Annotated in this window: 105 protein-coding genes, 2 pseudogenes and 2 CRISPR repeat arrays (1 of these 109 cut by a window edge); of the genes and pseudogenes, 65 read left to right on the top strand and 42 right to left on the bottom strand. The window is 42.6% G+C overall.

The annotated features are described in order from the left end of the window. Positions 1-451: 451 nt before the first annotated feature. The 3 genes from RUMAL_RS05620 (at position 452) to RUMAL_RS05630 (ending at position 3,614) form a co-directional block, all read left to right on the top strand. The gene (locus RUMAL_RS05620) at positions 452-1,687 is read left to right on the top strand and encodes a hypothetical protein (RefSeq protein WP_013497809.1); all 1,236 of its coding nucleotides are present in this window, start codon (positions 452-454) and stop codon (positions 1,685-1,687) included. A 612-nt stretch (positions 1,688-2,299) separates the two neighbouring features. Then, on the top strand, positions 2,300-3,448 hold the full coding sequence (locus RUMAL_RS05625) for a phage/plasmid replication domain-containing protein (protein WP_013497810.1): 1,149 nt from the start codon (positions 2,300-2,302) through the stop codon (positions 3,446-3,448). Next, positions 3,432-3,614 (top strand): helix-turn-helix transcriptional regulator, encoded by a 183-nt coding sequence (locus RUMAL_RS05630; RefSeq protein ID WP_013497811.1) that lies wholly within the window; start codon positions 3,432-3,434, stop codon positions 3,612-3,614. The genes RUMAL_RS05625 and RUMAL_RS05630 overlap by 17 nt, the downstream gene beginning before the upstream one ends. 253 nt (positions 3,615-3,867) lie before the next feature. Here the strand turns inward: RUMAL_RS05630 and RUMAL_RS05635 are convergent, their stop codons facing one another. From RUMAL_RS05635 to RUMAL_RS05645, 3 genes are all read right to left on the bottom strand, one after another. Beyond that, positions 3,868-4,284, bottom strand: coding sequence for a hypothetical protein (locus RUMAL_RS05635; protein WP_013497812.1), 417 nt, complete (start codon positions 4,282-4,284; stop codon positions 3,868-3,870). Between the two features lie 340 nt (positions 4,285-4,624). After that, positions 4,625-4,888 carry a hypothetical protein gene (locus RUMAL_RS21700; RefSeq protein ID WP_013497813.1) on the bottom strand — a complete coding sequence of 88 codons (264 nt, stop codon included), beginning with the start codon at positions 4,886-4,888 and terminating at the stop codon, positions 4,625-4,627. A 39-nt stretch (positions 4,889-4,927) separates the two neighbouring features. After that, the gene (locus tag RUMAL_RS05645) at positions 4,928-5,434 is read right to left on the bottom strand and encodes a hypothetical protein (RefSeq protein ID WP_013497814.1); all 507 of its coding nucleotides are present in this window, start codon (positions 5,432-5,434) and stop codon (positions 4,928-4,930) included. 355 nt (positions 5,435-5,789) lie between these two features. On the opposite strand from RUMAL_RS05645, the gene RUMAL_RS05650 reads away from it, so the two are divergent. The 3 genes from RUMAL_RS05650 (at position 5,790) to RUMAL_RS05660 (ending at position 8,838) form a co-directional block, all read left to right on the top strand. Then, the gene (locus tag RUMAL_RS05650) at positions 5,790-6,833 is read left to right on the top strand and encodes a helix-turn-helix transcriptional regulator (protein WP_013497815.1); all 1,044 of its coding nucleotides are present in this window, start codon (positions 5,790-5,792) and stop codon (positions 6,831-6,833) included. Between the two features lie 110 nt (positions 6,834-6,943). Next, the gene (locus RUMAL_RS05655) at positions 6,944-7,912 is read left to right on the top strand and encodes a leucine-rich repeat domain-containing protein (protein WP_013497816.1); all 969 of its coding nucleotides are present in this window, start codon (positions 6,944-6,946) and stop codon (positions 7,910-7,912) included. Positions 7,913-8,037: 125 nt separating this feature from the next. Then, positions 8,038-8,838, top strand: coding sequence for a hypothetical protein (locus RUMAL_RS05660; RefSeq protein ID WP_013497817.1), 801 nt, complete (start codon positions 8,038-8,040; stop codon positions 8,836-8,838). 34 nt (positions 8,839-8,872) lie between these two features. Here RUMAL_RS05660 and RUMAL_RS05665 read toward each other — a convergent pair whose 3' ends face one another. Continuing rightward, positions 8,873-9,748, bottom strand: a complete 876-nt coding sequence (locus RUMAL_RS05665; protein WP_013483548.1) for an IS1595 family transposase — start codon at positions 9,746-9,748, stop codon at positions 8,873-8,875. Positions 9,749-10,035: 287 nt separating this feature from the next. On the opposite strand from RUMAL_RS05665, the gene RUMAL_RS05670 reads away from it, so the two are divergent. Genes RUMAL_RS05670 through RUMAL_RS20610 form a run of 3 tightly spaced genes read left to right on the top strand, consistent with a single transcriptional unit; the run spans position 10,036 to position 11,819 of the window. After that, positions 10,036-10,533 (top strand): YqiA/YcfP family alpha/beta fold hydrolase, encoded by a 498-nt coding sequence (locus RUMAL_RS05670; protein ID WP_050793265.1) that lies wholly within the window; start codon positions 10,036-10,038, stop codon positions 10,531-10,533. A gap of 2 nt (positions 10,534-10,535) precedes the next feature. Further along, a complete protein-coding gene (locus RUMAL_RS05675; RefSeq protein ID WP_013497818.1) occupies positions 10,536-10,865 on the top strand; it encodes a hypothetical protein in 330 nt (109 codons plus the stop codon). A gap of 15 nt (positions 10,866-10,880) precedes the next feature. Further along, the gene (locus RUMAL_RS20610; protein ID WP_013497819.1) at positions 10,881-11,819 is read left to right on the top strand and encodes a protein-tyrosine phosphatase family protein; all 939 of its coding nucleotides are present in this window, start codon (positions 10,881-10,883) and stop codon (positions 11,817-11,819) included. A 126-nt stretch (positions 11,820-11,945) separates the two neighbouring features. Here RUMAL_RS20610 and RUMAL_RS05690 read toward each other — a convergent pair whose 3' ends face one another. Continuing rightward, entirely contained in the window at positions 11,946-12,119 is a 174-nt protein-coding gene (locus RUMAL_RS05690) for a helix-turn-helix domain-containing protein (RefSeq protein WP_013497820.1), read from the bottom strand. Between the two features lie 261 nt (positions 12,120-12,380). On the opposite strand from RUMAL_RS05690, the gene RUMAL_RS05695 reads away from it, so the two are divergent. The 6 genes from RUMAL_RS05695 to RUMAL_RS05720 are packed head-to-tail and all read left to right on the top strand — an operon-like array spanning position 12,381 to position 16,773. Then, positions 12,381-13,328 carry a YqaJ viral recombinase family nuclease gene (locus RUMAL_RS05695; protein ID WP_013497822.1) on the top strand — a complete coding sequence of 316 codons (948 nt, stop codon included), beginning with the start codon at positions 12,381-12,383 and terminating at the stop codon, positions 13,326-13,328. After that, the gene (locus tag RUMAL_RS05700; protein WP_013497823.1) at positions 13,325-13,861 is read left to right on the top strand and encodes a Rad52/Rad22 family DNA repair protein; all 537 of its coding nucleotides are present in this window, start codon (positions 13,325-13,327) and stop codon (positions 13,859-13,861) included. The genes RUMAL_RS05695 and RUMAL_RS05700 overlap by 4 nt, the downstream gene beginning before the upstream one ends. A 55-nt stretch (positions 13,862-13,916) precedes the next feature. Then, entirely contained in the window at positions 13,917-15,035 is a 1,119-nt protein-coding gene (locus RUMAL_RS05705) for an amidoligase family protein (RefSeq protein WP_013497824.1), read from the top strand. 1 nt (position 15,036) lies between these two features. Beyond that, entirely contained in the window at positions 15,037-16,005 is a 969-nt protein-coding gene (locus RUMAL_RS05710) for a glucosamine--fructose-6-phosphate aminotransferase (protein WP_013497825.1), read from the top strand. A 19-nt stretch (positions 16,006-16,024) separates the two neighbouring features. Next, positions 16,025-16,339, top strand: a complete 315-nt coding sequence (locus tag RUMAL_RS05715) for a DUF960 family protein (protein ID WP_013497826.1) — start codon at positions 16,025-16,027, stop codon at positions 16,337-16,339. 38 nt (positions 16,340-16,377) lie between these two features. Next, on the top strand, positions 16,378-16,773 hold the full coding sequence (locus RUMAL_RS05720; RefSeq protein ID WP_013497827.1) for a hypothetical protein: 396 nt from the start codon (positions 16,378-16,380) through the stop codon (positions 16,771-16,773). Positions 16,774-16,882: 109 nt separating this feature from the next. On the opposite strand, the gene RUMAL_RS05725 is transcribed toward RUMAL_RS05720, so the two are convergent. After that, positions 16,883-17,824 (bottom strand): hypothetical protein, encoded by a 942-nt coding sequence (locus RUMAL_RS05725; protein ID WP_013497828.1) that lies wholly within the window; start codon positions 17,822-17,824, stop codon positions 16,883-16,885. A gap of 103 nt (positions 17,825-17,927) precedes the next feature. On the opposite strand from RUMAL_RS05725, the pseudogene RUMAL_RS05730 reads away from it, so the two are divergent. Next, positions 17,928-18,349 (top strand): annotated as a pseudogene (locus RUMAL_RS05730) (transposase); the annotation flags it as partial. A gap of 199 nt (positions 18,350-18,548) precedes the next feature. Here the strand turns inward: RUMAL_RS05730 and RUMAL_RS21705 are convergent. Further along, entirely contained in the window at positions 18,549-19,268 is a 720-nt protein-coding gene (locus RUMAL_RS21705; RefSeq protein WP_013497830.1) for a hypothetical protein, read from the bottom strand. Between the two features lie 681 nt (positions 19,269-19,949). Here RUMAL_RS21705 and RUMAL_RS05745 point away from each other — a divergent pair. From RUMAL_RS05745 to cas2, 7 genes are all read left to right on the top strand, one after another. Next, entirely contained in the window at positions 19,950-22,298 is a 2,349-nt protein-coding gene (locus RUMAL_RS05745; RefSeq protein ID WP_013497831.1) for a CRISPR-associated helicase/endonuclease Cas3, read from the top strand. Positions 22,299-22,551: 253 nt separating this feature from the next. Further along, entirely contained in the window at positions 22,552-23,301 is a 750-nt protein-coding gene (cas5c, locus tag RUMAL_RS05750) for a type I-C CRISPR-associated protein Cas5c (RefSeq protein ID WP_013497832.1), read from the top strand. Then, positions 23,285-25,126: a type I-C CRISPR-associated protein Cas8c/Csd1 gene (gene cas8c / locus RUMAL_RS05755; RefSeq protein WP_013497833.1), complete on the top strand. Its 1,842-nt coding sequence runs from the start codon at positions 23,285-23,287 to the stop codon at positions 25,124-25,126. The genes cas5c and cas8c overlap by 17 nt, the downstream gene beginning before the upstream one ends. Before the next feature lie 3 nt (positions 25,127-25,129). Beyond that, positions 25,130-25,987, top strand: coding sequence for a type I-C CRISPR-associated protein Cas7/Csd2 (gene cas7c, locus RUMAL_RS05760; RefSeq protein WP_013497834.1), 858 nt, complete (start codon positions 25,130-25,132; stop codon positions 25,985-25,987). A gap of 1 nt (position 25,988) precedes the next feature. Next, a complete protein-coding gene (gene cas4 / locus RUMAL_RS05765; protein ID WP_013497835.1) occupies positions 25,989-26,648 on the top strand; it encodes a CRISPR-associated protein Cas4 in 660 nt (219 codons plus the stop codon). A 1-nt stretch (position 26,649) separates the two neighbouring features. Further along, positions 26,650-27,681, top strand: a complete 1,032-nt coding sequence (gene cas1c / locus RUMAL_RS05770) for a type I-C CRISPR-associated endonuclease Cas1c (protein WP_013497836.1) — start codon at positions 26,650-26,652, stop codon at positions 27,679-27,681. A gap of 4 nt (positions 27,682-27,685) precedes the next feature. Then, positions 27,686-27,976: a CRISPR-associated endonuclease Cas2 gene (cas2, locus tag RUMAL_RS05775; protein ID WP_013497837.1), complete on the top strand. Its 291-nt coding sequence runs from the start codon at positions 27,686-27,688 to the stop codon at positions 27,974-27,976. Positions 27,977-28,136: 160 nt separating this feature from the next. Continuing rightward, positions 28,137-32,405: a CRISPR direct-repeat array (repeat unit 33 nt; unit sequence GTCTCTCCCCACACGGGGAGAGTGGATTGAAAT). Between the two features lie 63 nt (positions 32,406-32,468). Here cas2 and RUMAL_RS05780 read toward each other — a convergent pair. The 10 genes and pseudogenes from RUMAL_RS05780 to RUMAL_RS05820 form a co-directional block, all read right to left on the bottom strand. Then, positions 32,469-32,945, bottom strand: a complete 477-nt coding sequence (locus RUMAL_RS05780) for a hypothetical protein (RefSeq protein ID WP_157865473.1) — start codon at positions 32,943-32,945, stop codon at positions 32,469-32,471. Positions 32,946-32,996: 51 nt separating this feature from the next. Beyond that, the gene (tnpC, locus tag RUMAL_RS05785; protein ID WP_013483805.1) at positions 32,997-34,508 is read right to left on the bottom strand and encodes an IS66 family transposase; all 1,512 of its coding nucleotides are present in this window, start codon (positions 34,506-34,508) and stop codon (positions 32,997-32,999) included. A 92-nt stretch (positions 34,509-34,600) separates the two neighbouring features. Then, complete coding sequence (tnpB, locus tag RUMAL_RS05790) at positions 34,601-34,957, bottom strand: IS66 family insertion sequence element accessory protein TnpB (RefSeq protein ID WP_013483393.1); 357 nt, start codon at positions 34,955-34,957, stop codon at positions 34,601-34,603. Further along, complete coding sequence (tnpA, locus tag RUMAL_RS05795) at positions 34,951-35,268, bottom strand: IS66 family insertion sequence element accessory protein TnpA (RefSeq protein ID WP_013483496.1); 318 nt, start codon at positions 35,266-35,268, stop codon at positions 34,951-34,953. Before tnpA (RUMAL_RS05795) ends, tnpB (RUMAL_RS05790) begins: the two co-directional genes overlap by 7 nt. A 252-nt stretch (positions 35,269-35,520) precedes the next feature. Further along, positions 35,521-36,384, bottom strand: a complete 864-nt coding sequence (locus RUMAL_RS05800) for an SUKH-3 domain-containing protein (protein ID WP_028504470.1) — start codon at positions 36,382-36,384, stop codon at positions 35,521-35,523. Positions 36,385-36,435: 51 nt separating this feature from the next. Further along, positions 36,436-36,720, bottom strand: a complete 285-nt coding sequence (locus tag RUMAL_RS05805) for an SOS response-associated peptidase family protein (RefSeq protein ID WP_272868102.1) — start codon at positions 36,718-36,720, stop codon at positions 36,436-36,438. A gap of 18 nt (positions 36,721-36,738) precedes the next feature. Then, a pseudogene (locus RUMAL_RS22920) lies at positions 36,739-36,882 on the bottom strand (BspA family leucine-rich repeat surface protein); the annotation flags it as partial. 138 nt (positions 36,883-37,020) lie between these two features. After that, positions 37,021-37,965: a hypothetical protein gene (locus RUMAL_RS20615; RefSeq protein WP_013497839.1), complete on the bottom strand. Its 945-nt coding sequence runs from the start codon at positions 37,963-37,965 to the stop codon at positions 37,021-37,023. A gap of 91 nt (positions 37,966-38,056) precedes the next feature. Further along, a complete protein-coding gene (locus RUMAL_RS05815) occupies positions 38,057-38,398 on the bottom strand; it encodes a hypothetical protein (RefSeq protein ID WP_013497840.1) in 342 nt (113 codons plus the stop codon). 113 nt (positions 38,399-38,511) lie between these two features. Beyond that, positions 38,512-40,074, bottom strand: a complete 1,563-nt coding sequence (locus RUMAL_RS05820) for a hypothetical protein (RefSeq protein WP_013497841.1) — start codon at positions 40,072-40,074, stop codon at positions 38,512-38,514. Positions 40,075-40,299: 225 nt separating this feature from the next. Then, a CRISPR array of direct repeats spans positions 40,300-40,868; the repeat unit is 33 nt; unit sequence ATTTCAATCCACTCTCCCCGTGTGGGGAGAGAC. A 184-nt stretch (positions 40,869-41,052) separates the two neighbouring features. On the opposite strand from RUMAL_RS05820, the gene tnpA (RUMAL_RS05825) reads away from it, so the two are divergent. The 5 genes from tnpA (RUMAL_RS05825) to RUMAL_RS05845 all read left to right on the top strand — a co-directional run bounded on the left by tnpA (RUMAL_RS05825) (position 41,053) and on the right by RUMAL_RS05845 (position 45,633). Beyond that, positions 41,053-41,361, top strand: a complete 309-nt coding sequence (gene tnpA / locus RUMAL_RS05825; RefSeq protein WP_013497842.1) for an IS66 family insertion sequence element accessory protein TnpA — start codon at positions 41,053-41,055, stop codon at positions 41,359-41,361. Between the two features lie 3 nt (positions 41,362-41,364). After that, on the top strand, positions 41,365-41,721 hold the full coding sequence (gene tnpB, locus RUMAL_RS05830) for an IS66 family insertion sequence element accessory protein TnpB (protein ID WP_013483393.1): 357 nt from the start codon (positions 41,365-41,367) through the stop codon (positions 41,719-41,721). A gap of 92 nt (positions 41,722-41,813) precedes the next feature. Beyond that, a complete protein-coding gene (tnpC, locus tag RUMAL_RS05835; RefSeq protein WP_050793267.1) occupies positions 41,814-43,643 on the top strand; it encodes an IS66 family transposase in 1,830 nt (609 codons plus the stop codon). 26 nt (positions 43,644-43,669) lie between these two features. Further along, complete coding sequence (locus RUMAL_RS05840) at positions 43,670-43,852, top strand: hypothetical protein (RefSeq protein ID WP_043550584.1); 183 nt, start codon at positions 43,670-43,672, stop codon at positions 43,850-43,852. Between the two features lie 209 nt (positions 43,853-44,061). Beyond that, positions 44,062-45,633 (top strand): AAA family ATPase, encoded by a 1,572-nt coding sequence (locus tag RUMAL_RS05845; protein WP_013497843.1) that lies wholly within the window; start codon positions 44,062-44,064, stop codon positions 45,631-45,633. Between the two features lie 761 nt (positions 45,634-46,394). Here RUMAL_RS05845 and RUMAL_RS05850 read toward each other — a convergent pair. Beyond that, the gene (locus tag RUMAL_RS05850) at positions 46,395-47,972 is read right to left on the bottom strand and encodes an RICIN domain-containing protein (protein WP_013497844.1); all 1,578 of its coding nucleotides are present in this window, start codon (positions 47,970-47,972) and stop codon (positions 46,395-46,397) included. A 652-nt stretch (positions 47,973-48,624) separates the two neighbouring features. On the opposite strand from RUMAL_RS05850, the gene RUMAL_RS21710 reads away from it, so the two are divergent. From RUMAL_RS21710 to RUMAL_RS05860, 3 genes are read left to right on the top strand one after another with little or no spacing between them, the layout of a single operon-like run. Next, complete coding sequence (locus RUMAL_RS21710; protein WP_013497845.1) at positions 48,625-48,783, top strand: hypothetical protein; 159 nt, start codon at positions 48,625-48,627, stop codon at positions 48,781-48,783. 9 nt (positions 48,784-48,792) lie between these two features. After that, positions 48,793-49,512: an ATP-binding cassette domain-containing protein gene (locus tag RUMAL_RS05855; RefSeq protein ID WP_013497846.1), complete on the top strand. Its 720-nt coding sequence runs from the start codon at positions 48,793-48,795 to the stop codon at positions 49,510-49,512. 1 nt (position 49,513) lies between these two features. Continuing rightward, the gene (locus RUMAL_RS05860) at positions 49,514-50,644 is read left to right on the top strand and encodes a hypothetical protein (RefSeq protein ID WP_037304971.1); all 1,131 of its coding nucleotides are present in this window, start codon (positions 49,514-49,516) and stop codon (positions 50,642-50,644) included. Between the two features lie 687 nt (positions 50,645-51,331). On the opposite strand, the gene RUMAL_RS05865 is transcribed toward RUMAL_RS05860, so the two are convergent. Continuing rightward, positions 51,332-55,258 (bottom strand): fibronectin type III domain-containing protein, encoded by a 3,927-nt coding sequence (locus RUMAL_RS05865; protein WP_013497848.1) that lies wholly within the window; start codon positions 55,256-55,258, stop codon positions 51,332-51,334. 374 nt (positions 55,259-55,632) lie between these two features. Here RUMAL_RS05865 and RUMAL_RS05870 point away from each other — a divergent pair, with 374 nt between their 5' ends. The 14 genes from RUMAL_RS05870 (at position 55,633) to RUMAL_RS05935 (ending at position 70,146) form a co-directional block, all read left to right on the top strand. Next, positions 55,633-57,414 carry a DUF4832 domain-containing protein gene (locus tag RUMAL_RS05870; protein WP_013497849.1) on the top strand — a complete coding sequence of 594 codons (1,782 nt, stop codon included), beginning with the start codon at positions 55,633-55,635 and terminating at the stop codon, positions 57,412-57,414. A 260-nt stretch (positions 57,415-57,674) separates the two neighbouring features. Further along, positions 57,675-58,769 (top strand): leucine-rich repeat domain-containing protein, encoded by a 1,095-nt coding sequence (locus RUMAL_RS05875; RefSeq protein WP_013497850.1) that lies wholly within the window; start codon positions 57,675-57,677, stop codon positions 58,767-58,769. 172 nt (positions 58,770-58,941) lie between these two features. Beyond that, positions 58,942-59,592: a lysophospholipid acyltransferase family protein gene (locus RUMAL_RS05880; protein ID WP_013497851.1), complete on the top strand. Its 651-nt coding sequence runs from the start codon at positions 58,942-58,944 to the stop codon at positions 59,590-59,592. Continuing rightward, positions 59,576-61,210 carry a class I adenylate-forming enzyme family protein gene (locus RUMAL_RS05885; RefSeq protein WP_013497852.1) on the top strand — a complete coding sequence of 545 codons (1,635 nt, stop codon included), beginning with the start codon at positions 59,576-59,578 and terminating at the stop codon, positions 61,208-61,210. The genes RUMAL_RS05880 and RUMAL_RS05885 overlap by 17 nt, the downstream gene beginning before the upstream one ends. A 5-nt stretch (positions 61,211-61,215) precedes the next feature. Next, positions 61,216-62,547, top strand: a complete 1,332-nt coding sequence (locus RUMAL_RS05890; RefSeq protein ID WP_013497853.1) for a B12-binding domain-containing radical SAM protein — start codon at positions 61,216-61,218, stop codon at positions 62,545-62,547. 1 nt (position 62,548) lies between these two features. After that, the gene (locus tag RUMAL_RS05895; protein WP_013497854.1) at positions 62,549-63,220 is read left to right on the top strand and encodes a CDP-alcohol phosphatidyltransferase family protein; all 672 of its coding nucleotides are present in this window, start codon (positions 62,549-62,551) and stop codon (positions 63,218-63,220) included. After that, the gene (locus RUMAL_RS05900) at positions 63,217-63,843 is read left to right on the top strand and encodes a hypothetical protein (protein WP_013497855.1); all 627 of its coding nucleotides are present in this window, start codon (positions 63,217-63,219) and stop codon (positions 63,841-63,843) included. The genes RUMAL_RS05895 and RUMAL_RS05900 overlap by 4 nt, the downstream gene beginning before the upstream one ends. Before the next feature lie 211 nt (positions 63,844-64,054). Further along, positions 64,055-65,422 carry a uracil-xanthine permease family protein gene (locus RUMAL_RS05905; protein ID WP_013497856.1) on the top strand — a complete coding sequence of 456 codons (1,368 nt, stop codon included), beginning with the start codon at positions 64,055-64,057 and terminating at the stop codon, positions 65,420-65,422. Positions 65,423-65,479: 57 nt separating this feature from the next. Then, positions 65,480-66,109, top strand: coding sequence for a uracil phosphoribosyltransferase (upp, locus tag RUMAL_RS05910; protein WP_013497857.1), 630 nt, complete (start codon positions 65,480-65,482; stop codon positions 66,107-66,109). A gap of 22 nt (positions 66,110-66,131) precedes the next feature. Continuing rightward, a complete protein-coding gene (gene hpt, locus RUMAL_RS05915) occupies positions 66,132-66,686 on the top strand; it encodes a hypoxanthine phosphoribosyltransferase (protein ID WP_013497858.1) in 555 nt (184 codons plus the stop codon). 55 nt (positions 66,687-66,741) lie between these two features. Then, a complete protein-coding gene (locus tag RUMAL_RS05920) occupies positions 66,742-68,139 on the top strand; it encodes an NCS2 family permease (protein ID WP_050793309.1) in 1,398 nt (465 codons plus the stop codon). Positions 68,140-68,174: 35 nt separating this feature from the next. After that, positions 68,175-68,564, top strand: a complete 390-nt coding sequence (locus RUMAL_RS20620; RefSeq protein ID WP_013497860.1) for a hypothetical protein — start codon at positions 68,175-68,177, stop codon at positions 68,562-68,564. 48 nt (positions 68,565-68,612) lie between these two features. After that, positions 68,613-69,149: a phosphoribosyltransferase family protein gene (locus RUMAL_RS05930; RefSeq protein WP_013497861.1), complete on the top strand. Its 537-nt coding sequence runs from the start codon at positions 68,613-68,615 to the stop codon at positions 69,147-69,149. A gap of 127 nt (positions 69,150-69,276) precedes the next feature. Continuing rightward, positions 69,277-70,146: a restriction endonuclease gene (locus tag RUMAL_RS05935; RefSeq protein WP_013497862.1), complete on the top strand. Its 870-nt coding sequence runs from the start codon at positions 69,277-69,279 to the stop codon at positions 70,144-70,146. A gap of 64 nt (positions 70,147-70,210) precedes the next feature. On the opposite strand, the gene RUMAL_RS05940 is transcribed toward RUMAL_RS05935, so the two are convergent. Beyond that, entirely contained in the window at positions 70,211-71,080 is an 870-nt protein-coding gene (locus RUMAL_RS05940) for a transglutaminase-like domain-containing protein (RefSeq protein WP_013497863.1), read from the bottom strand. A gap of 43 nt (positions 71,081-71,123) precedes the next feature. Beyond that, positions 71,124-71,636, bottom strand: coding sequence for a YqiA/YcfP family alpha/beta fold hydrolase (locus RUMAL_RS05945; protein ID WP_013497864.1), 513 nt, complete (start codon positions 71,634-71,636; stop codon positions 71,124-71,126). Positions 71,637-71,945: 309 nt separating this feature from the next. Between RUMAL_RS05945 and RUMAL_RS05950 the strand changes: the two genes are divergently transcribed. The 8 genes from RUMAL_RS05950 to yicI all read left to right on the top strand — a co-directional run bounded on the left by RUMAL_RS05950 (position 71,946) and on the right by yicI (position 81,774). Continuing rightward, on the top strand, positions 71,946-72,785 hold the full coding sequence (locus tag RUMAL_RS05950) for a prephenate dehydrogenase (RefSeq protein WP_013497865.1): 840 nt from the start codon (positions 71,946-71,948) through the stop codon (positions 72,783-72,785). Positions 72,786-73,429: 644 nt separating this feature from the next. Then, positions 73,430-75,550 (top strand): formate C-acetyltransferase, encoded by a 2,121-nt coding sequence (gene pflB, locus RUMAL_RS05955; RefSeq protein ID WP_013497866.1) that lies wholly within the window; start codon positions 73,430-73,432, stop codon positions 75,548-75,550. Beyond that, positions 75,540-75,785 carry a hypothetical protein gene (locus tag RUMAL_RS05960; RefSeq protein WP_013497867.1) on the top strand — a complete coding sequence of 82 codons (246 nt, stop codon included), beginning with the start codon at positions 75,540-75,542 and terminating at the stop codon, positions 75,783-75,785. The genes pflB and RUMAL_RS05960 overlap by 11 nt, the downstream gene beginning before the upstream one ends. An 18-nt stretch (positions 75,786-75,803) precedes the next feature. After that, positions 75,804-76,055, top strand: a complete 252-nt coding sequence (gene grcA3 / locus RUMAL_RS05965) for an autonomous glycyl radical cofactor GrcA3 (RefSeq protein WP_013497868.1) — start codon at positions 75,804-75,806, stop codon at positions 76,053-76,055. A 125-nt stretch (positions 76,056-76,180) separates the two neighbouring features. Further along, the gene (locus RUMAL_RS05970; RefSeq protein ID WP_157865474.1) at positions 76,181-77,002 is read left to right on the top strand and encodes a DUF3592 domain-containing protein; all 822 of its coding nucleotides are present in this window, start codon (positions 76,181-76,183) and stop codon (positions 77,000-77,002) included. 12 nt (positions 77,003-77,014) lie between these two features. Continuing rightward, complete coding sequence (pflA, locus tag RUMAL_RS05975; RefSeq protein ID WP_013497870.1) at positions 77,015-77,761, top strand: pyruvate formate-lyase-activating protein; 747 nt, start codon at positions 77,015-77,017, stop codon at positions 77,759-77,761. A gap of 101 nt (positions 77,762-77,862) precedes the next feature. Continuing rightward, the gene (locus tag RUMAL_RS05980) at positions 77,863-79,125 is read left to right on the top strand and encodes a CapA family protein (protein WP_013497871.1); all 1,263 of its coding nucleotides are present in this window, start codon (positions 77,863-77,865) and stop codon (positions 79,123-79,125) included. A 303-nt stretch (positions 79,126-79,428) separates the two neighbouring features. Further along, positions 79,429-81,774: an alpha-xylosidase gene (gene yicI / locus RUMAL_RS05985; protein ID WP_013497872.1), complete on the top strand. Its 2,346-nt coding sequence runs from the start codon at positions 79,429-79,431 to the stop codon at positions 81,772-81,774. Between the two features lie 44 nt (positions 81,775-81,818). Here yicI and RUMAL_RS05990 read toward each other — a convergent pair whose 3' ends face one another. Beyond that, on the bottom strand, positions 81,819-82,619 hold the full coding sequence (locus RUMAL_RS05990; protein ID WP_013497873.1) for a mechanosensitive ion channel family protein: 801 nt from the start codon (positions 82,617-82,619) through the stop codon (positions 81,819-81,821). A 437-nt stretch (positions 82,620-83,056) separates the two neighbouring features. Here RUMAL_RS05990 and RUMAL_RS05995 point away from each other — a divergent pair, with 437 nt between their 5' ends. The 10 genes from RUMAL_RS05995 (at position 83,057) to RUMAL_RS06040 (ending at position 89,847) form a co-directional block, all read left to right on the top strand. Next, on the top strand, positions 83,057-83,476 hold the full coding sequence (locus RUMAL_RS05995) for a hypothetical protein (RefSeq protein ID WP_013497874.1): 420 nt from the start codon (positions 83,057-83,059) through the stop codon (positions 83,474-83,476). Between the two features lie 4 nt (positions 83,477-83,480). Further along, positions 83,481-83,855, top strand: coding sequence for a hypothetical protein (locus RUMAL_RS06000; RefSeq protein WP_013497875.1), 375 nt, complete (start codon positions 83,481-83,483; stop codon positions 83,853-83,855). Positions 83,856-83,865: 10 nt separating this feature from the next. Continuing rightward, complete coding sequence (locus RUMAL_RS21715) at positions 83,866-84,024, top strand: hypothetical protein (RefSeq protein ID WP_013497876.1); 159 nt, start codon at positions 83,866-83,868, stop codon at positions 84,022-84,024. A gap of 76 nt (positions 84,025-84,100) precedes the next feature. After that, positions 84,101-84,634 carry a hypothetical protein gene (locus tag RUMAL_RS06005; protein WP_013497877.1) on the top strand — a complete coding sequence of 178 codons (534 nt, stop codon included), beginning with the start codon at positions 84,101-84,103 and terminating at the stop codon, positions 84,632-84,634. Positions 84,635-84,720: 86 nt separating this feature from the next. After that, on the top strand, positions 84,721-85,197 hold the full coding sequence (locus tag RUMAL_RS06010) for a hypothetical protein (RefSeq protein WP_013497878.1): 477 nt from the start codon (positions 84,721-84,723) through the stop codon (positions 85,195-85,197). Positions 85,198-85,769: 572 nt separating this feature from the next. Then, the gene (locus tag RUMAL_RS21720; RefSeq protein ID WP_154662852.1) at positions 85,770-85,937 is read left to right on the top strand and encodes a hypothetical protein; all 168 of its coding nucleotides are present in this window, start codon (positions 85,770-85,772) and stop codon (positions 85,935-85,937) included. After that, complete coding sequence (locus RUMAL_RS06020) at positions 85,903-86,217, top strand: hypothetical protein (protein ID WP_028504360.1); 315 nt, start codon at positions 85,903-85,905, stop codon at positions 86,215-86,217. Before RUMAL_RS21720 ends, RUMAL_RS06020 begins: the two co-directional genes overlap by 35 nt. Before the next feature lie 160 nt (positions 86,218-86,377). Then, positions 86,378-87,688 (top strand): class I SAM-dependent methyltransferase, encoded by a 1,311-nt coding sequence (locus tag RUMAL_RS22830; RefSeq protein WP_013497881.1) that lies wholly within the window; start codon positions 86,378-86,380, stop codon positions 87,686-87,688. 422 nt (positions 87,689-88,110) lie between these two features. Then, positions 88,111-88,578, top strand: a complete 468-nt coding sequence (locus tag RUMAL_RS06035; protein WP_013497882.1) for an OadG family transporter subunit — start codon at positions 88,111-88,113, stop codon at positions 88,576-88,578. Positions 88,579-88,605: 27 nt separating this feature from the next. After that, positions 88,606-89,847 (top strand): sodium ion-translocating decarboxylase subunit beta, encoded by a 1,242-nt coding sequence (locus tag RUMAL_RS06040; protein ID WP_013497883.1) that lies wholly within the window; start codon positions 88,606-88,608, stop codon positions 89,845-89,847. A gap of 217 nt (positions 89,848-90,064) precedes the next feature. Here the strand turns inward: RUMAL_RS06040 and RUMAL_RS06045 are convergent, their stop codons facing one another. The 13 genes from RUMAL_RS06045 to RUMAL_RS22840 all read right to left on the bottom strand — a co-directional run bounded on the left by RUMAL_RS06045 (position 90,065) and on the right by RUMAL_RS22840 (position 101,859). Continuing rightward, positions 90,065-90,400 carry a GNAT family N-acetyltransferase gene (locus RUMAL_RS06045; protein ID WP_080557266.1) on the bottom strand — a complete coding sequence of 112 codons (336 nt, stop codon included), beginning with the start codon at positions 90,398-90,400 and terminating at the stop codon, positions 90,065-90,067. A 6-nt stretch (positions 90,401-90,406) separates the two neighbouring features. Then, a complete protein-coding gene (locus tag RUMAL_RS06050) occupies positions 90,407-91,282 on the bottom strand; it encodes an IS1595 family transposase (protein ID WP_013497884.1) in 876 nt (291 codons plus the stop codon). Positions 91,283-91,365: 83 nt separating this feature from the next. Next, entirely contained in the window at positions 91,366-91,614 is a 249-nt protein-coding gene (locus tag RUMAL_RS06055; protein ID WP_193384653.1) for a hypothetical protein, read from the bottom strand. A 226-nt stretch (positions 91,615-91,840) separates the two neighbouring features. Continuing rightward, positions 91,841-92,236: an HAD family hydrolase gene (locus tag RUMAL_RS06060; RefSeq protein WP_242837758.1), complete on the bottom strand. Its 396-nt coding sequence runs from the start codon at positions 92,234-92,236 to the stop codon at positions 91,841-91,843. 90 nt (positions 92,237-92,326) lie between these two features. Further along, entirely contained in the window at positions 92,327-93,145 is an 819-nt protein-coding gene (locus tag RUMAL_RS06065) for an AraC family transcriptional regulator (RefSeq protein WP_013497886.1), read from the bottom strand. A gap of 244 nt (positions 93,146-93,389) precedes the next feature. Continuing rightward, positions 93,390-94,232: a TPM domain-containing protein gene (locus RUMAL_RS06070; RefSeq protein ID WP_013497887.1), complete on the bottom strand. Its 843-nt coding sequence runs from the start codon at positions 94,230-94,232 to the stop codon at positions 93,390-93,392. Positions 94,233-94,244: 12 nt separating this feature from the next. Further along, positions 94,245-95,321 carry a TFIIB-type zinc ribbon-containing protein gene (locus tag RUMAL_RS06075; RefSeq protein ID WP_013497888.1) on the bottom strand — a complete coding sequence of 359 codons (1,077 nt, stop codon included), beginning with the start codon at positions 95,319-95,321 and terminating at the stop codon, positions 94,245-94,247. 124 nt (positions 95,322-95,445) lie between these two features. After that, positions 95,446-96,783 (bottom strand): SPFH domain-containing protein, encoded by a 1,338-nt coding sequence (locus RUMAL_RS06080; protein WP_013497889.1) that lies wholly within the window; start codon positions 96,781-96,783, stop codon positions 95,446-95,448. 63 nt (positions 96,784-96,846) lie between these two features. Next, positions 96,847-97,125 carry a hypothetical protein gene (locus tag RUMAL_RS06085; RefSeq protein ID WP_013497890.1) on the bottom strand — a complete coding sequence of 93 codons (279 nt, stop codon included), beginning with the start codon at positions 97,123-97,125 and terminating at the stop codon, positions 96,847-96,849. Between the two features lie 151 nt (positions 97,126-97,276). After that, positions 97,277-99,622 carry a serine/threonine protein kinase gene (locus RUMAL_RS06090; RefSeq protein WP_013497891.1) on the bottom strand — a complete coding sequence of 782 codons (2,346 nt, stop codon included), beginning with the start codon at positions 99,620-99,622 and terminating at the stop codon, positions 97,277-97,279. A gap of 319 nt (positions 99,623-99,941) precedes the next feature. After that, on the bottom strand, positions 99,942-100,409 hold the full coding sequence (locus RUMAL_RS06095; RefSeq protein WP_013497892.1) for a GGDEF domain-containing protein: 468 nt from the start codon (positions 100,407-100,409) through the stop codon (positions 99,942-99,944). A gap of 35 nt (positions 100,410-100,444) precedes the next feature. Then, positions 100,445-101,137, bottom strand: coding sequence for a sodium-dependent transporter (locus RUMAL_RS22835; RefSeq protein WP_336470104.1), 693 nt, complete (start codon positions 101,135-101,137; stop codon positions 100,445-100,447). Positions 101,138-101,145: 8 nt separating this feature from the next. After that, positions 101,146-101,859, bottom strand: coding sequence for a sodium-dependent transporter (locus RUMAL_RS22840; RefSeq protein ID WP_336470105.1), 714 nt, complete (start codon positions 101,857-101,859; stop codon positions 101,146-101,148). Between the two features lie 329 nt (positions 101,860-102,188). Here RUMAL_RS22840 and RUMAL_RS06105 point away from each other — a divergent pair, with 329 nt between their 5' ends. After that, positions 102,189-102,575 (top strand): hypothetical protein, encoded by a 387-nt coding sequence (locus tag RUMAL_RS06105; RefSeq protein ID WP_013497893.1) that lies wholly within the window; start codon positions 102,189-102,191, stop codon positions 102,573-102,575. 42 nt (positions 102,576-102,617) lie between these two features. On the opposite strand, the gene abc-f is transcribed toward RUMAL_RS06105, so the two are convergent. From abc-f to RUMAL_RS06125, 4 genes are all read right to left on the bottom strand, one after another. Next, a complete protein-coding gene (gene abc-f, locus RUMAL_RS06110; RefSeq protein WP_013497894.1) occupies positions 102,618-104,555 on the bottom strand; it encodes a ribosomal protection-like ABC-F family protein in 1,938 nt (645 codons plus the stop codon). Positions 104,556-104,688: 133 nt separating this feature from the next. After that, the gene (locus RUMAL_RS06115; RefSeq protein ID WP_013497895.1) at positions 104,689-105,027 is read right to left on the bottom strand and encodes a hypothetical protein; all 339 of its coding nucleotides are present in this window, start codon (positions 105,025-105,027) and stop codon (positions 104,689-104,691) included. Between the two features lie 941 nt (positions 105,028-105,968). Beyond that, on the bottom strand, positions 105,969-107,876 hold the full coding sequence (locus tag RUMAL_RS06120) for a UvrD-helicase domain-containing protein (RefSeq protein ID WP_013497896.1): 1,908 nt from the start codon (positions 107,874-107,876) through the stop codon (positions 105,969-105,971). A gap of 15 nt (positions 107,877-107,891) precedes the next feature. Next, positions 107,892-108,674 carry a TOPRIM nucleotidyl transferase/hydrolase domain-containing protein gene (locus RUMAL_RS06125; protein WP_043550672.1) on the bottom strand — a complete coding sequence of 261 codons (783 nt, stop codon included), beginning with the start codon at positions 108,672-108,674 and terminating at the stop codon, positions 107,892-107,894. Here RUMAL_RS06125 and RUMAL_RS06130 point away from each other — a divergent pair. Continuing rightward, a complete protein-coding gene (locus tag RUMAL_RS06130) occupies positions 108,657-109,625 on the top strand; it encodes an IS5 family transposase (RefSeq protein WP_013497417.1) in 969 nt (322 codons plus the stop codon). The two genes, RUMAL_RS06125 and RUMAL_RS06130, sit on opposite strands and share 18 nt — an antisense overlap. A 60-nt stretch (positions 109,626-109,685) precedes the next feature. Here the strand turns inward: RUMAL_RS06130 and RUMAL_RS06135 are convergent, their stop codons facing one another. The 3 genes from RUMAL_RS06135 to RUMAL_RS06145 form a co-directional block, all read right to left on the bottom strand. After that, positions 109,686-110,924 carry an ATP-dependent nuclease gene (locus RUMAL_RS06135; RefSeq protein ID WP_037304413.1) on the bottom strand — a complete coding sequence of 413 codons (1,239 nt, stop codon included), beginning with the start codon at positions 110,922-110,924 and terminating at the stop codon, positions 109,686-109,688. A gap of 172 nt (positions 110,925-111,096) precedes the next feature. Continuing rightward, a complete protein-coding gene (locus tag RUMAL_RS06140) occupies positions 111,097-114,378 on the bottom strand; it encodes a type ISP restriction/modification enzyme (RefSeq protein ID WP_013497897.1) in 3,282 nt (1,093 codons plus the stop codon). 10 nt (positions 114,379-114,388) lie between these two features. Next, positions 114,389-115,343, bottom strand: partial view of a helicase-related protein gene (locus tag RUMAL_RS06145; RefSeq protein ID WP_013497898.1) — the 3' end only. The gene runs 2,141 nt beyond the window's last position; the window shows 955 of its 3,096 coding nt (coding positions 2,142-3,096); its start codon lies beyond the right edge, outside the window; the stop codon is at positions 114,389-114,391.

Raw genomic sequence — 115,343 nt, forward strand, 5'->3', positions numbered from 1 at the left:
TTTGTAAAAGTCAACGGCACTTACCAAATTGGTAAGAGTAACTTGTGTTAGCGTAATTATACCATAAATATTATTACTTGAAAAGACAGGGATTTTGCTGTATATCATGACTAATATATCATTCTAGTATTTTACCAGTAATATAGTATAGAAAAATACTGATATATACACTGAAAGTAATTAAAAATCATGAATATATTAAAAATCAGGCAACTTTCTAATGCTTGATTATTAGGCGAAAACTGATAATTTTTAGTAAGGTAAACATTTTTTAAATCTTATTTATTCTGGCTACCAGACACTTGTTAACCATATGTCAGAAACTTTTTTTCATGATGCTGGGAGGAAGACTATGAAGTATGGTAAAGGGTTTTGGCACGGCGAGTGAGAATAGTCGGTGAAAAAACAAGACATAGTATGCAACCGAATAAAATGCTTGGGAGGTTTTATAATGTATTATTTTAATTATTCTGATAATTCGTGCACATTTAAGAATGACACTTGTGAAGTTGATGTAGTAAAAGAATCTTGGGGTAAAAACGACTATGCGTTTCGAGTGAAATGTAAAAAGCGATTTGCTGAGTTTGGATTCTATAATCATTCTTTAGGATTAGTAAAGCTTTCGACTAATAATCCTAAAATGACGGACAATATTTTACTTAAGTTTATATCGATAGATACAGAAAATGAGAAAAAAGGTATCAAGCAACTTTATGATTTTTTTTCCAATTATGGTTTCCTCTTCAAGATACCCGATGACGATTATGAAAAGATAAAATTTAATGACGTTAAGAATCTGGTAAACAGGCTCACGGCAATCGTAAAGTTATTTAACGAATTACAAACAACTAACACTAATTACGAAATGATAATAGTATACATGATGAAACTGATATTATCAGAACCATTTACGATAAATACCAGGTATTCAAAATACAGATCATATACTCATGAAATCAGATTGGTGCTTGATAACAATAGAGGCAGTAAGTCATATGGTAGTTGGGGATCGGAAGAAAATAGCGAACCTGATAGGGTCGGTTCAGATCCATATGCCCCCATTCAGTATGACGACCAAGAGGAAGATGATTTGACTCCTAGTATTTGTGAACAGCTTGGTGTTTTGGATAAAAGACATAAGGATTTCAACGATCCTTTTTTTGACGAAATCAATGGTGAAACGGATTCTAAGAGAAGTGGAGTTGATGATGACATACTTAAACGAATTTCAGACGCATATCATAAAGTAAATGGATATAGTTATCACACTAATGTGTTGCTCGATTTTTTGTATTATTACTACGAAAATGTTGGAATAATAAAAGAATTTTCTGATAATGGATTAATATTTTACGACGATGATCAAGTCCATAGGGAAAATTTTAATGATGATGATAAAAACACACTTGTTCTTTGTGCCCGGGAAATACTGACAAACGAGATAAACTATAATTTGAGGGGTGTTAAGGTGGTATATAATCCTTATTTGAGAGTAAATGAAATTCACATGGAAACTCTTCTTGAGGGACTCTATTATTCGTTGTCATTTTCAAATCCTGACTTGGTCATATACAAACGATGCCCTACTTGTTTGAATTATTTTGAGGTCAGCAGTACCAATTCAAGAAAAAAATTTTGTAGTCCTGAATGTCAGAATAACAGAAAAGATAAACGTAAAATAAAATAAAAAAATTAACATATCAGAATTATCTGTTACAATTCACAACTTAATTTGTTGTCGGTTTTCTCGTTAAATTAATAATATATAGATTTCTGTTCTGACGATAGGAACGCAGCAAAAAATACCACAGAAATCGTTGAAAAGCGAACTGCTCTTTATTCCCGAGGAATAGTGATTTGACTTAAATTAATCGTATCATTATCTCACTGAAAATCAAATAATAATTTTTTACCGCAAAATAATTATGCTTAGGATACTAAACCGTAATGATTTTGCGGTTTTTATATTTTTTTCAAAAAACCGTATTGGATAATAATCCAATATTGCTGCTAGTCAGATTAATCCTACGCTTAAAATTAATGTAAAATAATCAGGTAAAAATCATTTCAGATAGTATATATATAAATAATGTAATATAAGTAATTAATCCATACCCTATTTTCATATTTAGGGTATATATTGATTATACTATACTAACTAATCTTGTATCATATAGTTATTTTCTTCTTGTATATCAAGCTGTATGATTTATACCTATTATCTCTATTAAACCACTGTTGCAATTATTTTTAATTATTTTACAACAATAAACTAAAAATATGAAAGGCAGTGATTTTTTTGAAAAACTACTTTATACACACTATTGAATTTTTTAAGCCTATAGAAACAGAAATATATAAGGCTTTCAAGAACAATACGGATTATTCTGTTATACTAAATGATAATATATTTATAGACGAATATCTGGTAAACAATACCTATTCTCCAAAAGGACTGATTATCGAACTTCATAAATGCACTCCGAATGAAATAATGACCTACAGGAAACCATGTAAGCTGGTTCTAAAAGTTAATCCCAGTAAGCTGATATATGAAGGTGAAGCGATAAATCACATAACTGATAAAGATACCTTTAAGATGGCGTTTGACGAACTGGCTGAACTCATTGACTCTGTATTTACTGAGTCTGATCTGAATGATATTGACGAATATACCATTGACCGTATAGACATCACTCGTGATGTACATGGTATCCCCGAGGATGTTATCAAGGAAGTGAACACAATGCTGTATCGTATGCCTATGTACGATGGATATGCACATAATACCCAGCTTGAAAAATACTGTAAGACCTTTCGCCGTGAGGATTCATTCAATGCTGTTAATTACTCGCGTGGTATAGAGTTTGTTATATACAACAAGCATCAGGCAGCTATTGATAACCATTACGATTTGGCTGCGGTGGATCATTATAAGGACACACTAAGGATCGAACTCAGGTGTAACAAGAAGTACATAAACAAGCATTTTATAGGAAAGAATATCAGGAAAACTCTCCTTAACGCTTATGATAATATGAAGGAGTCTGTTGAGGAAATATATTTCAGACTATTTAAGTTTCCGACCAGTCTATGTCATCTGCCGAGTAAACTTCTGATAAAATATATATTTGACCGTTGTGACAACAAGAAAGCAAAATGCAGAAGAATGGTGACTCTACTCGATGAGCTTGATAAATACAAGCAAGATGATCTTCAAACGGCATTGAACAATGTATATCTCAGTGAAAAACGTCAGCGTAAGATCAAGGAGCATTATGAAGAATATGGTGTTTCTCCTCTGACAACGAGGGTTAGGAACATACCTTTTATCCAATCACTGGATTCTCTTCTGGAATTTGAAAAGCCGACAGGATTGGAATATGATCTTTTCAGGACTGTCAAAGAACAGTATAGTGAGGTGTTTTTTCATGAACCTATCAGATGAATTACTTACAGTAAAAGAGACCTGCAAGCTGTTGAAAATAAGCAGACCGACTCTTTTAAGACTGATAAAAAGCGGTGAGATAAAGGGATTCAAAATAGGTAAAAGAGTATGGAAAATACAGCGCAGTGAGGTATATAATTATATAAACCAAAAGGTATTGACATAATGATAAAATTATAATGGAGGGGCTGATATTATGATTGATATAAGACCAGTGACCGACCGGATAAATCATGAAATATTATAGCGCGAAACGCAGTTCAGTGTCTATTGATATTGCGCTCAAACTTTCTGTTTCACTTGCATTATCCAGTTCGACACATTGTTACGGGGAAAAGAAAAAGCTGCGGAGCGGAAACGCTCACACAGCTTTGAAAAGTATACTCATATTTTGATGTATCGTAAATCGTTGTAAAGCACTATGCTTCACCTACAACTCGATACTTCAACAGGTATCCGCCGAGATAGAATAATCGTCCCTCTATAATCGCATGAAATCCATATTCTGATTCACAATACTCTGGTTGTCTATCCTTGCCATTGTAATAAGTATGCCCAAGGTCATGAAAACCTATCTTATCCATAGCTTCAACAGCCGAATACTGATAGCTTACAAATACATATCCCTCAGTTGGAATGTCAGGATCTCCACCTGCATAAGTACCCTCTTGTATTTCGTAAAAATCATTTCCGTCCACAGCCACAGATTTCCATATCGTGAATGAACTTATAGGATTAATTGTTTTAAATACAATTGCAGAGTAGCTGATAAACAGAATGATAAATATTGCAAGTGCAGAAACTATAACTTTTTTCTTTGACTTTTTAATACTCAAACAATTCACTCTCCTTTAAATAACCAATATTCTCCGTATAACAAGACACATTCACATTTCCAATTATATCACACCCTCCCCGAAAAAGCAACCAACACTTTCATCAAACTGCCACCCAGACTGCGCAATAACTGCGCCGTACCAGTTTACAATTTTGGAGATGATGATATTGAGGGCATCACGCAGGAGCGTGAGCGAGTATGACCGCCGACCAAAGCAGCGGAGAGATTAAGTCGCACAGCTCCAAATTCGCTGACGGAGCATCGAAAGCCTGTGAGATACAGAGATACAGCAGGCAGAAAACTGTGCGACAGCGCATCAAAAATAGCAAGCATTGTATTTAGCGCCGCACACGGACGAAAATACATCTGCTTGTTGGAGACACCCCAAGCCCCGAAATGACCGCTGTGCGGTCATAATAAAATCGGCTTACGCCGAAATAGAAATAAAGGAGACATTCCTCACCAAGCTTGAAACGGCGAAAAAGTATGTCCGACAGGTCAGAAACTATATCAACGAAGAACATAACAGGCGTGAGCATGAGAAGTACAGACAGAAGAAGCTCACACAGCAGAGAAAGATACTTTGGAATAAAAAACAGCAAGGAGAGCAATTCTCCTTGCCATCCATACAGTTTATAAATCTAACCCGAATATGTATCTGACGACCAAGTTCGCCAGTTATCATAAAATGGAGCTTTATCTTTTGCGTGAATACTTCCAACGTAATTTGGTTCAACATACACAAGGTAATAACATCTTACATCAGGAGTTTCTATTCCATTACCGCCTTTTATTATTTCTTTCTTTGCTTGAATCGAAATAGCTAAGTTACCATTATTGTCACTGTAAACCTCGATTGCAGTGAATACGGGATAGTCACTATCTTTTTGATATTGCTTGTTAAGACTATCAAGTATTTCGTTTATTTCATTGGGAGTGTTCTCGTCACTAATTATAACTGTACCACTGAGGTTGTAATTTCTGATATATGTTGGGAGTGCATCAAAGTATTCTATGTTTGATTGCAAGCAATTCTCACAATAGCGATATGGAGCGCGATAAATAAATTGAATAATTATAGGTATGGATATTATCGCAATCATCAGTATTATTCCAATAACAAATCGCTGCTTTCGCTTGATTATCATTTCATTAACCTCCATAAACAGTAAAACAGCTATGTTTAGTCCGTATTGAAAGATTACACCTTATGTATAATTATATATCGTCCCCCCGAAAAAGTCAACCATAGTAACGACAGTTGCAATCGATTTTATAAGCGGGTCAGAGAAAGTTGTAATAATTATCTGCGTATTAAACAAACAGACCTTGATAATTATGTGTATTATTCACATAGAATATCGGTCATGGGGTATCTTCCCGCTTGTTTTTATTCGAGTAAGATCATTCAACTAACATGAGTAAAATTCTCCCTATGTTCCTATTGATTAAGATATTGAGATGTGCTATAATATACCCATAAATTCGGGAGGAGGAATAACGATGGCAGTTAATGAGCCCAAGAAACTTGCGATAATATACATACTGAAAGCCCTTGAAAGCCACAGCAGTCCTGAAAAAAGGTATTCACAGCAGCAGATAATTGATCTGGTGTACGATGAATACGGTATGAAGCTTGACCGCAAGACCATACGACATAATCTATCCATGCTTATCGAAGCAGGTTTTCCGCTGAAATATGAGGAATATCACCGCACAAATAAGGACGGCCAGCAAGAAAATATACTGACCAACTGGTACTACGATCATGAACGTAAGTGGGACGAAAGTGAGCTGAAGGTCATGATCGACAGTCTGCTTTTTTCAAACTATCTTCCTCCGAAACAGTGTCATGAGCTGGTGAAAAAGATTGCTGAGCTTGGAGATGAGGGATCTCAAAAACATCTGGCTAATTCTTTTGGTACTGTGCAGCAGCGTCCTGTGAATAAGTCACTGTTCTACAATATCTCCGTTCTCAGTGAAGCGATAGCTGCCAGGAAAAAGGTGACATTCCACTACTGCGACTACGACACAGATCTGAAGCTGCATCCCCGTGCTGACAGTGAAGGCAGTACTAAGCTTTACACCATAAGCCCGTACAAGCTGCTTTCAATGAATGGGAGATACTATATGCTTGGTAAGAACGATACCCATGATGACATCAGTACATTCCGTATCGACAGGATAAAAGATATAGAGATGACCAGGATAAATGCTGTATCTGTGCGTGTGATCAAGGGGCTTGAAAACGGTATCGACCTCGCAGAGTTCACCGCCGAACACCCGAATATGTGGGGCGGTGATGTATGCACCTGTACGTTCATCTGCCCGAGATATATTATGGATGATATAGTTGACTGGTTCGGCAGCAGGGCAAATATCCGTCAGCTCGAAAATGATATGCTGGAGATACGTGTGCGTATCAGCGAGAGTGCTATGAAGCACTGGGCGATACAGTATGCTGACTGTGTCGAGGTGATATCTCCGAAGCGCGTGAGGGAAGATATTGCCGTAACTCTGAGAGAAGCGGCAGAGAGATATAAGTGAGAAATTGATATCAACTACACCGCCGCTTTTTTACCCATCTTATATGTTATACTATATACCGAAGATGAAAAAGCTTCGGTATATTTTTTATCATTGAAAGGAGCGCACATATGGGATTTATTATCAACGGAGATTTCCTCGAAAAGTACACCAAAGAAGAGGGCGTGACAAGGGCGGTCATTCCCGAGGGCGTTAAGGACATCAGGTATCATGCTTTCGATGATCGTGACGAACTTACTTCCATTCATATCCCCAACAGCCTCTACCCCTGGGAAGAAGGCGAAATTAATTTTGGTCTGTGGAACTGCGACGAGCTTGTTGAGATAACTGCAAACGAAGATAATCCCAACTATGTAAGCGTGAACGGCGTTCTGTACAGCAGGGACATGACCGCGCTGATACGCTGTCCGAACGCTATCGATACGAAACGATTCGTGATACCAGATACGGTGATCGATATACTTGATGACGCTCTCGCAGGGTGCTATAACATCGAGGAGATCGTCATTCCGTCTTCGGTAAAGCTGATCTGTCCCGGTGCCTTTACTGATTGTTCTTCATTAAAAAAGGTAGTGTTCCCGAAATATATGCCCTTTTCTATCAACGACGATATGTTCATGTTTTGTACTGCTCTGGAAGAGATAACCATTCCCGCAGGAGTTACTTCATTATATACGCAGGTCTTTAACGGCTGTACATCGCTGAAAAAGATCACCATTGGAAAAGATGTGGAAGATTTCGACGATCTTTCATTAAGTGCGCCTGCTCTTGAAGAGTTTGAAGTTGACCTGTTCAACCAGCACTACACCAGCAGTGACGGCCTTCTTTACAATAATGAAAAGACTATCCTGCTGAGATGCCCCGTGGAAAAAAGCGGTGATATCATCATTCCCGAAAGCGTCACGCAGATAGGTGATGAGCATTCATTCGGTGGATTTGTTGGCTGCCGCAAGGTGAAGACTATCTACGTGCCCGCAAGTGTGAAGCGTATCCTAAATGATGCTTTCAGAGACTGCTCTGCAAAAGTGACCTACGAAGACAAGGATTCCATTGAGTTTTTTAAGGCGGAGAGGTTTTGATATTTAAAATTTGTTATATATTTGAATTTGTTTATTTACGTTGACTTTTGTTTGCGGGTATGGTATAATAGGGTTATAGCTTAGGCCTTGGACGTAGAGTTTGAAATATGAATGGAGGGATTATAATGGATACCCATGAGAAAAATCGTATTATCTTTAATGAAGCAAAAAAATACTTGGAGCAAAATGCAAATTCGTTGAAATATCAGCAATACTTTATTATGCCTAAAACTGATACATTAGAAGAAGCATTCGAAGTAGCTGTTAGTTCCGTCAGAGATATTACCGTTATTAGTGGTGTTATACATTATAACGAAAACTATTCAATAATCAAGGAATGCCTATTTGATTTTGATTATAAGAAAGTTCTTAATCAATACGGCTCTGGAAAAGACGAACGCTATCAAAAGCTTTATAGACTTTTTCGTGACAAAATAATTTCAGACGGAGAAGATACCCCAAATAATTCTTGGTGTAAATTTGCAAGAAACATATGTGGAGTAGCAGACTATCTTTCTAACTTTAATTCCATTGAAGAATTGCTTTGCTATTTAAATCAACCCAATAATACTGATGAAAGAATACAGCTTGCGAAAGAAATCGTTTCTCGAAATATTTTTCTTTGGAAATTTAAAATGGTATGTAATTGGTTAAAAGACATTGGAGCAAATGGTTTTGCAAAACCTGATAATGTTTTAACTTATATTATGACAGGACTTAAATTAGCAGATGATAATGACGAATCTGTATTTAAGGCAGTGAATTTAATGGCTGAAGATACAAATACATCTGTTTTTATTATAGATAGAGTTCTTTGGCTTATAGGAACAAGTGATGCATCTGTAATAAAGGAGATTGAAAGAAAAAGAGGAAGTAATAAAGAAGATTTTGTTAAAATTGTGTTGAGCAAGATAAACGATAATTAATTATGGTTATCCCTTTAACACACCACAAGTAAGATCACTGCACCAAAGCAGCCAAAAGCCTTAAATACGCACTGTTTCCCAGCTTACGACGGTTGAATTTGTAGCAGTATTCGGCAGCATATAACGCTGTGTGGATCTTTTCGTTTCCGTGGTAAGTTCCCATGATCATTGCTTTGAAGTTTGATATAACTTTATGCATCCAGTTCAGCTGACCGCTTGTCGGATCATATGTTTCAAAAACATGGAAGTATTTCTGTGCCAACGGTTTCTTGTAACTTCGAGCATTATCACTCTCGATCTTCGAGCCTGCGCGGATATTATCCCTGGCAAATCTACCAACAGTTATACCCTTTAAATTCGGCACATCGCTCATTTTAACGTACTCGGGATTTCCTGCTGCGTTCTTTGACAAAGCTACTATCATCTTGACTTTTTCAGTTCCTCTGCCACGCTTTTTACCGTGAGTCGGAGCACCGAGATACGTGTCATCAAGTTCAACGATCCCGTCAAGCAAATAGCGTTCTTCACGGCATTTCATAGCTTTTCTGATGCGATGAAGGATGTACCATGCAGTCTTGTAGGTCACCCCCAAAGACCTCATCAGCGTAACAGCAGAAACGCTGCATTTGTTGCTCATAATGAGGAATGCGGTGACTATCCACAGTCTGAGCGGAATATGTGTTCTGTGCATAAAAGTTCCGTTTGTGGCGGATATATCTGCTTTACAGAACTTGCATCGCAGCAGATGGCGTGACCTTATCCTGCGGTACTCAGAGCCACCGCAAAACGGGCAGGCAAAACCCTTTTCAAAGCGGATATCAAGCAGAAAATCCTTGCAAAAGCTTTCATCTGCGAACTTTGAGTATATCCCATCAAGTGTGATCTCAGGTTTCGGAAATCTTTTTGACATAGCGACAGCTCCCTTCGGTTTCTGTCACTATTATACTATATTTTCTGAGTTTTGAGGTCTGTTTATTTGGACAGCATTGTAAATTATCTGTGGTGTGTTAAAGGGATAACCATGTAATTAATTATAAGGTATAAAGAATTTATAAGTTAAAGGGAACAGACAATTTGCTGTTCCCTGATTTTTTTAGAGCAAACACACCGCCGCTTTTCTCCCCATCCCATATGATATACTATATACCGAAGCCGAAAATGCTTCGGTATATTTTTCACCCGAAAGGAGCAAAAATCATGCGTATACTTAATATCCACGGCTACAACGGAAGCCCCGAGAACAGCGCTTATAAGGCGCTTGCAAAACTTGGTCACGAGATCATTTCACCCGCTTTTGACTATGAAAACGAGTCGCCCGACGATATCATGGGCAGGCTTAGCAGGTTCGCCGATGACGAGCAGCCAGATATCATTGTCGGCACAAGTCTGGGAGGTTTTTATGCGGCGGCGCTGTCCGTGAAAAGTGATCTCCCCGTGATACTGGTGAATCCGTTCCTCATGGCTTTTCTGGCTTTTCCCGAGTATACAAAATACATGATAGGACTGTTCGGTGAGTTTTCAAAGCTCAAAAGCGAAAAAGTCAGCTGTATCGTAGGTTCGCAGGATGAAGTGCTGGGAGATCACACGTTCACCAAAGATCTTCTGAATTATCAACGTTTTCGCATCATCGAGGGCGGCGGACATTCGGGTGCTACGCTTCCTCTGGATGAATATTTCAGTGAGGTGATCAAATAACCTTGAAAAAAGGAGTGTTCTGGCTGATAAACGGCGAACTGCTGACTTTCCCTTTTGACGGAAAATACCCCGAGGGCACAGCAAAGTCGGGGGACACTTACAATCATCAAAAACTGTGGGAAATAATCCGACCCAAGGACTGTAAAAAGCTTTTTGACTATTACCCGCGGGGCAGAGTTGACATTTCAAACAAAGGCAAAGCTGTGATCTATATGAGCGTGCATATCGGCGAAGAGTTTGTTCCGAAGATAAAGTCAGCCTTTGAGATTTCGGGCGATGCCGTTATCAGATATGACCACTGCAGACATTATATGTGCTATCTCGACAGGTGAATTGAGGAGGATAATATGAACGTGACCATACTTTCCCGCAAGCAGGCAGAAGAACTTATCGCCGATGGCAGATTTCCCGAAAACAGCGCTGTTATTAGCTTTTACGATCCTCAGGAATATGCAACCGATGGTTACAGCCGTGTAGATTTCAGCCGCATAAATACAGAAGTTTTCTATGTTGAAGCCCCCGATATCGACTGGGATAGTTTTGAAAATATATCACCCGCTGAAGTCAGACTGATAAAAGATATTTCCGAACTTGCAGACTTTATCTATGCTGCATTTGATCAAGATAAAAATATTATCTGCCAATGCGATTTCGGTCAAAGCCGAAGCGCAGGCTGTGCTGCCGCGATAATGGAACATTTTAATTCGTCAGGCAAAACCATATTTGAGGATAGAAAATATTTTCCGAACCAGATGATATTCGCCGAAGTTTTACATGCGCTGATACGAAAGAAACGAGAAATGAAAGGAAATAAAGCTCAGATGAAAGTATATATCTATTCCCGTGAACAAGCCGAGAAAATGATAGCAGAAAATCGGTTCCCGACAAATACCGCTGTTATCAGTTTTTACGATCCTGCCATTAAGCACATCAACAAGAATTACACCCATATCGATTACAGCGGAGTCTGCGATATGGTATTTTACAGCGAACTTGATGACCTGGATATCGATGTGCTTGGCAACAAGGGTTATACTTTTGAGAGCTATTTTTCCGAAGCCGATGACATGGCTGCGTTTGTTAAAAAAGCTTTCGAGTGCGGGCGGGATATCGTCTGCCAGTGCGAATATGGTCAAAGCCGAAGCGCAGGCTGTGCTGCGGCTATTCTGGAACATTTCTATCATACTGGCATAACAGTGTTTGCGGATTATGCGCGGTTCCCTAATCAGCTGGTGTTCAATAAGCTGTTTGAGGCGTTGGAAAAGACAGAAAAGGGAGTTATATAACAAAAGAATTCCTTGATCAGACAGAATACTATCTCACTGCGAATATAGATTTCAGTTCATATATGGAATAATTGGCCGGCTTAACAGCAATACGATCAAAAGTGACCGTATTGCTGTTTTTTTTGCCTATCTTCTCATAATAAAATCAATAACACTATACTTATATATCCTCCACCTGTTGCCGATCTTGAATCCCTCCAGCTCACCTGAATGAAGATATTTCAGCATAGAATTTTTCCCAATTTTAAGAAGCTGCATACACTCCTTGGGGGTAAGGATATCAGGTACTTTTTCAAACATGATAAAACTCCTTTCGCATGAAAAATGTTGGTTTAAAACGGTTTGTTATGTGTTATTTAAGTGTTCAATAAACTGTACACTATTAAAATCGCATAACGAGTTTTTACAGCTATACATTATCCTTTTGTAAACCATTGGTTTAACTGAAAAGGAGGTTTTAATAATGAAAACAAAAGGTATCATGATGCTGATCGGTTCGGTGCTGATGAATATAACAGGCAGACTGATCATCAACGCAGTAAAGAAGAAGGTGAGATGAACATGAATGCAAAAGTATTTGCAGACACATCTTCAATGAGCCGTGAGGAGTGGCTGAAATACCGTACAATGGGTATAGGCGGCTCGGACGTTTCTGTTATCGCAGGGATAAATCCCTATCGTTCGGTTTTCCAGCTGTGGCTGGAAAAGACAGGTCAGACCGAGCCATGCGAAAGCGGCAACGAGTGTACACATTTTGGTACAGTTCTTGAACCCATAGTAAAGCAGGAATTTACCGAAAGAACAGGTATAGCAGTAGCTGAGCCTAAGTACATCTTTCAGCACCCCGACTATCCCTTCATGTTCGCAAACCTTGACGGTGTAGTCAACGTTGACGGAGAAGACTGTATCTTTGAAGCAAAGACAGCATCAGCCTACAAACAGAACGAGTGGAACACAGGCGTACCGCCCGAGTATATGCTGCAGATACAGCACTATATGGCGGTGACAGGACTGAAGAAGACCTACATAGCCGCTCTTATCGGCGGTAATCATTTCGTGTATAAGACAGTTGAGCGTGACGATGAGATGATCGCTGAGATCATCGAAATGGAACGCAGATTCTGGGAAGAAAATGTCCTTGGCGGTGAAGAGCCTTTACCCGACGGCTCCGAGGGTACAACATCATGGCTGAGCGAACACTATTCCGAAAGCAACGGTGAGAGCATCGAACTCCCAGAAGAAACTGTTTTTATTTGTGATGAGTATGAGGATATATCCGAACAGATAGAAGCACTGTCAGCCGAAAAGGATGCTCTCGGCAACCGCCTGAAAGCTATGCTCAAAAACAATGAGACAGGTCTGGCAGGGAAGTACAGGGTCAGCTGGAAAACAGTAAACTCCTCCCGCTTTGACAGCATAAGGTTCAAGGCAGAAAATCCCGAGCTGTACGGTAAATATGTAAAACATTCAAGCTCCCGCAGGTTCGGTATATCCGGAGGTGCTACATGAATAAACTGAGCATAAGACTTCTTCGTGCCGATGAGATCGAATGCCGTATAGGTACTATAAGCGATAAAGGACTGTCCCTGCTGCTTTACAAAGACGCTCGTGCAGATATGAAGATACTGGACGAGACCTTCGGTGTGCTGGGCTGGAAAAGATCTCACCAGAGTATAAACGGAAATCTCTACTGTACCATAGAACTATGGGACGAGGACAAAAAGCAGTGGATATCCAAACAGGACGTTGGTACAGAAAGCTATACCGAAAAGGAAAAAGGTCAGGCATCGGATAGCTTCAAAAGAGCCTGCTTTACTCTAGGCATAGGACGAGAATTGTATTCTGCACCTCATGTATGGGTGTCAGCGCAGAAATGCCGAATCCAGAGGCGCGGAGATAAGTTCGTCTGCTTTGATAAATTCTCTGTCGGACATATCGTGTACAACGATGACCGCGAGATAATCGGGCTCACGATAATCAATTCCGATACAGGTGAAGTGGTCTATAACGGCTACAAGAGATCACAGAAGAAAACAGCGTGAGTTATGCCCCTTGGCGATGATCGTCAAGGGGCTTTTTGTATTTGGAGGAACTTTTATGAATGAGATCTATGAGTGTGCAAACTGCGGATGCACCATTGAAAATGAGGAAGAACTTTATGAAGTTGAAGATGAGATAATATGTGAGGACTGCTTCAACGATGAAACATTTACCTGCAGTCACTGCGGAGAAAGATATTTCTACCGGAATTCTGTATCCGATGAAAATACAGCGATCTGCCAGAACTGCTATGATAACTACTACCGCCGCTGTGAACGCTGCGGGTGTATCATCCACGATGATAATGTGTACTGGGACGGTGATTATCCTTATTGCAGTGACTGCTACGATGAAGAAGAACAGTGCAGGCATATACATGATTACGGATACAAGCCTGTGCCTATATTCTACAGATGCAGTGACGAAGATGAAAATGTCCGCTGTTACGGCGTTGAACTTGAAATTGACAGGGGAGGGAAGGACGATGACAACGCAGATACCCTTGAAAGCATAGCAAACAGGGAAGAAGAGATCCTGTACATAAAATCGGACGGTTCTCTTGACGAGGGTATGGAGCTTGTAAGTCATCCCTGTTCTCTTTACTACCATAAATATGACTTCCCCTGGGCTGAGATAATGAAAAGAGCAGTGCGTCTTGGTTACAGGTCACATAACACAAGCACCTGCGGACTTCATGTACATATAGGCAGGTCAGCCCTTGGAAACACATACGAACGTCAGGAAGATGTCATAAGCAGGATATTGTTCTTCTTTGAAAGTCACTGGAACGAGCTGTTCAGATTCAGCAGACGTTCCGAAGAATCAGCCGAACACTGGGCGGCAAGACACGGATATGAAGACCACCCGAAGGAGATACTTGAAAAAGCCAAGAAGAGCAGCAAGGGCAGATATGCCTGCGTGAACATAACCAACATCAGCACAGTGGAGATAAGGCTGTTCAGAGGTACGCTGAAGTGGAATACCTTTATGGCATCTCTTGAACTTGTGGACGCTATATGCGAGAATGCGATACGCCATAGTGATGAAGAACTGCATAAGCAGTCATGGGCGGATTTTGTGATGAATATAAACAATGAAAATACTGAACTGATAAAGTACCTGAAAGAGAAAAGGCTCTATGTGAACGAGCCTGTTGAAACAGAGGAGGATAATTGATATGTGCGCTATATTTGGATTTGTGAACTACCGTCATGCAGTAAGCGGAAGGCATCTGAAAGAGTTGGTGAACAGGCTGGCAGTTGAATCGGAAGTAAGGGGAACGGATGCAACGGGAATAGCTTACATCAAAGAAAATGAGCTGAAAGTATACAAGAGACCGAAGCCTGCCCACAAGATGAGGTTCTATTTCCCCGAAGATACTACCATACTCACAGGTCACACCAGAATGACCACACAGGGCAATGCGAAATACAATTACAACAATCACCCCTTCACAGGACACACTGCGGAGGGTGATTTTGCGCTCTGTCACAATGGAGTTTTATTCAATGACGATATTCTTCAGAAGGATGAAGATCTGCCGAAGACACAGATAAAGACAGACACCTATGCGGCTGTACAGCTGATCGAAAAATACGGCAGTTTAAGCTTTGAGACTATTGCTAAGATGTGCGAGACAGTTAAAGGTAATTTCGTGTTCACCATTCTTAATGAGGACAATACGCTATATCTGGCAAAGGGAGATAATCCTCTTTGCATTGTACATTTCAAGCAGCTGGGGCTGTATGTGTATACCTCTACCAGAAAGATAATGGAGGAAGTGATAATGAACACATTCCTGAAAATATACAAGTTCGATTTTGTAACGTCAGAGGAAGGAGATATTATCCGCATAGACAAGAACGGCGTACTGACAAGGAGCAAATTTGAATTTGAGGACTATTTTGCACTTGAACGTCATTGGAATCATGCATCATACGGTCATCACTCTGATTATCTTTACGAGCTTTGCAATCTGTTCGGGCTGACGGTGGATGATATATCTCTGCTGTATGAAATGGGTTACTGCGATGAGGATATAGAGATGATGCTTGATGACAGGGAATATCTCAATATGTGTCTAGAAGAGGCTAAGGAATACTACGGAGACTGGCTTATGGAAGAAAGCTATGGTGTTAAGGTTTAGGGAAAGGAAGCAGATATTTATGGGTTACAGATTTGACGGAAACAAGTATATTACAAGCGGTATTGAAGCGGAGATACCGCTTGCCATACAGATAATGATGTTTGAAAGCCTTGCGTTAATGGAGCGCAAGGCTGGAGAACTGGACAGGTTACAGGTGTTCAGGCTGACTACAACAGAAAAAGACGGTACCTTCCTGCTTAACATAAGGCATGAACAGGAGATACCGGAAGCTTCGATGGATTTCTTTATGCCGGTGGATGCGGCGATCAATACTAAGGTCTATATTATTGATGATGTAGATCATGTTACTATGCTGCTGGCGGAGGAGTATTAGTTTCTATGTATTTTTATTTATGAAAGGCGTGATAAAAAATGGTAGTAATGAACCCAAAAGGTGAGGTAGTGATCGCTCACCATGGAAAAAAGGAACTCCGTGTAAAGTTTTGCAAAGACGGGATCAGAGCACGTTCAGAACTTGGTTACAAGTCCTTTTATCTGTACAATAAAGATATGTATATAAGATCGACAGATAAAGGATATGTCACTGAAAATATGCAGTTCGCACTTATAAGGATCGAGAGATTCCTGATAAATGCTATTAACGTGATCGGTGCCGGGTTTGAAGAAAATGCTATACCATCCGAATCTCATAAAGCAGCGGTTTTGCTTATGCAAAATGTAAGCGATACTAAAATGACTTCGATCGAAAGATGGGCTGACTTTGACAAAAAGGTTGAACGATTGGGCGGATGGTTTGGAAACTGGTAGAAAAAATACAGTGGCTGTTGTGGAAACAGCCACTGTAAAATACTAAAGTCTCGTACTATGAATCTGTAAAATGAGTAAGTTAAATTGTATACTCTTGAAAGAATGATTTTTACTGTTGAATCAGCTGATTCAGTAGTTCTTTGAATAAAATTCTCTTTTCTTCATTTTTTAAGACATTGTGTTCAATTTCTGAGCAAAACTTTTTATATGCTTCTGTATAATTCGAAAAGGGTTGAATGTTGTATTTATTGAAAAAAATTGAATAATCAGGATGTTCCTCTAATACATATGCCGCAATAAGGTTCAATTGAGGCATTCCGGACTCAAGAAGATTAAAAATATGCTTGATTTTTTCTTTTCCTATTATTTTCAAAAGTTTATATATAAGGTTACTCTGGAAGGTAGTATCACACATTGAGATTTCTTCTGAAAATGCATCATATATAGGGTTCATATTCAATTCTTGATTAAAGCTATGCTGTATGTTTTTTTTGAAAATTGATTCTATATCAGCTATAGAATTGATTTTGGAAAGATTAAAGCCTCGTTGCTTATATCTTGAATCTTCATGTGTGATCTTGGATTTAATGTAGTTCTTAACAGCCTGGAATGCATAATTATCTGATTTTTTTAGAAGATAACGATATGCATCCATAACACCAATCATTTCGGCCTCTATTTCATATGGTAAATATTTATAATTATTATCATAAAACTTTTTATTATTTTGAGAAGCTAAAAGACTAATTGCTATTTGGGGTTTTGCTGTACCTTCTTTTATATCGTAAAACTGTTTAACATGATGAAATTCATGAAAAATAGCAATGAGCGCAGCCACATAAACAGATTTATCATTTTCAAATTCAAGTTCAAGCGGATGTAAATAGATATCGACGTAGCGTTTTATTTTTTTGTTTTTATCTGGAATTTGAGTGGTAGTTTTACCTGGGATAAAAAATTTTTTGAATATGTGCATTCTGAATTTGAATTCTGTATTCTTAGATAGTTTTCTGCCTAATATCAAAAGTTCTATATATTGCAGACAATTCATTATGATCCCCTTTTCGTTTTTGTTGTATATATTATAGCTTTCTTTATGATTAATGTCAATGATTATAGAACATAAAAATCTATCTCTCAGGAATTCTAGTGAAAAAAAGCGTGGCAGAGGAACTAAAAAGTTAAGATAATCGTAGCTTTATCAAAGAATGCAGCAGAAATTCCAAAGAACATGAAAATGAACGATGTGCCGAATTTAAACGGTATTACGGTGGGAAGATTTGCCTGGGATAATATCTGCGCTGGTACTATGATTGAGAGCGATAATGCTCGAAGCTACAAGAAGCCGCTGGCACAGAAATACTTCCATGTTTTTGAAACATATGATCCGACAAGCGGTCAGCTGAACTGGATGCATAAAGTTATATCAAACTTCAAAGCAATGATTGTGGGGACTTACCACGGAAGCGAAAAGTTCCACACAGCGTTGTATTTTGCCGAATACTGCTATAAATTCAACCGCCGTAAGCTTGGAAACAGTGCGTATTTAAGGCTTTTGGCTGCTTTGGTTCAGTGATCTTACTTGTGGTGTGTTAAGGGGATAGCCATAATTTTTTATTATGGACAAATTATTATTAGACCATCAGAAGATAGATCTTTTTTCTGACATATAGAGCTATCTGTCAGACTGTCAGTATCCGGATCATGCATAAAAAATGCAGAGCCTAAGTTGCTCTGCATTGGGATGATATATTCAGTTTATAGTTGCTAAAAAATCAGATCTTATCTATTTTATTCAATGCTTTAATTACTATTTCAGGTATCTCGGCAGGTGGCTCAAATCTTTTATAAACATAGGCTATGTCAGACAACGCGCCTTCAAGATCATGCAGTTTTGCTTTCAGAAAACCTCTCACCCAGTAGTAAGAATACGGAAAGCAATGTTCATTTTCATCTTCAGCGATTATCCTTGTACATTCTCCGATTATATTCTCCGGTGTTTTTACCCTTTCAAACCAATCAAGCATAAAAGGAATATTTCTTCTGACAACCGCTTTGATCTTCTCAATATTTTCAGGCGTATCGTTGCCATATGCCTGAATGAAATACTTCTCTCTGAAAGCATGATGTTCTTCAATACTGTATGCGTCGGGGTTGCCGAAGTTATATCCGATATATGGCAAAGGAGAACCTCTATGATCTATTTTTACCGCCTTTTCAGTGCGGTGGTATACAAGTTTACCTGTTGTGTTCCAAGGCTTATAGTTGACCCCCAAAAAGCAGCTTTCCCAAGGAATAAAATCAAAATTGTATCCCCAATACAATGGACCACGAGGGCCTTTCAAGGGATAAAACATGACCACTTTACGGCAATGATCCTCCCATGGAGTGAACCAGAAATGTCCTTTTTCGCAGACTTTCACATCAAATTCTTCTTTAAGAACCTCACAAATAATATTATCCAGATTTGGTATCAGATTTAAATAGGTTTCCATAATTTCCCTCCTATAATCACTGATTCTAATGAGACCCAGACCGCTAGCTATTACACCTAAATTATATCACACCGCCCCCGAAAAAGCAATCTTTTTTCTGAGAGAGACAACCGCTGAAGCCAATGATATTATTAGATTTTTTACGGATAACCGCGGTTTAATCTAGTGTGATAATGCGGTTTGTATTCTGAGGAGTTTTAATTGTCACTTGCCGCTGCATTAACCACACTTTCTTATCTACAAAATGCACATCTATTTTAGATCACATTCATTGGTCCGATAGATCATGATATCGCCCTGTGGGTTTTCGGGAATTGGAATACCTCCCAATGAAATTCTGCACTATCGAAATTTGTTAGATTTATGAATTACAGCCATATGAATCGTATCAGCGATTTTTTCATAAAGCGCAGCATGGAACTTTTGGCAGTTATGGTTATCAATAAGGCTAATGTCAGGAAAAATATATTGACTTTGCACAATTTGCGTGATATAATATGCTTAACAATTATATTCTTGTCTAAACAAAGTTTAAATATATTTACACGAACCGGTTACTGTACAAATTTATTCCCCACAAATCCGATAACATATGATATAATAATATAGAAACACATAACACTTCAAGACGTCAGCTAGATAAGAAAACAAATATCAATAACTATTATTTGGAGGGAAGTCATGTATACTGCACATATCAGAGAAAATGACAAAGTGATACAAACTGTATCGGAGCACAGCCAAAATACTGCTTTACTAGCAGAACGATTTTTGACATCTTCAAATATAGGATCAGTTGGTTATCTTTGCGGGCTTCTTCATGATGCCGGAAAACTCTTAAAAGATTTCGACGACTACATAAATAAAAGAAACAAAATGACACGCGGCAGTATTGACCATGCTTATGCCGGTGCGAAGTATCTTATATCAATTGCAAGCAAAGATAAAGCAAATATTGCAGCTATAAGCATGGCACATACCATTGTTTCTCACCACGGTATACATGACTGGATAGACAATGACAACTACGATTATTTCAGCAAACGTATCTCATATGATAAAGGATATGATGAGATACTCAATAATCTGAATGAAATCATAGGCGATATAAATATAAATGACCTGTTTGAAAAAGCGACAAAAGAATGGTTTGATGTTGCAAAAATGATTCGTGGTTTTTCTAAAACAAAAGAAGAAAAAGAAGAAAAAATAGATAATACCAAGTTTTACTTCTATCTTGGAATGCTGGAACGTCTCATACAATCAGCACTGATCGACGCAGACAGAACAGATACCGCTGATTTTATGTCCGGTGTGGAAAGTGCGGAAGAAACCGACACTTCTCTTTTATGGGAACAAATGGATAGTCGTATGAACGAAAAGCTGAAAAGTTTTGAGAATAAAACCGATGCTATTTCATTGCAGCGAAGAAGTATATCCGACAGATGTGCTGCATTTGCTGACCATAAAGTTGGTGTCTGTCGACTTATCGTTCCTACAGGCGGCGGAAAAACACTTTCATCATTAAGATTTGCAATAAAGCAATGTAAAAACTACGGAATGAAAAAGATCTTCTATATTGCCCCGTTCATGTCGATACTTGAACAGAACAGTGATATCATAGGTGAACTTTCAGGAGAAGAAGATTTTCTGGAACATCATTCAAACATCATATCGGATATAGATAATGAAAATGAGCTGGAAAAATATCTGCTATATTCGGAACGCTGGACAAAGCCAGTTATTGCAACAACTATGGTACAGTTTCTGAACACGTTATTTTCAGCAAAAACTTCATCCGTCAGAAGAATGCACTGTCTTTGCAATTCGGTAATAATCATCGATGAAGTACAGTCTGTGCCGCTGAAATGTACTCACCTTTTCAGTCTAGCTGTAAATTTTCTGACAAAGATATGCGGTTGTTCCGTTGTACTTTGTTCGGCAACTCAGCCGACATTTGAGAGAAACGAACACAGTCTGATGCGTGATGAACGTGCAGATATGATAGAAAATTATGCAGAGGATTTTGAAGTATTTAAGAGAACCGAAATGATACCCGCCATGCAAAAATACGGCTACGACATAGAAGAAGCGACGCTTTTATGCGAGCAAAAGTTTGAAGAAAACGGCAATCTTCTGCTTATAGTTAACACAAAAAAACAGGCACGGGAAATGTACACGCGCTTAAAGGACAAGCTGGGAGAAAAAGCACATATCATACACCTCAGCACTAATATGTGCCCTGCCCACCGAAAAGAAAGTATAGATGATCTGAAAGAAAAGCTTGAACATGGAGTTCCTGTTGTATGTGTTACCACTCAGCTTATCGAGGCGGGTGTTGATATTTCTTTCAGCTGTGTTGTAAGGGCTTTGGCAGGACTCGATAATGCCGCACAGGCAGCAGGACGATGCAACAGAAATGGTGAGAAAGGAAGGATATGTCCTGTATATCTGATAAACTTCAAGAACGAACCTCTTGGAAATCTCACAGAGATCAAAACAGCGCAGGACATTTCACAACACGTTATCCGAAACAATGAGAATGCCGATCTGCTTTCGGTAGATATTCAAAGCAGTTATTTTGAACAACTGTTTTCACAAAATAAAGAAAAGCTGGACTATCCTGCTAATGGCACAACACTCCTTGAACTTCTGTCAACAAACAAGGGTAAAGCCGAAGCACATGACCTTAAACCTGATATGCTTTTGCAGGCATTCAAAACAGCAGGTAATATATTTGAAGTGATAGACAGTCACACCGAGAACGTGATAGTGCCTTATAATGATGAAGCAGAGTCGTTTATCAGCAGACTGAATGATGACCTTACCCCGCAAGAAGCAGCTGAGATACTTCGCAAAGCACAGAAATACACTGTCAGCGTTTATATGGGAACAAAAAAGGCGTTGGAAGAAAAAGGTGCGATACACATAACCAAGAATAATAATATTATCGTACTTGATAAGAGATTTTATAACAGCGAATTCGGAATTACTACCGAGGGCGCTGAACGGGAAACATTGATGTATTGATAAAAAACAATGCACCGCATAGGAAGAGACCCTATGCGGTGCGTTGAGACAATTAATGTAATTGATCTAATTTCAATCCACGCTAGTTTGTTTACTAACGACTTGATTATTATATCACATCAATAACACCAAATGTGTAAATAAAATATTAATTTCACAATACGCTCTTGACAAATCGAATATCATCGTTTATAATTTATCTAGAATGAATTTTTAATATAATTTATCTAGAAATAAAAAAGGAGGTCGAGTGATGAAAAAACACCGCAACACAGTAGAATTTTATGTTCATGGGAAATATGCACTTTTTTCCGATGTGCTGACCAGAGTAGGAGGCGAGAAATGCTCCTATACGATTCCCACCTATGAAGCCCTGAAAGGCATCCTGCAAAGTGTATATTTCAAGCCGACGATAACATGGTTCATTGACGAGGTGCGTATAATGAATCCCATCAAAACAGTGCGCAAGGGCATTCGTCCGATAAAGTATGACGGCGGAAACGATCTTGCATATTATACTTATCTAGAAGATGTCTGCTATCAGGTCAGAGCACACTTTGAGTGGAACATGAATCGTCCCGAACTTGAACAGGACAGGAACGAACACAAACACCACAACATTGCCAAACGAATGATAGAACGCGGCGGTAGACGCGACATTTTTTTAGGGACCAGAGAGTGTCAAGCCTACGTTGAACCCTGCGTTTTCGGCGAAGGTGAGGGCGCTTATGATAATGTCAGCATGGACATGGCATTCATGTACTACGGCATAATATATCCCGATGAAGCCGAAAAGGAAGAGGACAAGGGCTATATGACAGTATGTCTGTGGCAGCCGAAAATGAAAGACGGTATCATAGAATTTGTCCGCCCTTCCGAAATAGCCCCCGAACACAAACGGCATATCAAGAAGATGGAAATGAAGAAGTTTGGCAAAGAGCTGGATAATTTCACCGGACTTGAAGAATTTGAGGGAGGTGAGTTCGATGAGCTGGACGAATGAGTTGCTAGAAGTCTATAATAATGCAGTGAAGATAAAAGCTGAACCCAACAAACCAAAACTATTGCCAATTTCTCACACAATGGTCAAGGCTAATATCCATATTACGCTCACCGAGGACGGAGAATTGGATAATACAGGAATTAAAGAGATTACTTCAGAAGATGATGAAAATACTATAATTCCTGATACAGGAAAAGCCAAGACCGGTATATATCCACCGCCTTATCCGCTAAATGAATCCTTGCGTTATCTGGCAGGAGATTTCAATGAATATATTTCAGATAATATTAAAAGTAATGAGCGAAATCATCAAGATTACATTGAACAGCTGAAGGATTGGAAGGATTCGGAATATTCACACCCTGCGCTAAATGCGATATACACCTATATTACAAAGAACACTTTGATATATGATTGTATTTGCAACAATGTTTTGCTGCTCGATGATAAAACAGGAAAGCTGAAAGAAAAACAACTTGGCGTTAGCGTGGATAAATGCTTTGTCAGATTTTCTGTTCAATATGCAGATATGCAGCATGAACCGAGAACATGGAAAGATGAAACATTATATAATTCTTTTATTGATTACCTCAATAGCAATGCCGTTGAAAAACGTCTTTGTTATGCGACAGGTGATTATTTGCCAATAACATACACACACCCTTATGGTATCGTTAAGAGCAACGCTCGTGCAAAGCTGATATCCTCAAATGACGACAAAAACTATACTTATCGTGGGCGTTTTTCTACTAAAGAAGAAGCTTTCGCTGTAAGCTATGACTATTCTCAGAAAGTACACAACGCACTCAAATGGCTTATCGGAAGACAAAGTTTTTCTTTTGATTCACTTACGCTCGTTGTCTGGAACAGCGCCCTTGACTTTGTGCCAAACATCACGGAAAATGTCTGGGGTGATGTTGAAATTGAAGAATACAGCTCAAAACCTATATTTTCAGAAATGCTGCGCAAAAACATCTTGGGCGGCAAGGCGGAATTTGACCCCAATAGCAAGGTCATGGTAATGGGACTTGACGCGGCAACTACAGGCAGACTTTCGATATCAATGTATACCGAACTGGCAGAATCTGAATTTGCTAAATATTTAGAATTTTGGCACACCTCAACAGCATGGAAAAGAAAGAAATATATCAAAGATAAATATGAGTATATTTTGGATTCCTGCAGCTTACCGCAGATCGCAAACTGCCTTTACGGAACCGAACAGAACGGACGCCTGGAATGTGACAAGAAAGTATTGGGCGACACCATACTTCGACTGCTGCCCTGTGTTACTGAACGCCGAAAGCTGCCGCGGGATATAGTTCAAACCATATGCAATAAAGCATCGAACCCGCTTGCATTTGATAAAGAATACAACCACATGATGATCGTTGAAAATGCCTGTGCGCTGATACGCAAGGAATATTCAGACTATAATAAAGGAGAGATAAAAATGGCATACGACCCCACTTGTACCGACAGAAGCTATCTTTTCGGATGCCTGCTGGCTATTGCAGATAAGGCTGAAAGAGACACCTATGAAAAAGACGAGAAACGCATCACCAATGCCAGAAGATACTGGAACGCATTTTCATCAAGACCGTATCAGACATGGCAGATAATAGAAGAAAAAATCGAACCGTATCTTGAGAAAGATCCCCGGCTGATGACGAAATACACCAAACACATCAATGATATAATGGCGAAAATGTCTCCCGACACCTTTAAGGATAACAGCAAACTCTCGCCTTTGTATCTCATAGGCTTTCATCACTATAACACACTGCTTTGGAAAGGCAGCGAAGATAATAACAAGGAGGAATAAAAAATGGCTGTACTTCAGAACAAGATAGATTTTTCGGTAATACTGACTGCTAAGAATGCAAATCCCAACGGTGACCCTCTCAATGGCAACCGCCCCAGAGAAAACTATGACGGTTTCGGCGAGATAAGCGATGTATGCATAAAGAGAAAGATACGCAACCGTTTGCAGGATATGGGCGAAAAGATATTCGTGCAGTCGGATGACAGGTGCGGAGATGGATTCAAGAGCCTGCATGACAGAGCTAAGGGATGCGAAACTCTTGCTGCACTGAGCAAGGCAAAGAATACTGACCGCGATGAATACGCAAAGGCAGCCTGTGCTGAATGGATAGATGTCCGCAGTTTCGGGCAGGTGTTCGCATTCAAGGGCGACTCTGTTTCTGTCGGAGTTCGCGGTCCTGTATCCATTCAGATGGCTGAAAGCATCTCGCCTGTGGATATAGTAAGTATGCAGATAACCAAAAGTGTCAACGGCGAAAGCGGAAAAGAAAGCAAAGCATCAGACACAATGGGCTCAAAGCACCGAGTTGACTTCGGTCTGTACGTTTTCCACGGCAGCATAAATGTTCAGCTTGCCGAAAAGACAGGCTTTACCGAAGAAGATGCCGAAAAAATACATGAAGCACTTGAAACACTGTTTGAAAACGACTGTTCCTCTGCAAGACCCGAGGGAAGTATGGAAGTTAGACGAGTTTACTGGTACAAACATGAATGCAAGACCCCTACGAACTCCTCAGCAAAAGTACATCGTCTGCTGAAAGTGACACTTAGGGACGGCATTGACAGACCAAAATGTTTTGAAGATTATGATATAACTCTTGATAAGCTGGAGGGACTTGACCCTGAGATATTCGAGGGCTGATATGTATAGCGAAGACGAATACCTGATGCTCTCGGGGATACAGCATTTCGTGTTTTGCAGAAGACAGTGGGCACTGATACATATCGAGCAGCAGTGGGAAGAAAACTACCGCACAGCTGACGGTCAGGTCATGCACAGAAATGTGCATGATGCTGATTTCCATGAAAAACGCGGCAATACGATCATCACAAGAGCTATGGCGGTGTCATCATCAAAACTTGGTATAAGCGGTGAATGTGATGTTGTAGAATTTCATGGCTGCAAAAACGGTATAGGGCTTTTCGGCGTAGAAGGCAGATATGAAGTCATACCAATTGAATACAAAAGAGGTTCTCCTAAAGAGAACGACAGTGATATTATGCAGCTGGCAGCACAGGCTATGTGTCTTGAAGAGATGCTTTGCTGTACTATAGATACAGGCTATCTCTATTATGGTGAAACACACAGACGTACAAAGGTAATTATAGATGCTGAACTTCGTGAACGTACTGAAAAAGCCATCGAAGAGATGCATGAACTATACCGAAAAAAGTATACTCCAAAAGTCAAACGTACAAAAGCCTGCAATGCCTGTTCGCTTAAAAATATCTGTCTGCCTGTGCTATGCTCTAAGAAAAGCGCAGCAGACTATATAAAAGATATGCTGGGAAAGGAGGAATGAAATGAGAAAACTGCTTAATACACTTTACATAACTTCTCCTGACAGATATCTTTCTCTTGATGGAGAAAATGTCGTGGTACAAGCTGATGGCAAGGAGATAGGAAGAGTACCGCTCCATAATCTTGAACGGATAATGACATTCGGATATACCGGCGCAAGCCCTGCGCTCATGGGTAAATGTGCTGCTAATGGAATCGAACTGATCTTTATGAGCGGGAGCGGAAAATTTCTTGCGAGGGTCGAGGGCGAGGTAAATGGAAACGTGCTGTTAAGGAGACAGCAGTACAGGTACGCTGATGAATCAAAAGTAAGTCTCGATATATCCAAAAACATAATTTGCGCCAAACTTTTCAACAGCCGATGGACTATCGAGCGCACGCTCAGAGATCACCCGATGCGTATAGATGCCGATAAATTCGATAACTGCTCACAGCAACTGAAAAAGTCGATAGATAATGCACGAAAAGCAGACGATATCGACACCCTTAGAGGTATCGAAGGTGAAGCAGCACAGATATATTTTTCAGTATTTGATGATATGATATTGCAGCAAAAGGACGACTTTTCATTTAAGACCAGAAATAAACGTCCGCCAAAAGATACTGTGAATGCTCTTCTTTCATTTGCATACTCGCTTGCTACAAGTATGTGTACATCTGCATTGGAAGCAGTTGGACTTGACCCTTACGTGGGTTTTATGCACACTGACCGTCCCGGAAGAAGATCGTTGGCTCTCGACTTAGTGGAGGAGATGCGATCGCCGCTGTGCGACAGATTTGTTCTGACTGTTATAAACAAAAAGATCATATCTGCTCACGATCTTGAAAAGCGTGAAGATGGCGCCGTGATCCTTACAGATAACGGAAGACGTGCGTTTATCACAGCCTGGCAGAAACGAAAAGACGATGAGCTGAAACACCCTTTTCTTGATGAAAAGATAGAATGGGGAACGGTTCCATACGCCCAGGCGCTTCTGCTGGCAAGATATATAAGAGGCGATCTCGACGCTTATCCTCCTTTTATGTGGAAGTGATATTATGCTGGTATTGATAACTTATGATGTCAGCACGGCAGACAATGCAGGAAAAAAACGCCTGCGTCGTGTTGCAAAACAATGTGTAAACTACGGAGTGCGAGTTCAGAATTCGGTTTTTGAATGTGAACTTGACCCTGCACAATGCAGACTTCTGAAACAAAAGCTAACTGAAGAAATAGATGAAACAAAAGATAGTTTGCGCTTCTACTATCTTGGCAATATCAAAAAAGCCAAGGTGGAACACGTCGGTTCAAAACAGACACTCAAAGTCGATGAGCCGCTAATTTTCTGATGCGAATCACAAGTTTCCATAAAACTTCAGGTGTATTCGCACCGAAATAATGTTCGTTTTTTCGTTATATTCAACTCTGCTGAATAAATGATGAAACGATTATTGTCAAAAATGTTCGATTCCGTAGCTGCTGATTTTTACGGAAATGTTCATTTTTGCTGTCTCTCCCCACACGGGGAGAGTGGATTGAAATTCGTCACAAGGTAGCAAGACTGCGTGTTGAGAAGTCTCTCCCCACACGGGGAGAGTGGATTGAAATTAGCATAGCCTTATCATTACAATTAAGTTTGCTAGTCTCTCCCCACACGGGGAGAGTGGATTGAAATTGTCCTGCAAGTATCTGTGCGGTCTGTGCTGTCTGGTCTCTCCCCACACGGGGAGAGTGGATTGAAATTGTGAGTTGTTGAGCCAAGGGTAGAGGTAATCCAGTCTCTCCCCACACGGGGAGAGTGGATTGAAATTGCAGACCAACGTTCTCGCGCTGTGCCTGTGCCAGTCTCTCCCCACACGGGGAGAGTGGATTGAAATCGACCTCTCACATAGCTATCTATGGTATCGCATAGTCTCTCCCCACACGGGGAGAGTGGATTGAAATTCGATACACTGCTTGATAATCTTACCGTGTTATGGTCTCTCCCCACACGGGGAGAGTGGATTGAAATTGCAGACCAACGTTCTCGCGCTGTGCCTGTGCCAGTCTCTCCCCACACGGGGAGAGTGGATTGAAATTGCCATTCAAGGTCAAAGTATATCGGATATTCAGTCTCTCCCCACACGGGGAGAGTGGATTGAAATATAGCGTGTGCCGTTCTGCTTTACCTTATCAACGGGTCTCTCCCCACACGGGGAGAGTGGATTGAAATGCAAGGGTGCGGATGATCTTCGTGGGTATCTGATGTCTCTCCCCACACGGGGAGAGTGGATTGAAATGACTGCACAGCCCATAAGTATCTCGGGGCAGTGAACGTCTCTCCCCACACGGGGAGAGTGGATTGAAATTGCGGCTTTGGTGCGCACCTAGAAAAAGGTGAAGGGTCTCTCCCCACACGGGGAGAGTGGATTGAAATAACGCTGTGATGATCTGCAGGATAACGCGGAAGTCGTCTCTCCCCACACGGGGAGAGTGGATTGAAATAGCGGTAGAATATCGCGGTTGATAGCCTCGATCGTCTCTCCCCACACGGGGAGAGTGGATTGAAATTATCGTCCAGAAAAACATAGCATAAGCCTGTGGCAGTCTCTCCCCACACGGGGAGAGTGGATTGAAATTCTCTGCCCTTAGGTTTGCAATAAACGTTTCCCGTCTCTCCCCACACGGGGAGAGTGGATTGAAATAAGATATCCCTGTATCTGATTTCCAAAGCTTACAGTCTCTCCCCACACGGGGAGAGTGGATTGAAATTATGCCCTCCCGCTTGGTGTGCTCTATCTTCCGCTTCGTCTCTCCCCACACGGGGAGAGTGGATTGAAATAGTTATATAATGCTTTGTGCCGTTCTTATCTTCGTCTCTCCCCACACGGGGAGAGTGGATTGAAATCATAGCGTAACAATTGCCGCTATCAAGCCCGCTATGTCTCTCCCCACACGGGGAGAGTGGATTGAAATAACCTTAGAGAACACGCCACCTTCGCCGAGGATGAGTCTCTCCCCACACGGGGAGAGTGGATTGAAATGTTAACAACAAGCACCGTTTTATCGTACTCAGGGTCTCTCCCCACACGGGGAGAGTGGATTGAAATGTGATACAAATCAACCACTTCGGAGGCGGTTATCGGTCTCTCCCCACACGGGGAGAGTGGATTGAAATTGTGTCTGACAGGTTGCGAGCCTGTTGTCACAGCAGGTCTCTCCCCACACGGGGAGAGTGGATTGAAATTTGTACGGTACCACATACGCGAAACCAAGTGTCTGTCTCTCCCCACACGGGGAGAGTGGATTGAAATTTGAAGTGAACATTTTTGAATAAATCGCGTTTGTAGTCTCTCCCCACACGGGGAGAGTGGATTGAAATAATTTCGTAGTGCTATCAGCGCAATAACTGTAACGTCTCTCCCCACACGGGGAGAGTGGATTGAAATTTGCATGAGTTTAAGAGGGAGCAAAAATAAATGACAGTCTCTCCCCACACGGGGAGAGTGGATTGAAATTCCGTAGAAAACATTGTAAAAATTTCGGGCGTGGCGTCTCTCCCCACACGGGGAGAGTGGATTGAAATCGCTTGCGCCTGTGCAAGTGCGTTTTGTGCCTTTTGTCTCTCCCCACACGGGGAGAGTGGATTGAAATAGCTAATGCTATATCGTAAGTTTGAGCCAACACTGTCTCTCCCCACACGGGGAGAGTGGATTGAAATACAACGGTGTGTTTGTTTTTCCCCCGAATTTGATAGTCTCTCCCCACACGGGGAGAGTGGATTGAAATACTAGCAATATGACAACGGAAGAAACCGTAAACCGTCTCTCCCCACACGGGGAGAGTGGATTGAAATTGTTTACATACGCATTATATCACATATTTGCCCGGTCTCTCCCCACACGGGGAGAGTGGATTGAAATTCTTAACGCGTCCATTTCTTCCGCTGTCGCGCCCGTCTCTCCCCACACGGGGAGAGTGGATTGAAATTATCGTGTACGATATTTTCCGTATCGGAAATCTTGTCTCTCTCCACACGGGGAGAGTGGATTGAAATACTTAACGCGGCTTGATACTGTTCGGGTGTCAAGTCTCTCCCCACACGGGGAGAGTGGATTGAAATGACCGTCCAATTATTTTCTTTCATAGCCTTTTCGTCTCTCCCCACACGGGGAGAGTGGATTGAAATGATAACCCACAAACTTTTAATATATCTATAATTTGTCTCTCCCCACACGGGGAGAGTGGATTGAAATACGTTCACACCCCCACAAATGAATTTTTGTAGTGTCTCTCCCCACACGGGGAGAGTGGATTGAAATTGTGTTCACGCCCGCTTTTTCCATTTGTGCAATTAGTCTCTCCCCACACGGGGAGAGTGGATTGAAATGTATGATTGCACATAAAACGTGTGGAAAAATTGTTGTCTCTCCCCACACGGGGAGAGTGGATTGAAATGTCCACGCGGTTGTGAATGTGGTTTTAAACCACGTGTCTCTCCCCACACGGGGAGAGTGGATTGAAATTCCGCCAACACTGCATAATGTTCTGGCGAAAGAAGTCTCTCCCCACACGGGGAGAGTGGATTGAAATTTTGCTTCTGCGCTGTTTTCGCCGTACTGTTCAGGTCTCTCCCCACACGGGGAGAGTGGATTGAAATATAAACGGTCCAGACGTATCCTTAAAATGGCAGAGTCTCTCCCCACACGGGGAGAGTGGATTGAAATCATTGGGAATCATCTCCTTTGCAAAAATGGGTTAGTCTCTCCCCACACGGGGAGAGTGGATTGAAATTCTTCTGTTTTCATGCCATGTTTGTTGGATATTGTCTCTCCCCACACGGGGAGAGTGGATTGAAATTTTGCAGTTGAGTTCCAGTGCCTTGCGTACCCGGGTCTCTCCCCACACGGGGAGAGTGGATTGAAATTTAAAACATTTCGGGCAGAAAAAACTTAGAGTTGTGTCTCTCCCCACACGGGGGGAGTGGATTGAAATTGCTATGCCCTCAAATGTTTTCGCACGATTTCTAGTCTCTCCCCACACGGGGAGAGTGGATTGAAATATTGGATTTACCGTCAAGCATATCTGCTTTCGGGTCTCTCCCCACACGGGGAGAGTGGATTGAAATTCTGAACCGCCTCCGCCTGTGCCATCGCCATAAGGTCTCTCCCCACACGGGGAGAGTGGATTGAAATTTTATGAACTTAAACAATCCCCAAAAGTTGTCCGCAGTCTCTCCCCACACGGGGAGAGTGGATTGAAATGACCAGTCTGTACCGTTTGAACACAGGTCTATCGTCTCTCCCCACACGGGGAGAGTGGATTGAAATAATATGTATATTGCTCGCGCTTGATGAATCTACGCCGTCTCTCCCCACACGGGGAGAGTGGATTGAAATAGCAGTTACTACGCCGCCCGAAGTTACGGTTGCGTCTCTCCCCACACGGGGAGAGTGGATTGAAATATCAACGGTTAGTGTCATAGTGCTGTTACCGTTGTCTCTCCCCACACGGGGAGAGTGGATTGAAATAATAATATATATCCTGGACTAACTGAGGTTCAGGGTCTCTCCCCACACGGGGAGAGTGGATTGAAATTCTCTAACCCAGCTCAGAAGTTCAAAAAGACAAAGGTCTCTCCCCACACGGGGAGAGTGGATTGAAATAAATCAGCTATGCCCGATGTGGTATTGTAGCCTGGTCTCTCCCCACACGGGGAGAGTGGATTGAAATATTCGTCCGCCCCCTCGATGATTAGTGTGCAACGTCTCTCCCCACACGGGGAGAGTGGATTGAAAGTAAGCGTATAACCCCCCGCATCATAAAAGCAAACAGCCGGGCAGATAACACCCGGCCGTAACATCATATTCTGGCTTTGATTTCTCCATTTCTCTTTGCGTCCATGTATATTTCTTTGAAATCAGCTTTGCTGTTCGGACCGAATATGATCGGCATAACAGATACCAGGCCATCGGAAATGATCGCATTTTTAAATGGCAGAAGCGCTGCATCAAGCAAAGTTGGCATCGGTGCATTTCTCAGCATTTCCTCCCAACTGCTGACAATGCCGTTTACAAGAAAAACAGAATTGTCATCGATCGATATAAATACCGATCCCTTTTTCCAATGTCGCTCAATGATAAATCTGCCGGTGATGCACCCTTTCCAGCTTTTAAGTATCTCCATGTGTTCTTCGGGCAGATCCGATCGCTCAAGATAATCATCAATGATCCATGTCCGTTCCCATAAAAAGTGGGCAACCTCCGCAGCGTCCTGTGGGTCGATCATTCCTTGCCCGAAATAATCTTCCTCAGGAAGTATATGATATTCTCTGTTCACATAGTCAAGCAGTGGAAAAACAGTTCATAAAACAGCTTTGCATCTTCATTACTAAGTTTCATTTTCTTCCCTCCATGGTAATAATATCGTCCCCGCAGGCTGTGAAAACAGCTCGGTCAGGTATTTCTCAGCATCAACACCGTTCGCCTGTGCAGTTGAAATGATCGAATACAGCGTTGCACTTGATCTGGCTCCGTTTGCTGTATTTGAAAACAGCCAATTTTTTCGGCCTAACGCAAACGGTCTTATTGCGTTTTCGGCTCTGTTGTTGTCGATAGGCACGTCTCCGTTTTCAAGAAACGTGTAAAGATATTTCCGTTCATTCAACGCATATCTTACTGCATCTGTCAGCTTGCCCTTACCACTGACCTGAACATTTTCAAGCCACGCAAAAAACTCGTCAAGCAAAGGCTTTACCTTCACAAGGCGCTGTTTATATCTGTATTCTGTGGAGCTGTCGGCAAGCAGATTTTCTTCGTGATATATCTTGTTGAAATATTCTACTGCCTTTGCCGCAACAGAAGTGCTGTGCAGCTTTTGGTCGTTCGGAAGAGCCTGAATAAAACCACGCCTTGCATGAGTCATACAGCCGCATCGCTTAGCACCCTCGACTGCATTGTAGGCATCGTATCCGTCACAGATAAGATAGCCGATAAATCCTTTCAGGAAATTCGAGGCGTGCTCACCCTTTCGTGTCGGCTGATAATCGAAAATGATGATGCTCCTGTCATTCATTTTGCCGTTGCAGTAGACCCACATTCTTGATGTCGTGGTAGGCTTTCGGCCTTCCTCGTGAAGCACCTGAACGGTCGTTTCATCGGCATGGATCATCTGCCCTGCGATAAGCATCTCATGCATTTTCTCCACAATCGGCAAACACCATTTTTCGGCAGCAGTGCCTACCCAATTAGACATAGTCGCTTTGAGCAGAGGTATGTTTTTGGAATTAAAGTCCTTTTCCTGACGGTGCAGAGGTACTGACTTTGCATATTTTTCGTAGATGATATGAGCCAGAAGTTCGGGAGAGCAATAGCTTCCCGGGATCATAGCGTGAGGATATGGCGCACGGATGATATGACAAGGTTCGTCCCTTTCTTCGGGCTTTTCTCCGCACTCGGGACACTTGTACTTATGTACTATATGCCTGCGGATATGATATTTTGGCGGCGTAAATATAAGTTCATCGTAAGCCTTTTCGGGAGTCAGTTCTTCCATTTCGGCGCCGCATATTTCGCATACCGGGTTGTCAATTTTGTGATGTTCTTCTTTTACAGGCAGATTGTTCATCCATTCATCGTGAGTGCGTTTTTTCTTGCGCTTGTGTTCGGGAACAGTAATTGTTTCGGCAGATTTAGCTGCGGATTTTTCTTCATTGTTTCCGAACATGGAAAGCTGAACACCGAACTCCTTTTCCATAACAACAGATGTCTGCTCTGTTTTTCTTCCGAATATCTGCTTTCTGAACCACGCTAACTGCTGATTGGCAAGTGCTAGTTCTTCCTTGAGAACAGCGTTTTCATTACGGAGCGATACAATTTCCGATGTCATATTTGGTTCGGACATAAAGCACCCCTCCGTTCGTGATGATACTTTAATGATACCACGAAAAGAGGGGCTTTTCAAGCACATATTCTGAATATTCGGTAAGTATTGCCTTAATACAGCGCCCCCGGCTTTCCCTCACGGATAGCCTTCGGCTGCTCTATTTTCAAGCCTTCCAGAAGCCAGCGAATTTGCTGAGATGTGAGCATTACTGCTTCGGTCTCACTGCGCGGCCACTGGAATCTTCCGTTGTCAAGGCGCTTGTACAACAGCAGAAAACCATCGCCCTCCCACAGCAGACCTTTGATGCGGTCACAACGTCTGCCGCAGAACAAAAACAATGCTTTCGAGAACGGGTCAAGTCGAAGCTGAGCCTGAACGATAGTCGCAAGTCCGTCTATCCCGCGTCGAAGGTCGGTGTATCCCGTAACAAGATAGACCTGTGCGTCCGCTGCCAGATCATTCAGCATAGCTCATGCACCAAAGCGGTCAGAGTGTCCGCAGATATATCTGCCGGAAGAGATATTTGAAGTCCGTTTTTCTCAATGCGGATATTTTCGTTTGAGCAAGGAACTGATACAGGAACGATGGTCGGAGAATTTTCGATATACTTTTCACGAACTTTTCTTAGGCGGTTGTAATACGTGTTTGGCTTGATCCCTTTTTCTTTGCACCATTCCCGGATCGTCAGACCGCTTGCCTGCTGTGCTTTGATCTGCGCAGACCATTCCTGAAGCTGCATTTCTTTTTTGATTGTTGTGATGGATGTTGTTTTGTCCATACCTGTTACCTCCTTGTCTAATCGTCTCCAATGAACTCCATGGATCAATTTGGATTATTCAATTTACTTCATGGTGTTCCTTGGAGTTTATTATACTTTATTAGACTTCGGTGGGGTAGGTGCTGGGGGTTATACGCTTACACACTAACAATCCAAAAGCACCGATGTCGTGAAGATATCGGTGCTTTTACTATAATTATTTCTATTTCACTGTCGTTCACTTAACTCTAAACCTTTTGAAATTGTCCTGCATCAAAAACCGTTTCGATTTATCAGCAGGTAGTATATAAATAAATACAGATCATCCGTCACATAGAACATTTCTCTGGTGAACTCATACTGTGCGTAAAATTTACCGCTCTCGCTTATGAAGAAGTTTGCCTCTCTTTTTGCAGCAATAGTCAGCAGATCCTCGCCTATTTCATTTTGGAATTCTTTCGGATCTTTCATTCTTTTATTAGGGTAAAATCCTACATAGCAATCATCATCTGATTTAGGGATCCAGATCCTATATTTACCGATAGGGATCACCTCAAAGAATTTATTTGCTGCAGGGAAAAATGAAAATCCAAGCTCCCTGTATTTTTCTTCAATAGGCGCAGTATCAATGATCTTATCAGGATCCCAACCGTGTCTTTCAAGACTGGTATATATCCTGTCGTTCAGTATCGGAACGATCTCTTTTTCACCATTAAGAATACTCTCAACTATCTTTTCATAGTCTGTACCGAGGTATGTTCCGTCATCAAGATAAAACTCACCGTTCTCATTGATGAGTATGAATCTAAAAAAAGCTTTCTTTAGGTAAACTACAGCAGCAGGCAAATATTTTATACCGTTGTCTTTTACAAGTTTACGAACTGCTTCTTCAAGACGAATTCCGTTAAGATGAAGATTTGTATCATCATACTCAAAAGAACCACATGTTACGCCATTGTGATCGCTTAAATACCTTATAAAATGATACTCCTTATAAAACTGCATTGCCGCATCAAAAACAGGGATATCATTAAAATGCTTCTCTAATCCTTCACAAAAAACATTGAAATGTTTTTCATAACGTGGACTGTGTCTATACTGATCATCTATTATAATACTCATTTCTGAACCTTTCATATTATGTTTGTGCTCTGCGAATGTACGTGTCTCTTTAGATCCAGCGTATTGTTATATTTGCATAAACGAAGGAAGTGGTTCAGGATAGTCCTTTGCCTTTTCCATAATCATCTTTGTCAAAGCCTTTTTCATAATACTATTCGGATCACCGTTTGGACGAATCCAGTCTCTCAAACTATCTTTACCAAGTATCAAAGGCATCCGATCATGAATACTGCTTACAGGATCGACTGCTTCTCTTGTAAGCACAGTGAACATCGGTATCTGAATACCTCTATGCTCTTCAAAGCGGTACAATCCTGCCAGGTATGTTATTTCCGTTCCTTCTGGTTGTATCGCATACTTTGAAGCCTATCACTTTATAGTAACAATCCCGGCATGTTTGATAGCATTTTCAGTATCCCATACGCCACCGACCCTTGCAGCGATAGCTACCTTGTAAGTCTTGCCGGGGGTGAGATTTTTGGGAGATGTGTAAACTGTATCTGTGATATTCCTAGCTGTATTCGACTTTTATGTTTGTTGGGATGTAAGTGCATCATCTTCTTTATCAACGTTATGGTGATTGTAGATGTTTTAGCCACTGTTTTCGATAACTGCAAATACACCGTTTCAGCTGAAAAACTATATGTATTTCTATTCTTTAATTTCAGTCAGAGAATTAATAATATCATCTGTAAGCTGTATCTGTTCTTCGTTTGATAATTTATAAGATGTACGAATGACCATCGTTCCAACTATCGTATATGACCCGGAATACAAAAGAGTTCCATCAAATTGAGATAGATAATCACATCTCTTTAAAGCATCATCAAGTGTTGCATATACTTCGACCGAGCCTCCTCCGTCAACACCTTTGTGTGCAGCATCTATTCCATTGACATCAGATACGGCAATATTATCAACGGTAAAATATACACAGCTTGTATATCCTCCTTCTTCTCCCAGTAGCTTATTGGGATCATAATATGTTGTTACAGCCTTTGTCGAAGTGATTGATTCTACATCTTTCAATCTTTCATAAATAAAATCTTTTGAAGGGGCTGTTATTTGTTCCGAGACTATATAAAGCTGTGAAATGTCATTTATATTATCAGAGATCTTTGATATTTCATCTATCAGCTTTTCTTCCGTGAACGATGTTTCATCAAGTACATATAATTCACTATCGTTTATAGTTTTATATTCAGGTATATCTTTAATAAAATCAAGAGAAGTCTTTTCTTTCAAGGAATTATAATCATTAACAAGGTCGTTATAATTGTTTACTATCGTGTCATAAGCTGTTTCACATATCGGTAAATAGCTTTCTTCCAATTTTTTAGTCTCAGTATTGATTTTTTTCACATCATTGGATATTACAGAAATATCATCATTTGATTTTCTGTACTCATCAAAATTTCTGTTGATTTCGGATCTGTGTTCAATATTATGCACTTCGCTAAACACATTAAATCTATCTACATCAGCAATAAAATTATTGATCTTATCTGCATTTGTATTATACTTTTTTACTGCATTATCATATATATCACAATAAGACAAATAGTCTTTTTCAAAAGTAGCAAGTTCTTTATTCAAAGCGTCATTTTTCCTTTTTGATGATAATAGTATGACTATTAAAGTAATGATAATAAACACACAAATGATGACAAAAAATAATGTACGTTTGTTATCCAATATAATCTTTAAGCGATTTTTCAAGTTCATTGATAGCACCTTCACAAATTCTCTGATTTACAATACCTTCTTTGGCATAAATTGATATCAATAGTTGTTCGTTGTATAAATGGATCGCAGCTTTTGCATCGCTTTTTTTCATAAAACCGGATCTTATAAAAGCAACATATACTTTGTTCTCCAAATCCTCAAATATAATGTTACCTTTTACTATAAGGATATCTCTGATTTTTAGAAAAGAAAGACCTGTTACTGCAAAGGTATAATTCATGATTTTATCTTTTTCAACGAGAGTATGTGCCGACAAAATATCATCAAGATCTTGAAGATTCATAGTGTTTCTCCTTTGGTTTAACATAGCAGTCACATAATCAATTATGCTGTGATACAAGTAGGGTTATGGACATATGGTAAATAACCAACATATGAAGATGTAAATGAATACGACTAATGGAGAAAGACAACACCATTTAATTCTTCTAAAAGAGATGCTCTCATTTCGTCCTCTGTTGGTACCTTAACTTTAGGTCTTTTCTTTACTTCTTTTTCAAATAATGGCTCAAGTAAATCATCTGCAAATTTAGAACGATCATTGCTTTGATACATTTTTTCAAAAACGTCTTCATCAAGTTTATTGCTTAATTCTTTGGCTATATTGGTAGCTTCGGATTCAGTAACAATATATTCTTCACATTTATCTGCAAATTTATTTTGAATGATTTCATACATTTCGTCGGCATCGTCATCGGTAATATAATCCGCAATTGCATCGGCAGCTATAGATGCTCCACCGCCTATAAGAACAGATCCGATAATAGCACCTGGTAGCGTTCCGACGCCGGGAACGACTAAACTCCCTATAATACCACCAGCATAACCACCGGCTGCTCCAGCTACGGTGGAAACACCTGCAACAGCAAAGTTCTTGATAAATTGTTTTTTAGAAATCTTACCATTGAATAGTTTCACTCCATCAGGCACAGTAAAAACGATTAGAGAAACTGTATCAACAAGTGCATTAGAACTGATGAGTTCGACAGCAGCCTTTTTAGCGGCTGTTTTGCCAAGACTTTCCGCGCCTTCTTCGATTAATTCCTTCTCCATGGTTTTTGTTAAAGTCTTTGCGAAATCATCACCTAAAGCATCAACCAGAGCCGTTGCAGAGGGTCTAAAAACATTTTTGACATTTGTTTTCGCTAATTGTCCTGCAATAACAGCCGTAGCAAATTGCATTCCGCCTGCTTTAAGACCGTCAATTGCAGAATCCTTTATTGCATCACTATATTCTTCTCCGCTATTTACCCTTACAGCAAAATTAAGGAGTGTATCAATACCAAATGCAGCAGAAGAAGATACAATGCCATTAGTAGCATCGTATTTAAGCGAATCTATATTTCCTGCTTTTGCAATATTTACTGCCTGTTTATAAGTCAGATTACCTTTTCTGACGATACGTTCAGCTTCCTCTGGATCGGTAATACCCGGGACAGAACCATTCTTGATTTTTTCTTTCATGAGATCAACAGCATTGTCATATTGATCTTTAGGAACCTCGATTTGCATAGGTTTTCCATCAGAATCAAAATATCTAAATATCTCTTCCTCATCAAAACATGCATTGATACTGGCGGGAGCAGATTGATAATACTTATCCTGAATAAAAATATTCTCACCTGTTTTTTGTATTATTATACGATCAGCACCATTTTTAACATTATTATCACCAATTACAATAGCATTGGATCCTTTAATTTTATCAATAAGGTTATTGCCTCTTTCAGCAGCAAAACCATGACCTTGAGCAGCCGTAAATTTTCTTTGAGCTCTTACATCTGCTCCTGTCATACGGTTAGCTATTACAATGCTCGTTATATCAACATTGTCGCTAATATCAACCGTATAATTATCGTTAGGAAGTGAAGATGATTCTTCTTGAGCAAAAACTGCTAACTGTGAATTTTGTAAAAGAATAGAACAAGAGAGAATAATACTAATTATACGTTTATTCATAGGTTTATCCTCCTCCCATATGTTTTTAATTACAATTCACCGTCACAATCATCAATATCCTTGTTTATGATTATAGCACAATTTGTGCAATATGTCAAGTGAGGCTATACAAAATTGAGCAATCCATATTATATTTAAAGAATGATCAATGAACGAAGATCAAGCCATGAATACCGTATCCTCAACGTATTTGACGATGTTGTCATTACGATTAGACATTCAGATATTTCAATCCACTCTCCCCGTGTGGGGAGAGACATTTTGGCGAAAGTCAGACAACAAGGCGAGTAAAATTTCAATCCACTCTCCCCGTGTGGGGAGAGACCCTTGACAGATATCAACTCACGTTCGGTCTTGTTGCATTTCAATCCACTCTCCCCGTGTGGGGAGAGACTTGTATACCCTCGCAACGTGCGAGGGATACGGCATTTCAATCCACTCTCCCCGTGTGGGGAGAGACAGCATGGGGTTACGATATGTTAATTGCATTACTGATTTCAATCCACTCTCCCCGTGTGGGGAGAGACAAAAGGTTATAGCCCACAAAGATGAGATAATCGAATTTCAATCCACTCTCCCCGTGTGGGGAGAGACGAAGGATGATCCCGATTGCAAGTACTGCATTTGGATTTCAATCCACTCTCCCCGTGTGGGGAGAGACCAATGGGACTGAACAAATGTATTTTTCTTGGGAATTTCAATCCACTCTCCCCGTGTGGGGAGAGACAGAGTCGCAGTTTGGCAACAAAGACCATAGTGGCATTTCAATCCACTCTCCCCGTGTGGGGAGAGACAAGAGATCGGCGGCAATTCGGAAACTGTATGCGTATTTCAATCGTAAGCGTATAACCCCCAGCACCTACCCCACCGAAGTCTAATAAAGTATAATAAACTCCAAGGAACACCATGAAGTAAATTGAATAATCCAAATTGATCCATGGAGTTCATTGGAGACGATTAGACAAGGAGGTAACAGGTATGGACAAAACAACATCCATCACAACAATCAAAAAAGAAATGCAGCTTCAGGAATGGTCTGCGCAGATCAAAGCACAGCAGGCAAGCGGTCTGACGATCCGGGAATGGTGCAAAGAAAAAGGGATCAAGCCAAACACGTATTACAACCGCCTAAGAAAAGTTCGTGAAAAGTATATCGAAAATTCTCCGACCATCGTTCCTGTATCAGTTCCTTGCTCAAACGAAAATATCCGCATTGAGAAAAAACGGACTTCAAATATCTCTTCCGGCAGATATATCTGCGGACACTCTGACCGCTTTGGTGCATGAGCTATGCTGAATGATCTGGCAGCGGACGCACAGGTCTATCTTGTTACGGGATACACCGACCTTCGACGCGGGATAGACGGACTTGCGACTATCGTTCAGGCTCAGCTTCGACTTGACCCGTTCTCGAAAGCATTGTTTTTGTTCTGCGGCAGACGTTGTGACCGCATCAAAGGTCTGCTGTGGGAGGGCGATGGTTTTCTGCTGTTGTACAAGCGCCTTGACAACGGAAGATTCCAGTGGCCGCGCAGTGAGACCGAAGCAGTAATGCTCACATCTCAGCAAATTCGCTGGCTTCTGGAAGGCTTGAAAATAGAGCAGCCGAAGGCTATCCGTGAGGGAAAGCCGGGGGCGCTGTATTAAGGCAATACTTACCGAATATTCAGAATATGTGCTTGAAAAGCCCCTCTTTTCGTGGTATCATTAAAGTATCATCACGAACGGAGGGGTGCTTTATGTCCGAACCAAATATGACATCGGAAATTGTATCGCTCCGTAATGAAAACGCTGTTCTCAAGGAAGAACTAGCACTTGCCAATCAGCAGTTAGCGTGGTTCAGAAAGCAGATATTCGGAAGAAAAACAGAGCAGACATCTGTTGTTATGGAAAAGGAGTTCGGTGTTCAGCTTTCCATGTTCGGAAACAATGAAGAAAAATCCGCAGCTAAATCTGCCGAAACAATTACTGTTCCCGAACACAAGCGCAAGAAAAAACGCACTCACGATGAATGGATGAACAATCTGCCTGTAAAAGAAGAACATCACAAAATTGACAACCCGGTATGCGAAATATGCGGCGCCGAAATGGAAGAACTGACTCCCGAAAAGGCTTACGATGAACTTATATTTACGCCGCCAAAATATCATATCCGCAGGCATATAGTACATAAGTACAAGTGTCCCGAGTGCGGAGAAAAGCCCGAAGAAAGGGACGAACCTTGTCATATCATCCGTGCGCCATATCCTCACGCTATGATCCCGGGAAGCTATTGCTCTCCCGAACTTCTGGCTCATATCATCTACGAAAAATATGCAAAGTCAGTACCTCTGCACCGTCAGGAAAAGGACTTTAATTCCAAAAACATACCTCTGCTCAAAGCGACTATGTCTAATTGGGTAGGCACTGCTGCCGAAAAATGGTGTTTGCCGATTGTGGAGAAAATGCATGAGATGCTTATCGCAGGGCAGATGATCCATGCCGATGAAACGACCGTTCAGGTGCTTCACGAGGAAGGCCGAAAGCCTACCACGACATCAAGAATGTGGGTCTACTGCAACGGCAAAATGAATGACAGGAGCATCATCATTTTCGATTATCAGCCGACACGAAAGGGTGAGCACGCCTCGAATTTCCTGAAAGGATTTATCGGCTATCTTATCTGTGACGGATACGATGCCTACAATGCAGTCGAGGGTGCTAAGCGATGCGGCTGTATGACTCATGCAAGGCGTGGTTTTATTCAGGCTCTTCCGAACGACCAAAAGCTGCACAGCACTTCTGTTGCGGCAAAGGCAGTAGAATATTTCAACAAGATATATCACGAAGAAAATCTGCTTGCCGACAGCTCCACAGAATACAGATATAAACAGCGCCTTGTGAAGGTAAAGCCTTTGCTTGACGAGTTTTTTGCGTGGCTTGAAAATGTTCAGGTCAGTGGTAAGGGCAAGCTGACAGATGCAGTAAGATATGCGTTGAATGAACGGAAATATCTTTACACGTTTCTTGAAAACGGAGACGTGCCTATCGACAACAACAGAGCCGAAAACGCAATAAGACCGTTTGCGTTAGGCCGAAAAAATTGGCTGTTTTCAAATACAGCAAACGGAGCCAGATCAAGTGCAACGCTGTATTCGATCATTTCAACTGCACAGGCGAACGGTGTTGATGCTGAGAAATACCTGACCGAGCTGTTTTCACAGCCTGCGGGGACGATATTATTACCATGGAGGAAGAAAATGAAACTTAGTAATGAAGATGCAAAGCTGTTTTATGAACTGTTTTTTCCACTGCTTGACTATGTGAACAGAGAATATCATATACTTCCTGAGGAAGATTATTTCGGGCAAGGAATGATCGACCCACAGGACGCTGCGGAGGTTGCCCACTTTTATGGGAACGGACATGGATCATTGATGATTATCTTGAGCGATCGGATCTGCCCGAAGAACACATGGAGATACTTAAAAGCTGGAAAGGGTGCATCACCGGCAGATTTATCATTGAGCGACATTGGAAAAAGGGATCGGTATTTATATCGATCGATGACAATTCTGTTTTTCTTGTAAACGGCATTGTCAGCAGTTGGGAGGAAATGCTGAGAAATGCACCGATGCCAACTTTGCTTGATGCAGCGCTTCTGCCATTTAAAAATGCGATCATTTCCGATGGCCTGGTATCTGTTATGCCGATCATATTCGGTCCGAACAGCAAAGCTGATTTCAAAGAAATATACATGGACGCAAAGAGAAATGGAGAAATCAAAGCCAGAATATGATGTTACGGCCGGGTGTTATCTGCCCGGCTGTTTGCTTTTATGATGCGGGGGGTTATACGCTTACGTTAGTGTTTTGATCCTTCTATGGCAATAACCATACAATTCGGGTGGGCGGTATTTTCTTGCGGAAAAATGAAGTACATACCTATTGATTTTCACACTCGACTGTGCTATAATAAATCAAAGACCGATGAAAGGAGCCTTGACGAATGGGTATGCTGCTGAATCCGAGTGCGGAAAGTTACCGAATGGCGGTTAATTCAAAGATATACATTGATAAATCAATGCTGATCTCTGTAATGAATGAGTGCATAAATACATCTCAGCGGTTTGTATGTGTGAGCCGTCCCCGCAGGTTCGGAAAATCTATCACTGCTGATATGCTTTGTGCGTATTACGGTCAGGAGGATACCGACAGTCTGTTCAGGACTCTGAAGATATCGGGTTCTCCCGACTACAAAAAATATCTCAATAAGTTTCAGGTCATACATCTGAATATGATCAATTTTATGGATAAACATGACTCTCTTGAAGGCTCACTGGATTATCTTCAGAAGAGACTTCTCCATGAATTGAAGTCACAGTTCAGCGGCGTTGACTGCTTTGACTGGAACGACTTACCCTCTGTTCTGGAGGATATCTACAATGCTGTTCATGTGAAGTTTGTATTTGTTATCGATGAGTGGGACTGTATTTTCCGCAGGAACAAGAATGATACCGAAAATCAGACTCTTTATCTTGATTTTTTGCGCAGTCTTCTGAAAGACAAGGTGTATGTTGCACTTGCATATATGACAGGTATCCTGCCAATAAAGAAGTATGGCGAGCATTCAGCACTCAATATGTTCAAGGAGATATCTGTAGCCGATGCAGGTGTTTATGCCGAATATACAGGCTTTACCGAAGAGGAAGTCAGGGAGCTTTGCGGCAAGTATGAAATGGACTTCGATGAGGTCAAGCGCTGGTATGATGGATACAATGTCAATGATGTATCGATATACAATCCGAAGTCCGTTGTCGAGGCAATGCTGAGCAAGGAGTTAGGCAACTATTGGACGCAGACAGAGACTTACGAGGCGTTGAAAGAATATATCCAAGCGAATTTTGACGGTTTGCGTGACAAGGTGGTACAGCTTATTGCAGATGAGCCAGTGAAGGTAAATATTCTTAAATTCCAGAACGATATGACAAATTTCAGTTCTGCTGATGATGTGCTGACACTTTTGATACATCTGGGATATCTGACCTACAATAAGGCAGACAGAAGTTGCTATATCCCAAATGAGGAAGTACGGCAGGAATTCATCAACTGCATTGAGGATGGCGGTTGGGAGAATGTCATGTCAGCAATTAGAAGTTCGGAAAGACTGTTGGAAGATACGCTGAAAGGCAATGAAAAGGCAGTCAGTGATGCACTTCGTGAGCTGCATTATCAGAACACTTCGCTGCTGACATACAACAATGAAAATTCTCTGAGCTGTCTTCTGAGCCTTGCATTTTATTCTGCTAAGAAGTATTATACTATTTTCAGAGAGCTGGAAACAGGCGAGGGTTTTGCAGATCTGGTGTTTATCCCATTGAAGCATTCTGACAAACCTGCGATGCTGGTTGAGTTGAAATATGATAGATCCGCCGACACAGCGATCCGTCAGATAAAAGAAAAACGCTACCATGGCGCGTTGACAGAATATCTTGATAAGCTGATCATCGTGGGCATAAACTATGATAAAAATACCAAGGAGCATACTTGCAGGATAGAACGCTTTAATGCCGAAAAATAGGGATTATAAGCCTATAACATCTCGCATCAAACGCACATCAAATTCGCATCAAATGGTTTCATCCTATGTGAAATAATAAAAGCCTATGATTATGTTCGATATCACTTATTTTCCCGAAAAACAGGGACATAGAAAAAAATAAAGAGACATGGAAATCGGGCGGATTATTCCCGACGATGAAGTCCATCGACTGAAAAACGTTGTAATAGCGTAAGGCTTGAGGTCGCTGAGGCGGTTTTTACGACCATCTTACGACCGGTTTAAAGAGAACGCATTTGATATTGTAAATAAAGATACCGAAGCTGACTGTAATAGTTGGCTTCGGTTTTTGCTTTAGTATCAGATCGTAAGCACAAATAGCTGAGATTTTTGAAGAATCATAATTATTTCTTCGGCAATAATATAATTTGACCGTTTTAGGCTAGTGGCTTGATAATAACATAATACCGTACTGCTGACGTTTCTCCATATAGAGAATCTCGAAGGCAAAATAACGCTCATATAGCTGACCCCAAAATTTGCCCCGATCTGGCCCCAAATTTTATTTTTTATAACGAGTTATGTAGAAATTGCGTGAAAAAGGCAGGTGCCGAAAACGCTGTAATACAGAGGCTTTGAAGGGTTATGGAGATTTGCGTTTATTTGCCCGGAGATTTCCCGACAAAGAAGAGCCCGGCACTACCTTTTCAGGTCTGTGCCAGGCTCGTTTTCTTGTTGGGGCTTGCAACAGCCCCGATGTCATTTGGTGTAGTTATAATAACTTAAAAACCAGAGCAATTGCCGGACAGCTTAGCGCCGCCGATGTTGTTCTTGCCGTTCTTGGAAGTGCAGCTGATTATCTTAGCCACACCGAAAGTTACCTTGTAACCCAGTGCGGAAGGAGTGCCGCTTGCAGGCCAGTTGAAGTTGTACTTCTTGTTGCTGTCGCCTGTGCAGTTCTCCATAGTTACAACACCGTTCTGGTTGTTTCTGTCAAAGCCCGAAGCGTAGTTGCCCTTAGCAGTGCAGCCTTTGAGAACGTGGTTGAGGGGATCGAGGTGAGCCTTTTCACCGCTGGTCTTGTTGTCAACGCCGCCCATCTTGAAGCCGTTGCCGTCACCGTAGATGCCGTCGCAGTAGCCGTTGTAGTTAGCCTGGCAGTTAACGAGGGTAACTGCGCCGTGAGCAGCATAGCAGTCCCAGCCGTCGTCGCTGTTGTAGTCAGCGATGCAGTTCTCGTAATAGTTGCCTGTGCCCGAATGCAGCTTGTTTGCGAATCCGTCAGCATTCTCGCCCTTAGCATCTGCATTGTGGTGAGAATGGCAGCTGTAGAACTTGTTGTTTGAACCGCCGTTGCATACCTGGAAGCCTGCATCCTTGTTATAGCAAGCCTCAACGTTCTTGAAGGTGTTGTTGGAGCCTGTGATGTACAGACCGTTATCGGAAGCGTTCTTTATGCAAACGTTCTGTACGGTACTGCCGTTGCCCTCGAAAGTAAGACCTCTGCCGTTGCCGCCCGAAGTAGACGAGAAGTCGATGACAGCGGAGTTCTTGCCTGAGATGTTAACGCCTGCGGGTACCTTTACAGCGCCCGACTTTACTGTGCCGTTGATGACAACGGTATCGCCCTTTTTAGCCTTGCTGAGTGCAGACGAAAGGGAGGTGCCGCCGTTCTTTACTTCAAGGGAAGAACCCGAAGAAGATGAACTGCCTGAAGATGAAGAACTGCTGCCTGAAGATGATGAGCTGCTGCTTGAAGAAGATGAACTGCTCGACGAAGAGCTGCCCGAAGATTTGCTTGCACCTGCAGAAGTAGACTCAAACTTGAACTGCTGGCAGGCGAGTCCGTTATAAGTCCACTGATTGATGTTGCCGTTATCGGAGGTTGACCAGCCGTAAACATCTACCGCTTTGGATTCGCCGCTGTTTTCGGTCTTAAGGCAGTAAACGCCGGAAGAACTCTTGACTACCTTGAATTTCTGAGCGTTAGCGCCGTTGGCAGACCACAGGCGGATATTGGCTCCATCGGTGTTAGCGCCATTCTCAACATCGAGCATACGTCCGCCTTTCAGACCGCTTCTGATAGTGATAACGTTATTGCCGAGATTGGTGACATACCACTTCTGGTTATTGCCGCCGTTGCCCTTATACTGGATAACGTTGGAACCATCGGCATCTTTTTTGCCCGATACATCGAGGTATTTCTGGCTGTTGACGTTTTTGATATAATACCAGCCATCGGAGATGTAATTGGATGCTGCGAACGCATTCAGCGGTACAGCGGTGGTCAGTGCGGATACAGCAATACCAACAGCTGCAACCGCAGAAGTTAATTTTTTTGCAATACTAAATCTTGACATTTTAAATTCTCCTATAAAGTCTTGGGGACATTTCATTTCGCGAAAAGAAACTTTCATGTTGCGCAGATTTGTAATTACAAGAAAAATTATATATCTTAACCAATTATTTTTCAATGGACAAAACGTGAATGAATATTTCAAAATCGGATAAATACTCGTTATTGTGTTATATTCTGTTCAAATTTGATTGAAAGATTTTATAAGTTAAGAATAATTTAAAATGAGTTTATATTATATGTTCAATTAATGATAACGAAAGTATCAGAAAATTTGCGTACAAATGCAGCGGCTGTTACACCTTTTTTTGAAAGAATATTTGATAACCGCTTGACGGCGGGTAGTAATTTGTATTATATTATCCATAGCGGATCACATGACCTTCTGTTGCCTTTTGTGTAGCAACTTAACTGTAACACAGGTTCATGCTGGTTCGCTATCTTTTTTCTTAATTTGTCTCACATCTATTGTGATCCTACAATTCTTGTCGTGCTTATTCTTGAATTACATATTGACAAGAAGCGTTTAATATGTTAAAATTAATTTTGCATTTATATAATAATGATTGAAAAAAACTTTAGGCTGACTGCTGTTGTTACTACAAGTGTATGTAAAAAGGCTGATCATAAAAGATTCAAAAAAAGGAGATATTATCATGAACAGACATATCATTATCAGGGCTGTATTAGCGGCAATATGGGTTATAGTGGGTATTGTTGTACTTATAAAAGGACAGATGACATCAGGACTGATATCATTGGCGATGGGTGCTGCTTTCGGATTCAGTGCTTTCTCTATGTCAAGAAAAAAGTAAGGAGATACCATGGCTGATCTTCTTCAACTGGCTGAACTTAAAGCCTGGTATGACCCTGAAAAACAAGTCCTTAAAGGACTTGATCTTATCCTGGAAGAACACAGTGTCATCGGACTTATAGGTCTTAATGGTGCAGGAAAAACTACCCTTATGAACGTTCTATGCGGACTTCACACGGGTTTTTCAAGTAATGAGCTAAAATTTTCAGGTAAAAATTTCAGTTTCAAGGACAAGGAATTCAAAGAGCAGAGATATATAGTATTCTCGGAAGACGAGTCCTTTGGATATTTCTCATTTGATGAGTATATCGCTTATGTATTCGGCTGTTATAACAAAAAGCCCGATAAAACATATATTGATGAACTGGTGGAAAAGTTCGGTTTTGGTGATTACCGAAGTACTTTTATAAAAGACCTCTCCCTAGGCAACCGCAGAAAGGTGTATCTCATCACGGGTTTTGCCCTGAAGCTGCCATTGCTGCTGCTTGATGAACCTGTCAATGGTCTGGATTTCAACAGTACTGAAGCCCTTTATGATCTTATTGCAGGGTACAAGAAGTTCGGTACAGTGCTGTTTTCTTCCCACATACTGGAAAGTGTTACCCTGACCTCAGATAAGGTATTGGTGCTGGAAAACGGAATAATTGCCAGAACTTACTCAGGCAGTGATATTACTACTGAAAATATCAGGGATTCGCTGGAGAAAGCGAGCGTGGTGAAAGATGTTTAAAATGTTGTCACGCAAGTTGCTGGGTGAAAAATACCGCAGTTCACTGCAAAATGTTCTTATCTCAGTTTTTGTCGCGTACGGGCTTTATTCGCTGGACAAACAGATACCGCTTTCAAAAAAAGTACTTGTGCTGACAATAATTGTTTATTCAGGGACACTGATAATTCAGGCACTTGGTTCAGCTGACAATGCAAAAGTACTGCATGGGCTTTTTGCCATGCCCTGTAATGAACGACGGACCCTCGGAGAATACACTTTGGTGATAGGTCTTTATGTCCTAACCTCAAAGGTATCACTGCTGGCGGCACTTTTATTCGCATTCACAAAAATGACGGTTTACAGCTGTGCACTTTTACTGCTTGCTTTTCTGCTTGCACTTTTCGGAGGAATGGCTACGTTCGGACACTTTAAGAAAAGACCGTATATCTCGGTATTGTACGTAGCTGCAGGTATAGCTATGGCTTTTTTTCTGCCTGACGGGAAAGCTGCGGTCATAGCTTTGACGGCTGCAGATGTTATCTTTGGAGGGACACTGTTTTTCCTCAGAATGGAAGACTTTCGCGTTTGTCCAACGGCAGGCAGGAGAAGGAAAACGGTTGCCGCAAAAAAGCCGACATTTCTTATATTGCGCTATCTGTGGAGATATATGCTTGAGAAAAAGGCCTATATTTTCTCGACCTTGTTCATTATTGGATTTGCGGTGTTTTTCTCACGGAATGCAGAAAATATGGGATTAAAGATCGCCTGTGGCATGGGTATGGCAGCTATCTCAATAAACTCACCTGTTTCCACTATGGTAAGTGCGAACAGAGGTCTTGACCGTAAGCTGGATGCTCTTCCGTCCAAGACTGAAAGATTTTTTATTCCTTTCGGCGGAGTGCTGTTCTGTTTTTATCTGCTGTGCTTCGGGCTGTTTCTGACAGCTTTCCACGTTGCAGGAGGCAACGTTGGAATAAGGTATCTTGTACTTGCACCGGTATTTGCAGCTGAGGGTGCTTTATTTACATCATTTCTTGAAAACAGATACCCGATAAAAAACTGGAAGACTGAAGCAGACCTGACACATAATCCCAGAAAATATATATTGCCTATAGCACTGATGGCAGAGGCGGCTATAGTTGGGTTTATCTGAATAATGACCGAACGGTATTATTAATACAACATATACATTTAGGGGCTGTTGCAACAGCCCCATTTTTTCTTTTATCACTGCCACCGTTAAGATAGCGATAAAATTCTTTGTATTACCTCTTCTTCAAATTCTTGGTGGATTCAGTGCAGTTAAAAAAATATCCTGTTTCTCACGGATCAGAACACGTTTCTTTTCATTATCTGAGTTTCTCGCCTGCTTTAAATGTTTTCGGGTAAGCATAGTTTTCTTGACTGAGATTTGATCTCATGATATACTTTATTTCGGAAAATTTCTATTCTATTGTGACCGATCCGTTCTGTTTACTGTCTATATAAGGGTTGAAGAAGGCGGATCTTTCGAGTTCGACAATATCGAAAGCGTCACTATAGACAGCGTTGAATACAGATATGCAGGATGATCTTATCGGCGTACCTTCGGGTGCGCCGAATTTATGTATATATCGATTTTTACGTCTGTGCGTCTTTGGCGTTTATTTACAAAGCTTGCTTTCTTGTTATTTGCAGACTGGCTGTCATCATTATCATGTGTTTTAGAAAAAAACACCCCATTACCATTCAAATGATGATGAGGATATTGTTAAGAAGATTAGTAAATAAACAAGACCGACAGCTTTCAAAGGCTGTCGGTCTTGTTTATTTTAACTTTATTCGGACGAGCAATGTATCGTTATTTTATGGTAACGGTAACTGCTCTGCTGTTGAGGTCGCTCTTATCCCACTTGCCATTTACCTTTGCGCAAACGGCGAGCGTATATGTACCACTTTTGATTTTTGGGGAAGTATAAGTTGTTGTATTACTGTCAAGCTTAGCCTTTACTACCCATTTTCCGGACTGGAAAACAGCGATAGCATATTCTTCTGCGGCATCGACAGGTGTCCAGTTCAGACGGAACTGCTTGCCGGATACCTCGGCAGTTACAACAGGATACTTGTTAACATTCTTTGGTGTTACTACAATTGCCTTTGAAACATCACGACTCCATTTGCCGCCGATCTTAGCAACTACTGCTACCTTGTAGTTTTCGCCGGGTTTAAGTTTACTAAGCACATAAGTAGTATTGTAGCCATAATCGAGAACTGTCCATTTTTTGTTTACATATCCAACTACGGCATACTTTTCAGCACCGGGAACAGCATCCCATTTAAGTCGTACAGCTCTGTCGCCCTTTTCCCATTTCTTGATTACAACAGCGGGATAATAAGCAGGATAATCAGTAACAAGTTTATTCCAGCATTCCTTCTGGTTGAACTCATAGCAAGACAAAAGCTTGTTGATGACCAGAATGTTGATCTTTGTTCCTGTAGGAAGATTGATATTCTGCTTGGACATTCCGTTGAGATTTAATACTGTGTTGTTGTCGGTGTTAACTATGAAACCGCTGTCAGCACTGATGTTGCCGCTTACGGTAACAATGCCTGCATCCTGCAGAATTCCGTGGCTTTCTTTGATAAGGTAAGTCACAAGATCACCATTGATGTTAACCTCGTCGCTATCATATGAAAGGATCAGGTCAGGAGAAGTATAGTTCATAGTATTTCCGATGGAATAGGTGCCATTAACATTCAGTGAGCCACTATTACAGATGATCGCACCTTCGGAATGATCAAGATTACCATAGATAGTGAGGGACCCGCCATTAATGTCAACAAAATTAGACTTGGCAATGCTGCAGTCACCGTTAACGACCATGCTATAGTTTGCAAGATTAATGTCTCCAAGGTTCAGATCATTACTTTGAACGTGAATGTCACTATCGAGATTTCTGACATTCATATCACCATGCCATATGATCTCACGCATTTCGGGATCAATAACTTTAAGAACATTCAGAGTGGGGCAGTTTCCGAAATATACATTCTGGTCAGATGTTCCGTTGAGCACCAAAGTAGTGTAAGTGTCTGTGTTCATTATGAAACCGCTGTCAGCACTGATGTTGCCGCTTACGGTAACAATGCCTGCATCCTGCAGAATTCCGTGGTTTTCTTTAATAAGGTAAGTCACAAGATCGCCATTGATGTTAACCTCGTCGCAATCATTTGAAAGGATCAGGTCAGGAGAAGTATAGTTCATAATATTTCCGATGGAATAGGTGCCATTAACATTCAGTGAGCCACTATTACAGATGATCGCACCTTCGGAATGATCAAGATTACCATAGATAGTGAGGGAACCGCCATTAATGTCAACAAAATTAGACTTGGCAATGCTGCAGTCACCGTTAACGACCATGCTATAGTATGCAAGATTAATGTCTCCAAGGTTCAGACCATTACTTTGAACGTGAATGTCACTATCGAGATTTCTGACATTCATATCACCATGCCATATGATCTCACGCATTTCGGGATCAATAACTTTAAGAACATTCAGAGTGGGGCAGTTTCCGAAATATACATTCTGGTCAGATGTTCCGTTGAGCACCAAAGTAGTGTAAGTGTCTGTGTTCATTATGAAACCGCTGTCAGCACTGATGTTGCCGCTTACGGTAACAATACCTGCATCCTGCAGAATTCCGTGGTTTTCATTGATAAGGTAAGTCACAAGATCACCATTGATGTTAACCTCGTCGCAATCATATGAAAGGATCAGGTCAGGAGAAGTATAGTTCATAGTATTTCCGATGGAATAGGTGCCATTAACATTCAGTGAGCCACTATTACAGATGATCGCACCTTCGGAATGATCAAGATTACCATAGATAGTGAGGGACCCGCCATTAATGTCAACAAAATTAGACTTGGCAATGCTGCAGTCACCGTTAACGACCATGCTATAGTTTGCAAGATTAATGTCTCCAAGGTTCAGATCATTACTTTGAACGTGAATGTCACTATCGAGATTTCTGACATTCATATCACCATGCCATATGATCTCACGCATTTCGGGATCAATAACTTTAAGAACATTCAGAGTGGGGCAGTTTCCGAAATATACATTCTGGTCAGATGTTCCGTTGAGCACCAAAGTAGTGTAAGTGTCTGTGTTCATTATGAAACCGCTGTCAGCACTGATGTTGCCGCTTACGGTAACAATGCCTGCATCCTGCAGAATTCCGTGGTTTTCTTTAATAAGGTAAGTCACAAGATCGCCATTGATGTTAACCTCGTCGCGATCATTTGAAAGGATCAGGTCAGGAGAAGTATAGTTCATAATATTACCGATGGAATAGGTGCCATTAACATTCAGTGAGCCACTATTACAGATGATCGCACCTTCGGAATGATCAAGATTACCATAGATAGTGAGGGAACCGCCATTAATGTCAACAAAATTAGACTTGGCAATGCTGCAGTCACCATTAACGACCATGCTATAGTATGCAAGATTAATGTCTCCAAGGTTCAGACTATTACTTTGAACGTGAATGTCACTATCGAGATTTCTGACATTCATATCACCATGCCATATGATCTCACGCATTTCGGGATCAATAACTTTAAGAACATTCAGAGTGGGGCAGTTTCCGAAATATACATTCTGGTCAGATGTTCCGTTGAGCACCAAAGTAGTGTAAGTGTCTGTGTTCATTATGAAACCGCTGTCAGCACTGATGTTGCCGCTTACGGTAACAATGCCTGCATCCTGCAGAATTCCGTGGTTTTCATTGATAAGGTAAGTCACAAGATCACCATTGATGTTAACCTCGTCGCAATCATATGAAAGGATCAGGTCAGGAGAAGTATAGTTCATAGTATTTCCGATGGAATAGGTGCCATTAACATTCAGTGAGCCACTATTACAGATGATCGCACCTTCGGAATGATCAAGATTACCATAGATAGTGAGGGACCCGCCATTAATGTCAACAAAATTAGACTTGGCAATGCTGCAGTCACCGTTAACGACCATGCTATAGTTTGCAAGATTAATGTCTCCAAGGTTCAGATCATTACTTTGAACGTGAATGTCACTATCGAGATTTCTGACATTCATATCACCATGCCATATGATCTCACGCATTTCGGGATCAATAACTTTAAGAACATTCAGAGTGGGGCAGTTTCCGAAATATACATTCTGGTCAGATGTTCCGTTGAGCACCAAAGTAGTGTAAGTGTCTGTGTTCATTATGAAACCGCTGTCAGCACTGATGTTGCCGCTTACGGTAACAATGCCTGCATCCTGCAGAATTCCGTGGTTTTCTTTAATAAGGTAAGTCACAAGATCGCCATTGATGTTAACCTCGTCGCGATCATTTGAAAGGATCAGGTCAGGAGAAGTATAGTTCATAATATTACCGATGGAATAGGTGCCATTAACATTCAGTGAGCCACTATTACAGATGATCGCACCTTCGGAATGATCAAGATTACCATTAACGGTCAGACTAAATCCATTCAGGTCTACATCTGCTGAAACAATAAGATTTCCGTCAACTACGGTATCTTCGGTAAGTGATACAGGCTTATTCCATGTCGTGGTCTCGCTTGCGACCGCCAGACGGGTTACGGCAGCTGCTTCACCGACGTTCTCAGAGATCGCTGCCTGAGCATCATCAACTGAAGCCGCATAGGTCGTTGCTGCAGGTACTGCTGCAACTGTCAACGCCACAGCACTTGCTGTAGTGATTATGTTTCTAATTCTGCATTTCATTGTATTTCCTCCTTATGCATATCACATAGATCGAATTACGTCCTTTCTACAAAAAGACGTGAAATATTAAAAAATATTACAAATACATTATAGCATAGCAGTTACTGCAAGTCAATCGTTAAAGAATCACATTTAGAGTGTTGACAGAAAACTAACGAAAATCATCTATGTCAATTGTATATACTGCATTTATTGTCTTAAAAAATGTGGCGCTGCAAAAAAACGCACTGCACACCGTTTTTTTGTTCAAAAGACATTGTTATTTTAAACTATAGTAACAAATTATTATGCCGTGTATGCTATAATCATGATGACTAATTGTCGAACAGATGTTAAGTCTGTTCAATGTGTATAGATATGAAAGGGATAATTTTATGAAAAACACAAACATCAGGAGCAGTCTTATAAAAAGACTTGCTGCAAGCGGCATTTCGCTTTGTCTGGCAGTTTCGGTACTTCAGACAGAAGCAGATGCGGCGGGTATGAAAACGGTAGATGAGATAAGCTACAAGGAGACCCTTGAAGATACTCATAATCCTTACAGAGGGTTTTATCAGGCTTTTGTTGTAAGTTACAAACGCAATAAGTCCAATTGTAAAGCGCAGGCTTCGACACTTGAGGAACTTGATGAACTTGCGTCAGAATATCATCTTATCCATTTACTGATAGATCTTTCTGATTTTTCAGCACAGAACAGAAAGGGGCAGAATGCTGTAAAACATTCTGCCGACGCAAATATCGATCCTTCAAATGACGATGTTGAAGAAGCGCTGGGGCAGCTTCTGGAAAGGCTGAGAAATAACGGTCAGAGCGCTGTTATACGCTTTGCTTATGACTACAAATACAGCGGGATCACATCTGACGGCACAGATGAAAATGGTGACCCCTCTTACAGAACTGTATGGGAACCCACTGATGACAGCATCATAGAACAGCATCAGGAAAAAGTAGGTGCGGTGATCAGTAAGTATACCGATGTGATAGCTTCCGTTGAATGCGGTATCATAGGACCATGGGGAGAGATGCATACTTCTGAACGAACAGATTCAGAAAGCGAGAAAAAGATAATCGGCAAATGGCTTGAGGTATTGCCGGATGATATGACAGTAAATGTTCGCAAGCCATCCGATTTCTGTGCATGGAGCGGAATTGAACTTGAAAATATTGATAAGTATACTGCCGGGAAAGGTACAGATGCTTACAGGATAGGTATGTACAATGACGGTTATCTCGGTTCGGTCAGCGATCTTGGCACTTATGACGACAGAAAAAAAGAGATAGCATGGCTAAAGACACAGACCGACCACACGCTTTTTGGCGGTGAACTCGTCCAATGGGACAATGAGGAGGGTGGTACTCCGCTGAATAATATCGCCTTTTTTGAGAAAGAAGGTTTCAAGACTCACACATCATATCTTAATAAGGACTGGCACGATGATGTCATGGACGGTTTCAGAAGTACTACATATAACGGCGGCGATCCATTCTATAAGGGCAAGACCACAGAGTTTGAATATCTCCGCAACCGTATGGGATATAGGTTCGTGGTACGTAATGTACGCATGACCACCGGGATTTCTCCCTATGAGAATTTTGAACTTGAAACTGCAATCGAGAATGTAGGTTTCGGCAATCTCATCAAAAACGAACAGACCTCCGTCATCATCAAGGGTAATGGTCTTGAAAAAGAGTTCAAGCTGTGGGAACTTGATGAAGGTAAGGGTGAGAAAGCTTCAAATTACGCACCGCAGAAGTGGCTGAGCGGTTCTTCGCTTACTGAAAGAAAAACCAACATCATGTCAGCCGAACTTGATTTGCCGAATGATATGCCTGTCGGAAATTATAAAGTGTATATCAAGATAGCCAACAGAAAAAACGGCGAGGGCGAATACCCCATACGTTTTTCAAATGCGGGCAGCAACGTATATGACAGCAAGCTTAAAGCAAACTTTGTAGGAAGTTTAAAGATAAGTAAACCATATAAAGGTGATGTTAACAATGACGGCAAGTTAAACGGTTATGACTTGCTCCTTCTGAAACAGCGTATCCTAAATTTAGTCAGTGATAAAGAACTGGATATGAAAAACGCAGATGTCAACCGTGACGGCAGAGTTAACATCATGGATTATGTTGAATTATACAAGATCTGCAGATAAGAACCTCTTATACCGCTTATCCCTATAATGCAGCTGCAAAGAAAGATCGCGTAGCTGTATAAGGAATAGGCGGATTTTTTATTAGATATATAATGATTTTTAAAACGTTGAGATGCCTATGGAGTTAAATGATTAACAAGAATCGGATTAATGTTATCGATTAATTTGTGGTTATTTAAAATAATTTAAAGAACCCATTGACAAATTATTACGTACATGATAAACTGATAGCATAATTTTTTTATTAGGAGGAACAAAAAATGAAAAGTAAAAAGATCATTTCGGGTCTGCTGGCGCTGAGCTTTGTATTCGGCGGCACAGCACTGCCCAACACAGTAGTAAACAACAGCGTGTCAGCTTCGGCAAGTGTTGAAGAAATTGCAGAAGAGGCAGAAGTGCTTACATACGGTGACTATAAGTACAAATTGCTTGATGATGGAACTGCTGAGATAGTAGAGTACACTGGTGATTGTACAGAAATCGAAGAGAATGGTACAGAAGAGATCGAGATACCCAGTGAGCTCAATGGCGCGATTGTTACAAGTATTGGTTATCATGCATTTTTTTGTCACATGGAACTTGGAAGTATCACATTACCAAAAGACCTGAAGAATATTGGTGATGGTGCTTTTAAAGATTGTAATGGTTTGAGTAGCATTGTAATTCCTGATGGTGTTGAGTGCATAGGTGATGATGCATTTAGATCTTGCCGTGTACTTAGTAGCGTCACTTTTTCTAAAAATCTGAAGTATATAGGTAAAGAAGCTTTTAGATATTGCTCATGTCTTCATGATATTGTTATACCTGATGGTGTGGAGTATATAGGAGAACGTGCTTTTGCAAAATTTGACAGTTCCTCTGATAATGATATTGGTTACTATTTACACTATAGTGTTACGATTCCTAAAAGTGTAACCTTTATAGGTGATAATGCGTTTAATAATTTCTCTATTGCTTCGTATGCTTTTAAGCCAGCAAAGGATTATATAATAAATTGCTACAAAGATTCAGCTGCACATAATTATGCTTTAGTTAACGGCAACAACTTCAATGTAATTGATGCTGGTGATAGCAAAACAAAATATCCCGAGCTGATCAAGGAAGAATACAGTCCGAAATTCCATAAGTTCCGCCTGAATTGGACAGCAGTAGAGGGTGCGGAACAGTACGGCATTGCAGTTAGACTGGCAGGAAAGTGGAAAGTTCAGGCTTACGTTGATGCTGATACCACTAAATACGTTACACCTAAGCTGACATCAGGTCAGAATTATCAAACTGTTATCTGTGCAAAGGTCAACGGCAAGTGGGATACTTCCGTACTAAACAACAGGGCATTCCCCCTTGTTGTAAGGTAATATTGATAAAAATTTAATATAGCACAAAAGACACTTCCGCTTGAAAAAGAAGGAGTGTCTTTTTGTTGGTTTGGTGAATATTGGCGGGAAGTTTGGGTTTTCTATTGACATCGGGCGGGAATCATACTATAATGTTTATGAATTAATTATTACGTTTCGGAGGTCTTTTACGGTGGATAAGAGAGTCGTGGTATATAAAGTGATGCGGACGGTGCTTGCGCCGCTGTTTTATGTGCTGTTTCAGCCGAAGATAATTGGCGCGGGGAATATCCCGAAGAACGGGGCGGCGGTCATTGCGGGCAATCACAAGCACGCCCTCGACCCTATCCTCGTGGATATCAGCACTCGCAGGACTGTTCGCACACTTGCCAAAAAAGACCTGCATGACAGTGCTTTCGGCTGGTTCTTCAGGAGTTCGGGCACTATCCCCGTAGACCTCCATGCAAAGCATAATCCCGAAGCCCTGCGTGCCGCTAAGGAAGCCCTCCGCGATGGTGAACTTGTGAATGTTTCCCCCGAGGCGAAGCGAAATTATACCGATGAACTGCTTCTGCCTTTCAAGTACGGTGCGGCTGTTATGGCAGAGGATACAGGGGCGGTCATCGTTCCTTATGCGATAGCAGGGAAGTACAAGCCTTTCGGCGGACTGACTATAATATTCGGCAAGCCTTTCAAAGCCACGGGCGATGCGGAAAAGACCAACAGAAAACTCTACAACAGCATTGCCGCCCTGTTAAAAAGGGTCATGCCGAATGAAGAGTTAGAGTCCAAAAAAATAACCTCTTTTGAAGAATGGAGCAGCAGAAATGAAAAGACATCTTGAATACCCCGATTGTTCGCTGTATCGATATCTTGTCATGACAGCGAAGAAATATCCCGATCATACCGCACTGAACTATTTCGGAAACAAGCTGACTTTCCGCCGGCTTATCGGTGAGATAGGCAGAACAGCCCGCGCACTTACAGCGGCAGGTGTAAAAAAAGGCGACAGCGTTTCCGTCTGCCTGCCGAATATCCCCCAGGCGGTATTCCTGTTTTACGCCATAAACAAAGTGGGTGCAGTGGCGAACATGATACATCCGATGTCTGCGGAAAACGAGATAATCCGATATATGGAACTCACCGAGAGCAAATATGTTTTCTTCCTTGATTCCGTTTCGGATAAAATGAGAAAGGTTTGCATGAGGGTCTGCCCCGAAAAGGCCGTGGCTGTCAGTGTCATCAACTATATGCCGCCTGTTATACAGGCGGGATATTTTGCAAAGCTTAAAGGCAAACTACCGGATCATGCAGGGCTTGACAGCTGGTCAGATTTTAATGCGGAGGCAAAGAATATCACAAGCAATATCAATGTGAACTCCGCTCCCGATGATACTGCGGCGATACTTTACAGCGGAGGAACTACGGGTGTGCCCAAGGGCATAATGCTGACTAACCGCAACTTCAACGCCCTTGCCGACCAGAGTATCGACGGCTGCGGCAATCTGTACGCAGGAGAGAAGATGCTTTCGGTAATGCCTGTATTCCACGGCTTCGGGCTGGGGGTATGCATACATACTATTTTAATACTGGGGGGGACGGCGATAATTCTGCCGAAATTCTCTGCGGCTGAATTCCATAAGCTTCTTTTCAAATACAAGCCTAATATAATCGCGGGAGTACCTGCCATATATGAAGCTATGCTTATGAACAAGGATTTCGACGACAAGGATATGAGTTTCATCAAGACAGTTATATCGGGCGGAGATTCACTTTCTCCGAGTTCAAAGAAAAAGCTGAACGAACTTCTTGCTTCCCACGGCAGCAAAGCGCGTGTTAGAGAGGGCTACGGTCTGACAGAGTGCGTAACAGGCTGCTGTCTGCTGCCCGAGGATTCCGACAAGCTTGAAAGCGTAGGTCTGCCCTATGCCGATACCTATTTCAAGATAGTTGATACCGAGGGCAACGAACTTCCTGTGGGTGAAACAGGCGAGATAATACTCCGCGGCACAACTGTAATGAAAGGCTATTACAAGGCAGAGGAAGAAACTGCCGATACTCTGCGTATGCACGAAGACGGAAATATCTGGCTGCACACAGGCGACTTGGGCTATATGGATAAAGAGGGATATGTGTATTTCAGACAAAGGCTGAAACGTATGATTGTTTCGGGGGGATACAACATCTACCCTCAGAATATCGAGGAAGTAATAAATTCTCACCGCGATGTGGTAATGTGTGCCGTTGTGGGTGTGGAAGATAAGATACTGGGCGAAAAGGTAAGGGCGTATGTAGTTCCCAAAGAGGGCGTTAATGAGGATATGCTACGCGATGAACTCAAAGAAATGCTGAAAAAGGATATAGCGGTATACGCCCTGCCCAGAGATATAAGATTCAGGGAAAGTCTGCCGAAAACCCTTGTGGGCAAGGTGGATTATCTTGCGCTGAAAGCTGAGGAGTGATATCTATGGATAACAGAAAAATATTGCTTGTCCACCCCGAGATATCCAGGACAAAATATAATTTTGCGGGGATAATCGACAACGAACCCCTTGAACTAGAATACATCTGCACCGTTCTGAAAGATGCAGGATATGAACCTTTTATATGGGACGGTCAGGTCGAAGAACAGCCATTTGTAAAGCGCCTTGCGGAGATATCTCCCTTTGCGGTGTACGTATGCGGAAGAACAAGGCAGGAAAATTTCATGAAAGAGTACTGCCGTGCTGCTAAGGATATTGGCTGTATCACCATGATAGGCGGACTTCACGCACAGCACAACAACAAGAGGTTCTATGAAAGCTATATCGATTTTGTGTTCAGGAGTTTTGATATATTCGGTATTGTGAATGTGCTTGAAAACAAAGCCCTCGACACGGTGAACGGACTCTGCATAAACCACGGAAACCGCTGGGTGGAGAATGAGGCAACTCCCTTTGATATCAAACGTCTGCCCCGCCCCGACAGAAGCTATTTTTATGCCCACCCCCGCTACCGCTATCTTGAATTACAGCCCTGCGCCCATGTGAGGACTGCATACTGCTGTCCCTACAAGTGTAAATTCTGCTACCGCAACAGGCTGAACTGCGGAACTTACTCCGCAAGAGATATCGCAGATGTGGTGGACGAGATAGCTTCAATAGAATGTGATAATATATATTTCATCGATGACGATTTTCTCTTTGGTGAAAAGCGCCTTGAAGAATTTATCCGCCTTGTAAAGGAAAGGGGCATACACAAAAAGTATGTCTGCTACGGCAGAGCGGATTTCATATCAAAGCACCGCGACCTTATGAAGCGCCTGAAAGAGATAGGTTTCTACTATGTGCTGGTAGGACTTGAAGCGGCGGACGACAAGCATCTGTACCGCTATAATAAAAAGTCCGACCTTTACGCCAATTCTGCGGCGGTGGAGATACTCAACGATCTGGGTATAAACGCTATGGGTATGTTCATAGTTGATCTGGATTTCAAGGCACGGGATTTCAGGGATATCTCAAAATGGGTGAGAAAGCACAAACTCAAACACGCGGCTGTATCCATATTCACCCCCGAGATGAACAGCGAACTGTTTGAAGAATACCGAAGCCGCCTTATCACCCGTGACCCCTCCCACTGGGACTATCTCCATGTTGTGGCAAAGCCTGCCCACATGAGTGTAAAGCGGTATTATATGCATTATCATATCCTCATCGGCAGACTGTTCCTGCGGGCATGGCGGCAGGGGATATATGATTTTATCGACTATAAATTCTTTATAGGTTCGATAGTTAAAAATATGTTCAGGTTCGGAGGATAGCATGGGAGAAGTATATAAGAATCCAGTTAAAAAAATGATACCAAGCAAGCTGGAAACAGGATTTCAGCAGTTTTTATACAAGCACGTGGGTCCCCATATACCAAAGGGCATGACACCTAATCAGATGACCACGGTCAGTGCGCTGGGGGGAGTTTTCGCCATAGTTATGACACTTCTTACCAACCTGTCGTCATGGTTCTGGCTTGGTACAATAGCAGGTCTGGCGGTGCATCTTGTGGCAGATGACCTTGACGGCTATATAGCAAGGTCGAGGGGGCTGTCCTCAAAAGCGGGTGCGTATTACGACCTTATGGTGGATATACTTTTCTCAACATTTCTGATAATATCTATAGGTATGACTCCTGCGGCACATCTTCTGCCAATGGCGCTGGCGGCACCCCTTTACGGCATCATGAATGTAACCATGATGAACTATATCATCTATTTCAACGAATTCCAGTTTCCGCGCTTAGGCCCTATCGAAGCCCATATCAGCTATACCGTGATAGCGATATGCGCCATGATATTCAAGGAAAATGAGGTATTCACTGTTTTTGGTCACGGTGTGACAGTAGTGGATATCATAGCAGTCATCGCCATGATACCCATGTACTATGAAATGATACGCATGATAATAGCCCTGTTCAAACGGCTGGAGGCCAGTCAGAGATGAGATATATCTACATCGTGCTGATAAAGGCGCATACAGGTCTTGGGAGCGTTGCGCGAAAATTTACACGCTATCCCTACACTCATATAGCAGTCTGCCTTGATAAGTCACTGACGGACTATATCAGCTTTTCCAGAAGATACCATTACTATCCCTTTGAAGCGGGCTTCACCCACGAATACCGCGATTATTACGCATTCGGTGAACACAGGGATTACGGCGTGAAAGTCTTTCGCCTGCCTGTGGAAGAAGATGCCTATGCTGATATCCTTACCTTTATAAAAGACCGTGAAAACGGAGGATATCTCTTCAATGTGTACTCAATGGCGACTATGCCGCTGATAGGTGGTTTCAGGATAGCAGGTGCTGAAAACTGCATGAGTTTTACGTCGCAGATGATAGAGAAAAGCAGGGCTGTAAAACTCGCCAAGCCATACTGGAGGTATTCTATCAGGGATATAGATGAACTGCTAATTAAATTTCAATATTTTACAGGCAGGATAAGAAAACGTCCATGCGATTTTCACCCTGAATATATGCAGAAGTTCTGCATAAAGCGATATCTGAAGGGTATGGTCAGGCTTATGATCCCGCTGACGAAACGGCTTATAACCGGGCAAAAATGAACGTTGGTCATATTGTAAGGGCGAATAAGAGAAAAAATAATATACATGATCAAGCGCATATTTTTTGATAATATGCGCTTTTACTGTATAAGAAATATGAATATTATACTAAAACAAGTTGAAATCTTATATTTTTATTGACATCACTGCTGAAATATGCTAAAATAAAACTAAGAATGTGATAAATAGATGAAAGGCGTTGTGAAGTATAATGAAGCTGATCTATGACGTAGATGCTAAGCCGAAAACAGGGCAGATAATCGTTTTTGCCCTTCAGCAGATGCTGGCGATACTGGCAGCAACGATCGCTGTACCAGTTATAATCGGCAACGGACTTACCCCTGCCGCCGCGATGTTTGGTGCAGGTGTGGGAACACTGGTGTATGTGGCGTTCACCAAGAAGAAAAGCCCTGTATTTCTGGGATCTTCCTTTGCTTTTATAGGTTCGATGTCCGCCGCATTTGCAGGTGCCGCGACGATGCAGCTGGGTATGCTGGGCATAATCATAGGTGCGATAGCTGCAGGACTTGTATATGTGGTTATAGCCGCGCTTATAGGCATTGTCGGTGTTGACTGGCTTGGCAAGCTGATGCCGCCTGTGGTCATAGGTCCTACTGTAGCGATAATCGGTCTTTCTCTTGCTGGGAATGCCATAGGCGATCTGCAGAAAAGTGATGTTACCGATGTGGCAGGTGCTAAGTATGTTTCTATGATATGCGGTCTTATCACTCTTGCGGTGACTATGCTGTGCTCCACCTACGGCAAAAAGATGCTTCGTCTTGTGCCATTTGTTATGGGCATACTTGCCGGCTATGGGGCGGCGGTGATATTCACAGTGATAGGTGATGCCGCAGATATCGAAGCACTTAAAATAATTGATCTTTCGGTATTTTCAAAGGTCATGTTTCCTGATGGTAACGTTTCCGCGGAAAGCTTTTTCAAGCTCCCCGACCTTGTTTTCCTTGAGGGCTTCAAGGGCTTCGGTGAACTTACAGGCAGCTATCTGGTAACAGTTCTTGTGGCTTATGTCCCTGTGGCACTGGTAGTATTTGCTGAACACGTTGCCGACCATAAAAACCTGTCTTCCGTTATCGGCAGAGATCTTCTTAAAGAACCCGGACTTTCAAGGACACTTCTTGGTGACGGTATAGGATCCATGGCAGGCGCATTTTTCGGCGGCTGTCCCAATACCACCTACGGCGAAAGCGTGGGCTGTGTTGCCATAACGGGCAACGCTTCGACAGTGACTATAATAGCGGCTGCAATTGGCTGTATACTGTTTTCGTTTGTAACGCCCTTTGTGGCTTTTGTAGATTCAATACCCTCATGCGTAATGGGTGGTGTTTGCGTGGCACTTTACGGTTTTATCGCTGTTTCGGGTCTTAAAATGCTCAAAGAAGTCGATCTTGATGAGAATCGCAATCTGTTTACAGCTTCAGTTATATTTATTGCAGGCATCGGCGGACTAAGCATAAGCTTCGGCAAGGTAACGCTGACAGAGATAGCTGCCGCACTGATACTCGGCATACTGACTAATGTGATGTTGTCCAAAAAAACAGACAACAACAAAGACGAATGACGAAAAACCGAGAGTAATTTAAAACAATGATACTATAAATAAAGCGAGGTTTTCAAAATGGGAAAAGTAACAGTTATCGACCATCCGCTTATCAAGCACAAGATATCTTTGCTGCGTGATGAAAACACGGGTACAAGGGATTTCAGAATACTCGTCGAGGAGATAGCCATGCTTATGGGCTATGAGGCTCTCCGCGACCTGCCCACCGAGCTGGTGAGCGTAAAAACGCCTATAACTACGGCTGATGTGCCTATGCTTTCAGGCAAGAAGCTGGCAGTTGTGCCGATACTCCGTGCAGGTCTCGGCATGGTGAATGGCATACTTGCACTGGTGCCATCCGCAAAGGTAGGCCATATAGGTCTTTACAGGGACGAAGTTACCCATGAGCCCCATGAGTACTTCTGCAAGCTCCCTGAAAATATTGACGAGAGACTTGTTATACTTCCCGACCCAATGCTGGCTACGGGTGGTTCGGCTATTACTGCTGTTGATTTCATCAAGCAGCGCGGCTGCACCAATATAAAGTTCATGTGCATAATAGCAGCTCCCGAGGGTCTGGAGGCGCTGAAAAAGGCTCACCCCGATATCGACATTTATGTTGGAAGCCTTGATGAAAAACTCAATGAGAACGCATATATCGTACCGGGTCTTGGTGATGCGGGTGACAGGATCTTCGGAACGAAGTAAACACTGAAAGGAGAGAACGCTGATGCAGATAACCAATATGCCTGAATTCCATAAGCATATAAAAAGAGTTATAATCTCCGAGGAGGAGCTGAGGGATGCTGTTCAGAAGACAGGCGAGATAATCAGTATGGAGTATAAAGACAAGCCTCTGCTGCTTGTAAGTATACTCAAAGGTGCCTATGTGTTCCTTGCAGACCTAAGCCGCGCCATAACCATACCGCATGAGATAGGTTTTATGGCGGCGAAAAGCTATTTTGAAAGCACTGAAAGCTCGGGCACTGTGGATATAACCCTAGATCTCAAGCAGGATATCAGCAAGTATCACGTTGTGATAGTTGAAGATATAATCGACACCGGAAGGACTCTCAGCAAGGTAAAGGAGTACCTTGAAAGCAAGGGACCTTTATCCCTTAAAATAATCACTATGCTTGATAAGCCCGAAAGAAGACTGGTAAAACTGCAGTCGGATTATTCACTGTTTACTATACCCGATTATTTCGTTATAGGTTATGGTCTTGATTACGGCGAGTATTACCGCAATCTGCCGTGTATAGCTGAATTTGAGGAGGGCGAATGATATGGGGAGCAAAACAAAGAAGAAGAGGAACCATATCACGCACCCATCTGAACGAATGGGCAGCAAGGAAGTACAGACCGTGACCGAAACAGGTGCGCTTGGAAAATTCTTCAAGCTGAATGCACGCGGCACAGATGTCCGCACAGAGGTAATGGCAGGTCTAACCACATTTATGACTATGGCATATATCCTTGCGGTGAACCCCAGTGTGCTTTCAGCGGCGGGCATGGACAGCACTGCTGTATTGCTGGCTACCTGTCTTGCATCCTTTATCGGAACTATGTGCATGGGACTTTTGGCGAATCTGCCTTTTGCCTTGTCGGCAGGCATGGGACTGAATGCATTCATGGCATACACTGTATGCGGCTCTATGGGATATTCCTGGCAGGTGGCACTGCTGGCTGTATTCATCGAGGGTGTGATATTTATAGTCCTCTCCGCTACCAAGGTAAGAGAAGCTATATTTGACTGTATACCGTTATCACTGAAAAAAGCGGTATCTGTAGGTATAGGTCTGTTCATAGCCTTTATAGGACTTCAGAACTCAAAGCTGGTAGTTGGCGGCGCGACACTGGTGGAGATGGTGGATTTCAGACAGGAATTCACAACACGGGGGATATGCGCACTGCTGACAGTCATAGGTACTGCCGCCATGGCGATACTCTATATCAAAAAGGTGCCCGGTTCCATACTTATAGGTATATTCGGAACGTGGATACTTGGTATGATATGCCAGGGCATCGGGCTTTACGTGCCTGATAATGAGAACTGGTTCTCATTGTTTCCAAGCTTTACTATGACAGATTTTTCGGCATTGGGCAAGACCTTCGGACAGTGCTTTAATGTTGATATGAACAGTGTGGGTATATTCAATTTCATAGTGGTAGTATTCTCATTCCTGTTCGTTGACCTGTTCGATACACTGGGTACTCTCATTGGTGTGGCTTCAAAGGCTGATATGCTTGACAAGGACGGCAAGCTGCAGGCGATACGTCCAGCACTTATGGCTGATGCTGTTGCAACTACTGGCGGTGCTGTACTGGGTACTTCCACCACAACTACTTTTGTTGAATCCGCAGCAGGTGTTGGTGCAGGCGGAAGAACGGGACTTACAGCGGTGACTACTGCAGTACTGTTTCTGGCATCCATGCTGTTTGCGCCTGTATTCATAGCGATACCATCCTTTGCCACCGCACCGGCGCTCATCGTTGTAGGTTTCCTGATGTTCAGCTCGATAACCGATATCAGGTTCGATGCGGATAACTACACTGAGGCTCTGCCTGCTTATTTCTGCATACTGGCTATGCCATTGTTCTACAGTATAGCTGAGGGTATCGCTGTTGGTGTTATGTCTTACGTGGTAATAAATCTCTTCTGCGGAAAGGCTAAGAAAATAAATCCGATAATGTATGTGTTGTCGGTACTGTTCGTGCTGAAATATATCTTCCTGTAATATGGATATTTATGAAAGGGCAGGGATGATGAGATATGGAAAAGAAAAGGATATTTGGTGTGGTATTCGCAGTTATACTGATGGTGGTGCTGTTCGTTGAGGGCAGTATACTCAGGGAACTTGTCAACTGCGGTTACGGACTTGCTGAGCTTCCGAAGACCACTATGGTATTTCTGAAGATGAACAAGGGTTTTACGGTAAGTAATCATTCAGAGGACGGTAAGATAGAATTCATCGGCAGCAGCAAGGATAATTACGGCGATTATTTCAGCAAGAAAGGCTATCATCTTGTATACGATATGGACGGCGTAAAATATTACGGCAAAGGCGAGGACAGCGATTTCGGCATAGCTGTCAAAGAGAAGAACAGCTGGTTCGCGGTATATAAGATATCGGAAGATCATCCTATAGAGGATATCGGCTGAACTATAGTTAACAAGGCGGAATTTCGCCTGACATAAGGAGTGTTTGAAATGGAAACATATACATTGAAGGTGGCAGGTCTTACAAGAGAACTGCCTATATGCGCTGCAAGCGAGAAACTGGACATAGCTGCATTCATCATGTTCTCTGATGTGGAGATGACTGTTGAGGCTGCTGCGGAGCTGCTGAAAAAAGCTCCCGATTTTGATGTTATCATCACAGCCGAATCAAAAGGCATACCGCTGGCTTATGAGGCAGCAAGACAGTCTGGAAAGAATTATGTGGTAGCAAGAAAATCAGTAAAGCTGTACATGACAGATCCTATATCGGTACAGGTGAAGTCCATAACCACAGCGGCTGTGCAGACACTTTATCTTTCACAGGAAGATGTGGCAAGGCTGAAGGGCAAGCGCGTGCTTATACTTGATGATGTTATAAGCACAGGAGAATCTCTCACTGCAGTGGAAGAACTTGTCAGGGAAGCAGGCGGAAACATAGTTGGTGCAGGTGCTGTGCTGGCTGAGGGCGATGCTGCTGACAGGACAGATATCTTTTTCCTTGAAAAGCTCCCGCTGTTCTTCAAATAATGTATTCACAGGCGCTTCCCGACAGGGGAGCGCCTTTTGTGTATAAGCCGTTAGTGTATTTATGTCAAGGCTTTACATTTGTGCGGAAATCTGATATAATATCACAGTGAAAGTGTGGTGACGGTATATGAAACGCATATTATTCTTTGCGGCGGTACTTCTGGCACTGTCGGTGTACAGCTCGGTAAAGCTTGCAAACTATTTCGGTACGGGCGGTGACCGTCCGGGATACTGTGGGTATATGATCTATCTGCCGTTTCTGAGTATACCGCTTTATCTCGGTGCGTCGTTTATACGTCATTTAGGCAGGCTCACTCTGAAAAAACTTGATAATATGGAGGGGCATGATTTTGAATATGCCTGTGCGGGTATACTCAAAGCCAACGGTTTTCGTGATATAGAAGTGACCAAGGGCTCGGGGGATTTCGGAGTTGATATAATCGCGGTGAAGAAGCGTAAAAAATATGCAGTGCAGTGCAAGCGCTACGATAAAAAGCTTGGGAATCCAGCGGTGCAGGAGGTCATAGGTGGACTGGCTTACTACGGCTGTGAGGCAGGTGCCGTTATGACCAACAGCTATTTTACCGAGTCAGCCCGAAAGCTTGCAGAGGTAAACGGCATTGAACTGTGGGACAGGGATACGCTGGCTGATATGCTGAAAAAGCAGGGTAATGCAAAATACATCCTTGAAACAGTTCCTGCGGATATGGAGGATATACCGCCAGAGAGCGTATGTGCCCTTACGGTGGAGAGATTTTTTGAAGATCATGGGATAACGGTGCAGACGGTAAATACCGAGTATCTTGAAGACAGCTGTGAGCTGCTTATGGAGATAGTGCCTGAAACAGGAGTAAGGATAAGTGATATACGTGACCTTGCTCCCGAACTGGCTATCCACGGGGGATGGGAATATGTTACCTGTGTTTTCCCCTCCCACACCGCAGGTACTGTAGGGCTTGAGATACCCCTTGAAATGGATGATATTGATAAAGAATAAAAGGCACTTTATGTCAAAATCTGACTAAAGTGCCTTGCTTTGTATTAAATGGTTAGAACGGTATCTACCCTATATCCCAAAAATAATCGGGTGAAGTAGTATACTGCACGTTTTTGGGATATCCTTCTGTACTGTATCCCTTAGGTATCAATTCGATTTGTGAATTAAAATGATCGGTATTATCCGATCGGTAATTTGCATTAAACCGAAGTACATTTTTTGACATATATTCTATATAATAATCGTAATCAAAATCACTTCCGTTATATGAAGCATTTTTGTTTGCATGAAGATCACGCCCCGCAATTATCTCTTCACGAAGCTGTTGCAAAGATACAGGATCTCCGTTATCGTCAGTGAAATATAGCCGATATGTGGGGTCAAGCATTATTCTTGAACCCGACGGCAGCAAGCAGTCCACAACAACATGGCAATCCTGAAAGGGTTCTTCGTATGGCTTGCAGGTGATATGTCTTGCTTTTATTCCGTTCATGCGAAGCAGCTCGGCTAATATAAGCGATAAGCCCCTGCAATTTGTTTTGTGTTCGTGCTTTTCACAGCTTTTTATAACACCTTCAAGACTGGTACCGCCCGTTACAGCATGGCTATAGTGTCTGAAATTATCGCAGACAAAGTCCAGCATTGAAAATACGATAGCATCTCCATTTTCAGGATCTGTTTTGCAGTAATCTGAGTAATTATATTTTTGCAGTATCTTTGGTGCAGAACGACCAAGCACGAATTCAGGGGGATGTTTTCTGCTGACATTATCCTCTTTATACTCGCTGTATCTTCTGAGTAAATCTATCCGTTCCTCATAGGGAACGGCTCTTATAGTTTTCCCTGATCTGTACCTATAAAAGATCCTGACACATCCCAGAGTTATCCAAAAACCAACGACACCGGCAATTATTATTCGCAAAACCAATTCCATAATTATTTCCAGTTCCTTATTTGCTTAAATTCTGTATTCGTAATTATCTTATAACTTCCAAAAAATATTCAGTCAGAGGCAAAGTTGCCCCCGAATGAAGCCCCTCGGGTATAACGGTGATATTATCAGCACCGTAATAATTAGTTTCCAGCGAGTGAGTATCTATCAGTTCATCGCTGCCGCCTATGATACAGTGGATTATGCTGCGGTCAGCTTTGGCAAGTTCACCGAAAAGCCTCACCATAGGCGCGATGTCGCCTTCGTACCCCAGAAGAGGAAGATGATAGAAAGGCATAAGACAAGGGTTCACCAGCACTGCGGGTATGCCTGTTTCGGCGGACAGGACCGCCGCGAAAAATCCGCCGTAGCTTGTGCCGACGATGTACTGCGGAGTATATTCGGTTATGATCCCTCGAAGTTTTTCAGCTACCTCGTCCGGAGCGACAGCATCATAATCAAATGGCGGTGAAACAACATCGTGTCCAATGGCTGTCAGCGCCCCGAAGGCTGCGTTCTCAGCACTGCCCCTGAATCCGTGTATATTAAGAATCTTCATAAGTGTACCTCTTTTTTATGTATAAAAACGAAAAAAGCAGCCAAAAGCTGCTTCTTCGCCAAATCACCTAAACCTTCATAATTCGTAAGAAAATTAATTTCTCACAAGCATTATTATACTACACGCAAGTGGTTTTGTCAATAGGAGAATAACTATTTTTTTAAAAACGGACAAAAATGAACGCAATTCGTTAAATTGCATGATTATACACACTAAGTTAATTGCAAGTTACCATGTGCTTGACATTTTTTCGATATGGTGTTATACTTTATTACATAAAAGCAATAAAACATGAAAGGATGTTTTTTTATGAAGATCGGAATAGTCGGGCTGGGACTTATAGGTGGTTCTCTTGCCAAAGCAATAAAGAAAAATACTGATCACAGCTGTTTTGCTTACGATATAGACCGCGCAGCCATAGCAGGGGCTGTTGCGCAGGAGGCAATAGATGGTGAACTAACACCGGAAACACTGCATACCTGTGATGTTGTCATGGTGTGTCTGCACCCTGCACAGACTATTAAATTTATCCTTGATAATAAGGATAAATTCAAAAAAGGCGGCATTGTTATAGATTCATGCGGTGTCAAGGCTGCCATAGTTGAAGCGGTCGAAGCTCCGCTGAAGGAGGAGGGCGTGGTATTTATAGGCTGTCATCCCATGGCAGGACGTGAGTTTTCTGGCTTTGCTTACTCGGTCGATAATCTGTTTGAAAGGGCAAGCTTTATAATGACACCATCTGATGATGTATCTGCAAAGACAGTAAGGGAGATATCACAGCTTGCTTATGAGATAGGTTTTGCAAAGGTAGTTACTTCTACCTGTGAGGAGCACGACAGGATCATAGCATTTACTTCTCAGCTTGCCCATGTTGTATCGAGTGCGTATGTCAAAAGTCCGAGCCTTCTTAAACAGGCAGGCTTTTCGGCAGGTTCCTTCAAGGATCTTACCCGTGTGGCAAAGCTTAACGAGAATATGTGGACGGAGCTTTTTATGATGAACAGACAGCCCCTTGTGGATGAGCTGGATTGTATAATAGCACGTCTGACAGAGTACCGTGATGCTATAAGGGACGGGGATGCAGATGATCTACGTGAACTGCTGAAGGCAGGCAGCGAGCTGAAGGATCTTTCAAATAATCAGCAGTGATAATTTCAGGGACAGCAAGGACTGTCCCTGTTTTTTTATGCGTGTATGCATCTTTTGCAGAGGTATGGCAAAACTATATGCAGAAGTTATATTATTAATATATTTGCATAGATGAGGGCTGATTAACTATTTCTCAAATTATTAGCAAGAATAATAGACTTAAAATGCCAAAATGAGGAAAGAGCAAATATGCGTAAGCAAGGTAAAAAGTCGTATTGTTAATGCAAAAAGTCGTTTAAAATATTAGACCAAAAAAGTACACTTTATTATGCTAAATCGCATATCTAGGTCGTTAAAAAATTAACATTCACAGCCGATTTGTCCATATTATAGGACACAAAAATCCATTGACCATGTATGTGAAGGCATGACCCATGCATAAAACCTGCTTAAAATCAAGGATTTTTGGGCATTTTGAAACATATGAAGAAATTGTTAAGGTTACGTAATATTTCTGCTGTGACCTTGACATAGGGTGTCAAATGTGATATCCTTTAATCAATAGATGATCTATATATTGTGTCAGGGTCCCGCAGGGGCGGGGCAGATCGTCCGAACAAAACCGCGGCATGAATGATAGGGCAGCTTTCGTCTGAAGCGGGAGCTTTTTGTTGTTGTGCTGCATAGTTAGGGAGAGATGTACAATGGAAAGAAATTGGTTCGATGAGGAGTGGAAAGGTTTCAAACCCGGCAGATGGTCAAGCACCTCTGTCAATCTCAGAGACTTTATCCAGAAGAATTTCACACCTTATGACGGTGACGAAAGCTTTCTCGCAGGTCCTACCGAGGCTACTAATAAGCTTTGGGAACAGGTGACAGAGCTTTCAAGACAGGAAAGAGAAGCAGGCGGTGTGCTTGATATGGATACAAAGATAGTATCCACTATTACCAGCCATGAAGCAGGCTATCTTAATAAGGATCTTGAAAAGATCGTAGGCTTCCAGACAGACAAGCCTTTCAAGCGTTCACTCCAGCCTTTTGGCGGACTGAGAATGGCTCAGGCAGCTTGCAAGCAGTACGGCTATGAGGTGGATCCCGAGATAGTAAAGATATTCACTGAATACAGAAAGACCCATAACCAGGGCGTATTCGATGCTTATACTCCCGAGATGAAGCTGGCAAGACACGCAGCTATACTGACAGGTCTTCCCGATGCTTACGGCAGAGGACGTATCATCGGTGACTACAGACGTGTAGCACTGTACGGTGTTGACTACCTTATAATGGATAAGAAGGATCAGCTGGATAATTCTCTTGTCAGAATGACTTCAAAGAACATCAGACTGCGTGAGGAACTGGCAGAACAGATCAGAGCACTGGGCGAACTGAAAAAGCTGGGTGAGATATACGGCTGTGATATCTCCAGACCTGCAAAGAATGCTCAGGAAGCTATCCAGTGGCTGTACTTCGGCTACCTTGCAGCTGTCAAGGAGCAGAACGGTGCAGCAATGTCACTGGGCAGAACTTCAACATTCATTGACATCTATATCCAGAGAGATATTGAAAGCGGTGTGCTGACTGAGGAAGAAGCTCAGGAACTGGTAGACCACTTCATTATGAAGCTCAGACTGGTCAAGTTCGCAAGAACACCTGAGTACAACTCACTCTTCTCAGGAGACCCCACATGGGTAACAGAGTCTATCGGCGGTGTTTCTATTGACGGTGTGCCTATGGTCACAAAGACCTCATTCAGATACCTCAATACCCTGAATAACCTGGGTCCTGCACCTGAGCCTAATATGACAGTACTGTGGAGCGTTAAGCTTCCCGAAAACTTCAAGAAGTTCTGTGCAAGAATGTCCATAAGAACTTCTGCTATACAGTACGAGAACGATGATCTGATGAGAGCTACCCATGGCGATGATTACGCTGTTGCTTGCTGCGTATCCTCAATGGTAGTAGGTAAGGAGATGCAGTTCTTCGGCGCGAGAGCAAACCTCGCAAAGTGCCTGCTGTATGCTATAAACGGCGGTGTTGACGAGCGTCTCGGTGTTCAGGTAGGTCCTAAGTACCGTCCTGTTGACAGTGAATATCTGGACTTCGATGATGTAATGGAAAAATATGATGATATGATGGAATGGCTGGCAGGTCTGTATGTAAATACCCTGAACGTTATCCACTTCATGCACGATAAGTACAGCTATGAAAGGATACAGATGGCTCTCCATGACAGAGATGTAAAGAGATACTTCGCAACAGGTATCGCAGGTCTTTCTGTAGTGGCTGACTCACTCTCTGCTATAAAGTACGCTAAGGTAAAGCCTGTCCGCAAGGATATCGAGATCAGGGACAAGGCAGGAAACGTTGTAGATGTAGCAAGAAACGTTGTTGTTGACTACATCGTTGAAGGCGATTTCCCCAAGTATGGCAATAACGATGACAGAGTTGACAAGCTGGCTGTTGATATCGTTAAGAGATTCATGAACAAGATAAGAAAGCACCACACCTACCGTGACGGTGTGCCCACCATGTCCATACTGACTATCACATCTAACGTGGTATACGGCAAGAAGACAGGTTCCACTTCCGACGGCAGAAAGATAGGCGTGCCTCTCGCACCGGGTGCTAACCCCATGCACGGCAGAGATACTCACGGTGCTGCTTCTTCACTGGCATCTGTTGCTAAGCTGCCTTTCAGACACGCACAGGATGGTATCTCCAATACATTCTCCATCATCCCCGGCGCACTTGGCAAGGACGATGAGATGTTCGTAGGCGATATTGATATCGCAAGCATTGCGGAGGATCTTAATAATGGCAATTAAAGCTTCACTTGATGAAGACGGCAAGGTCAACGAACTTGTCGAAATGATAGACAGGCTGATGGCAGGCGGCGAGGGTCATATAAATATTGATGCCGAAGCTCTGCTTAAAGCCAAGCATGAGGGTCAGGACGCTCCTGAAATGACCGTTCAGACCTTCAGATCAAATGACTGCGGAACGGGAGCGTGCTGTCAGCCAAATGAAAAAGCGCCCGATGAGGACGACGAGGAACTGTGATAGAAAGGAAGGATAAATATGGCAAATTTTGAACCTACCGATGCACAGGTGGATAACCTTATAGGTCTGCTTGACGGATATGCAGAAAAAGGCGGTCATCACCTGAACGTTAACGTGCTCAACCGCGAGACACTTCTGGACGCACAGGCACACCCCGAAAAATACCCTCAGCTGACAATAAGGGTATCGGGATATGCAGTTAACTTCGTTAAGCTGACAAAGGAACAGCAGGACGATGTTATCTCCAGAACTTTCCACGAGAGTTTGTAATTAGTATCAAAACCGACCGGCAGCTATGTCGGTCGGTTTTATTATTGACTTTTTTTGGGGGGTATGATAAAATATAATCGTCAGTAAAACATATATATAAATTAAAGGAGATAATCAAAATGCAAATGAGCAGAGAACAATTTGAACAGCTGACAGGCGAAAGACTTCCGCGTGATCAGGAACTGGTCACCCGCGGTGATATGGTACCGCAGAACGGTCAGCCTATGGGCATGAATGTTCCGCAGGGTCAGCCTGTGCAGTTGGGACAGAACACCCTCCTACCCGAACACGTTCCCGATAAGCAGTTCAGCCTGAAAAGCTTTATGCCTCTGTTTATTGGTATAATCGGACTTCTGACAATAGGCAGATCATCAGGCGGTATGGCAGCTATGTGCCTTGGCTTCGGCACTATGGGTACCGGCATACTCTGCCGCAGAGAAATGGATGCTTATAAGCCTGAACGCAGGGCAAAAGCTCTGATGACAGCTATCGGAGGAGGTATAATAGGTCTTGCCGGACTTGTATCGCTGTTAGTACCCTCGCTGTCACTCCACGCGGCTGCATATTCACTGACACTCAGCGGACTTATGCTGGTTGCTGCACCGCCGATAGTCAGACGTTTGAAGCTGCGCCGCTGTACCGTAAAGACAAGGGCAGTATGTATAGGCAACCGTAAGAAGAGAAGCTCGGGCAAGCATCATAATATGGTATACGCGCCTATATGGCAGTATATAGCAGGCGGAAGAGCCCATGTTGCTTATGATGAAGTATATACCAGCCCAAAGCAGTTCAATGAAGGCGAAGGTACGGATATAATGGTAAACCCAAATGATCCCAAGGATATCTACCGCGGCAGTGATCCCACGGCATGGATACTCATGGTGTTCGGTGCACTGATGCTGGGCGGCGGTGTGATAAGCGTATTAAGACTTCTGGGCATAATTTAAGGAGATGTTTTGATGACGGGACGTATCCATTCGGTGGAAAGTTTCAGCTCGGTAGATGGACCGGGCAATCGCTTCGTTATATTTTTTCAGGGCTGTCCCATGAGGTGCCTTTACTGTCATAATCCCGATACATGGCAGACAGACGGCGGCAGGGAAGTCACAGCAGAGAAACTGCTGGGAGAGTATGACTCAGTAAAAGAATTCCTCAAGGGCGGCGGCATTACCTGTACGGGCGGTGAACCGTGTCTGCAGATCGGATTTCTGACAGAGCTGTTTGAAAAAGCAAAGTCAAGAGGTATAAACACCTGCCTTGATACAAGTGGTATAACCTTTAAAAAGTCTGATACTTCAGCATTTGACAGATTGATAAAGTCTACCGACCTTGTAATGCTGGATATAAAGCACATCGACCCTGTTGTGCATAAAAAGATCACAGGACATGATAACGGCGGTATACTTGCCTTTGCGGAGTACCTCAGTGAAAAAGGGATACCCGTGTGGATAAGGCACGTAGTTGTCCCCGGGCTTACCGATGATGAGGACAGTCTTAACAGACTGGGACATTTCCTTGCACATATAAAAACGCTGAAAGCTCTGGATGTTTTGCCATATCATACACTTGGCAGGCATAAGTATGAGGAGCTGGGTATTGATTATCCTCTGGGGGACACCCCTCCAATGACAAAGGATGGCGCGAAGCGTGCAAGGGATATCATCATGCGCGGGCTCAAAGATGAACTTCGCATAAAACGTCAGTAAATAATTGTGATATCAGCTGAGTTATCCTCGGAGGGCTTTACTTTTGCTTTGTTATATGGTATAATACCTTTATGTAATCAATTCCGAAACGGAGGATAATAATGCATTTGAGAGCAAAAAGGTTCGCTGTGCTTATGTGTGCTGCTGTTATGGCAGTATGTACAGGCTGCGCGAGCATGGGCGTAAGAGATACTGAGGGTCTGGATAATGGCAAGGAACTCGCTGCTGGCAGGGAGAAAATGCTATCCCAATCAAAGAAGAAAGCTGATGAGGAAACTACCCCTGACGAGGAGCAGACTGACAAGCAGCCAATACCCGAGGGTCAGCCGTCAAATGTTGTCTCCCTGCTTTGCGCAGGTGATAATCTGGTGCATGATAATATCTATAATGAAGCATGGCACAAGGGCGGTGACACACATTACGATTTTACTGATGCATACCGTAATGTGGAGCGTTATCTTGACGGTACGGATATCGCCATACTGAATCAGGAAACACTGGTGACCGATGATTACGGTCCACAGAGCTTCCCGATGTTTGCCACACCTACAGCTAACGGTGATCATATGGTGGATATCGGTTTCAATGTAATATCCATGAGCAATAACCATGTATTGGATATGGGCGGTGACGGACTTATCAGCAGTCTTGATTACTGGGACAGCAAGGATGTAGTCCATTACGGTGCTTATCGTGACGAGGCAGACAGCGAGAATATCCGCATTAAGGAAGTAAACGGTATAACTTTTGCTTTCCTTGGATATATGGAGCATACCAACGGTTATTATATTGAAGACGGCGAGCCGGGCAAGGTGATATACCTTGAAAATGAGGATATAGTTGAACGTCAGGTAAGGGCGGCTAACGAGCTTGCTGATGTTGTTGTAGTAAGCTGTCATTTCGGCACCGAGATAGAAAATGAGCTGAATTCAGTTCAGGAAACAATGGCGCCCAGACTGGTAGAATGGGGAGCAGACCTCATTATCGGAACACAGGCGCATACCATAAACACCTGCAATTATATCGATAAGCCCGACGGTGGAAAGGCTTTCTGTTACTACGGACTTGGTAATTTCATATCGACTATGTATGATCTGCGTGCACCTGTAGGTATCATAGGTAAACTGAATGTCGTGAAGGATCCCGAAACAGGCACTATCAGCTTTGAAAACGTAAAGGCTATACCTATAATATCCCACTTTGAAGCTGAAAGCTATGACGGTGACTGGTATAACTGTGCTGAGTATCCCTATAAGGATTACACCGACGATATGTTTGAGAAAAACTATATCGAAGGCTTTAACAGGCAGTGTGTAGAGGATTGTCTGAGCTATATCCCCGATGAATTCCTCAGTATAGAGTAAGTTCAAGGCTGTGTGACGTAAGATCATGCAGCCTTATTTCTATGATGAATAAATACAGCAATTATTATTAATAAAAAGCTTTCTGTCTGCTGACTTTCAAGGAATAATATACATATCAAATCAATTCACTGAAAGTTAAGCCGGATAATCAATAAAAGAATAAGAATATTACACATCGCAGTTTTTTTCTATTGCTTTTTTAGGCAGAATGTATTAAAATATATTACAAGAGAAGTAGCACAGAAAACAACTGATGCTTTCATTTATTTATATTATTCAGACTTATCAGGGAGGTATTCGCCAATGAAATTTGCTGACGGATTCTGGCTCAATCAGAGAGGTTATGAGGTCAACTACATGGTACAGGCGTACGATGTGGTTGAAATAGAGAACGGATTCATGGTAGTGGCAACACCGTTTTCGGGCAAGGAGAGATACAAGCTGCTGGGCAGTGCAAATCTTGAGATAACTTACACTTCTGAATTTGAAAATGTTATAAGGGTGAATATGACTCACCACAAGGGATACAAGGATAACGGACCCCATTTTGTACTTAACAAGGGCAGTTTCAAACCTGTTGTTAATATAACCGAACATGAGGCAGTGCTTGTATCCGGAGATACTAAGGTAGTAGTATCGAGAGATGACTGGAATGTTTCATATTTTTATAAGGATAAGAAACTCACAAGCGGCGGCTGGAGAAGCACAGGTGTTATCAAGGAGAGCGCATTCAAGCAGCAGGCGAGAATGGCTGTTCAGGCTGATGACACTTTCTGGAGCTATCCCGCTGACCCTCACAAGACTTATATCAGAGAACAGCTTGATACCTCCGTGGGCGAGTACTTCTACGGTTTCGGTGAGAAGTTCACCACTTTCACCAAAAACGGTCAGAATGTTGAGATATGGAACGCCGACGGCGGCACCTGTTCCGACCAAAGCTACAAGAGCGTGCCTTTCTATGTATCCTCCCGCGGCTACGGCATATTCGTAAATTCTACCGATAAGGTCAGCTTTGAGGTCTGCTCGGATACAGTATCAAAGGTAAGTTTCACCCTGCCGGGCGAGAATATGGAGTATTTCGTATTCGGCGGCGAGAACCTCACCGAGGTAATGAAAGGTTATACCGACCTTACAGGCAAGCCCTCACTTCCTCCTGCATTTTCCTTCGGTCTGTGGCTGACATCCTCCTTCACCACAAGCTATGATGAAGCTACCATTACAGGCTTCATAGACGGCATGGCTGAAAGGGATATACCTCTCCAGGTCTTCCACTTTGACTGCTTCTGGATGAAAGGTCTGGAATGGTGCAATTTCGAGTGGGATACCGAACAGTTCCCCGACCCCGAAGGTCTTCTGAAAAGACTTCACGAGACCAAGGGCTTGAAGACCTGCGTATGGATAAATCCCTATGTTGGTCAGCGTTCACGCCTTTTCGATGAGGGCATGGAACATGGCTACTTTATCAAGAATACCGACGGTTCGGTGTTCCAGTGTGATGAATGGCAGCCGGGTATGGCGATAGTTGACTTCACCAATCCCGATGCCTGCAAGTGGTACGCAGGATATCTCCGCAAGCTGTGCGAAATGGGCGTTGACACATTCAAGACCGATTTCGGCGAAAGGATACCCACCCGCGATGTGGTCTACCATAACGGTGCCGACCCTATCAAGATGCACAACTTCTATACATACCTTTATAATGAGTGCGTATTCAATGTGCTGAAAGAGTACTACGGCGAAAACAAGGCGTGCTTGTTTGCAAGGTCTGCTACCGCAGGCGGACAGAAATTCCCCGTACACTGGGGCGGCGACTGCTCAGGCAATTACAATTCAATGGCAGAAGTCGTAAGAGGCTGTCTCAGCCTTTGCATCTCGGGATTCGGTTATACCTCCCATGATATGGCAGGCTTTGAAGCTACCGCTACCCCCGATATCTACAAAAGATGGGCGGCATTCGGTCTGTTCTCCACCCATTCAAGACTTCACGGCAACCAGTCCTACCGCGTGCCGTGGCTGTTTGATGAGGAAAGCTGCGATGTTTTGCGCTTCTTCACCAAGAAAAAAGGCGAGCTCATGCCATACATATGGTCGCAGGCTATCAAGACCCATGAGGTCGGCGTGACTATGATGAGGGCTATGGTCATAGATTTTGCAGATGACCCTGCTTGTCTGACTCTTGACAGACAGTATATGCTTGGCGATAATATCCTCGTTGCCCCCATACTCAACGAAGATGGCATAGCCCAGTACTACGTGCCCGAGGGCAGATGGACAGATATCATCACAGGCAAGGTATTCGAGGGCGGCAGATGGTACACCCACAAGTGCAGCTATTTCGAGATACCTGCCCTTGCAAGACCTAACAGCATAATCGCTTACGGCAACTTCAAGAGGGATATTGAGTACGATTATCTGGACGGTACCAACTTCACCATATACGAACCCGAGGACGGAAAGACTATTCTTTGCCCAATATACGACACCGAAACCAACAAGGTATTCGAGCTGAAAGCAACCAGAATCGGCAATAAGATCGAGTGTGAATATACCGATACAAAGGCAGGCTTCAGGATAAGTGTTGCTAACACCGATAAATGTGCTGAAGTCACCCCCGCTGCAGGAAACGGCAAGGTCATCATCGAACTGTAACAAAAGAAAAAAGCTCGGAGAGCGTTATGCTTTCCGAGCTTTGCTTATTTATCTTTCATATGCACATCCAACTGCTCAAAAGGAATTTGTATACCGTTTTCATCAAAGGCTTCTTTGACTTTCTGCAGCATATCCCAGCGTGTCTGCCAGTAATTCTCGGTCTTTACCCATGAACGGGTGAGTATGATAACAGCATGAGTGCCGTGTTCACCGATGACTACCAGTGGCTTGGCAGGTACCGAAAGTATCCTGTCATCAGCCTGAAGCACACCCCTTACGATCTCCATGACCTTCTTGTGATCCTCCGAGTAGGATATGGGGAATTTCAGTTCGATACAACGGTTCTTTTCAGCTGTGCAGTTTGTCACCGAACTTTTTGAAGCTATACTGTTTGGGATATATACCGCCTTGTTTTCAATGGTATTCAGCTTTGTATAAAGCATGGTTATCATATCAACAGTACCTTCATCGCTGCCTATGGTTATGTAATCACCACAGCGGAAGGGTTTGGCGAACAGTATCAGGAATCCTCCTGCAACGTTTGAAAGGCTGTCCTGCAAAGCAAGACCTATGGCGATACCGGCAGTTCCGATCGCTGCAAGTATAGATGACATAGGTACTTTCATAGCTGAAAGCGCACTAACAGCCACGATCACGGTTATTACCACCTTGACCATGGACATCAGGAATTTGTGTACCGTAGCATCAACGTGTTTTAACTTCAAAGCTTTGCCCATGAGCCGCAGAGTAACTGTCTGCGCTAAATAGCCGCCTGCAAGGATTATACACGCAGCCAGCAGGTTGGGCAGCATATCTTCAAGACGTATAAGAAATCTGTCAAGCATATTATCACCTCATAATTATCAGTTATTTTTAGCCTGTGTCGAACTATTTATACAGGTATTATAGCATAAATTTTATAAAAAGTAAACCCGACGAGAAAAAATATCGCAGCAACAGTGCCGTAAATTAATCAGATACTTTCCGGTAATACCAACAATGCGAGGTCTATACCAGACGGTACGAGCGTGTACCATTGTATATGACTGTATTTTCTGATATGCGTAAAGATTGCCGGCTCATAGACCCGAGGACGAGGTATGACCGCCCGTAGTACGTCCATATAAAATCAATCACCCGCTAGTGTTTTAGAAATCTGCCTTTTCGTAATTTAGTAAAAAAACATCGTTTTTCGATAAAAAAGTATTGACAAACAGCCTGAGGTGTGTTATAATGATGTCACGTTAAAAATTCAAGCAAATTTCTAAAATGGAGTGATGATATGATGAAAAATTATTCGCTGGAGATAATTGATGGTCTGATATGTTCCATGTTTTTTAATGCCACTGTGTTTCTGGGTGCCGCGATCTCATTAACAGCTATTTATATTTGCTGTGCTCTTTTTGGCATATATTTCCTTTGGAGAGTGCTCTGTTATAATTCAATAAAGCCTTTTCTGGTCTTTTTGGTTTCGGGTGCATTGTTTACCGTAATAGGGTTTGTGCTCTCGCTTTTTATACCGGTATTCTATTTTCTGTTTACCATTTTTCATCCCCATTGCGGAGAGCCAAATGCTGGCGACGGATTAGGCGTGCTTATCAGTTTATATTTCCATGCTGATGTATGTATAGCAATTTCAATGATCGGAGCTATCAAGATCATGATCAAGAACAGGATAGCAAGTAAAAAACAGATGGAGTGATAATATGGAGAAAAAATCCAATAAGACGCTCATGTACGTTTATGTCATTTATGTTCTCGCTGTTTGCTGCTTTGCAGTGTACTATTCGTGCTTTCGCATCGATTGCGAGCGGGTGAGCGAGGAATTTTGCCTTGACCTTACCGACTATGTGAAGCTTGTGAGCTATAAAGACGACAGTTTTCTTATTGCGATAGACACTGAGCTTGTTGTCGAAGTCGATGACGCGGAGAGCTTTATGAGAAACAACATAAAGTGCGGTATCGAAAAAGGATACCCCGGAAGCGGAGAAGATTACAAATACAGCGACGGCAAACTGATATACATAAGGATAGTACCGTTTGACGGAAAATATCACGTTCATTTAAGTCACAAGGAATAAGGAGAAAATTATGAAACAGTCAAAAAAACGTAAAATTGTTAACATAGCGATCTTCGCCGCAATTCTCATGGGCAGAGGCTTTTCTTGGGAAGATATCTTTGCATACGCCGCAGGAAGCATACTCAACGTCATCGCAGCGTTTTGTCTGAGAGCTTTTCATACAGACTGACTAATGCACCATGCCGTGTGAAGAACCAAATACGACCGTAACGCAGTACGTTTACAGATAGAATAGGAGATAACTTATGATATATACAAATAGACAACGTTTGAAGAAAATTATTCGTTCAGTATTAGCAGTGATCTTGTTTTTATATCTTGGCTTTATGGCTTATGGCATAATTATCCATACAGTGTGTGGTAGGAAGCTTCATGAAAAAACGACCTTTACCGATCAGGAAAAAGAGATTCTTTGGTCAGAGTTAGGCTTGGAATACATTGATCTGGATATAAGCAAAGCATATTACTCATATTATAACAGAGATCATAAAAGAGTTGTAGAACTGATTGTTGTTTCAGAAGGATTTGACAGCATTGACGAGGAAATCGAATATTTAAAACAGTTCAAAGGGAATGAAAATGTCCATCAAGGACAGGAAAACTACAATATATACGGTATAGCATATAATACCGACAAAAATCATAGTAATCGATTGATAGAATGTACCACTTACAGAGAAGAGAAAGGAAAATACTACCTGAAATTTATTAAAAATGAAGCTGAACACAGTGGAAATAATACTATTTTATATGAGGTGTTTGGTTTTAATGATGAATAATAATGCTTTATATTGCTTTTGACAACCAAGGAATTAAATACTTACACGGCATATATTTGTAATGGGGAAACGAGGAGATGTATTATTTGAAGAAGACTACAAAGAATGTAAAATTGACGAGAATGGTTATAATGCTGGTCCTATTGATTAGTGCATTTGACATAGCATGGTTCTATTATCAGAAAAATATAAAATACTACCGAATTGATAATTTATCAAGTGATTCAACCGAAAAAATTTTACGAATGATCGGCATAGATAATTTGAACGGAGAAAAAGCAGTAGCCATCGAAACCAGAATGCATTCCGGTGATGGGTATAATCTCATTGAAATGAAAATTGACGATATCGATTCGTTTGTTGAAAATAATGATGTAATAGAAACTGTAATAAATGTCAATTGTAATTTATGGGATAGAAACTCAAAGTGTTATCCTAAGAATTGTAATTATTGCGCATTGATTATTGATGATAATAAATACTACATTGCAGTTAAAAATCATAGACCTGAACATGGAACGGAACTAATGGATTATTTTTTTGAACTATATAATAATTTGTGATCAGCCAGCGTAATGAGTAAATCTCAAATTCTGTGTAAACACTACTATCGTTTGAGGAAAGTTCGCGAACAAAATGTATGGAACCGGCACCGTCTATTGTGCCATTGGCTGTTCCTCGCCCTAAAGGGAGAACTGTTACTGCGATGAATTTTCGAAATCAAGGAGGAGTTAAATGCTACACCTATAATGATAACGGAAAATACTACCTGAAATTTATTAAAAATGAAGCCGAACACAGTGGAAATGATACTATTTTAGATTAGGTGTTTGGCATTGATGATTCAGGCAAATAGTAAACCAGATCGCTTCCAAGCTATACCAAAAATACCACTCGTATCGAAAATATGCCACCGTATACGGTCGTATAATTTCGTATACCGTGGTATATCTGTTGACAACCTGTGAACATTGTGGTATAATCTGCTTGGATAAAAATGATCATCACAGCCAAAGGAATGAATATTATGCGCAGATATTATGCGAAATTTTGTGATCACTACGAAAGCTTACAAACAGAGACCGCTTGGCTTAAACTGTTTGTACCATACTTTTTATGGTGGACGTTCTATCTTGTGGTACTTTTACCCATCATCAAGTATATCATTGAAGTCCTCATAAAGCACAAGGAATACAGCGGAAACAATATCGGTTACGCCATAGCCGTATCACTGTTTTTCAGTGTCGCTGTGTCGGGTATAAAAAGCTATGGCAATCGTAAAAAGAAAAAATCAGAACAATAACTCTGATATGAAAGGAAAGATCATCATGCGCGGTTACTTCAAAAAACTGGATGCTGAGACCAACTGGTTTAAGATGTTTGTCCCGATATTTATAATAATGACAGTCGCACTTTTGATACTTTTGTCTGCCATTGGATATATCCATGATGCCCTTATCATGAATAAAGCTTTTTCAGGAATAAATGTCAGCTTTGCTGTCTGTGTAGCCCTGATATTCAGTGCTGTTTACGCAGGTATCGTAAGTTCTTCAAATCTTAAGAAGAAGCAGGACAATAAATGATAAGACAGCCCTATGCCCCGAAGTTTTTCGCTTCGGGGCATTTGTTTCATATACATCTTGAAATCCCGATCAGAATGTGTTATAATATGATCATGAGTTTGTTTAGCCTAACCACAAGACATTTATAACAAATAATTATTTAGGAAAGAAAGGATAGATCATGACAAGTAAAGAGTATAAAGAACTGTCGGTCAAGGAATTCACCAAAGCCGCTGAGATCTACGAATCTGACAATGCAGGTGTATATAATATGTGCAAGAAAGATTATCCCGATGTGTTGGCGGAGATCGAAAAAGAACCGTTTAATGACCTACTGGACTGCGGCTGCGGAACAGGTCCGATGCTGACGCTGCTGCACAGGAAATACCCCGACAAGCGTTATACGGGTATCGACCTGACTCCAAAAATGATAGAAATTGCCAAACGAAAGAAGATGAAAGGTGTGGAACTGGTAGTCGGTGACTGCGAAAACCTGCCTTTTGATGATGATTCTTTCGATGTGGTGATCTGTTGTGAGAGCTTTCATCACTATCCGAATCCCGGTGACTTTTTTTCAAGCGTTTATCGTGTTCTTCGACCTAATGGCAGGCTGATACTTCGCGATATGACAATGAGTTCGGATGCAGTGCGGTGGTTCTGCAACAATATTGAAATGCCGCTGATACATCTTGCAGGCAAGGGTGATGTACGTATCTACGGCAGAGAGGATATCCGGAAGCTGTGCAAAAACGCGCGACTAAAAATGGAATCCTTTGAAAAACGGGGCTTCTGCCGTATGCACTGTGTCGCAAGAAAGGTGCAGAAGACTGAAGATCAGTACGAAAGCATTGAAAGCTCCTATAAGAAGTCACGAAATATATATGACGATGTACTGACACAGGATAAATGGTGGAGCAAGCTGTATATGAATTTATTCTGGAATGGTGTGGACGACAACAAGATAGCGGAAAAGGTTCTTTCGTACATCCCGGATGATTTTTCGGGCAGACTGCTGGACGTGCCGGTAGGAACTGCTGTTTTCACACACAAGAAGTATTCATCATTGAAAAATGCAGATATAACCTGCCTTGACTACAGTGAGGATATGCTTGCGCAGGCTCGTGAACGAATGGGCAATATTGATAATGTTAAACTTGTGCAGGGGGATGTCGGAAAACTACCCTACAGGAACGGATCATTTGATATTGTACTCAGTATGAACGGATTTCATGCTTTCCCTGATAAAAGTGCGGCTTTTCGTGAAACTTTCCGTGTACTGAAAAAGGGCGGAAAATTCATAGCTTGTTTTTACATAAAGGGTGAATCAAAGATAACTGATTGTCTTGTACGAAATTTCCTCGCCAAAAAAGGCTGGTTCACACCGCCTTTCGATACAGTTGAAAAGCTTAAAAGACGTTTGCAAAAGGTCTATGCTATTACTGATCTCAGAGTAGAAGGCTCGATAGTGTACTTTTGTGCGGTCAAAAGATAGTGATGTGTTTTTCAAGGACGGAAAAATACGGCATATAACGCCAAGACCTTGGAACATTGATCTGATATGAAGGGCTTTGCAGATAATGCAAAGCCGTTTTCTTTGTCTTATCAAGAGCAATATGTCTGTGATCATTTATCGAAAAAGACAAGCATAACAAAAACGGCGAAAATACGCTGAGAAAAAATATAAAAAATAGTCTTTTTCTACCGGATGAGACCGAATAATTATGAATCAGACAGATAAAGTTTATGCAAAATACTTCTTTAGTGTCGCCGGATTCCCCTATAAACCGACGTTTTACTGTGGTACTTCGGAAAATATTAAAAAAAATAAAAAATTGCTGAAAAGGTCTTGTAATTTTCTTGGATTTGGTGTATAATCAATATGTATGTTGAATAAATTCTTGGAGGAGTTTTTATATGAGTGATTTACAATTCATGTTTGCTCAGTTGCTTTCCAGCAATATCCCGCCCGACAAGACCGACCTCGGCGGCGAGACTATCGCATCGGTAGTTATCACGGGTATTTCCGTGGTGTTCATGGGTCTGATAATCCTGATCCTGCTCGTAACGCTTTACGGCAAGATATTCGAGGGCATCAACAAGAGCGCGGAAGCTAAGGCAAAGGCAAAGGCAGAAGCCGAGGCAGCTGCAAAAGCAAAGGCAGCAGAAGCCGAAGTCAAGGAAACACCTGCTCCCGCCCCCGCACCTGCACCCGCAGTTGAGGATGGTATCGAGGAAGAGGTCGTTGCGGCTATCATGGGTGCTCTTTCCGCTATGTATGCGGGCAGCGGCAAAAAGCCCGTGCTCAAAGGCGTAAAGGCTGCAAAGCCGAGAAGATCTGCATGGTCTGCTGCGGGCATAATGGACAACACCCGCCCGTTTTAGCTTTGGAAAGGAACGTGATCTGATAAAATGGCTATAATTCAATCGTTTTGGGACACCCTGGTCCAGCTGGCGCAGGAGTCGGGCTTTGCAGGCTTCTTTGCTGACGGCGGCTGGAAGAACATAATAATGATACTTATATCATTCCTGTTCATGTATCTCGCTGTGGGACGCGGCTTCGAGCCCTTGCTGCTTCTGCCGATATCCTTCGGTATGCTGCTGACAAACCTTCCCGGCGCTGAGATGTATCACCCCGAGTTCTGGGAATACTATAAAGACTACAAAGAAGATGCAGGCACGGTAAATGACCACTACATCGACTATCAACGAATACTTGAACACGGCGGACTATTGGATATACTCTACATGGGTGTTAAGCTACAGGTTTATCCTCCGCTGATATTCCTGGGCATCGGCGCTATGACCGACTTCGGTCCGCTGATCGCTTCCCCCAGAAGCTTTCTCCTCGGTGCTGCTGCACAGGGCGGTATCTTCTTCACCTTCGTAGGTGCTGCTGTACTCAACCTGAGTGCTGCTGACTGCGCTTCCATCGCCATCATCGGCGGTGCTGACGGTCCTACATCTATTTACGTATCTTCACAGCTGCTGACCGGCAACAGTTCCAACTCCGTTGGTACTATCGCTCTTGCAGCTTACACCTATATGGCTCTCGTGCCTATAATCCAGCCGCCTATAATGAGAGCGCTGACCACCAAGAAAGAGCGTTCAGTAGTTATGGGTCAGCTGAGACCTGTTTCCAGACTTGAGAAGCTGATCTTCCCCGTACTGGTTACACTTATCATCGCTCTGATGATCCCATCCGCTGCTCCTCTGGTAGGTATGCTGATGTTCGGTAACCTGCTGAAAGAAAGCGGCTGCTGCGACCGTCTTGTAAAGACTGCTCAGAACGAACTGATGAACATTATCACCATCTTCCTGGGTATTACTGTTGGTGCAACAACTCAGGCTGATAAGGTAATCTCCCTTGACTTTGGCAAGGTAATGCTGCTGGGTGTAGTAGCATTCTCACTGGGTACTGCTTGCGGACTTCTGCTCGGTAAGCTGATGTACATCCTCACAAAGGGCAAGATCAATCCTCTGATCGGTTCTGCAGGCGTTTCCGCCGTACCTATGGCAGCACGTATCTCCCAGAAGGTAGGTCAGGAAGAAGTTCCTACCAACTATCTGCTGATGCACGCTATGGGTCCTAACGTTGCAGGTGTTATCGGTTCCGCCGTTGCTGCGGGCGTACTGCTTGCTATAGTTAAGTAATATCATCTGATAAATTATCAAAGGTCGATACTTCGCAAGAGGTATCGACCTTTTGGGTATAATGTAAGCGGAGGATGATAAAAAGTATGCCCATATAGAAGTTTTGCCCCGAAGCATTTCAAAGTGCTTCGGGGCATTCGCATTATATACAGTAGCTAAGCTGATCAGAATTTGCGGTCACAACAAAAAGCGATAGAAATTCCAATTTATGAATAATTTAATCTCTCACAGGGCATATCATCTGAAGGTCAAACGGTTCCTCTTCAGCAATTTCTTTTATAGGGTCACTTGCCAGGTTACTACCCATTGCTCTGTAAAATGCGATCGTCTCCTCTGAAGAACAAGCAGATATGTACAAAGCTTCTGCACCGTTTTTTCTTGCTTCATCTTTCCCTGCTTCAAATAATCGTCTGCCAATGCCTTGTCCTCTGCATTCAGAAGACACCTGCATCATATCAAGGATCATGTACGGACCATATAGCTGCTTTAACAGACCTATAAAACCAACAACTTTATCATTTTCTAATATGGTTATCCCCTTAACACACCACAAGTAAGATCACTGCACCAAAGCAGCCAAAAGCCTTAAATACGCACTGTTTCCCAGCTTACGACGGTTGAATTTGTAACAGTATTCGGCAGCATATAACGCTGTGTGGATCTTTTCGTTTCCGTGGTAAGTTCCCATGATCATTGCTTTGAAGTTTGATATAACTTTATGCATCCAATTCAGCTGACCGCTTGTCGGATCATATGTTTCAAAAACATGGAAGTATTTCTGTGCCAACGGTTTCTTGTAACTTCGAGCATTATCACTCTCGATCTTCGAGCCAGCGCGGATATTATCCCTGGCAAATCTACCCACAGTTATACCCTTTAAATTCGGCACATCTCTCATTTTAACGTACTCGGGATTTCCTGCTGCGTTCTTCGATAAAGCTACGATCATCTTGACTTTTTCAGTACCTCTGCCGCGCTTTTTACCGTGAGTCGGAGCACCGAGATACGTGTCATCAAGTTCAACGATTCCGTCGAGCAAATAGCGTTCTTCACGGCATTTCATAGCTTTTCTGATGCGGTGAAGGATGTACCATGCAGTCTTGTAGGTCACCCCCAAAGACCTCATCAGCGTAACAGCAGAAACACTGCATTTGTTGCTCATAATGAGGAATGCGGTGACTATCCACAGTCTGAGCGGAATATGTGTTCTGTGCATAAAAGTTCCGTTTGTGGCGGATATATCTGCTTTACAGAACTTGCAGCGCAGCAGATGGCGTGACCTTATCCTGCGGTACTCAGAGCCACCGCAAAACGGGCAGGCAAAGCCCTTTTCAAAGCGGATATCAAGCAGAAAATCCTTGCAAAAGCTTTCATCTGCGAACTTTGAATATATCCCATCAAGTGTGATCTCAGGTTTCGGAAATCTTTTTGACATAGCGACAGCTCCTTTCGTTTCCTGTCACTATTATACTATATTTTCCGGTTTTTGAGGTCTGTTTATTTGGACAGCATTGTAAATTATCTGTGGTGTGTTAAAGGGATAACCATGTTTTCTAATGCTATGTATGTAATATGATCATCGCTGCTTATTTGCTTTGCTACAAATCGCTTTTTGTTCAGATCCCAATCCTCGGTATATTTGCATTCAACCAATGAAAAGTCTCCGTCTATTCTGCGATATACCTTATTTACATCCTGTTTTCTGTTATATAAATCCAATGATTCTATACAGAAATTTGTATCTGATAATAATTCAATTTTAATCAAATGATAAACCTCCTTATGTTATATGCTTTACTTTTTTGATTCATTTGCATTATTATCGTTTTCATACGCAACACCTCTTTCACGTTCGTAGCCCGATTTATGTTAGTGATGATTATAGCACAATAACGCTGCGCTGTCAATAAAAACGCCATAGTATTTCTGACCTTGCATCAGAAATACTATGGCATAAAACTTCTATATGAGCGCCGTCCTTATGTCCTCCGCTTTATTGTTTTTCATTTCTATTCCTGATCTTTGCTATCTCGGCTTTTATCTTTTCAGCCCATTCATCGTCCTGTTCACCGACTGTAAAGACCCTGAAACCATAAGTCCTGCCATTCTGGGCAACGGATATATCGTCATCTATATGCAGGTCGATACGGTATTTACTGGGATACTTTGATGGCATACCTTCAGCGTGGTCTTTCTGGACTTCATCAGCATGGCGCTGACCGTTGACTACCTGATCGGGCTTTATGCCATAGCAGCGGAAAAGTCCGCGTATATACCTCTCAGAACGGAATGAAGTGGTGTAAATCCAAAGTTCGATGCCCTCACTTTGGATATAGTTCATCAGCTCTACTGTGCCTGCACGAAGTCTCTCCTTGTAAATATACTTCATAGGGAACCGCAGAGAAGGTTCCACTTTGAATTTTTTTTTCTGATACGAACAGTGTATCATCAAGGTCAAAAGAAACTTTCATAATCGCTCCTAATCTCGTGTGAATTCCTTGCGGTATTCGCCGGGAGTGACCTCTTCATATCTTTTGAAAAGCTCGCAAAGGTATCCCGGTGTGCAGAAACCTGTTTCCACAGCGATCTGTTCGATAGGCTTTTCGGTGTTGGCGAGAAGTGTTTTGGCTTCACGGATACGGCGCTTAGCTACGTATTCTGTTGGACGGCAATTCAGTGATTTTCTGAAAAGTCTGCACAGATGCTGCTTGCTTACGCCGGATACATCGCATAGCTGCTCAAGTGTGATCTTTTCCTGGTAATTGCGGTTTATGTAATCAATAGCCTTTACAAGCGGCCCTGATGGTCCACTGCCTTCATACTCTCCTGATACTACTCTGTAAAAGTCGATCAGGAAATTATAAAGAAGACCTGATGCGCGGTAGTTGCCGAATATAGTATCATATCTGAGCGCTTCATGCATCTTCATAAAGCCTTCTTCCAGTACATTTATGTCGCTTAATCTGAAAACTCTCGGCTCGGTCATGCCGAATTCTTTAAGCATACGGTCATAGCCATAACCACCGGCAGTTATCCAGTGAGTATCCCAGACATCTCCTGTGGTGTAGTATTCATGCGGCACCTCAGCAGGCAGGAAAAATCCCATGTTAGGGGAGATACGGTAACTTGCACCGCCTACGTTCAGCATACCGCTGCCCTTGGTGCAGTAGATCAACTGCGGATATCTGAAGCCCTCAGGTCTGCTTACATGAGATTGATATTCATTCTTACCTATCGTTATTATGTATATTGGCAGCCTTGTTTCGGTGCCTATTATAGGATAATCGTCAAAGAACATAGTGTGTAACCTCCATAGGTTAATATTGTTATATTTATAATACCACAAATACTCTCTATCGTCAAGAAAAATGAGGCTGTCGTGCAAAATTCCACATTCTAAATAATTGCGGCACCTGATATTTGTGCAATAGTACGAAGGCTCATTTAATGTGTAAAGGCTGAAAATGCAAAGGACAGGTACATCCCGTGTATCTGTCCTTAATATTATATACTATTATATTACGATACCAGAAAAAAGTGTGTCAGAATTTTCCTCCTGAACCGCTGTGGCTACTGCCCGAGGAACTGTGATGTGATGATGTTCCTCCTCCGCCACCTCCGCTGCTTCGTTCGATATGGGTACGTGATACGTTCTTGTACAGGAAATTATCACGCTGTATGTTTACTTTGAAGCTGTTTTTGCGTATGTAGTCATCAGCGCCATGCTGCATGGATACGCTTGTAAGCTGGGATTTTATGGATTCAGAAATGATAAAGCCTATTACCGCACCGCCGACAATAGCACCTATATACCAGCCGTAATGCAGTTTACCCTTAGCCCTGTGATCGACATCGTATGGTGTGCCTTTCTGCCATTCCTGAATGAACTGCTCACTGATATCAGCATACTCGTCAAATGCTTCGTAATAATCCCCGTCTTTGAGTTCGGGGAGTATCTGATCCCAAAGAAAATCCTGACCATAGTTAGTAAATATTTCTATGCCTTTACCGCATCCTGAAAACCATCGGTCACGTTCTTCCATTGAAAGCATCAACACAAAACCATCTCTGCTTTGACCAAAGCCGAAACCATTGTAATCGTAATAATCATCGGCATAAGCCTGAGGACTTCTGTCACCCAGTGAATAGCAGGTAAATATCACAACGTCTATACTGTACTCTTCGCTTATCCTGTCAAGTTTTTCGAGCAGCTTTGATTCTTCGGAATCCGATAATATATCAGCATCATCCACCAGACGGGGTTTTTGTCTTTCGGTGGGGATGGTGCGGGTAGAATAATATTCATCTGGGATAGATGCGAATACAGGTATGGTGTTTATCACCATGACTGCGGCTGCCGCAAGGGCTGCAAATATCTTCTTCATGATGTGCACCCCCTATCTGAAAAACATATAGCCAACGCCGAATATTGCTGCCGCTGAAATTATTGCAGCTATCCAGAATGTGCGCCAGTATGCTTTGGTATCGCATGGGAGATTGCCTACGAATTTACCTGTCTGACCATTCATGCCGAAGAGGAAAGTCTTGCCCTCCCAGCTGGTGGTCAGCACCCACACGGGATAGAGTGCGTACTTTGCTTTTGATTGCTTCAGGCGGAGATTATCGCCCTCCTTGGTGACGCTGGAATATCCGGATACTGTTTTCCTGAATGCGTCGTCAACGCTTTCCTTGGCGCGGACGGTAGCACGTTCGGAAGTATCATCTGCAGCCACATCGTACTTGTCAGCCAGGTAGCCTGCAAGGTAGGCGGTCTGAAAGGGGACTGCATCCTTGAAGTTGAATGGTCCTACGGATTCCATAAGGTCATCGGGCATCTTGGTCGAACCGTCAACAGGTATATTATCAAATGACATAGTTCCCTCACGGTATACCGAGAAATAGCTTGTTTCGGTAACACGGTAATCGCCCTCGGTGTGTGAATGGGTACGGGTACACTTGTAGCGCACGCCGCCCTCAGCATCAGCATCAAATAACCAGCAAGGTACATAAATACCTTTTACTTCATCCAAGTGGTTCTGATCCTTGAATACCTTGGGCAGGAACTTTTTGCCGATGAGATGTTTTTTCAGACCCTCAACTGCCGCGTTCTTATCTACCTTGAATGGTATGACGTAATCAGGCTTCAGGGAACCGCGGAACTGACCTGTCATAACAACGGGATTATCACAATAGGGGCATTTTGTAGCGCCCAGTGTTTCATCAGCGATTATCTCACCGCCGCAGGACTGACAGGAATAGACACGCATATTGTCCGTTTCGCCCTCCTGCCACTGGTTTGCTTCAGGGTTCCAGTCTGTTTCATCGTTGCCGTCAGTGCTGAGATCCTCGTCATATGCAAGCAGAGTATCCATATCGAATTCGGTCTCACAGTAGGGGCATTTCATTTTCTGTACCTGAGAATTGAATTCGATAGCACCTGCACAGCAAGGACATTTATATTCTTGTACTGCCATGTATATTCTCCTAATCTATTCTGTATCAAGCGTCCGCATCTATACGGGCTCGCTATCTATACAAAATGATTGCAGAGATGCCTGCACCTCTGCAATCGAGTATTATCAGTTATATATGTACTTATCAGTTAGCATCGCTATCGTCGAAAACGTCGCCGCATTCGGGACAGAACTTGGGAGGATTGGAAGGATCAGCGGGAGTCCATCCGCACTTGTCGCACTTGAATACTTTAGCACCTGCAGGCTTGGGTGAGCCGCAGTTCTGGCAGAATTTACCCTGATTTACAGTGCCGCAAGAGCAGGTCCAGCCATCAGCTGATGCGGGTTCGGGCTTGTGTGCGCCACAGTTCTGGCAGAACTTTCCTGTATTTGATGTACCGCAGGAGCAAGTCCAGCTGTCAGCTGAAGAAGCTGCTGCCTGCTGCTGACCCATAGCGAAAAGCTGCTGAGCGTTCATGCCGCCTGCCTGCTGAGCCATATTAACGCCCATGAAGCCTGTCATAGCGCCTGCTGCGTTGCTGCCTGCAGCACGCATAGCATCGCCCTGAGCTGCAACAAGTCCGCCTGCTGCCATAGTAGGATCTGCGTACATACTCATACGTCTGCCTTCCATAAAGAGCTTCTGGCTTTCCTGCTGAGCCTGCTTGATCATCTCCTGATCTTCCTTGGGGAGGTTGAGTGCCTTGATAGCAACTTCAATTACCTCGATACCCATATTCTTGCCCCATGTATCAGCAAGTGCAGTATTTACGGCATTCTTCAGTTCTGCCTTTTTGCCTGGGATCTGGTTGGGTCTGATCTCCATATCGGAAAGTGTGGAAAATGCGGGAGTCAGTGCATCTATGAATTCAGCTTTCATTCTGGATGCGATAGTTTCTTTCCTGTACTCGCTTGCCTGATTGCCGCAGATGTTTGTATAGAACAGCAGAGGATCAACGATCTGGAATGTGTACAGACCGCTGCACTTGATAGATACGTCAACGTCAAGACCGATCTTGGAGTCAACTACTCTGAAAGGTACTACCTCGGGTGTGCCGAAGAGGTTGTTGGAGATCTGCTTGGTGTTGAAGTAGTATACTCTCTGGTCCTTTCCTGGATCGCCGCCGTAGGTTATACGCTGACCGATCTGCTTGAAGGTATCCTTGATCTTCTGACCAAGCTTGCCGTCAGCAAACAGTGAAGGTGTGCCCAGTTCAAATGTATATCTGCCGGGACGGTTGCAGACTTCAATGATAGCGCCGTCTTCAACGATTATCATTGTCTGTCCGTCAGCTACTGCTATACCAGAACCTGCGGTGATGATATTATCACTGCCCTTTTTATTCTGTCCTCTGTTTGTAATGACTTTCTGTCCCTTTACCATAAGTACTTCATCGGGAAGTGCCTCACAGTAAAAATATTCCTTCCACTGATCTGCCATTGTGCCGGCTGCTGCGCCGATGGCTGCCATAATAAGTCCCATAGTTAGACCCTCCTTAAAAATTGTTCATTATTCAATATATAATACCTTATTTTATGGTACGTTTTACCTTTTTGTATCTCTCGGCTTATAGCCGTTCTGTGAATACGGATTCTTGTTTTCCTTAGGCTTTTCGGGAATATCGGGCTGAGATGCGACCCAGTGAAAAAACAGGGTTTTCGCTGCTATGCCGATGAGCCAGCAGCCAAGCACTGTCCAGAAGCACCATATCGGAAGACCAAGCTTGAAGTGAAGCACCAGCAGCACAGCAGCTATCAGACCTCCCCATATATTCAGCAGGAGGTTAAGTGCGTATGAGCCGAGAAAGCTCATGATCCTGTTCATATCATCACTCCGTTCACAAAAAATACATTTCGGGGAACGAAAAGATACAAAGTTCCTCAAATATTATAGCATATAATTTCACTGATTGCAATACCTTTATATAAATTATTTTAGGCATATTGCCGGTATATTAATGCAAAGTGAGGGAATATCATGGCTCAAGCAGCACCTTGTTTCCGCTGCCGTCGACCACAACTATGTTTTTAAGACTGCCGCGTCCGAAGTTGCCTGTTGTACGGCAGCTAGCAGTAACAGTGCGCTCACCGTAGGGCATTATTATGATATCGGTTGCCTCGATAAGATTGCCCTTGGCATTTTCAGAACCGTTGTAGTATATGTAAAGATCGGGCCAGAGAAAATCTGATCCGGTATTTGTTATGGTCAGCTCTACCGTCAGCTTATTGCCTTTTATCTCAGCTGAATCTACTGTTACCTCCAGCTCATCCATGTATCCGGTATCACTCCAGCCGTTTATATTGCCATCACCGAGCATGGGGTCAGTGGAGGATATATAGTAGGAATTTACATAGCCGTAGGTGTTGTTATATACTGTGTAATACCATGCCGAGCTGCCTGTATACCATATCTGTATAGGTGTGCAGTCGGGGATGGAGGCGAGCTGCTTTGACGAGGAGGATTTTTCCTCGCGCAGTGCAAGTGAACCACCGTCGGTATCAACATACATAGTACCCTTGGAGGTATAATTGAGTGCGGTGCCTTCGGTCGTGCCGCATACCGAACAGGTCTTTGGCTTGGTGAGGGTTGCTTCTGTCCAGGTGTGACCTTTAGCCTTGCCCCGTGTTTCACCGCAGTTTTCACAGGTCTCGGGTTCGGTGCAGGTAGCATTTTTCCACTTATGACCTATGGGTTTGCCCTCGGTCTTTTTACACCTTTCACAGGTCATTGGTGTGGTGCAGGTAGCTTCCTTCCACTTGTGTCCCAGTTCTTCCTGTCCTATAAGTCCGCAGACCTCGCAGTACTGCGGCATTTCGCACTCGGCATCCTTCCACTTGTGACCAATCGCGTCACCTTCGGTCTTTCCGCAGACAGTACAGGTCTTGGGATGATCGCAGTCTGCCTGCTTCCATACATGGTCAAGCTTGCTGCCTTCTTCCTTGCCGCATACTCTGCAGCGCCTTGGATGAGTGCAGGTAGCTTCTTCAAAATCGTGGGAAGCCAGTTTTCCGCGTTTCTTGCCGCAGCGCAGGCAGGTCTCCTGAGTTGTGCAGGTAGCAGGCTGCCAGTGATGTATGCATATCACCTTTGATAAAAAAAGTGAGCCTATGCAAAGAATACAGCAAAGCGTAAGTCCTATGACTAGTGCTTTTCTCTTGGTGGCCTTTGAAAGGTGTGCAGGTTCTTTCGCTTTTGGTGCGGCTTTTGCAGGAAGCTGTTTTTTTCTGCGTTCGGGTCTTGCCGGTGCAGGACGCACTATCAGTTCCTCTTCTTCCTCATCGCCGGGACGCATGAAGATACTGTCGGTTATATCAATATCGTTAACGGATCGCTCATCGTTTACCTGTGAAGTATCATCCGCTGTACATTCTGTATCGGATGTATTTATTATCTGAGGGCTGCTCACACATTTACCGAGTGCCGCCAGAAATTTTTCAGCATCCTGTATGCGGTCGGCAGGGTCAAAGGCACAGCAATCCATTACCAGCTGTTTCAGCGCTTCGCTGCCGTTTACGGGTGCTGGAAAATTCTTTCCGCTTAGTCTTGCGAATATAGCCGCATCAACAGCGTTGCGGTTGTCACCTGCGTTGACCAGCGGCAGACGATCCTCGTTCAGCAGATAATAAAGCGTTATTCCGAGGGAGTATATATCCGCGGAAGTGCCGTAATGCTGCTCACCGGGGGTGCGTGCGTTCCATACTTCGGGTGCCATGAAGGGCTGAGTACCTACAAATGTAGCAAAACTACCAGCCCTGGTCTGCTTGGCTATGCCGAAATCACCAAGATAGAAATCACCTTTATCATCGACGTAGATATTATCGGGTTTTATATCGCGGTGAAGCATATTTATCTCATGCATAGCGCATAGGGCTTCACCTATATGGAATGCCAGCTTTTCTATCTCAGCAGGCGGAAGATTGCCCTTGGTGTTTATGTATTCGGTGAGAGTTTTGTAATACTCCATTTGTATGAGCACATCAAAGCCTATAACATCTCCGTCATCCCCTATGATATCGCGGTAGGTGTGGTTGATGCAGTGTACCAGATGTGGTTTGTCACCGAGACGGTACATATTCTTTATTTCTTCTGCTACCTGTTTTTTGCGTTCAGACATTTCCTGCTCACGGCTCTCACGGGTGACAGAAACACTTCTGTCCAAAATAATGGGCAGTACCTTGACGGCACAGTATCTAACCTGACCGTAAAGTTCCTGTCTGAACTTATAAACCTTTCCCGAACCGCCGCTTCCCAGATAGGAATCCTTGTACCAGTTTTCCCAAAGCGGTTCATAGGAAGTAAGTCTTTCACCTATATCTTTCACGCGCTCACCCCCTTTTTGCTTGCTTTTCTCATTTCTCCCACATTATATCATAATCTCACTTTATTTTCAAGGCGAATGACTAACTTTCATTTTTCTTTCACCCGTTTAGCACATATCGCAACCTTAGATAGCACAGATGCGCCTCGCGGTGGACAAATGTTGCAAAATGAAAACAATAGCTACAAAACAGGTAACAGATAACGGCTGATCGTATACAGCAGAAAGGTCATAAGGCTATAACTGCATATACAAGCTAAAAAACGAGGAGCTCCTTCAAGGAACTCCCCGATATTTTAGCAAATTTTTTGAAATATCGCATTTAATGGTGTTCAGCATGATATCTTTCCTTGTCGGCACGCATATTTTCATATGCGGTCTTCAATGCAAAGCGTATATCCGCGGCTGACTCGGTATAACATTCACCTGCCGCAAAGCTTATACTTTCAAGACTTTCCCTGACATCAGCTATGCACTTCATGTATCTGTCAAACTGCTCTTTTTTAAAGCCTTTGAACACCACGACAAATTCATCGCCGCCGAAGCGATAGTACTCACCCATGCATTCGGTGGCTTCCTGTATCGCCAAAGCCACTTTTCTGATCTGCACATCGCTCATCAGATGACTGTGATAATCATGATATTTTTTCAGATCATTTATATCCGTAAACAGCACGCCTATCGGTACGCTTTTGAATTTTTCTTCACGTTCTGCCATATCGGCAAATTCTTCAAAAGCTTCCTTTTTTAAATAGCCTGTCTGTACATCATATTTATCGGATATAGTCATGATATCACCTCATTTTCGTGAGTGGCTGCTTTATATTATTTCAGCAGCTTTTCCAAAACGCCCAGTGAACCCAGCAGCAGCAGGAAAAGCAGTACAGGTTCAATAAATTTTACCATAACGATGTACATACCCTTTCTGCCGAAACGCTCGCCGTTTTTGGTAGCTTCGTCGATGATGGCCTTAGGCTTTACTATCCAGCCTATGAGTATGCAGGTGCTGATAGCAACAACGGGCATCAGGATATTATTGGAGATATAATCGAATATATCGAGTATCGTACCAACACTTCCGTTTGGCAGTTTCAGTTCAAAGTAAAGCTTGTTGTAACCCAGACAGATAATTACGCCCAGTATCAGTGCAGCGGCTGTTTCGATAATAACAGCCTTTTTACGAGACCATCCGAACTTGTCCATCAGACCCGAAACAACGGCTTCAAGTATTGATATGGAACTTGTCAGCGCAGCGAACAGTACCATTATAAAGAATGCCGCGCCTATCCATGTGCCTGCAGGACCCATAGCTTCAAATACCTTAGGCAGTGCTACGAACATCAGTCCGGGACCTGCACTCTGCAATCCATCTTCGCCCAGAAAAGCAAATACAGCAGGGATTATCATAACGCCTGCAAGGAAAGCTACCAGTGTATCGAATATCTCGATGCGGTTGACTGACTTCATCAGGTTCTCATCGTCCTTGAAGTAGGAACCGTAAGTTACCATGATACCCATAGCCACGCTTATCGAATAGAACAGCTGCCCATAGCATCAAGCACCACGTTGAATATGTCCTTTGCGCCCATGCCGTCAATGTTTGGAACAATGAATATCTTGAAACCGTCCAGACCTGTCCTGCCGTCATTGCCTTTGAGGGTCAGGGAGAAAATTGCTATACCTATTATCGCCAGCAGAAGCAGAGGCATAAGCACCTTGGATATAGCTTCGATACCCTTGTTAACGCCCAGTGCGATAACGATAGCTGTCGCACCAAGGAAAATAACGTCGAATATAATGGGCGAAACCGGTGCGGTGATGAACCCGCCGAAATAATCGTCAGACGCTGCAGCAGTGCCGTTGCCCGTTGCGAATACAGTGAAATACTTCAGAACCCAGCCGCCTATCAGGCAGTAGTAAGGAAGTATCATAAAAGGTACTATCTCCGCAAAAACGCCTATCCACTTTGACTTTTTGTGAAGTTCGCCGTAAGCTGTAAGACATCCCTGCTTGGTCTTTCTTCCCATTGCGACTTCGCTGACCAGCAGGGTGAAGCCGAAGGTCAGGGCGAGTATCAGGTATATGACCAGAAAGATACCGCCGCCGTTTTTAGCCGCCAGATATGGGAATCGCCAGATGTTTCCAAGTCCCACCGCCGAACCTGCCGCAGCAAGTACGAAACCGAGAGAACTGGAAAAGGAATTACGTTTGGTCAGGCTTTGTTTTTCTGAATTTGCCATATTCTTTCTCTCCTAAATCTTTTTGTTTATTATAAATACAGATTTATAAAATCAATTATACCATATTATTCCGATGATTACAAGACCTATGATTGACAAACGGTCATTTTTATATTAATTTTTGGTATATTTTCTCTGCATAGAACTGTCCTTGGCGGAAATACTATAGTAAACGATATTATTTTCACAGCATCAACTGTTCACGGATCGGGATAACGTATCTGAGGACACTGAATGAAGCGATAAAGATCTCGTTTACTATATTTATGCCGTGAGATAGCGTTCTGCGTAAAGGGAACGATACGGTAAAAAGAAAGGAAAGATCACAAATGAAGAAATATCTAGCAGTTACTATCTGTGCGCTGTCAGCTGCGGCTGCGGTAACAGCCTGTTCGGCAGGGGAGAGGAATGGATCGGAGTATAAGGCAGGAAAATATGAGGAGAGCTCTGCTGTGACTACAAGCCGTTCCGCAGTTGCTTCGGAGGCTGATACTCCTTCCTCAAAGCGCGAAGAAAGCTCATCAAAAAGAGAAGAATCCTCGTCACGCCGTGATACGGAAAGTTCTATGAGAGAAGATGAGTCAGGGCATGGTGATAAAGGGGATGTTATGAGCCGTGTGGGAGAGGGGATAGACGATATCCTTGACGGCGGCAACGAAGTCATTGATGATACCATAGATACAGGCAAAGACGTGGTTGACGATATTTTTGAATGACACAGAAAAAGGCGGGTCGATCCCCGCCTTCTGCTATACATATCATTCAAGACTTGCCCATTCGTCCATCATCTCGTCGAGCTCTGTTTTCTTAGCCTCAAGGGCGTTGCACTTCTCCGTCATCAGCTCAAAATTCGCCGCAACTTCGGGGTCTGCTATCTCGTTCTCCAGCCTGAAGATATCCACCTCAGCCTGCTCGATAAGCTCCTCCAGCTCTTTCAGACGCGCCCTGAGCTTCGCCTCCAGCTGACGCTGTTCCTTGCTGCGGTAGCTTATCTCCTTCTGCTCCCGCCTGTCCTGCTCCGCCTGAATTCGCTTCTGCTCCGCAGCCGCTTCCGCCGCCGATTTTTCAGCCGCACTTATCGCCGCCGCATACGCATCGAAATTTCCCTCGTAGCAGTTGACCTCGTCCGCCTTTACCTCGATTATCCTGTCAGCCACCTTATTAATAAGGTATCTGTCGTGGGATACCAGTATGATAGTACCCTCAAATTCCGCCAGCACATCTTCCAGAACTTCCTTCGTGTTCAGGTCGAGATGGTTCGTCGGCTCATCAAGGATAAGCACATTTCCCCGTGTGTACGCCATTATAGCAAAACACAGCTTAGCCCTTTCGCCGCCGCTTAGTACCGATATAGGCTTGAATACGTCCTCACCCGTCAGCAGTACCGAACCCAGTGCCTTTCTCGCCTCCGCAGGTGTCATGGCAGGGAACCTGTCAAGCATCTCATCAATTACCGTGCTTCCCATGTGCAGGATATTGTGCTCCTGCTCAAAGTAGGATATCTTCACGTTTCCGCCCCACACGATGTTTCCGCGCTCATGGGGTATGATGTTCTGTATCAGCTTCAGTATAGATGTCTTGCCGATACCGTTTGACCCGATTATAGCCGCGTGCTCGCCCCTCCTGATGTGCATATCAAGGCTGTGTATAAGGGTCTTGCGGCCATCGCCCTCACCTACCACCAGAGGACAGTCTATCACCTTCACGATGTCCTTTGTCGGCTCAATATCGTATTCCAGCTTTATCTTCGGCGGGCGGGTGAACATCAGAGGTTTCTCGATGCGCTCTATCCTGTCCAGCATATGTTGTCGTGATTTCGCCATCTTCGCTGTCGAAGCCCTCGTCTTGTTCTTGGCGATGTACTCCTCCAGCTTCTTTATCTCCTCCTGCTGTGCCTCCCACTCTTTCAGCTGACGTTCCGCGTTGTGCTTCTTCTGCACCACATAAGCCGAATATCCGCCCTTGTAAGAGGTCAGCCTGCCCAGCTCTATCTCACAGATACGGGTGCATATCTTGTTCAGGAAGTATCTGTCGTGGGATACTATCAGTATCGACCCTTTGTAGCTTTTCAGATAGTCCTCCAGCCACATCAGCGTGGTGAAATCCAGATGGTTGGTAGGCTCGTCAAGTATCAGCAGGTCGGGACATTCCAAAAGCAGTTTCGCCAACGCCAGACGTGTCTTTTCACCGCCCGAAAGGGAAGATATCACCCTGTCACGGGGCACATCGCCAAAGCCCATACCATTGAGTATGCGGCTGATGTTCACATCTATGCGGTAGCCGTCGTTAGCCTCAAAATACGCCGATAACTCCGAGTATTCCGCACTGACTGTCTCCAGCTCAGCCCCCGTCAGCCCTGTCATCTGCTGTTCCAGCTCGTCCATTCTCCTGCGTGCCGCCAGAAGCTTGTCAAAAGCCTTGTGAAGCTCCGCATCAATGGTGGAATCGCTTTCAAGACCGCTGTTCTGCCTTAAAAATCCGATAGTGCAGTTCTGAGATATCTCCACCGACCCCAGACCGTCATCAGTCTTGTCAAAGCCCAGACTGCCTGTGAGGATATTCAGAAGCGTAGACTTACCGCAGCCATTCACCCCGATAAGACCGATAGTCTCCCTGTTTTCGATGACGAGGTTGATATCCTTCAAAAGCGGCTCACCATTAAAATATTTATATAAATGCTCAATTTTAACCAGCATAACTTTCTCCTGTAATTTTTTCCTGTTTATCCTTACGCTTAAATCAAGACCTGCACCCACGGCAGATCAGCTCTTATCATATGTCGCACGATGTTTCGATATTCGCGTATCAGCGACATTATGCCGAGTCTGTTCAAAGCCCCATGATATAGCGGTTAAGCTCTTCTTCCTTATCGCAGGATATCACAGTCGGTATCCCCGCACTCCAGAGGGCTTTTGAGATCTCGTTCATCGTCGGGACAATATCCTTATATATCTCAACTTCCGCAGTAAGCTCGTAATACAGAAAACCATCGGGGTACATACGGAGTTTCTCCGCATGAAACTCATTGTTCTTCCTTATCATGATATCGAACCTGCCGAATGAACAGACCGATAGACCGAGCTTTTTCGCTTTACCAAAATGCTTTTCGAGGATAGCGAGAACACCCTCACGGGATAAAGACGTGTGCATATAGAGCCTGCAAAACAAGAGCAACACCTCCAAGATGCAAATATGTGCATTATCCTTTTTATTATATCACAGGATATGTAAAAAGTAAAGATACCAAAAATGAATTATCTTAGATGCCTGCCAAGGAGAAGAGCCTGAGTCAAACCATTCGCGGCAGCAAACCTGAGCCCCAAACAAACTAAGCCGCGAATAGAGCTTTTGGTCAAGCTTTTCGCGAAAAGCTTGCGGGAGCGCGAGGGCAGAGCCCTCGCATCAAGGCGCAAAACCAAAATGCACAGCGAACTATAAGAGCACAACAAACTTCCGACCTCAAAAAAGGCGCGGCAATATCAAAAATCGAGCGTGGAAAATCAAACGTTTACGCTCTTTCTACGTCCGTAAATATTGCCGCGCCCGCCGTCAAACAGCGTAAGCGTCTTTGACGGCTCGACCCGACGTAGGAGGGGCGAAACCTCGCAAAGCTACGTTCCAAAACCAAATCATCGACTAGCCCAACAAACCACGATCTATATTATAAGACAGCTATCTGTTTCCGAACTGCAAGAGTGCGGCACTCTTGCCCTAAGTACTGCGCTATCAGGTCGCCCCTGACGGGTCGAGAAATCAATGAGCGTACCGCCGTTGATTTCGGGCGCGGCAATCATTTACGCAAATAGTTTGTGCGGGGCTTTAGTTTTGTCCACGCTTGGAATGTCTTTATTGCCGCGCCTATTTTTGACAGAGCGGTTTGTTTGCTGTTCTATTTATAGCTTTGTTGCCACGTCGCTTTTGCACCTTGAGTTGAGGGCTCTGCCTCTCGAGCTCTCCGCAAGCTTTTCGCGAAAAGCTTGACCAAAAGGATTGCGCTCATATAGAAGTTTTATTAAAACAACTATAAACAATAACTTTACAGCAGGCTATGAAACAAAACAGGCAGATACTTCGATGAGGTATCTGCCTGTTTTCTATTTTAGTTTCATTTATCTCAAATCTTTAATAACCCAGTCGTTACTGAATACGTCCTTACTTTTTTCATAAGTTTCAGACTGCATTGCTACACAAAGTAATTTTTTGGGTCTGCTCATGCCAACATATGCGAGTTTGCGGCTATAATCAAATAGAGGTGATTTTCCAAGACTTCCAGCACCAAAATAAGGAAGAATCCTGTTCAAGTCAGTTGAACGTTGTCTGGATGTTTCAAGATAAAGTGTTGCATCATGTGTTTCACCTTTTACTGCGTGAATGGTATCAAATACAATCCTTCGACCTCTAATTGGATCAATAAACACATTTTTCTCAGGCCTATCTGCCCGACTTGCAACACTCGATTCATCAAGAAAGAAATCTGGAAGTATAGTGAATATATCAGCTATGGTTGGATCGCTGATTCTTAGCAATTCTTTAAGCTTTCGCCGTAACATCCAATCTACGGTTTGTCTATCGAAGCATTTTAATGTCGACATCTCATAAATCCAAGAGCGATATAAATCTCTATACTGTTCTTCAAGGAACCTTTTTAATGCAACAGTAGTAAATTCTTTGCCAGATGCTGGATTCACTTTTTTAATATAGTGAAATATACGACATAACAACTTACGAATGATTTGCTCTGCCTTATAAAGCTTGCCGTTCTCTAATACCTGTGTTAATTCTTCTACTGAAATCCAATAGTTATATTCACTTTTCTTATTAGAACTATCAAATTCTGGAAAATAGCTACCGATTTTAAGTCCAGCAGTACTTTCGCTTTTTATTGCACCAATTGCCTTGTATACGCCGTTTCTATCATTCAAATTGTGAGCTTCTAATTCAGAAATAAAACTTACAATAACTCGGTCAATATTCTCAGGAGAAAAAACAAGTAATACTGGTTTAACTCCTGTTTCTCCAGTAAACGTCACTATACTTTTTTCTTTCTTCTTTAGTTTGCAAATTACATTAGCAATTTCCTGACTAAATCTGCAAGAGGTCATAATGGGCAAGTAATCATCCTGTGGGATCCAATCAGTTGTTGTATCTTCAGATTGGTTATATATAGCTTGATCAGAATCACCAATTTTGAAAATCGCACATTTTGTTGAGTCAAAAATAGCGTTTATAGCTTGCCTTTGAATATCATTACAATCTTGATACTCATCTATGAAAACGTATTGAAATCGTGATGAAAATATATCTGTATACGATTGGGATAAATCATCAATAGCAGCCTTTGCAAACGAATAGGCATCCTGATACCTTATTATCCCTTCGTTTTTTAGAAGATCAACTAATAATTCTGAATATTGCTCTGTGGAAGGCTTTCCTGCACAAGCCAATGCGTTTTTCTGTCGTTCTATACAAAGGGCACCATCATCTCGTAAATATAAAGCCTGCGTATGACTGATACGATCAGAAAACTGTCTGCCAGTTTGGTAATTATTTTCAGTTAGATAATTCAGTTTGCTATACTTTCTATTATTCAGCATTTTATTAAGCATATGCTGTGCATAGGTCATACTATCAACCACTTGAACGCTTTGCCCGAAAGTATTGCGTATATAAGGCATAGTCACAAATCTATCAATAAATGACTGAATCGTCCCAACATAATTAGGATAGCTGAGAATCTTATCTGAATAATCAGAGAGTTTTCTTTTGATTTCATTTACAGCAACATTTGTATGGGAAAGCACACAAATTCCAGCACCGTTTTCAAAAGGAATTCTATCAGCTAACAGTTTTAACTTAGCGAGAAGAACGGTAGTTTTTCCGCTGCCAGGACAGGCGGCTACATCAGTTGAATGCCAACACCGGATGACTTTTCTTGCATCATCTGAAAAATGTGTCTCCTGTGGCAGAAGAAGTTCTTCAGTTGATTCGATATCCTTATCGGAAATTATCCATTCCAACGTAGAACCCTCCCTTTATATTTTCTCTCCCGCAGCATACTTGATAGCATTTACAATATAGCGCAAATACTGATCTTTTTCAATTTGTGTATTAAGTTCAGCTTTCTTTGCCTCATCTGTTTTGAACCCATATAAGTCGAGGTCAAACATTTTTTCTTGTGTTACTCCTTCTGGTATTTTAGATGTTCTCCATCTTAACGCCGAAGCCAGACATTGAGCAACTATCGCTTTAAGGCTACTTTTCCCATCACCGTTAAGCATTAAATCATAAATTCGATATGCACGTTCGGCATCAGATAAACTTTCCCATAGCTGTGCTTCTGTTTCAGCATCTTTATTTGCTTCACCTATTTTTGCATCAGTCAGTGAAATATACTCTCGAGCATTCAGAATCTTCATGCCATAATGAACTGCCTTATGAAAATCTTTTGAAAGACAGCTCAAAGCAATACAATACTCTAATGTCCATCGAGGTGAAGTGAAGCCACGAACGGCTCCATTTGTGTATTTTTCATTTTTCTTTTCTTGTGCTTCTGTAGATTCTTTCACTTTCTCATTAAATGTTTTTTCCTCGGTAGAAGAATCAACATCATATGGCTTTACGTCACAATCTGTTATTACTGAAACAGGTATACCAATATCGTTTCCGTCCTGCCGAACCATAATCCCACTATATCTAAGAAAAGCTGTGCTTCCAACATTAACAATAGAAATTCCGTATTTTTCTAAGGCAACACCGCACAACTTGCGCAGCAGCCCAAAAAATGATATAATAAAAGTATGAAAAGCAATCTTCAAACCTCACTCTTCGGCGATGCCTTCCAGAGTGCAAAGACCAACAAAAAACAGTTCCTTGAGAAAATGGATTCTCTGATCCCTTGGCAAGACTGGGTTTCTATAATATCTCCGATTTATTATGAAGGGAAAGTCGGACAGAAGCCATACCCAATCGAGCTGATGCTCAGGATCCATATTCTCCAGAATTTCTATGACCTCGCAGATATGGCCGTTATGTATGAGATACTCGACAGCCGCTCTTTCTCTGATTTCTGCGGCGTATCATCTCCCGATGATGTTCCCAACGGCGATACTATCGGCCGATTCAGACAGCTGCTTATCGACAACAATATCCAAGAGCAGATATTCGCGCAGGTCATCAGCATCCTGGATAAGAATCATCTCATCCTGAAGAAAGGTACTATCGTCGATTCGACACTTATTGCCGCGCCCTCCTCCACAAAAAATGCTGACAGGCAGCGCGACCCCGATGCGCATTCTGTCAAGAAAGGCAATCAATGGTATTTCGGATACAAGGCGCATATCGGTGTCGATAAGGACACCGGCCTTGTTCACCACGTCAAGGCGACCGCTGCAAATGTACACGATACGGAAGCCGTCGATGACGTGATCGATGGCGATGAAGATGAAATATACGGAGATTCGGGATATCTGAATGTTGAGGAGCATATATCGGAGGAAAAGCAAAAAGAGGGGCGGGAGTATCACATCAACCGCCGGCGCGGTGCAAAGAAGAAACTGGAGCCTAATGATCAGTTGGTTTTTGAGATAGAAGAGTTTGCGAAGTCCACAGTACGTTCAAAGGTCGAGCACGTTTTCGGAGTTGTGAAGCGACTGTTCCGATTCCGACGAACGCGGTACCGTGGCTTGCGAAAACAACAAGCCAAATTTAATATGATATTCGCGCTGGCGAATCTTTATCTGGCTGACAAGAAAAACTTGCTGGCTTGATAAAGTGCGCCCTGCGAACAGGATCTTGGGCAGGCATATCTGTTTGGGGTATGTCTTGCTTTAGAGGTCATTTGTGCGGTGTTGCCCTAAGGGATATCCAATTATATCAGCGATTACAGGAATTAATATGTTTTCCGCATCACCTTCGACCATTATGATACCCTTTGCAAAAAACAGATTGGCTTTTGTTGAATCAAGAAAACGTTGAAGAAATAGGTAATCACCTTTTTGCAAACCTGTTTTTCCCTCAGCCAAATCGTACCCACAACCGCTTTTCATTAAGATTAAGTTTTTTAAATTGATTTTTGATGCCAAAATCGGACTGTGTGTAGATATTATAATTTGGACATCATTTTCGTTATACTCGTTCTGAAGATAGTTAATCAACCTAAGTTGCGCTTGCGGGTGTAAATGAGCTTCCAATTCTTCGATCAGAGCCAGTTTCAATCCACCGTCAGTGTCATCTTTAAGAAGTAATAGTTCTGCTGCAATGAACAACAGATTTAATTCTCCTAATCCCGGGTTAATCTCAGGGGCATTCAATGACAGTGATTCCAGGATAGCTTTGAGCTGAATATCGGATGTTTTCAATTCTGCATTGCTTGCCTGACCTTGATCATTAAAAGACGCTAAGTTGTCTCGAATCGCTTGAAGAATATGTTTTCCATCGGCATCATCAGTAAAATACTCCTCAATTTTTTTGTTTGCGTCTTGAAAAATGTCAAGAACTGCGTGTTCCTTCTTATCTTTGAAAACGGGATGATTAAGCAGTATTTGCGAAATTCTGGAACCACGTCCAGAACTCATTTCGCGTTCTGCATCACGAAGTGGTTTCAAATAAACTGCTTTCAATAACTCTCTTGCTTTTCCGTCAATAGAAATACCATCATCTATATCACCTACGCGCAATTCTTGATAAATTCTGTGTCCGTCTTTCCATGCACGATAATGAAGTTGAAGTGTATATTCGACCTTATCTCCATCTTTTTTGAAGTTTAAATATTCGATGAAGTTTTTGGCTTCATTCTGCGTGAATTCAGAAAGCGTACAATCGATTTTGAATTCAGAACACGCATTTCCATCGGCTGATCTATAAAAATCTTCATCTACTGGCTTGATATATTCATTACTTTGCGTTAGCAAAACTAATTTTAACGCATCAATCACAGCCGTTTTTCCGGAATCATTCTCACCAATCAGCGCATTTAGCCCCTTATGAAAGGTGATTTGCAGACCAGGTGCTCCATCCACGGATTGGAAACGACGAAAATTATACACCTTTAACTCAGATATAATCATTTTTTCACGCTCACTTCCGAAAATTTATAAAGTATAGTAATCCTTCTTATGTTTCAAAATTGTGATTAAAAACCTGTTATTATGTTAGCACCTATTTTGAAAAATGTCAATAGCAGTCAAATGAAAGGACAGATACTTCCACAAGAGAAGCAGCTGTCCTTTTTACGTCATATCAGAATTCCACGACCTGATCAATCTCCGCCATAAGCTCCTCGGTGAGCCTGAGAGCTGCAATGATCTTCTTGTAATGCTCGATGTCCTCAGCGGAGAGCGTAGTCTTCTTGCGGTCTTTGAGCCACTTCTGCAACGGCTGATAGCCGCCTATGTACTGCTCCCACTGTGCCTGCGGAACATTATCGAAATACTGTGTTTTGCTGATGTACACCCTGCCGTTCTTGTATTCGGGCTTTACGACTTCGTTAGTGCCGTCACCGACAAAGCTGTAAGCTGCGGTATCGAACTCGGTCTGCATCAGGTGGCATTTTCTCAGCTTGCCGCCAATCTCTACCAGTTTCCAGAAGGTTTCCTGATCTGTCGGATACGGTACACGAGGAAAGTCGATTTTCAGGAACTCCTTGTATTTATCACGATATTTCGGAGAGTAAAGAACCGCATAGATATAGTCGAACAGTTGTAAAGCCATTCCGTCGGAATAAATAATTTCAATAGGTTTCAATAATTGACGAGCTAACTCTTCATTAATATTGATTGTACTGCGACCATATTCTGGGTAATATAAATACAAAGGAAGCACAGTACCTCCACCTCTCCGATAAATATTCTGATCACTTATAATATTAGAAACAAAAACAGTGTCCCAATAATTTAGATTTGCAGCCCCTCCTTGTCTACATATTATTAAACTATAGTTATTCTTATTATTTATATGAGAAAACACTTTTGTATTCGGACGAGCTAAGACGTTATCATAATATAATATTTTACGAAAATCAAACGGACGGTAAAGGATTTCAGATATATAATCTTTTACATCACATTTTTGTAAAGACATACGTGCTGATAATGCATTCCATTTATCATTGTCTTTTATTGGTATCCCGAAATAATTGCAGACTGAATTTAACTCATTATCAGGATCAGCAAAATATTTGATTTTTTCAATTAATTCGTTTTCGGTATAATCTACAACAAGAGAATCTCTTTTAGTAAGAACGCCCAATGTGCCTAAAACGAACAAATCTCTAACTGATACCCCATCAGAATACTTTTTCTGTATTGGATTATCCATATAGAAGAAAGGATAGTTTGGTGCTACAATAGGAGTCAAGTTCCATTTGATTTCAGCTAAGGCGGAACTATTTAACATTGTATATTTATCTTGTCTGCTTCCATAATAATCATAGTATCTTATAATTGGTTCTTTATAACTATTAGAATACGATTTCACTAAAATTAGAATTGAAACGCCTTGTTGAATATCAAAAACATTCTCATCTTTACTTCCGTCTGGAGCTACCTCCTTTTTTTTGGCATTGCCATGTAAATTCAAAACAAATAGTTTGTTATATGTTTGCAATAGATTCCATCGCATTCCTCGGAAAGTTGGATTATCGATATATCCGTGCGGACATATATATGCCATTATTCCGTATCCTGACTTTTCTATAAACAGCTGAGCATATCTTAAAAATTTTACATAATCATCATTAATCCACTTATAGTTTTGTTCTTGTAGTTTTATTCTTCCGCCAGGCTCTTTCTTGTAATCTTCCATTAAATCCATTATCCATTTGCCTTTATTGGCACTTTCTCCGGAATACGGCGGATTACCAATAATCACATTAATTCCGTTATTCTTCTTCGCCTGATTCGCCTCAATGGACTCAAACGCCAGCGGATCATTGTCAAACAGCGTCATCTGAAAATCGTCCTTGCCTGCTTCTTCCAGCGAATTGGTCAGGAACACATTCAGTCGGTGATCGCCGCCGAAATCATAGCCTGTATCTTTCAGCACCATAGCGAGCTTCATGTGAGCTACGGCATAGGGAGCCATCATCAGCTCAAAGCCATTCAGACGGGGCAGCAGGTGCTTCGGGACATACTCATTCCATGCCTTTCTGATCTGCTCCTCGCTCTCGCCCTTGTGCTTGGCTCTGAAATTATCATATATTTGCAGAATGGTCTGACGCAGGAATGTTCCCGTTCCTGTTGCGGGATCGAGTATCTGAACAGCAGGTACTTCCTTTGTGTCCTCGGTCATGCCCTGACCTCTGATCTTTTCACGCATATACTTCACAGTCTTGGTTTCTTCCGATGCCAGACCGTCCGCAAGCCCGAACTCCGTTTTCAGAATACTGTCAACTGCTCTGACAATGAAATTGACAACAGGCTGTGGCGTATAGTAAACACCCCTCTGCACCTTCTGTGCCTTGTCATATGCGGTCAGGAATTCCTCATAGAAATGAATAACAGGGTCTTCACGGCCGCCGCCCGTCTGACGGTTGAAATCGGCAAGTATCAGGTCGGTGTTCGTGTGCGTGAGTATTTCAACAACATTCGCAACTTCCAGTTCGTCAAAGGTCAGGTGACGCTCACTGCCCTCGCCCAGACATTCCTCCATGAGCCTTTTCAGGAACGGGTTGGTGTTCGGAATGCAGGCGATCGCTTCTTTCACATTGAAGCTATCCTGCGTCTTGTCCATGCATCTTGCCGAGAATAAGCCGTAAACAACGGTCTGAGCGTACATATCTGCAAACTGCTGCTTTGTCATATCGTGAATAAGGTTATCCTTAAAATCCTTGAACAGCTTATGCACATATCCGTCATGCGTTTCAACAGCATATATGTCGAGAATACGGTCACGGATAGCCTGAGCCTCAGCCGCCAGCTTGACCGTAAGCGAAGCAGAGTCCCTGATAACCTGATGATATGCCGTTACAAATGCCGCCGACCACTGATCGTACCATGCCTGTGTGTCAGTAACATCTTTCACCCATGACAGGTGACTAATACGTTCCTCAAAAGTGCGTATCTGTGTGAAGTCCTCAACCGCAGGCGCACAGGAGATCATTTTTATTTGCGGAAGTCCTGCATCCTTATCCTCAAAATGTGCGATACCGATGGTTCGGTTATTATCCGTCCCCCAGAAACAAAGGAACAGAAGGTCTTTCTGCGACCATACAGCGTGTTCAGCGGCATTTCTTCTCTTGGGGATAAGTCCTGACAGTATCTTGCGGAGTGCTGACACTTCAAACTTGTTGCTGTCGAACTCTACGCAGAAGATGCCCCATTTCTGCTCATCGCAGAGTGGCTGTAACTGCCGTAATGATGAAATCTTAGCAAATGCCTCTTCTTTCAGTCCGATGTCCGATGCATCGAAATCGTATGTAATATCGTCGATCTCATCAAAATCATCAAGGTCGATGTTCCAGTTCAGTTCCTCGGTAAAGTATATGATAAGATCATCTATGCTCTTTATATTTCTGATATCCATAATGTACCCCTTATATCATCTGAAGCCATGTGACCAACTTGGCTTTTTTGCCCATAGGTGCCTGTATCGCTTTCAGATAATTCTTCTTGATGTAGTTTTCTATGACCTTGCGTATCTCGGAGAACTGCCCCTCATTAGCGTTAAAGGCTCTGCTCTCGTCACGTTCACATTTTATTGCAGTCCATATCTCATGCAGATCTTCTGTGACCTGCTTGCTTTCCGGATCAACAACATACCAACGGTAAATACCATCGCCGTCCGACCATGAGCCGTCAGCTCTCTTGGTAGGCAGTTCATAGCAGAAGAAGTATCCCTTCCGTGTTGACGCCATTTTACCGCTGTACATCTTTCTTGGCAGCTCCTTGACCTGTTCAAGATAGTCGGGATTATCTGCTAAGAGCTGCTGATATGCAAGGGCAATTTCTTCCTCTGCGGAAGTACTGCCCTCATAATGTGAATTGAATTCTTTCAGTGCTTCGTATTCGTCATCAGGAGTGAGGAGCTTTTCTCCCTCAATGCCGAATGTCTTGGAAATACGGAGCGTTTTCTTTGATACGGTCTTATACAGTGACAAAAGATCTTCCAATTCCTTTGGCGGCAGGAAGTTCCAATAATACGCAAAATCACGATCTGCTTTCAGTTCTGGGTGATCTGCAAGCAGATGGGCTTCGGTATCGGCATCACGGCGTCGGTCTATACGACCTATTCTCTGCATAAGGCGAACAGGGTTCCAGTGAAGCTCATAATTAATAAGGCACGATGCGTCCTGCAAGTTCAAGCCTTCTGCAAGTACATCTGTTGCGATAAGTATCTTTATCTCGTCCGTTACTTCCGCCGACGAACATCCGTTATAATAAGGAGCGAAACGCTGTATCATCTCATGGCGGTCACCGGAAGTCTGCCCGTCGATCTCATAAAGATCGGTAAAACCTGCCTTTTGCAGTTCACGATAGATATACTGCGCT

This window comes from Ruminococcus albus 7 = DSM 20455 (genome assembly GCF_000179635.2).
GTDB lineage: Bacteria > Bacillota > Clostridia > Oscillospirales > Ruminococcaceae > Hominimerdicola > Hominimerdicola alba.

What these genes read in the sequence shown, in the direction of transcription:
- RUMAL_RS05620 (WP_013497809.1), top strand. Translation starts at nt 452, where the DNA reads ATGTATTATTTTAATTATTCTGATAATTCGTGCACATTTAAGAATGAC.
- RUMAL_RS05630 (WP_013497811.1), top strand. Translation starts at nt 3,432, where the DNA reads ATGAACCTATCAGATGAATTACTTACAGTAAAAGAGACCTGCAAGCTG.
- RUMAL_RS05645 (WP_013497814.1), bottom strand. Translation starts at nt 5,434, where the DNA reads ATGATAATCAAGCGAAAGCAGCGATTTGTTATTGGAATAATACTGATG.
- RUMAL_RS05650 (WP_013497815.1), top strand. Translation starts at nt 5,790, where the DNA reads ATGGCAGTTAATGAGCCCAAGAAACTTGCGATAATATACATACTGAAA.
- RUMAL_RS05655 (WP_013497816.1), top strand. Translation starts at nt 6,944, where the DNA reads ATGGGATTTATTATCAACGGAGATTTCCTCGAAAAGTACACCAAAGAA.
- RUMAL_RS05660 (WP_013497817.1), top strand. Translation starts at nt 8,038, where the DNA reads ATGGATACCCATGAGAAAAATCGTATTATCTTTAATGAAGCAAAAAAA.
- RUMAL_RS05665 (WP_013483548.1), bottom strand. Translation starts at nt 9,748, where the DNA reads ATGTCAAAAAGATTTCCGAAACCTGAGATCACACTTGATGGGATATAC.
- RUMAL_RS05670 (WP_050793265.1), top strand. Translation starts at nt 10,036, where the DNA reads ATGCGTATACTTAATATCCACGGCTACAACGGAAGCCCCGAGAACAGC.
- RUMAL_RS20610 (WP_013497819.1), top strand. Translation starts at nt 10,881, where the DNA reads ATGAACGTGACCATACTTTCCCGCAAGCAGGCAGAAGAACTTATCGCC.
- RUMAL_RS05690 (WP_013497820.1), bottom strand. Translation starts at nt 12,119, where the DNA reads ATGTTTGAAAAAGTACCTGATATCCTTACCCCCAAGGAGTGTATGCAG.
- RUMAL_RS05695 (WP_013497822.1), top strand. Translation starts at nt 12,381, where the DNA reads ATGAATGCAAAAGTATTTGCAGACACATCTTCAATGAGCCGTGAGGAG.
- RUMAL_RS05700 (WP_013497823.1), top strand. Translation starts at nt 13,325, where the DNA reads ATGAATAAACTGAGCATAAGACTTCTTCGTGCCGATGAGATCGAATGC.
- RUMAL_RS05705 (WP_013497824.1), top strand. Translation starts at nt 13,917, where the DNA reads ATGAATGAGATCTATGAGTGTGCAAACTGCGGATGCACCATTGAAAAT.
- RUMAL_RS05710 (WP_013497825.1), top strand. Translation starts at nt 15,037, where the DNA reads ATGTGCGCTATATTTGGATTTGTGAACTACCGTCATGCAGTAAGCGGA.
- RUMAL_RS05715 (WP_013497826.1), top strand. Translation starts at nt 16,025, where the DNA reads ATGGGTTACAGATTTGACGGAAACAAGTATATTACAAGCGGTATTGAA.
- RUMAL_RS05720 (WP_013497827.1), top strand. Translation starts at nt 16,378, where the DNA reads ATGGTAGTAATGAACCCAAAAGGTGAGGTAGTGATCGCTCACCATGGA.
- RUMAL_RS05725 (WP_013497828.1), bottom strand. Translation starts at nt 17,824, where the DNA reads ATGAATTGTCTGCAATATATAGAACTTTTGATATTAGGCAGAAAACTA.
- RUMAL_RS21705 (WP_013497830.1), bottom strand. Translation starts at nt 19,268, where the DNA reads ATGGAAACCTATTTAAATCTGATACCAAATCTGGATAATATTATTTGT.
- RUMAL_RS05745 (WP_013497831.1), top strand. Translation starts at nt 19,950, where the DNA reads ATGTATACTGCACATATCAGAGAAAATGACAAAGTGATACAAACTGTA.
- cas5c (WP_013497832.1), top strand. Translation starts at nt 22,552, where the DNA reads ATGAAAAAACACCGCAACACAGTAGAATTTTATGTTCATGGGAAATAT.
- cas8c (WP_013497833.1), top strand. Translation starts at nt 23,285, where the DNA reads ATGAGCTGGACGAATGAGTTGCTAGAAGTCTATAATAATGCAGTGAAG.
- cas7c (WP_013497834.1), top strand. Translation starts at nt 25,130, where the DNA reads ATGGCTGTACTTCAGAACAAGATAGATTTTTCGGTAATACTGACTGCT.
- cas4 (WP_013497835.1), top strand. Translation starts at nt 25,989, where the DNA reads ATGTATAGCGAAGACGAATACCTGATGCTCTCGGGGATACAGCATTTC.
- cas1c (WP_013497836.1), top strand. Translation starts at nt 26,650, where the DNA reads ATGAGAAAACTGCTTAATACACTTTACATAACTTCTCCTGACAGATAT.
- cas2 (WP_013497837.1), top strand. Translation starts at nt 27,686, where the DNA reads ATGCTGGTATTGATAACTTATGATGTCAGCACGGCAGACAATGCAGGA.
- tnpC (WP_013483805.1), bottom strand. Translation starts at nt 34,508, where the DNA reads ATGTCCGAACCAAATATGACATCGGAAATTGTATCGCTCCGTAATGAA.
- tnpB (WP_013483393.1), bottom strand. Translation starts at nt 34,957, where the DNA reads ATGCTGAATGATCTGGCAGCGGACGCACAGGTCTATCTTGTTACGGGA.
- tnpA (WP_013483496.1), bottom strand. Translation starts at nt 35,268, where the DNA reads ATGGACAAAACAACATCCATCACAACAATCAAAAAAGAAATGCAGCTT.
- RUMAL_RS05800 (WP_028504470.1), bottom strand. Translation starts at nt 36,384, where the DNA reads ATGAAAGGTTCAGAAATGAGTATTATAATAGATGATCAGTATAGACAC.
- RUMAL_RS05815 (WP_013497840.1), bottom strand. Translation starts at nt 38,398, where the DNA reads ATGAATCTTCAAGATCTTGATGATATTTTGTCGGCACATACTCTCGTT.
- RUMAL_RS05820 (WP_013497841.1), bottom strand. Translation starts at nt 40,074, where the DNA reads ATGAATAAACGTATAATTAGTATTATTCTCTCTTGTTCTATTCTTTTA.
- tnpA (WP_013497842.1), top strand. Translation starts at nt 41,053, where the DNA reads ATGGACAAAACAACATCCATCACAACAATCAAAAAAGAAATGCAGCTT.
- tnpB (WP_013483393.1), top strand. Translation starts at nt 41,365, where the DNA reads ATGCTGAATGATCTGGCAGCGGACGCACAGGTCTATCTTGTTACGGGA.
- tnpC (WP_050793267.1), top strand. Translation starts at nt 41,814, where the DNA reads ATGTCCGAACCAAATATGACATCGGAAATTGTATCGCTCCGTAATGAA.
- RUMAL_RS05840 (WP_043550584.1), top strand. Translation starts at nt 43,670, where the DNA reads ATGCTGAGAAATGCACCGATGCCAACTTTGCTTGATGCAGCGCTTCTG.
- RUMAL_RS05845 (WP_013497843.1), top strand. Translation starts at nt 44,062, where the DNA reads ATGGGTATGCTGCTGAATCCGAGTGCGGAAAGTTACCGAATGGCGGTT.
- RUMAL_RS05850 (WP_013497844.1), bottom strand. Translation starts at nt 47,972, where the DNA reads ATGTCAAGATTTAGTATTGCAAAAAAATTAACTTCTGCGGTTGCAGCT.
- RUMAL_RS21710 (WP_013497845.1), top strand. Translation starts at nt 48,625, where the DNA reads ATGAACAGACATATCATTATCAGGGCTGTATTAGCGGCAATATGGGTT.
- RUMAL_RS05855 (WP_013497846.1), top strand. Translation starts at nt 48,793, where the DNA reads ATGGCTGATCTTCTTCAACTGGCTGAACTTAAAGCCTGGTATGACCCT.
- RUMAL_RS05860 (WP_037304971.1), top strand. Translation starts at nt 49,514, where the DNA reads ATGTTGTCACGCAAGTTGCTGGGTGAAAAATACCGCAGTTCACTGCAA.
- RUMAL_RS05865 (WP_013497848.1), bottom strand. Translation starts at nt 55,258, where the DNA reads ATGAAATGCAGAATTAGAAACATAATCACTACAGCAAGTGCTGTGGCG.
- RUMAL_RS05870 (WP_013497849.1), top strand. Translation starts at nt 55,633, where the DNA reads ATGAAAAACACAAACATCAGGAGCAGTCTTATAAAAAGACTTGCTGCA.
- RUMAL_RS05875 (WP_013497850.1), top strand. Translation starts at nt 57,675, where the DNA reads ATGAAAAGTAAAAAGATCATTTCGGGTCTGCTGGCGCTGAGCTTTGTA.
- RUMAL_RS05885 (WP_013497852.1), top strand. Translation starts at nt 59,576, where the DNA reads ATGAAAAGACATCTTGAATACCCCGATTGTTCGCTGTATCGATATCTT.
- RUMAL_RS05890 (WP_013497853.1), top strand. Translation starts at nt 61,216, where the DNA reads ATGGATAACAGAAAAATATTGCTTGTCCACCCCGAGATATCCAGGACA.
- RUMAL_RS05895 (WP_013497854.1), top strand. Translation starts at nt 62,549, where the DNA reads ATGGGAGAAGTATATAAGAATCCAGTTAAAAAAATGATACCAAGCAAG.
- RUMAL_RS05900 (WP_013497855.1), top strand. Translation starts at nt 63,217, where the DNA reads ATGAGATATATCTACATCGTGCTGATAAAGGCGCATACAGGTCTTGGG.
- RUMAL_RS05905 (WP_013497856.1), top strand. Translation starts at nt 64,055, where the DNA reads ATGAAGCTGATCTATGACGTAGATGCTAAGCCGAAAACAGGGCAGATA.
- upp (WP_013497857.1), top strand. Translation starts at nt 65,480, where the DNA reads ATGGGAAAAGTAACAGTTATCGACCATCCGCTTATCAAGCACAAGATA.
- hpt (WP_013497858.1), top strand. Translation starts at nt 66,132, where the DNA reads ATGCAGATAACCAATATGCCTGAATTCCATAAGCATATAAAAAGAGTT.
- RUMAL_RS05920 (WP_050793309.1), top strand. Translation starts at nt 66,742, where the DNA reads ATGGGCAGCAAGGAAGTACAGACCGTGACCGAAACAGGTGCGCTTGGA.
- RUMAL_RS20620 (WP_013497860.1), top strand. Translation starts at nt 68,175, where the DNA reads ATGGAAAAGAAAAGGATATTTGGTGTGGTATTCGCAGTTATACTGATG.
- RUMAL_RS05930 (WP_013497861.1), top strand. Translation starts at nt 68,613, where the DNA reads ATGGAAACATATACATTGAAGGTGGCAGGTCTTACAAGAGAACTGCCT.
- RUMAL_RS05935 (WP_013497862.1), top strand. Translation starts at nt 69,277, where the DNA reads ATGAAACGCATATTATTCTTTGCGGCGGTACTTCTGGCACTGTCGGTG.
- RUMAL_RS05940 (WP_013497863.1), bottom strand. Translation starts at nt 71,080, where the DNA reads ATGGAATTGGTTTTGCGAATAATAATTGCCGGTGTCGTTGGTTTTTGG.
- RUMAL_RS05945 (WP_013497864.1), bottom strand. Translation starts at nt 71,636, where the DNA reads ATGAAGATTCTTAATATACACGGATTCAGGGGCAGTGCTGAGAACGCA.
- RUMAL_RS05950 (WP_013497865.1), top strand. Translation starts at nt 71,946, where the DNA reads ATGAAGATCGGAATAGTCGGGCTGGGACTTATAGGTGGTTCTCTTGCC.
- pflB (WP_013497866.1), top strand. Translation starts at nt 73,430, where the DNA reads ATGGAAAGAAATTGGTTCGATGAGGAGTGGAAAGGTTTCAAACCCGGC.
- RUMAL_RS05960 (WP_013497867.1), top strand. Translation starts at nt 75,540, where the DNA reads ATGGCAATTAAAGCTTCACTTGATGAAGACGGCAAGGTCAACGAACTT.
- grcA3 (WP_013497868.1), top strand. Translation starts at nt 75,804, where the DNA reads ATGGCAAATTTTGAACCTACCGATGCACAGGTGGATAACCTTATAGGT.
- RUMAL_RS05970 (WP_157865474.1), top strand. Translation starts at nt 76,181, where the DNA reads ATGAGCAGAGAACAATTTGAACAGCTGACAGGCGAAAGACTTCCGCGT.
- pflA (WP_013497870.1), top strand. Translation starts at nt 77,015, where the DNA reads ATGACGGGACGTATCCATTCGGTGGAAAGTTTCAGCTCGGTAGATGGA.
- RUMAL_RS05980 (WP_013497871.1), top strand. Translation starts at nt 77,863, where the DNA reads ATGCATTTGAGAGCAAAAAGGTTCGCTGTGCTTATGTGTGCTGCTGTT.
- yicI (WP_013497872.1), top strand. Translation starts at nt 79,429, where the DNA reads ATGAAATTTGCTGACGGATTCTGGCTCAATCAGAGAGGTTATGAGGTC.
- RUMAL_RS05990 (WP_013497873.1), bottom strand. Translation starts at nt 82,619, where the DNA reads ATGCTTGACAGATTTCTTATACGTCTTGAAGATATGCTGCCCAACCTG.
- RUMAL_RS05995 (WP_013497874.1), top strand. Translation starts at nt 83,057, where the DNA reads ATGATGAAAAATTATTCGCTGGAGATAATTGATGGTCTGATATGTTCC.
- RUMAL_RS06000 (WP_013497875.1), top strand. Translation starts at nt 83,481, where the DNA reads ATGGAGAAAAAATCCAATAAGACGCTCATGTACGTTTATGTCATTTAT.
- RUMAL_RS21715 (WP_013497876.1), top strand. Translation starts at nt 83,866, where the DNA reads ATGAAACAGTCAAAAAAACGTAAAATTGTTAACATAGCGATCTTCGCC.
- RUMAL_RS06005 (WP_013497877.1), top strand. Translation starts at nt 84,101, where the DNA reads ATGATATATACAAATAGACAACGTTTGAAGAAAATTATTCGTTCAGTA.
- RUMAL_RS06020 (WP_028504360.1), top strand. Translation starts at nt 85,903, where the DNA reads ATGGCAATCGTAAAAAGAAAAAATCAGAACAATAACTCTGATATGAAA.
- RUMAL_RS22830 (WP_013497881.1), top strand. Translation starts at nt 86,378, where the DNA reads ATGACAAGTAAAGAGTATAAAGAACTGTCGGTCAAGGAATTCACCAAA.
- RUMAL_RS06035 (WP_013497882.1), top strand. Translation starts at nt 88,111, where the DNA reads ATGAGTGATTTACAATTCATGTTTGCTCAGTTGCTTTCCAGCAATATC.
- RUMAL_RS06040 (WP_013497883.1), top strand. Translation starts at nt 88,606, where the DNA reads ATGGCTATAATTCAATCGTTTTGGGACACCCTGGTCCAGCTGGCGCAG.
- RUMAL_RS06050 (WP_013497884.1), bottom strand. Translation starts at nt 91,282, where the DNA reads ATGTCAAAAAGATTTCCGAAACCTGAGATCACACTTGATGGGATATAT.
- RUMAL_RS06060 (WP_242837758.1), bottom strand. Translation starts at nt 92,236, where the DNA reads ATGAAGTATATTTACAAGGAGAGACTTCGTGCAGGCACAGTAGAGCTG.
- RUMAL_RS06065 (WP_013497886.1), bottom strand. Translation starts at nt 93,145, where the DNA reads ATGTTCTTTGACGATTATCCTATAATAGGCACCGAAACAAGGCTGCCA.
- RUMAL_RS06070 (WP_013497887.1), bottom strand. Translation starts at nt 94,232, where the DNA reads ATGAAGAAGATATTTGCAGCCCTTGCGGCAGCCGCAGTCATGGTGATA.
- RUMAL_RS06075 (WP_013497888.1), bottom strand. Translation starts at nt 95,321, where the DNA reads ATGGCAGTACAAGAATATAAATGTCCTTGCTGTGCAGGTGCTATCGAA.
- RUMAL_RS06080 (WP_013497889.1), bottom strand. Translation starts at nt 96,783, where the DNA reads ATGGGACTTATTATGGCAGCCATCGGCGCAGCAGCCGGCACAATGGCA.
- RUMAL_RS06085 (WP_013497890.1), bottom strand. Translation starts at nt 97,125, where the DNA reads ATGAACAGGATCATGAGCTTTCTCGGCTCATACGCACTTAACCTCCTG.
- RUMAL_RS06095 (WP_013497892.1), bottom strand. Translation starts at nt 100,409, where the DNA reads ATGACTATATCCGATAAATATGATGTACAGACAGGCTATTTAAAAAAG.
- RUMAL_RS22835 (WP_336470104.1), bottom strand. Translation starts at nt 101,137, where the DNA reads ATGGGTATCATGGTAACTTACGGTTCCTACTTCAAGGACGATGAGAAC.
- RUMAL_RS22840 (WP_336470105.1), bottom strand. Translation starts at nt 101,859, where the DNA reads ATGGCAAATTCAGAAAAACAAAGCCTGACCAAACGTAATTCCTTTTCC.
- RUMAL_RS06105 (WP_013497893.1), top strand. Translation starts at nt 102,189, where the DNA reads ATGAAGAAATATCTAGCAGTTACTATCTGTGCGCTGTCAGCTGCGGCT.
- abc-f (WP_013497894.1), bottom strand. Translation starts at nt 104,555, where the DNA reads ATGCTGGTTAAAATTGAGCATTTATATAAATATTTTAATGGTGAGCCG.
- RUMAL_RS06130 (WP_013497417.1), top strand. Translation starts at nt 108,657, where the DNA reads ATGAAAAGCAATCTTCAAACCTCACTCTTCGGCGATGCCTTCCAGAGT.
- RUMAL_RS06135 (WP_037304413.1), bottom strand. Translation starts at nt 110,924, where the DNA reads ATGATTATATCTGAGTTAAAGGTGTATAATTTTCGTCGTTTCCAATCC.
- RUMAL_RS06140 (WP_013497897.1), bottom strand. Translation starts at nt 114,378, where the DNA reads ATGGATATCAGAAATATAAAGAGCATAGATGATCTTATCATATACTTT.